The sequence below is a fragment of the Pseudoalteromonas sp. SR44-2 genome (assembly GCF_014163745.1).
GTDB classification, from domain to species: Bacteria; Pseudomonadota; Gammaproteobacteria; order Enterobacterales; family Alteromonadaceae; genus Pseudoalteromonas; species Pseudoalteromonas distincta.
On the sequence record NZ_JACJDW010000005.1, the window covers coordinates 77,549 to 159,517 of the forward strand.

69 protein-coding genes, 2 tRNA genes and 1 other RNA gene are annotated in these 81,969 nt (G+C 40.1%); 26 read left to right on the forward strand and 46 right to left on the reverse strand.

Features of this window, described 5'->3' with window-relative positions; all coding sequences use genetic code 11:
- Window positions 1-3,463 (reverse strand): Ig-like domain-containing protein (locus tag H5115_RS04525; RefSeq protein ID WP_259396324.1); only part of this gene is annotated, 3,463 nt, incomplete at its 3' end.
- Between the two features lie 329 nt (window positions 3,464-3,792).
- Here H5115_RS04525 and H5115_RS04530 point away from each other — a divergent pair.
- Window positions 3,793-5,028 (forward strand): TMEM143 family protein, encoded by a 1,236-nt coding sequence (locus tag H5115_RS04530; RefSeq protein WP_182753873.1) that lies wholly within the window; start codon window positions 3,793-3,795, stop codon window positions 5,026-5,028.
- A gap of 77 nt (window positions 5,029-5,105) precedes the next feature.
- On the opposite strand, the gene H5115_RS04535 is transcribed toward H5115_RS04530, so the two are convergent.
- From H5115_RS04535 to H5115_RS04555, 5 genes are all read right to left on the reverse strand, one after another.
- Window positions 5,106-8,243: an efflux RND transporter permease subunit gene (locus H5115_RS04535; RefSeq protein ID WP_182753875.1), complete on the reverse strand. Its 3,138-nt coding sequence runs from the start codon at window positions 8,241-8,243 to the stop codon at window positions 5,106-5,108.
- A gap of 8 nt (window positions 8,244-8,251) precedes the next feature.
- A complete protein-coding gene (locus H5115_RS04540) occupies window positions 8,252-9,499 on the reverse strand; it encodes an efflux RND transporter periplasmic adaptor subunit (RefSeq protein ID WP_182753877.1) in 1,248 nt (415 codons plus the stop codon).
- Window positions 9,496-10,758: a TolC family protein gene (locus tag H5115_RS04545; RefSeq protein WP_182753879.1), complete on the reverse strand. Its 1,263-nt coding sequence runs from the start codon at window positions 10,756-10,758 to the stop codon at window positions 9,496-9,498. Before H5115_RS04545 ends, H5115_RS04540 begins: the two co-directional genes overlap by 4 nt.
- A 150-nt stretch (window positions 10,759-10,908) precedes the next feature.
- Complete coding sequence (locus H5115_RS04550; protein ID WP_039490315.1) at window positions 10,909-11,217, reverse strand: hypothetical protein; 309 nt, start codon at window positions 11,215-11,217, stop codon at window positions 10,909-10,911.
- An 81-nt stretch (window positions 11,218-11,298) separates the two neighbouring features.
- Entirely contained in the window at window positions 11,299-12,117 is an 819-nt protein-coding gene (locus H5115_RS04555) for an AraC family transcriptional regulator (protein ID WP_182753881.1), read from the reverse strand.
- Window positions 12,118-12,229: 112 nt separating this feature from the next.
- Between H5115_RS04555 and H5115_RS04560 the strand changes: the two genes are divergently transcribed.
- Entirely contained in the window at window positions 12,230-15,316 is a 3,087-nt protein-coding gene (locus H5115_RS04560) for a beta-galactosidase (RefSeq protein ID WP_182753883.1), read from the forward strand.
- A gap of 52 nt (window positions 15,317-15,368) precedes the next feature.
- Here H5115_RS04560 and H5115_RS04565 read toward each other — a convergent pair whose 3' ends face one another.
- Complete coding sequence (locus H5115_RS04565; RefSeq protein WP_039490309.1) at window positions 15,369-15,815, reverse strand: DoxX family protein; 447 nt, start codon at window positions 15,813-15,815, stop codon at window positions 15,369-15,371.
- Window positions 15,816-16,026: 211 nt separating this feature from the next.
- The gene (locus H5115_RS04570; protein ID WP_002962851.1) at window positions 16,027-17,172 is read right to left on the reverse strand and encodes an iron-containing alcohol dehydrogenase; all 1,146 of its coding nucleotides are present in this window, start codon (window positions 17,170-17,172) and stop codon (window positions 16,027-16,029) included.
- A gap of 185 nt (window positions 17,173-17,357) precedes the next feature.
- On the opposite strand from H5115_RS04570, the gene H5115_RS04575 reads away from it, so the two are divergent.
- Window positions 17,358-18,254: an AraC family transcriptional regulator gene (locus tag H5115_RS04575; protein ID WP_182682423.1), complete on the forward strand. Its 897-nt coding sequence runs from the start codon at window positions 17,358-17,360 to the stop codon at window positions 18,252-18,254.
- 75 nt (window positions 18,255-18,329) lie between these two features.
- Window positions 18,330-19,934, forward strand: coding sequence for a diguanylate cyclase (locus H5115_RS04580; protein ID WP_182753885.1), 1,605 nt, complete (start codon window positions 18,330-18,332; stop codon window positions 19,932-19,934).
- A 2-nt stretch (window positions 19,935-19,936) separates the two neighbouring features.
- Here H5115_RS04580 and H5115_RS20175 read toward each other — a convergent pair whose 3' ends face one another.
- The 3 genes from H5115_RS20175 to H5115_RS04590 all read right to left on the reverse strand — a co-directional run bounded on the left by H5115_RS20175 (window position 19,937) and on the right by H5115_RS04590 (window position 21,208).
- Window positions 19,937-20,095 (reverse strand): hypothetical protein, encoded by a 159-nt coding sequence (locus H5115_RS20175; RefSeq protein WP_240915877.1) that lies wholly within the window; start codon window positions 20,093-20,095, stop codon window positions 19,937-19,939.
- Window positions 20,096-20,153: 58 nt separating this feature from the next.
- Window positions 20,154-20,351 (reverse strand): hypothetical protein, encoded by a 198-nt coding sequence (locus H5115_RS20180; RefSeq protein WP_259396325.1) that lies wholly within the window; start codon window positions 20,349-20,351, stop codon window positions 20,154-20,156.
- Between the two features lie 437 nt (window positions 20,352-20,788).
- Entirely contained in the window at window positions 20,789-21,208 is a 420-nt protein-coding gene (locus H5115_RS04590; protein WP_010554617.1) for a VOC family protein, read from the reverse strand.
- A 273-nt stretch (window positions 21,209-21,481) separates the two neighbouring features.
- On the opposite strand from H5115_RS04590, the gene H5115_RS04595 reads away from it, so the two are divergent.
- From H5115_RS04595 to H5115_RS04620, 6 genes are all read left to right on the forward strand, one after another.
- Entirely contained in the window at window positions 21,482-21,787 is a 306-nt protein-coding gene (locus H5115_RS04595) for a hypothetical protein (protein ID WP_182753974.1), read from the forward strand.
- Window positions 21,784-22,173, forward strand: coding sequence for a hypothetical protein (locus H5115_RS04600; RefSeq protein WP_002962855.1), 390 nt, complete (start codon window positions 21,784-21,786; stop codon window positions 22,171-22,173). The genes H5115_RS04595 and H5115_RS04600 overlap by 4 nt, the downstream gene beginning before the upstream one ends.
- 170 nt (window positions 22,174-22,343) lie before the next feature.
- Window positions 22,344-22,826, forward strand: coding sequence for a DUF3015 domain-containing protein (locus H5115_RS04605; protein ID WP_182753888.1), 483 nt, complete (start codon window positions 22,344-22,346; stop codon window positions 22,824-22,826).
- A 79-nt stretch (window positions 22,827-22,905) separates the two neighbouring features.
- Entirely contained in the window at window positions 22,906-24,744 is a 1,839-nt protein-coding gene (locus tag H5115_RS04610) for a DUF4105 domain-containing protein (protein WP_182753890.1), read from the forward strand.
- Window positions 24,745-24,952: 208 nt separating this feature from the next.
- On the forward strand, window positions 24,953-25,717 hold the full coding sequence (locus tag H5115_RS04615; RefSeq protein WP_182753892.1) for an ABC transporter substrate-binding protein: 765 nt from the start codon (window positions 24,953-24,955) through the stop codon (window positions 25,715-25,717).
- Between the two features lie 252 nt (window positions 25,718-25,969).
- The gene (locus H5115_RS04620; RefSeq protein ID WP_182753894.1) at window positions 25,970-27,067 is read left to right on the forward strand and encodes a polysaccharide lyase family 7 protein; all 1,098 of its coding nucleotides are present in this window, start codon (window positions 25,970-25,972) and stop codon (window positions 27,065-27,067) included.
- On the opposite strand, the gene H5115_RS04625 is transcribed toward H5115_RS04620, so the two are convergent.
- On the reverse strand, window positions 27,068-27,469 hold the full coding sequence (locus H5115_RS04625) for an NUDIX hydrolase (protein ID WP_182753896.1): 402 nt from the start codon (window positions 27,467-27,469) through the stop codon (window positions 27,068-27,070).
- 186 nt (window positions 27,470-27,655) lie between these two features.
- On the opposite strand from H5115_RS04625, the gene H5115_RS04630 reads away from it, so the two are divergent.
- The 4 genes from H5115_RS04630 (at window position 27,656) to H5115_RS20190 (ending at window position 31,621) form a co-directional block, all read left to right on the forward strand.
- Window positions 27,656-29,539 (forward strand): propionyl-CoA synthetase, encoded by a 1,884-nt coding sequence (locus H5115_RS04630; protein ID WP_182753898.1) that lies wholly within the window; start codon window positions 27,656-27,658, stop codon window positions 29,537-29,539.
- 169 nt (window positions 29,540-29,708) lie between these two features.
- Window positions 29,709-30,566: an MBL fold metallo-hydrolase gene (locus H5115_RS04635; protein ID WP_182753900.1), complete on the forward strand. Its 858-nt coding sequence runs from the start codon at window positions 29,709-29,711 to the stop codon at window positions 30,564-30,566.
- A gap of 107 nt (window positions 30,567-30,673) precedes the next feature.
- Window positions 30,674-31,258, forward strand: coding sequence for an esterase family protein (locus H5115_RS20185; protein WP_259396326.1), 585 nt, complete (start codon window positions 30,674-30,676; stop codon window positions 31,256-31,258).
- 45 nt (window positions 31,259-31,303) lie between these two features.
- Window positions 31,304-31,621 (forward strand): hypothetical protein, encoded by a 318-nt coding sequence (locus tag H5115_RS20190; RefSeq protein ID WP_259396327.1) that lies wholly within the window; start codon window positions 31,304-31,306, stop codon window positions 31,619-31,621.
- 254 nt (window positions 31,622-31,875) lie between these two features.
- Here H5115_RS20190 and H5115_RS04645 read toward each other — a convergent pair whose 3' ends face one another.
- From H5115_RS04645 to H5115_RS04670, 6 genes are all read right to left on the reverse strand, one after another.
- Window positions 31,876-33,168, reverse strand: coding sequence for a HAMP domain-containing sensor histidine kinase (locus tag H5115_RS04645; protein WP_182753902.1), 1,293 nt, complete (start codon window positions 33,166-33,168; stop codon window positions 31,876-31,878).
- Window positions 33,165-33,848: a response regulator transcription factor gene (locus H5115_RS04650; RefSeq protein ID WP_182753904.1), complete on the reverse strand. Its 684-nt coding sequence runs from the start codon at window positions 33,846-33,848 to the stop codon at window positions 33,165-33,167. The genes H5115_RS04645 and H5115_RS04650 overlap by 4 nt, the downstream gene beginning before the upstream one ends.
- Entirely contained in the window at window positions 33,848-37,036 is a 3,189-nt protein-coding gene (locus H5115_RS04655) for an efflux RND transporter permease subunit (protein ID WP_182753906.1), read from the reverse strand. The genes H5115_RS04650 and H5115_RS04655 overlap by 1 nt, the downstream gene beginning before the upstream one ends.
- Window positions 37,036-38,181 (reverse strand): efflux RND transporter periplasmic adaptor subunit, encoded by a 1,146-nt coding sequence (locus tag H5115_RS04660; RefSeq protein WP_182753908.1) that lies wholly within the window; start codon window positions 38,179-38,181, stop codon window positions 37,036-37,038. The genes H5115_RS04655 and H5115_RS04660 overlap by 1 nt, the downstream gene beginning before the upstream one ends.
- Complete coding sequence (locus tag H5115_RS04665; RefSeq protein ID WP_182753910.1) at window positions 38,178-39,539, reverse strand: TolC family protein; 1,362 nt, start codon at window positions 39,537-39,539, stop codon at window positions 38,178-38,180. Before H5115_RS04665 ends, H5115_RS04660 begins: the two co-directional genes overlap by 4 nt.
- Window positions 39,540-39,672: 133 nt before the next feature.
- Window positions 39,673-40,590: a LysR family transcriptional regulator gene (locus H5115_RS04670; RefSeq protein ID WP_220487173.1), complete on the reverse strand. Its 918-nt coding sequence runs from the start codon at window positions 40,588-40,590 to the stop codon at window positions 39,673-39,675.
- 80 nt (window positions 40,591-40,670) lie between these two features.
- Here H5115_RS04670 and H5115_RS04675 point away from each other — a divergent pair, with 80 nt between their 5' ends.
- From H5115_RS04675 to H5115_RS04685, 3 genes are all read left to right on the forward strand, one after another.
- Window positions 40,671-41,810 carry an alkene reductase gene (locus H5115_RS04675; protein WP_182753912.1) on the forward strand — a complete coding sequence of 380 codons (1,140 nt, stop codon included), beginning with the start codon at window positions 40,671-40,673 and terminating at the stop codon, window positions 41,808-41,810.
- A gap of 246 nt (window positions 41,811-42,056) precedes the next feature.
- Window positions 42,057-42,821: a DUF6515 family protein gene (locus H5115_RS04680; protein ID WP_182753914.1), complete on the forward strand. Its 765-nt coding sequence runs from the start codon at window positions 42,057-42,059 to the stop codon at window positions 42,819-42,821.
- A 170-nt stretch (window positions 42,822-42,991) separates the two neighbouring features.
- On the forward strand, window positions 42,992-43,492 hold the full coding sequence (locus tag H5115_RS04685) for an RDD family protein (protein WP_002962012.1): 501 nt from the start codon (window positions 42,992-42,994) through the stop codon (window positions 43,490-43,492).
- An 80-nt stretch (window positions 43,493-43,572) separates the two neighbouring features.
- Here the strand turns inward: H5115_RS04685 and lptG are convergent, their stop codons facing one another.
- The gene (lptG, locus tag H5115_RS04690) at window positions 43,573-44,640 is read right to left on the reverse strand and encodes an LPS export ABC transporter permease LptG (protein WP_024603537.1); all 1,068 of its coding nucleotides are present in this window, start codon (window positions 44,638-44,640) and stop codon (window positions 43,573-43,575) included.
- Window positions 44,637-45,749 (reverse strand): LPS export ABC transporter permease LptF, encoded by a 1,113-nt coding sequence (gene lptF / locus H5115_RS04695; RefSeq protein WP_138489600.1) that lies wholly within the window; start codon window positions 45,747-45,749, stop codon window positions 44,637-44,639. The genes lptG and lptF overlap by 4 nt, the downstream gene beginning before the upstream one ends.
- A gap of 309 nt (window positions 45,750-46,058) precedes the next feature.
- Between lptF and pepA the strand changes: the two genes are divergently transcribed.
- From pepA to H5115_RS04710, 3 genes are all read left to right on the forward strand, one after another.
- Window positions 46,059-47,570 carry a leucyl aminopeptidase gene (pepA, locus tag H5115_RS04700; RefSeq protein WP_182753916.1) on the forward strand — a complete coding sequence of 504 codons (1,512 nt, stop codon included), beginning with the start codon at window positions 46,059-46,061 and terminating at the stop codon, window positions 47,568-47,570.
- A gap of 149 nt (window positions 47,571-47,719) precedes the next feature.
- Window positions 47,720-48,166, forward strand: a complete 447-nt coding sequence (locus H5115_RS04705; protein ID WP_002962020.1) for a DNA polymerase III subunit chi — start codon at window positions 47,720-47,722, stop codon at window positions 48,164-48,166.
- A gap of 53 nt (window positions 48,167-48,219) precedes the next feature.
- Window positions 48,220-51,075 (forward strand): valine--tRNA ligase, encoded by a 2,856-nt coding sequence (locus H5115_RS04710; protein WP_182753918.1) that lies wholly within the window; start codon window positions 48,220-48,222, stop codon window positions 51,073-51,075.
- A 113-nt stretch (window positions 51,076-51,188) separates the two neighbouring features.
- Here the strand turns inward: H5115_RS04710 and H5115_RS04715 are convergent, their stop codons facing one another.
- On the reverse strand, window positions 51,189-52,457 hold the full coding sequence (locus tag H5115_RS04715; RefSeq protein WP_182671539.1) for an outer membrane protein transport protein: 1,269 nt from the start codon (window positions 52,455-52,457) through the stop codon (window positions 51,189-51,191).
- 283 nt (window positions 52,458-52,740) lie between these two features.
- Here H5115_RS04715 and H5115_RS20195 point away from each other — a divergent pair, with 283 nt between their 5' ends.
- Complete coding sequence (locus H5115_RS20195) at window positions 52,741-53,064, forward strand: hypothetical protein (RefSeq protein ID WP_154903641.1); 324 nt, start codon at window positions 52,741-52,743, stop codon at window positions 53,062-53,064.
- On the opposite strand, the gene H5115_RS04720 is transcribed toward H5115_RS20195, so the two are convergent.
- Complete coding sequence (locus tag H5115_RS04720) at window positions 53,024-54,238, reverse strand: HD-GYP domain-containing protein (protein ID WP_182753920.1); 1,215 nt, start codon at window positions 54,236-54,238, stop codon at window positions 53,024-53,026. The genes H5115_RS20195 and H5115_RS04720 overlap by 41 nt on opposite strands.
- Before the next feature lie 335 nt (window positions 54,239-54,573).
- Between H5115_RS04720 and H5115_RS04725 the strand changes: the two genes are divergently transcribed.
- A complete protein-coding gene (locus tag H5115_RS04725; protein ID WP_182753922.1) occupies window positions 54,574-56,337 on the forward strand; it encodes a lysophospholipid acyltransferase family protein in 1,764 nt (587 codons plus the stop codon).
- A 119-nt stretch (window positions 56,338-56,456) separates the two neighbouring features.
- Here the strand turns inward: H5115_RS04725 and H5115_RS04730 are convergent, their stop codons facing one another.
- The 3 genes from H5115_RS04730 to H5115_RS04740 form a co-directional block, all read right to left on the reverse strand.
- Complete coding sequence (locus tag H5115_RS04730) at window positions 56,457-57,161, reverse strand: NRDE family protein (RefSeq protein ID WP_002963038.1); 705 nt, start codon at window positions 57,159-57,161, stop codon at window positions 56,457-56,459.
- Between the two features lies 1 nt (window position 57,162).
- Window positions 57,163-57,714 carry a DinB family protein gene (locus H5115_RS04735; protein ID WP_404936119.1) on the reverse strand — a complete coding sequence of 184 codons (552 nt, stop codon included), beginning with the start codon at window positions 57,712-57,714 and terminating at the stop codon, window positions 57,163-57,165.
- A 193-nt stretch (window positions 57,715-57,907) separates the two neighbouring features.
- Window positions 57,908-57,982 (reverse strand) — tRNA-Arg (locus H5115_RS04740).
- A 246-nt stretch (window positions 57,983-58,228) separates the two neighbouring features.
- Here H5115_RS04740 and H5115_RS04745 point away from each other — a divergent pair.
- Window positions 58,229-58,411, forward strand: a complete 183-nt coding sequence (locus H5115_RS04745; protein WP_039490259.1) for a hypothetical protein — start codon at window positions 58,229-58,231, stop codon at window positions 58,409-58,411.
- Between the two features lie 3 nt (window positions 58,412-58,414).
- Here H5115_RS04745 and H5115_RS04750 read toward each other — a convergent pair whose 3' ends face one another.
- From H5115_RS04750 to H5115_RS04760, 3 genes are all read right to left on the reverse strand, one after another.
- Window positions 58,415-59,221, reverse strand: coding sequence for a phosphotransferase (locus H5115_RS04750; RefSeq protein ID WP_182753926.1), 807 nt, complete (start codon window positions 59,219-59,221; stop codon window positions 58,415-58,417).
- 3 nt (window positions 59,222-59,224) lie between these two features.
- The gene (gene pnuC, locus H5115_RS04755) at window positions 59,225-59,842 is read right to left on the reverse strand and encodes a nicotinamide riboside transporter PnuC (protein WP_002963042.1); all 618 of its coding nucleotides are present in this window, start codon (window positions 59,840-59,842) and stop codon (window positions 59,225-59,227) included.
- A 201-nt stretch (window positions 59,843-60,043) separates the two neighbouring features.
- Window positions 60,044-60,295: a hypothetical protein gene (locus H5115_RS04760; protein ID WP_002963043.1), complete on the reverse strand. Its 252-nt coding sequence runs from the start codon at window positions 60,293-60,295 to the stop codon at window positions 60,044-60,046.
- A gap of 100 nt (window positions 60,296-60,395) precedes the next feature.
- Between H5115_RS04760 and H5115_RS04765 the strand changes: the two genes are divergently transcribed.
- Entirely contained in the window at window positions 60,396-60,635 is a 240-nt protein-coding gene (locus H5115_RS04765) for a DUF2960 domain-containing protein (protein WP_002963045.1), read from the forward strand.
- A gap of 31 nt (window positions 60,636-60,666) precedes the next feature.
- Here the strand turns inward: H5115_RS04765 and alr are convergent, their stop codons facing one another.
- The 9 genes from alr to rpsF form a co-directional block, all read right to left on the reverse strand.
- Window positions 60,667-61,746 carry an alanine racemase gene (alr, locus tag H5115_RS04770; protein WP_182753928.1) on the reverse strand — a complete coding sequence of 360 codons (1,080 nt, stop codon included), beginning with the start codon at window positions 61,744-61,746 and terminating at the stop codon, window positions 60,667-60,669.
- Complete coding sequence (gene dnaB / locus H5115_RS04775) at window positions 61,746-63,125, reverse strand: replicative DNA helicase (RefSeq protein ID WP_002963050.1); 1,380 nt, start codon at window positions 63,123-63,125, stop codon at window positions 61,746-61,748. The genes alr and dnaB overlap by 1 nt, the downstream gene beginning before the upstream one ends.
- Window positions 63,126-63,237: 112 nt before the next feature.
- Window positions 63,238-64,176, reverse strand: coding sequence for a DUF4097 family beta strand repeat-containing protein (locus H5115_RS04780; RefSeq protein ID WP_182753930.1), 939 nt, complete (start codon window positions 64,174-64,176; stop codon window positions 63,238-63,240).
- A gap of 9 nt (window positions 64,177-64,185) precedes the next feature.
- On the reverse strand, window positions 64,186-64,668 hold the full coding sequence (locus H5115_RS04785) for a hypothetical protein (RefSeq protein WP_182753932.1): 483 nt from the start codon (window positions 64,666-64,668) through the stop codon (window positions 64,186-64,188).
- The gene (locus H5115_RS04790; protein ID WP_182753934.1) at window positions 64,655-65,203 is read right to left on the reverse strand and encodes an RNA polymerase sigma factor; all 549 of its coding nucleotides are present in this window, start codon (window positions 65,201-65,203) and stop codon (window positions 64,655-64,657) included. Before H5115_RS04790 ends, H5115_RS04785 begins: the two co-directional genes overlap by 14 nt.
- Window positions 65,204-65,428: 225 nt before the next feature.
- Complete coding sequence (gene rplI / locus H5115_RS04795; protein WP_002962755.1) at window positions 65,429-65,881, reverse strand: 50S ribosomal protein L9; 453 nt, start codon at window positions 65,879-65,881, stop codon at window positions 65,429-65,431.
- A gap of 35 nt (window positions 65,882-65,916) precedes the next feature.
- Window positions 65,917-66,144 (reverse strand): 30S ribosomal protein S18, encoded by a 228-nt coding sequence (gene rpsR / locus H5115_RS04800; protein WP_002962753.1) that lies wholly within the window; start codon window positions 66,142-66,144, stop codon window positions 65,917-65,919.
- A gap of 12 nt (window positions 66,145-66,156) precedes the next feature.
- A complete protein-coding gene (gene priB, locus H5115_RS04805) occupies window positions 66,157-66,474 on the reverse strand; it encodes a primosomal replication protein N (protein WP_004588456.1) in 318 nt (105 codons plus the stop codon).
- A 43-nt stretch (window positions 66,475-66,517) separates the two neighbouring features.
- Window positions 66,518-66,859, reverse strand: coding sequence for a 30S ribosomal protein S6 (gene rpsF / locus H5115_RS04810; protein WP_002962750.1), 342 nt, complete (start codon window positions 66,857-66,859; stop codon window positions 66,518-66,520).
- Between the two features lie 375 nt (window positions 66,860-67,234).
- Here rpsF and H5115_RS04815 point away from each other — a divergent pair, with 375 nt between their 5' ends.
- The gene (locus tag H5115_RS04815; protein ID WP_182753936.1) at window positions 67,235-68,434 is read left to right on the forward strand and encodes an alpha/beta hydrolase-fold protein; all 1,200 of its coding nucleotides are present in this window, start codon (window positions 67,235-67,237) and stop codon (window positions 68,432-68,434) included.
- 264 nt (window positions 68,435-68,698) lie between these two features.
- On the opposite strand, the gene H5115_RS04820 is transcribed toward H5115_RS04815, so the two are convergent.
- The 5 genes from H5115_RS04820 to H5115_RS04840 all read right to left on the reverse strand — a co-directional run bounded on the left by H5115_RS04820 (window position 68,699) and on the right by H5115_RS04840 (window position 75,078).
- Window positions 68,699-70,600, reverse strand: a complete 1,902-nt coding sequence (locus H5115_RS04820) for a S9 family peptidase (protein ID WP_259396329.1) — start codon at window positions 70,598-70,600, stop codon at window positions 68,699-68,701.
- Between the two features lie 197 nt (window positions 70,601-70,797).
- Window positions 70,798-71,964, reverse strand: coding sequence for an FAD-dependent monooxygenase (locus tag H5115_RS04825; protein WP_182753938.1), 1,167 nt, complete (start codon window positions 71,962-71,964; stop codon window positions 70,798-70,800).
- Window positions 71,961-73,148, reverse strand: coding sequence for a 2-octaprenyl-6-methoxyphenyl hydroxylase (gene ubiH, locus H5115_RS04830; protein WP_182753940.1), 1,188 nt, complete (start codon window positions 73,146-73,148; stop codon window positions 71,961-71,963). Before ubiH ends, H5115_RS04825 begins: the two co-directional genes overlap by 4 nt.
- A gap of 15 nt (window positions 73,149-73,163) precedes the next feature.
- On the reverse strand, window positions 73,164-74,486 hold the full coding sequence (gene pepP, locus H5115_RS04835; RefSeq protein WP_182753942.1) for a Xaa-Pro aminopeptidase: 1,323 nt from the start codon (window positions 74,484-74,486) through the stop codon (window positions 73,164-73,166).
- 28 nt (window positions 74,487-74,514) lie between these two features.
- The gene (locus H5115_RS04840; RefSeq protein ID WP_002962745.1) at window positions 74,515-75,078 is read right to left on the reverse strand and encodes a UPF0149 family protein; all 564 of its coding nucleotides are present in this window, start codon (window positions 75,076-75,078) and stop codon (window positions 74,515-74,517) included.
- 193 nt (window positions 75,079-75,271) lie between these two features.
- On the opposite strand from H5115_RS04840, the gene ssrS reads away from it, so the two are divergent.
- A non-coding RNA gene (ssrS, locus tag H5115_RS04845) (6S RNA) lies at window positions 75,272-75,454 on the forward strand.
- Between the two features lie 137 nt (window positions 75,455-75,591).
- Here the strand turns inward: ssrS and H5115_RS04850 are convergent.
- The 4 genes from H5115_RS04850 to H5115_RS04865 all read right to left on the reverse strand — a co-directional run bounded on the left by H5115_RS04850 (window position 75,592) and on the right by H5115_RS04865 (window position 81,927).
- On the reverse strand, window positions 75,592-78,675 hold the full coding sequence (locus H5115_RS04850; RefSeq protein WP_002962744.1) for an efflux RND transporter permease subunit: 3,084 nt from the start codon (window positions 78,673-78,675) through the stop codon (window positions 75,592-75,594).
- Window positions 78,672-79,988, reverse strand: coding sequence for an efflux RND transporter periplasmic adaptor subunit (locus H5115_RS04855; protein ID WP_182671527.1), 1,317 nt, complete (start codon window positions 79,986-79,988; stop codon window positions 78,672-78,674). Before H5115_RS04855 ends, H5115_RS04850 begins: the two co-directional genes overlap by 4 nt.
- Complete coding sequence (locus H5115_RS04860) at window positions 79,978-81,393, reverse strand: TolC family protein (RefSeq protein WP_182673992.1); 1,416 nt, start codon at window positions 81,391-81,393, stop codon at window positions 79,978-79,980. Before H5115_RS04860 ends, H5115_RS04855 begins: the two co-directional genes overlap by 11 nt.
- Before the next feature lie 458 nt (window positions 81,394-81,851).
- A tRNA-Thr gene (locus H5115_RS04865) sits at window positions 81,852-81,927 on the reverse strand.
- Between the last annotated feature and the right edge of the window lie 42 nt (window positions 81,928-81,969).

An 81,969-nucleotide genomic window follows, 5' to 3' on the forward strand; every position in this document is an offset into this window, starting at 1 on the left:
TAGTGATGACAGCGGTGTTATCTAATTCAACTGAATCTTGCGCTGTTACAGGGTTACCTGCCTTATCAGATACGCTGGCTGTGGCGGTTAATGTGCCATCATTCAATGCGCTTGCATTAATAGGAGCTGTTACGTATTCGCCGTTGGTCACTGTTGCAGTTGTGGTTACTGCTGGGTTAACACCATCGCTAATGCTTACTGTAACCGTTTGACCGTCTTCAACGTCGCTAACCGTACCGCGTACAACAATTGCGGCACTTTCGCCATTACCGTTAATTACTGAATCGGCTGTTTTATCGATGCTGGTTGTAATCGCTGCGGTGTTATCAAGCTCAACTGTATCTTGTTCGCTAACAGGGTTGCCTGCTAAATCAGACACCGTTGCGGTAGCTGTTAATGTGCCGCCATTCAATGCGCTTGCATCAATTGGATCAGTTACATATTCACCATTTTGAACGATTGCTTGTACTTCAACTGGCGGGTTTACGCCATCGCTGATTGTGACGGTAACCGTTTGACCGTTTTCAACGTCAGTTACAGTTCCACGAACAACAATTGCAGCGCTTTCGCCGTTGCCGTTAATAACACCGTCGTCGGTTTTATCAATGCTGGTAGTGATGACAGCGGTGTTATCTAACTCAACTGAATCTTGTGCTGTTACAGGGTTGCCTGCCACATCTGATGCAGTCGCGGTAGCGGTTAATGTGCCGTCGTTCAATGCGCTTGCATCAATAGGATCTGTTACATATTCACCATTAATTACGGTTGCTGTTGTAGTGATTGCTGGGTTAACGCCATCGCTGATAGTAACTGTTACCGTTTGACCATCTTCCACATCAGTAACTGTTCCGCGTACAACGATCTCTGTACTTTCGCCGTTGCCGTTAATTACGCCGTCGGCTGTTTTATCAATGCTGGTTGTAATCGCTGCGGTGTTATCAAGCTCAACTGAATCTTGTGCTGTTACAGGGTTGCCTGCCACATCGGACACGCTGGCGGTAGCTGTGAGTGTGCCGTTATTTAATGCGCTTGCATCAATAGAATCTGTTACATATTCGCCATTTTGAACAATTGCTTGTACTTCAACGGGCGGGTTTACGCCATCACTAATTGTTACTGTTACGGTTTGACCGTCTTCAACATCGGTTACAGTACCGCGAACAACAATTGCGGCGCTTTCGCCGTTGCCATTGATAACACCATCGTCAGTTTTATCAATACTGGCAGTAATAATTGCTGTATTATCTTGCTCAAAAGAATCTGTAGCTTGAGATATATTTCCGGCTGAATCTACAACACTTGCAGTCGCTGATATATCACCGTCTACTAATGCTGATATATCAACATTAGATAGTTCATAACTACCATTTTCAACAATAGTTGTAACTTCTACTTTATTCCCTGCTGAATCTGTAAAGACAATAGTAACTTCTTGACCATCTTCAACACCATTTACAATACCACTTAGCGATAATTCAGTATTTTCAGAACTACCATTAACAATGCCATCTTCAGTTTTATCAATCTCTAGGGTAAGAGTACTTTGTGTATCTTTTGAAAAATTAACACTTTGCGTAGCTTCGTTTCCTGCTGCATCAAAAATACTAATTTCAGCTGAAATTTCACCATCAAGAAGTGACTCAATATCTCCACTAATTTGCCAGTTACCATTTTCATCAACTTGTGTAGTAACAACTACTTGTCCATTATTACTATCAGTAAATGTAACAGTAACTAACTGCCCGGGTTCAATACCTGAAACTGAGCCGCTTAGAGTTACATTATTTTGCTCCGCACTATTAATAACACCATCTATATCTTGCGCTATTAGGTTAGCAGCAACAGAGCTGTCATATTGAGTTTCATCGGAGGCATTTGCTGGGTTTCCAGCTGAATCTTGTGCTGTTGCAGTGGCTGATATTGTTCCATCATTTAATGATGAAATATCAACACCCGTTAGTTCATAAGCACCATTAACAACAATTGCTGTTACTGTGATTGGAGGGTTTACACCATCACTTAAAACAACAGTGACAGTTTGGCCATCTTCAATACCACTGACGGTACCTTTAATAGTAACATTTGTATCTTCTTCGCTATTTATTACACCATCTTCGGTTTGATCTATTTCAACCGTAATCGCAGCCGTTGAATCTTGAGTAACCACTTGCGTAGTTGTTGCGGCATTACCAAGTAAATCTTGAACTTCGGCCGTTACGCTAATTTCACCATCATTTAAAGTCGAAATATCAACATCTAATTGATATTGACCATCGATTACGACAGCTTCAACAACAACCTCATTACCCTCTGAATCTTTTAGAGTAACTGATACTGTTTGACCGTCTTCAATACCTATGACAGTGCCAGTTATATTAACTAAATTTTCTGAACCGCTTATAACGCCATCTTCAGTTTCGTTTACCTCAATGGTAATAATCGCGGTGGTATCTTTTAAAAAAGTCTTTTGAATTTGAGTATCATTTCCAGCTTCATCTATAGTGCTGACTAGTAAAGTAAAGCTCCCATCAGCTAAATCTATAAATGGCTCAGGACCAATACTCCATTGACCATTAACTACAGTGGCTTCGTAGGTTGCGACTACATTGCCTTCAGAATCAATTATATCAACAGTTACTACCTGTCCATCTTGAACATCTAAAACTTCACCAGCAATTTCTAACGGAGTATTTGTATTTAATCCATCTTCAAAATCGATAAAGATACTTGCTTGCGTGTCTTTTATTTTTGTTTCACTAGCTGAATCATCTTCACTGCCACCGACTAAAGAAACTTTTGCGGTTACTTCTCCGTCATTTAAGCCCGTAATATCAATATCTTCCACAGACCAAAAGCCATCTTGAACTTCGGTTGTTATTATTATTTCGTTACCATCTTGGTCGCTCAATATAATTTGAATCAATGTATCATCGGCAACATTTTCAACAGTGCCAGAAAACTCTAGAGCAACAGCATCATATTTATTTATGTATATGCCGTCACCGCCTAAACGGCCCACGTTAAATACAGGATCTCGTGTAAACTCAATGAAATTTGGATCTTCTTCTTCAGCCACTGTATCTGGTGTGGTTTCATAACCAGAATCAGGTACTAATTCCTGCGCTTGGCGCGAAATTAATTGGAGTACCATTGCTGCTTGGCTTCCATCAACTCGAGTCGTATGGGTAGCATTACTGTCAACACTGAGCTGTTCAAACGAAGTGTTTTGCCCTAAATCTGTAACAAGCTGTGAGATAATATCTTTTGGAACGATAAACTCTTGAGCACTTTCAGGAAATATAAGCTCATTACCTTCAAGTTCAATTGCACTACTATTTAATATGGGTAAGTCTCGTAACTCTTGCGGAACTGAGTCAACTTTAACCCAGTCACCATTGTCCATAACGATCCAAATATTATTTAGTAGTTCAACAATTACAACAGCTTGATTTATATTTTCCAAAGTGAATTTCCTAAATAGTTAATGAGAGTAAATAGAAACTTAGCCAAAGGTAGCTCTAATAGTTACAAAACTCAGTAAAAGATACCAAAAACAAATTTTTGCTAATTTTTGTAGTCTTTAATTTAAAAAGGTAGTTCTTATTTATAATATAATAGCAATTTTGCAGTACAAAACAACTAGATAAATGTAACTACCATATGTATACAACGTAATAAGAGGGTGGCTGGATTCAATAAAATTTATTTATTTGTAAATTTATAAATTAGCAATTCTATTGCTAATAAATTAACATCTCTAAAAGTAGTTTCATTTCCAAATTAGTCAAGAAAATGCAAAATGCACGTTTTATTCCCTTTAGAAAACAAGATATTGTTGATATGTGTAGCGCTGAGCTCACTAACAGCATAGAGCAAACATCGTTTAAGCAATTTTGCGATTTACTAGCAAGCCTTATTCATTACGATTACCACACAACACTTGAGTCGCTTAAAAATAACTACGCACCGTTTGATCCTAATAGTGACACGCGATCATTAGCGCCGGTTTCAAATGATCAAAAAGCGCAGTGCCAACGTGAATTTGCGCGCGACTTTGCCAAAGTACTCAACGCAGCTAACTTTGAAGTGATCACTAATCAAGACTTACAAGATGCATTAAACGAAGAGTCACTATTTAAAGTGCGCCTTGAAGTTGAGTTTGACGACTTTGAAGAAGTGGTTTTTTATCGCCGTGGCGAGTCGCAACTAACTGAAACCATAATCAGCTTTTGGGGCCTTCGTAAAAAGCCGCTGCACTTTACTAATTACGACCGTGTTGCGGTGTTTATTCGTTTTAAAGATAAAGCCCACTTTGAAGCTAAAAATAAAACACCTTTAGGGTTTGAACCAAGCTCGACCATAGTTAAGCTGTTTCAAAATGTACCAAAAGCCGACCTTGAAATGCTATTTCCTAATAGCGAAGTACGCATGCGCCCTATTGATAAAGTGATTATTGGCTCATCGGCTTTAGTTGGTGGTGCGGTGGTACTCATAACTAAGTTAGGCGCATCAATTTTATTGTTATTTGCTTTGTTTGCCTTTTGGGGTGGTTTTAGAAGTGAAGCTGTAGAAATGACACAACAACACTTTATTACCTTTGCCATTGGCATGGGAGTATTTGGCAGCTTTATTTTTAAAGAGTGGAGTAAGTTTAAAAACCGTAAAATTAAATTTATGAAAGCGCTTAGCGATAACCTCTACTTTAAAAACCTTGATAATAATGCCGGTGTTTTTCATACCCTTATAGACGCCGCCGAAGAAGAAGACATAAAAGAAGCCCTGCTTGCGTATACCTTTTTACTCAAATCAGAAAGTGGCTTAACTGCCCAAACGCTTGATGAACAAATAGAGGCGTGGTTTAAAAGCAAATACCAGTGCGATCTTGATTTTGAAATTAGTGATGCCCTTGAAAAATTGGAGCGTATGCATTTAGTCACTTGCAGTAATGGAGTGTATAGCGCAATAAATTTGGAACATGCAAAAACTATTTTGGATGAGCGCTGGGATAATCTTTTTCAATATAATTAACCTGCATGATTTACTTAACAACAAAAAAGCAGCTGAAACTTCAGCTGCTTTTTACGTTATCTAACAGGTGCAATTAGCTAAGCTGTTTGTTGCTTATTAAATTTTGCATGTACTAGCTTATAAAGTGCAGGCAATATTAATAGCGTAAGTAGAGTTGATGAAATAATCCCTCCTACAACAACCGTCGCAAGCGGCCGTTGTAGCTCAGCACCGGTGCCTGTATTTAGCGCCATAGGAATAAATCCTAAACTTGCCACTAAAGCGGTCATAAGTACTGGGCGCAGGCGCGAAAGTGCACCTGTTTGTATCGCATCTATTAAACTGAGCCCATCGGCTCTTAACTGTTTAATAAACGACAGCATAACCACACCATTTAATACCGCGACACCACTTAGCGCTATAAACCCCACGCCTGCTGATATTGAAAGCGGCATGTCGCGTAACAATAACGCAAGCACACCACCTGTCAGTGCAAGTGGTACGCCGCTAAATATAATTAACGAATCACGCAGTGAATTAAACGCACTGTAAAGCAGGCCAAATATAAGCAATAAAGTAACTGGCACCACCAGCGATAACCTCTTACTTGCCGATTCTAACTGCTCAAACGTGCCGCCGTATTCAATCCAATAACCACTTGGTAAATTAAGATCTGAATTTAAAGCGGCTTGTGCATCACTTACAAAGCTTGCTAAATCACGCCCTTCTACATTTGCAGTAACAACAACATTACGCTTACCGCTTTCACGGTTTATTTGATTGGGTCCTTTATCAATACTAATTGTTGCTACTTCGCCAAGCGGTACAAATGCAAGGTCGGGGTTAGCACTTTTGGGTACAGCTACGGGTAAACGTGCAAGCTGTGATACATCGCTTGACCAGCGCTCATCTAAACGCACTAATAACGAAAAGCGTTTATCGCCTTCATAAATAAGCCCGGTTTGTACACCGCCTACCGCAGCACTTACATTTTGCTGTATATCAGTTACTGTTAAACCTAACAGCGCCATATGATCGCGAAGCGGCGTTACCGAAAGTGTAGGCAAACCTTCCATTTGCTCAAGGCGTACATCAGTTGCGCCAGTAATGTTTTGCACCAAGGCTGTGGCTTTTTCACCATACTGTTTTAATGTTGATAAATCATCGCCATAAATACGCACCGCAACGTCGGCTCGCACGCCTGCTATTAACTCGTTAAAACGCATTTCTATAGGTTGCGTAAACTCATAATTATTACCTGGTACTTCATTTACTAAATGGCGAATTTGCTTAACCAGTTCTTCTTTACTTAAAGCAGGATTAGGCCATTGTTCGCGCGGCTTTAGCATTAAGAATGTGTCGGCAACGTTAGGTGGCATAGGATCGTTTGCGACATCAGGCGTACCAATTTTTGAAAAGACCTTTTCAACTTCAGGTATGTCTAAAATGGCTTGCTCTAGCTCTTTTTGCATTTTTACCGATTGTTCAATACCGGTGCCGGTAATGCGCAGTGCGTGCATGGCTATATCGCCTTCATCAAGCTGCGGTAAAAATTCAGCGCCCATATTTTTAACTTTAAAGCCAAGTGCAATTACAAGCACAGCAGCAATGCTTAGCATTACCCACGGTAACTTAAGCGATAAGCTAAGTAGCGGTTTGTAGCCTTTTTTAATACCCCGCATAACGGCATTTTCGCTCTCGCTTACTTTTCCTCGCACTAATACCGCAATAGCGGCAGGTACAAAAGTAACAGCAAAAATAAGTGCGCCAACTAGTGCGGCTACAACCGTAAATGCCATTGGCTGAAACATTTTTCCCTCAACCCCACTAAGTGCAAACAGCGGCAAATACACCAGCATAATAATTAAAATGCCAAATACTGCTGGACTGAACACTTCTTTAGTAGCGGCGGTTACAACACTTAAACGCTCGTTTAAAGTAAGTAGCCGGCCATGTTTATGCTGCGCAAGGCCTAATTGCCTTAAACAGTTTTCAACCACAATTACAGCGCCATCAACTATTAAACCAAAGTCGATTGCGCCTAAGCTCATTAAGTTACCCGACACTCTATTACCTACCATACCGGTAATGGCAAATAACATACTAAGCGGAATAACCATGGCCGTAATAAGCGCACCGGTTACATTACCTAATAACAGCAGTAAAATAACAATAACTAGCACAGCCCCTTCGAACAGGTTCGTTTTTACGGTTTCTATGGTTTTATCAACAAGGGTTGTTCTGTCGTACACAGGCTCAACCACTACACCTGCTGGTAGGCTAAGTTGTACATCTTTAAGTTTTTCAGCCATGGCTTTTGCCACTACGCGGCTGTTTTCACCAATGAGCATCATGGCGGTGCCGAGCACGGTTTCTTTACCGTTATAAGTAGCAGCGCCAGTTCTAAGCTCTTTGCCTAAACGCACATTTGCGACATCTTTAATGCGTACAGGCGCATCATCACGTTTTGCAACCACGGTATTAGCTATATCATCAATGGTTTTTAATTGCCCTGGCGAGCGCACTAAATATTGCCCGTCAAAGCGCTCTATAAACCCCGCACCTTGATTACTATTATTTAATTTAAGTGCCGTAATAACATCATTTAGCGAGAGCTTATAAGCGAGTAGTTTTTCAGGCACGGGGGCTATTTGGTACTGACGCTCAAAGCCACCTTGGCTGTTTATTTCGGTAACGCCTTTTACTTTTAATAGCTGCGGGCGAATAACCCAATCTTGCAGGGTACGTAAATCCTCTGCGTTAAATGGCGTGCCATCATCTTTTAATGCACCGTTATTTGCATGCACAGAGTAGGTAAAAATCTCCCCTAGCCCGCTGGCAATTGGTCCTAAGTTTGGCTCAATATTGGCAGGTAAATCTGATCGAATACTTTGAATGCGCTCACTAATTTGCTGGCGAGCCCAGTAAATATCGGTGCCTTCGTTAAAAATAACGGTAACTTGCGAAAGCCCATAACGCGAAATAGAACGTGTGTAATCAAGCTTAGGTATACCTGCCATCGCAGTTTCAATTAAATAGGTTATTCGCTGCTCTGCTTCAAGCGGGGTAAACCCGGGTGCTTTGGTATTTATTTGAACTTGCACGTTAGTAATATCGGGTACAGCATCTACCGCTAAATTTTGTGTGTTATATACACCAAAGCCTGCAAATAAAAGCGTGAGTGCAAGCACCATCATGCGGCGTTTAACCGCAAATGAAACTATCCAGTTAATCATGCTGCCTCCTAGTGTGAGTGGCTTGCGCCACTTTTTAATATATCGGCTTTAATTACATAACTGTTTTGCGTTACATACTCACTGTTTGGCGAAAGCCCCTCGAGTACCTCTACCCACTCGCTGTTTTTAGCACCGAGTTTTACAGGGCGCACTTCAAACACATTGCCGCTTTTAATAAACACACTTGCTTTACCGTTAAATTCTTGCACAGCAGTAGCCTTTACTCGCACAGCAGCATTTACATTTGCGATACTAACGTCGCTATTTACGTGCATGCCTGGGCGCCAATGGCCATCTTGGTTTTTAAGCTCGATTCGCGCACGCGCAATATGTCCGCCCGTCATCATAGGTGCAATAAAAAACACCTCACCTTGTGCGTTTAAATGATGATGTAAGTCGTACACCTTAGCGCTTTGCCCTATGGCGAGTTTTTCAATATTTTCAGGAAACGCCGAGAGCTCAACCCATACAGTTTCAAGATTGACTATTTGCATTAACGCGCTACTAGCAAGCTCACCGCGCTTTAAATATTGCTCGGTAATAACGCCTGTCATTGGGCTTTTTATGGTGTAATTTTGTAGGGTTTCGCGGTTGGTAATGCTTGCTAGCTTATCGCCTTTTTTAACGTTTTGACCAATGCTTACAAAAATATTGTTAACTAAGCCGGTATAAGGCGCCATTACTTCAACGGTGCCGTGCGCGGTGGGTGCTATAACACCAAATAAAGTATCTGTTAGCTCAACCGTACCTGCTTTTGCAATCTCGGTTTTAATTCCTGCGCGTTCAATTGCTTGGGAGCTTAGCGTTGTACGCCCTTCTTCTTGCTCATAATGATAATTTATTTCAGCGCCTTTATAACTTGCCATTACATCAAGCTTAAACGAGTGCGGCTCGTTTACGCTCACGGTACTTACTAAATAGTCATCTTCAGCTTTAAAACGAATAAGCTGTGGCTCTTCACTTAAACGCTGCACATTTATGGTTACGTCTAATTGGTTTATATCCACAGCTTTATCGTTATTAAACCCATATATTCGCAGCTCGGTATTACCTGCAAACTGGGTTAACTTAAGCTCTAAATCAAGGGCGTTATTGGTTAGTAAAAATCCGCCGTGCGGGCCTTGTTGTGTGTGTTCGTCTTTGTGGCCTTCTTCGTGACCTTTTTCGTGATGGCTATCAGATGCCATAGCCGTGCTACTTAATAATGGGAGTGCAAATAATTGCGTTATAAATAATGCGATAAGAGGGTTATTCATGATTGATGAGTCTCAATTAAAGGTTGGCCAGTTAAACGCTCAAGGGTAAGCAGTACTTGATATAGCTCGCTATGGATGTTGATAAGTGCGCGTTTAGAATCAAATAAAGCTTGCTGTGCGTCTAGTAATTGCAACACCGATATTTGCCCTTGTTGATAGCTTTTTAAACTTTGTTTTATAAGCGTTTGTGCTTGTGGAATAACTTGATGTGTTAATAGCTGTGCCTGCGCAGTTTTACCTTGGTAATACGCATACAAGGTACGTATTTGCTGGCGTAGCTGAATACGTAATTGCCCTTGTTGCTCATTAAGTAGCGTAAGTTGATGCTTTGCAGCCTCAATATTACCGCTATTAGAATTGCTTAATTGCAGCGGCATTGAAAATGAAAACACCAACGAGCTGGCATCAGTTTGCTGGTTATATCGCACGCCACCACCTAGGGTTAAATCGCTTTGCCCGCTTGAGCGCTGCAGCGATAAATTAGCCGTTTGCTGCATATATTGCTGCTGTAAAAGTGCAAATTCAGGTGCTGTATTTACCGCATCAAGTAGCACTGCTTCACTTTTAACAGCAGCTATTTGTGATAAATCGCCAGCATAGTAATCACTCACTTGCGGCTCTTGCCAAAGCTCGGTTAGAGCTAAGCGCGCACGCTCAAATTCGCTATTTAGCATCAGCGTATTTAAATCTACTTGGCTTAATGCATAACGCATGCGGGTTACATCAGCACTTGAGGCTGCACCCGCTTTAGCGCGTTTTTTAATTGCGTTAAGTGCCTGCTTAACGGTGTTTTTACGCTCACTATTTAAAGCAATTAACGCCTGAAATTTAAGTATTTGGTAATAGCGCTCAGCGGTAGTTGCTAAAAGTGCTAACCGAGTATTTTTATACTCAATTGTTTGCGCTTTTATATTTGCCGTGGCGTAGTTAATGCGGTTTTGGCGTTTATCACCCAGCTCTATTAATTGGCTTAAAGCCAGCGTGTACTGCGCCCCCGAAAACGCATGGGAGCCATGGGTTCCTAAAAAGTTTTCAGCTTCAAAACTCAGCTCAGGATTAGGTGAAAGCGCAGCTTGGGTTTTAAGCGCCGTTAATATTTTTTGATGATACGGGTAGCGTTTAAGCTCAGCATTTTGCTGCTCGGTATTTTTAAGCGCTTGCTTTAGCGTTAATACGTTTTGAGGCTCATTTTTTGCCAAAACGCTCATTGCTGGTAATGCGCACAGTAGCGCCACCAGCATAAGTGGTTTTTTATTCATATAGCATGTCCGTTTTTTAACAAACAAAGTTGACTTAATCACTACGCCTATTTTAAAAACAAGCGCAATTAAGCAACCTAAATATGTACATAACTAGCCTTATAACGCACAGGCGCAGGCAGTTATTTACAAAGTGTTTAAAATTAAAAACTAGCTATAAAAATTTGGTGGCGGAACATCTGGTGGATAGTTTAAACCGCTATAGCACGCAGGCAGTGTAGCTTGGCTTTGCTCAGGGCTTATAGAGTGATTTAGCGTACTGTAGTAACCACAGTGGCAATGCTGATGGGCATGTATTTCAGTAGGTGATTGCGCATCTTCATCGTTTGCATTTGTTTGAGAATGAACATGCGTAACGTGATCAACTTCTTCTTGCAGATGATACGCCGCCGCATCACAGCTAATAAAGCTGTGCACAAGCACTAAAAGTATCACGACTAAAAAGTAGTTTGAGCGCATTACCTACCTAAAAACTCTAAAATGCAATTTAAGAGATCGCACAATACCTTAAATTTATTCAAATGTAGAGAGCCGCTTACGTTATTTTCTAAATTCACTTGGTGAAACACCCACTGATTTTTTAAACCGTTTTGAAAAATTAAATATATTAGGGTACCCCACATAAGCGGCAATATGAGCAACAGGCCAGCGGGTATTTAGTAGTAAGCTTTTAGCTCGTTTAATACGTAAATAAATAAGCTGCTGCATTGGGCTTTTGCCATATTGAGCTTGGCATAACCTATGTAAATGGGGTGCTGAGTAATGCACGTGTTCGCACATAGCGTCTATTGTCCAATCAAACTGCAGGCGCTCTTCTACTTCTAAAAACAAACTGGTTAATCTGTTTTGCCCGCCTATTTGCGGCTCACTTTTAAGCGTAGTGTTTAAATAGTGGCTTAAAATAGGCATAACGCCTTCACGCAAAGTAGCGTTACTTTCGCTATATAAAAGCTCCATAGCTAAATGTAATGGCGCTAGCTGTTGATTAGTTAATACCTTAGCGTGCGCTAAATTCAAATATTGCCAGCGCTTAGTATTTGCAAGGTTTAGCCAAATCACATCCCACTTTCCGCTTGCTATTTTAACCTCAAAACTTTGCCGCGCAGGCAATATAGCTAAGCTATTTTCAGTTAATGAGTATTGGTTATTAACTGTTTTAAGTGTGCCCTGACCAGCCAAAGTATAAAAAAGCGTGTGTTCAAGCGGGTTGGTACGTGCAACACAATAATCACCCAATAAATTAGAGCAACCTGCCAGCTCTATTTCAAGGTTTGGCATTTGCGAAAGCGTGGTTAAATCAATAAACCGCTCTGCACACTCTGGGCCAATATCGAGTACATCTACAATAGTGTTACGCATAATTAAAAATGATAGTTTTGGATAAATAAAAGAGAGCTTTAAGCATAACCTCAACGCATTATTTTAGCTATATTTAAGCCACTATAATTGCCATACATGCAATAGGACACCAATGAACTCACTACAGCACATAATTAACCGTCGCGATTGGGAAAATCCAATTTCGGTGCAAGTTAATCAAGTAAAAGCACACAGCCCACTCAATGGTTTTAAAAGCGTTGACCATGCCCGTAAAAACACACAATCACAAAAACAAAGTTTAAACGGCCAATGGAATTTTAAATTATTTGATAAACCCGAAGCGGTTGATGAGTCACTGTTAAGTGAAACACTAAGCAAAAATTGGCAAAGTATTCCAGTGCCTTCTAACTGGCAGTTACACGGCTTTGATAAACCTATTTACTGTAATGTTAAATACCCATTTGCAGTTAACCCGCCTTTTGTACCAAGCGATAACCCTACAGGTTGCTACCGCACTGAATTTACTATTACGCCTGAGCAATTAGCGCAACGAAACCATATTATTTTTGAAGGCGTAAACTCGGCGTTTCACCTTTGGTGTAACGGTCAGTGGGTGGGTTATTCGCAAGATAGCCGCTTACCGAGCGAGTTTGATTTAAGCGAGCTGTTAGTGGCGGGCACCAATCGCATAGCGGTTATGGTTATTCGCTGGAGCGATGGCAGTTACCTAGAAGATCAAGACATGTGGTGGCTAAGCGGTATATTTCGCGATGTTAACTTACTTACAAAACCGCAACACCAAATACGCGATGTATTTATAACCCCAGATTTAGATGCATGCTACCGCGATGCGACTTTGCATGTAAAAACCGCAATAGATGCGCCAAATAACTACCAAGTAGCAGTACAGGTTTTTGATGGTGAACAAGCACTGTGTGAGCCACAAATACAAAGCACTAACAATAAACGTGTTGACGAAAAAGGCGGTTGGAGCGATGTCGTATTTCAAACAATTGATATACAAAGCCCTAAAAAATGGACCGCCGAAACCCCGACCTTATATCGCTGTGTTGTAAGCCTGTTAGATGAGCAAGGCAGAACCGTAGACGCCGAAGCCTATAACATTGGCTTTAGAAAAGTAGAAATGCTTAACGGGCAGCTTTGCTTAAACGGCAAACCGCTACTAATTCGCGGTGTTAACCGCCACGAACATCACCCTGAAAACGGCCACACAGTGAGCACCGCCGACATGATTGAAGATATTAAGCTTATGAAGCAAAATAACTTTAATGCTGTACGTACTGCTCACTATCCTAACCACCCGCGTTTTTACGAATTATGTGACGAGCTAGGTTTATACGTAGTGGACGAAGCAAACATAGAAACCCATGGCATGTTTCCTATGGGTAGGCTTGCCAGCGATCCGCAGTGGGCTGGTGCATTTATGTCGCGTTATACACAAATGGTTGAGCGCGATAAAAACCACGCCTCAATTATTATTTGGTCATTGGGTAACGAATGCGGACACGGCGCAAATCACGATGCAATGTACGGCTGGTCAAAAAGCTTTGACCCTTCTCGCCCAGTGCAATACGAAGGTGGCGGCGCAAACACAACAGCAACCGATATTATTTGCCCAATGTACGCTCGTGTAGATACGCATATAGCTGATGACGCCGTACCTAAATACTCTATTAAAAAATGGTTAAGCCTACCCGGTGAAACGCGCCCTCTTATTTTATGTGAGTACGCCCATGCAATGGGTAACAGCCTAGGTAGCTTTGACGATTACTGGCAAGCATTTAGAGAATACCCACGCCTACAAGGTGGTTTTATTTGGGATTGGGTAGACCAAGGTTTATCTAAAACTGATGAAAACGGTCAGCATTACTGGGCCTACGGCGGCGATTTTAGTGATGAACTAAACGACCGCCAATTTTGTATAAACGGCTTATTGTTCCCAGACCGCACGCCGCACCCTAGCCTGTTTGAAGCTAAATACAGCCAGCAGCATTTACAATTTACGCTGCGCGAGCAAACTAAAAATCAATACACCATTGATATATTTAGCGATTACGTATTTAGACACACAGATAACGAAAAACTGGTTTGGCAGTTAATGCAAAATGGCATCTGTGTTGAACAAGGCGAGCATGTACTTAATATTGCTCCGCAAAGTACACACACGTTAACAATTAAAACTAAAACAGCGTTTGAGCAAGGTGCGCAATATCACCTTAATTTAGATGTAGCACTAATTAACGATTGCAGCTTTGCAAGTGCCAAGCATGTATTAAACACCGAGCAGTTTAAGCTTATAAATAGTAATAATTTAAACAGTAAAGCATTTACATCAACTACAGAGCAAAGCGCTATAAGTGTTAGTGAAACCGACTCTCAACTAAGTATTGAAAACGATAAGTTTAAACTTGTTTTTAGTAAGCAATCAGGGCTTATAGAGCAGTGGTTACAAAACGATACTCAGGTTATTAGTAGCCCACTGGTTGATAACTTTTATCGCGCCCCGCTTGATAACGACATAGGCGTAAGCGAAGTAGATAACCTAGACCCTAATGCATGGGAGGCACGTTGGTTACGTGCAGGTATAGGGCAATGGCAGCGCACATGCAGCTCAATTCACGCAGTGCAATCAAGCGTTGATATACGTATTACATGTGTATTTAATTATGAGTTTAATGGCGTGCTACAAGCAAGAACACAGTGGCTATATACACTAAATAATACCGGCAATATTAGCTTAAATGTTGATGTGCACTTAAACGATACTCTGCCGCCAATGCCGCGTATAGGGCTAAGTACAACGCTTAACAAGCAAAGCGATACAAAAGTAAACTGGCGTGGTTTAGGGCCTTTTGAAAACTACCCAGATCGCAAAGCCGCAGCACGTTTAGGTTATTACAGCTTAAGCTTTAATGAGCTACATACCCCGTATATTTTCCCAACCGATAACGGCGTGCGTAGTGATTGCCAATTACTGAGTATTAATAATTTAACCGTAACCGGTGCGTTTTTATTTGCCGCCAGTGAGTATTCGCAAAGTATGTTAACGCAAGCGAAACACACTAACGAACTCATTGCTGATGATTGCGTACATGTACACATTGATCATCAACATATGGGGGTTGGTGGCGATGATTCATGGAGCCCAAGTACCCATAAAGAATATTTACTTGAGCAAAAGCAGTACAGTTATTCTTTAACATTATCTGCTGAATAATTTAAACAAAAATAGCGGCCAAATTGGCCGCTATTTTTTTAATTAACACACTCTATTTATTAGCGAGCTTTTTAGCTAATACGTTATCAAGAGAAAAGCTTCCCGCTCCTTGAATTGCTAAAACTACAGTTACTACTAGTAAAGTTAATGCGTATTCATAGCCATTGTTTGCCATAAATAAGCCATTACTAATATGTACGCTAAAAATAGCAATCAGCATAGTAAAGCCGGCAACTACAGCAGCTGGGCGAGTTAACAAACCAATTGCTAATGCAATGCCACCAAAAAACTCAGCGCTACCTGCCATCATTGCTAACCAATAGCCAGGCTCTAAACCAATACTCGCCATCCATTGGCCTGTACCTTCAAGCCCGTAACCGCCAAACCAAGCAAATAGCTTTTGTGCACCATGCGCCGCTAAAATAAGGCCAACTGGTACTCGTAAAATTAATGCTGCTACGCCTGCTTTTGAGCTAAGTAATGTGTTTAGTAATTTCATGAGTTTTAGTCCTGTTTAAATTTATTTAATCGTTAGGTTTTTCCTAACCGTTGAGTACAGTTTACTATCATCATTAAAAAACATTAATACGAAATTTATTGGTTAATTAGCAACGCAGTATTTATAATAATCCATAAAAAAACCGCCAACCCAAAGGTTGACGGTTTTTTATTAACGTATTACTTATTAAGTAAGCGCTAAGCTTTGAAAATTAAGCAACCGCTTGCTCTAAAATTTCGCGGCTTTCTTTTAGCGTAATAGCTTGGTTTTCGCCAAGAGCAACCATGCCGTGAGCTTCAAGTTTACCAATAATATTGTCAATAGCAGCTGCTTTATCATCGCCATGTTCAGTAAGCTGGGTCGCTACGTCAAGGCTGTGGTAAAACGCTTCAATTGCTGCAATTGTTTTCTCTGCTAAGTCTTCAGATTGCTCAAGACCAAATACGTTTTTACCCATTTGCTCAAGCTTTGCTTTTTTAACTGCAAATTGGTTACGTAATAAAGAAGGCTGAACAATAGCAAGTGAACGTGCATGATCAACACCGTAAGCGGCTGTAAGCTCGTGGCCAATCATATGTGTTGCCCAATCTTGCGATACACCAGAACCAATTAAACCATTAAGTGCTTGGTTAGCTGCCCACATAAGGTTTGCACGCCATGCGTCATCTTGGTTTTCAAAGTTATCGCCTAAAGTTTTAAGCGTTCTTAAAAGTGCTTCAGCGTAACCTTCTTGAACTAATGCTGTTTCAGGGAATGTTAGGTACTGCTCACAGGTGTGAACCCATGCATCTACTAAACCATTCACAAGTTGGCGCTGCGGTAATGTTTTCATTACATCAGGGTCCATAATCGCAAATTTAGGAAGTACTTCTGGTGATGCAAACGGTAGTTTTTGCTTCGTTGCTTCTTTGCTCACAACTGAGTTTTGGTTAGATTCAGAACCCGTTGCTGGCAATGTTAATATTGCACCGATTGGTAAAGCGCTAGTAATAGTATGCTTACCAGTAGGAATATCCCAACCTTCGCCATCATAAACGGCTGATGCGGCAATGTATTTAACGCCGTCGATTACTGAACCGCCGCCTACGCCTAATACGAAGTCGATATCTTGTTCTTTACAAATTTTTACTGCTTGGTCTAGCACTTCAATTGTTGGGTTAGCGCCAACGCCCGAAAACTCAACCCAGTCAAAGCCTTCAAGTGCTGCTGCAACTTGGTCGTACACGCCGTTCTTTTTAATTGAACCGCCGCCGTACACTACAAGTACTTTTTGATCTTTTGCGATCAAATCAGATAGTGCCGCAATTTGTTGCTGACCGAATTGAATAAGAGTTGGATTTACGTAGCTAAATTTCATTATTTTGCTCCTAGGTGACGGTTAAATACTAAATAGAATGCTTAGTTACTAGCTAAGCCAAATTTCAATGAGTGCATATTAGTAGCAAAACAAACATAAAAAAAGCCCAATAACTCGCAAAAGCTTGCCTAAAACTACCAGCGTTGTTATTTTACGCAAAACACACTCAATTAAAGATGCCTTTTATGCCCACCATAGCCAATATGTTGCAACAATACGCCGAGCATAATCAATTACTCAGCTTTGAAGGCACCATGGAAACTATCATTCCAGGCGTGTATTTTCATCGAGCAACTAAAAGCTCGCCGCGCCAGCCGCTTATATATAACTCAGGTATTATTATTGTTGGGCAAGGTCATAAAATAATTCACTTTCCTGAACATCAAATAAAATACGGCGCAGGCGACTACTTAGTCCTTGGTGTACCGGTGCCATTAGAGTGTGAAGCATTTACTGATAACGACTTACCCGTTATGGGCATTGCCATAGATATAAACCCTGCAATGCTACACAAACTCGTTAATCAAATAATGCGGCATAAGCCTCTTTCAGCCTCATCGTCTTCTGCACAAATTGGCGCAGTGCAGTCGGCAACTCTAGATACAGCAATGGAGCTCGTTACTCATCGGTTATTAACTGTTTTAAATAACCCCATTGAGGCTGACATTTTTGGCGAGGATATAGTAAAAGAATTGGTATATCGCGTACTTTGTGGTCCACAAGGACATACTTTAATAGGGCTTGCTATGCATGATGGGCATTATGCACGTATCGCCCGTACGCTCTCAACTATGCACAGTAGTTATGCCAATCAAATTACGGTTGAAGGGTTAGCTGAAGATGTAAACATGAGCGTATCGTCGTTTCATCGTGCTTTTAGGCAAGTAACGTTTGAATCCCCTCTACAGTATTTAAAAAAAGTACGCTTAGCTAAGGCTAAAGAACTTATAACTACTAGTGGAAGTAAAGCCAACGAAGCTGCATTAAAGGTTGGCTATACCAGCCCATCGCAATTTAGCCGCGAATTCAAACGCCACTTTAATAAAACACCTAGCGAAGTATTAACTCAATTACATAGTTAATTTAACTAATTAACTAATAGCTAAATAGGTGGGCTCTGCTAGTATAAAAAAATGTAGTTGAGCTTGGAAGTGCTTATGGCTGACAAAAAACATCATAAAAATACAGTTCCTAATATTTTACACGGAGGTGCTAAATACGTATTTCTTTTTTTTATTTACTTAATAGCATTTAATAGCAATGCAGGCGATTTTTGCGATATTACCCCCTTAAATAGTCAGTCCTCTCCATCATCTTTACAACCTAATACAACTTCTGAACTTCAGGCAAAACGCGGTACAAACCAATTTCAGCTAAACTGCTTGTTAAAGCGTGGCGGCGTACTTTCGTTTTTGCGCCCAGGTCTTGATGATTTTACATGGCAGCAAAACGGTGTAATAAAGCAACCATTAAAATCGGCACAAGTGGCATTTTTAATGGACTCAGGAAACTTTACAGCCATTATTACAATTGAGTCAAAACTTAACTATACACCACGCTTTAAGTGGCAAAATACACAAGTTTTTTTTAAAGAAACACAGCAACACAATCTCATTATGGGTGCTTTTTATGGGCTGTGTACCACACTCATTTTTTACGTATTTATAATGGGCTACAGGCTTCACGACAAGATATTTAAGCTATACAGCGCTTATATTTTTTGTATTGGCAGCTTTATTTTGCTTCAAGAAGGCCAACTCTATTTATTTATAACTGACCACGTTTCATCACTCCTATTTGATTTGTACTTACTCAGCATAGGTTTAACAGTACTCAGTGCTACATGGTTTATGTGCGCATTACTTGAACTAAACAATAGATGGCCAAAAACAAGTAAGATTTTAAAAATTATGGCCGGTATTGTTATGTGCTTTTCTTTAATAAAAATATTGTTCAGTAACACTTTGATTTGGCAAATAGCTGGCAACATCATGGCTTACGGCTCATTAATTATTGTGACTGTTATTTTTGTTTTAGCGGCACAACAGGCTCGCAAAGGAATACGCGAAGCAACGCTTGTTTTTGTAGCATTGAGCTTGGTGCTCGTAAGCATGATATTTAGAGTATTACTTATTAATCAAAGCCCATTTATGCAACGTTACGGATTTATTTTGGCTTTCGCTGTGGAGTCATTTTTACTAGCAGTAGCTGTTTCTAGGCGTATTAGCCGTATGCGAATCGCACAAAAACGCGCCGAAACCGAAGCCGATTACGATCACCTTTGTGGCATTTTAAACCGCCGTGGCTGGGGTAAAAAATCATCAGAGCTGATTGAGCTGCATGCAAAAAAAGGCGGAGTTTTATGTTTAATGTATATAGATTTAGATGACTTTAAACAGATAAACGACAATTATGGGCATGCCGTAGGCGATGAAGCTTTATGTAAAGTAGCCGCCTGTTTAAAAAGTATTGTACGCACCAGCGATGCAGTCGGCCGCTTAGGCGGTGATGAATTTGTAGTACTTGCCCACTTTTACAGCAAAGCGCAAGTAAGCCCAAAAACACACCATCTAAAAATAGAGTTAGATAAACTCGCCATCACGCATAACGACCAGCCTATTGCTATAAAGGCAAGCATTGGTAGCAGCGTATTTAGTGAGCCTCCTAAAAATATTGACGAAATTTTAAAAGCCGGCGACACCGCTATGTATCATGAAAAACTACAGCGTAAAGTAAAGCCGCTCACTTTAGTTGATGGCTAACTTTAAGTATTTAAAACCGTAGCTGGCTTAGCAAACTGCTTACGGTTTATATAGTGGCTAAAAATAATAGTAAATAACGTTGAGGCTTGTTTGCCAATAAAGTGGGCAACACTACCCATTACCGCTAAAATAACCGGAAAGGTAGAGATTAACCGCTCCACGCAGACCCTATATGCTGTGATATAAACGTAACAAGTACGATAAAGCCCGTCACTAATATCATTTTACCAAAAGCTCCCAGCGGGCATTTAATGGTTTTGCATCAACTGATATATTTAGCATTGTAGAGATAATAGCTAAACCGAGTAAAATACAAAGCGAAATCACCCTCGCCACAATAATATTCACTGGTAAAAATAAAGTAATAACGCTAAATACACACCAAATACTCAACGCTGTAAAAAGCGATTTAAGCATTCCAAATCTTCGTGAAAAAACCAAGTAACTAAAACAAAATAAGCCTATACCGCTCATACCATAAAGAGAGGCCACCGCTGAGTTAGCTGCAAATAATTTACCTTGTTCTAATGCTATAAAATAAGAAATAGGCCAGAGGTAATAGGCAAGCCAGGAACTATGCTGCTAACAAAACTACCAAAGCGTTTTTGGGCGAATGTTATTAGTAAATAAGCAAAGGTGCAATTATGAGTTTAAGCAGCATAAATAACAATAAAGTATGAGAGTTAAATTAAGTCTACGTGTCTATACCTACATTGTAGAGTGAATAAAAAATCATGTATGTAGCGTAATTTTTTTACCTGTAAATATTAACTAATTTATCAAAAACACTGATTAATAGTTATAAAAAAACCACTTATTAAAGTGGTTTTTTAGCTTAACTTAAACAACAGCATTTATACTTTTTTAAATAAAACCTCAGGGTTTACCATGGTTTTCATTTCAAGCACATTGCCATTTGGATCTTCAATAAAAAACGTTTCTTGCTCAAACTCATCACCAATAAAACGGCGGTATGGTTTATCTAGGTATTCAATACCCGCATCTTCAATACGTGTTTTTAACCCGTTAAATTCATCTTCAGATAGGTGAATCCCAAAGTGAGGTACTGCCACAGCTCCCATATCAACATCATGGCGAACTGTTGGTAGGCGCTCAACGCTTTGGTGTAAGGTAAGTTCATTGCCCCAAAAATCTATATCTACCCAGCGACCTTCTTCACTATTACCCGTTTTACAGCCTAGTACGTCACAATAAAACGCTTTAGCCACTTTTAAATCGCCAGCCGGAATAGCCAGATGCAAACAGTTAGACATAAATAACCCTTGGTTAACACTTTAATACATTAAATTATCGCCATTATACATAAATTGTGATTTATAGAACATTAACAGCGGTACTATTAAGCATATTTAATACCTAAAAACAGTTTAAAAAACACGCTTTTTGAATGTGTAATTACTTATAACGTTTATTTGTTAGAGAGTATTAGAAAGCGTAAAAGGATTAGTTTAAAATGCGCCGCTATGATTAAATTCTTATTTTTAAAATTCATTACTTTCTTTTTAGGTTTTGTAGCTTGCTTTGCTATGCACACTACTTTTGCACTGCCTTTAGTAATCTCTGCCGCGCTAACGGGGCTTATTGGCTCTTTTATTCCTTTTCCTGTGCGTTATAAAAACCATCCTTATGCTGCAATTTATGCTGGTAGCTTTGCCGGTATGTGCTCAACCCATTTAATTACCAGTTACTGGGAAATTGCTATTATTTCGCTCATTGGCTCAAGTTTGTATGTGCTTACTATAAATATGTTTACAGGCTTTGGTGGCAAACTTGGCAGTGTTGCTTTTGCAAGCGTGGCACTTTTTGTATTAGCTAAAGGAATCGTACTATGAGTATTGAATACCCGTTACTTGTACTGCTTGGTGCTTTTTTAACGTTTTACTTAGCTAAACATAGTCGCTTTGATGGTATAAGAGCATCCTCTTCACTTTCTATTATTGCTTACTTAATTTTTAGCGCATTGAATTTAAACCCCGATTTATACGCGATTATATTTTTTGGCGGTACATTTATTGGCATGAGCGCCCCGCACCGCTTTGGTATTTATACCGTAGCAAGCTCATCTGTTTTGTTTTCAATATTATTTGAATTTCTTGTACCAAAACTTGACGGCTACGGTGGTGCACTAGGTATTAGTGCATTTTTATCTGTATGTATTTGCCATACCTGTATTTTGTTAGGTGCCCCAAGAAGTAAAAAACCACCACCAGTTCAATAAAAAATTTTTGAACTGGTCTAGTTTCGCCCAGCATGCGCTTTAATATAGTAGAGAATTTAGAGTGTAAAATATTCATGTTTTAAGCTGTTCTTTTTCTCTGCAAGTCTGTTAAAATCTTTCGCGAACTTTATTTACCCTAAATAAAGACAATCATATATGGATTTATGAAAATGAAAAAACTAATCGCAGTAGCTGCACTATCTTTACTACCTTTCTCAAATGCTATGGCTGACCAAGATATTGGTTGTGGTCTTGGTTCTATGTTATTTGCAGGCCAGCAAGGTAAAGGCGTTAAAATTTTAGGCGCTACAACAAACGGTACTTCTGGTAACCAAACTTTTGGTATCACTTTTGGTACTTTAGGTTGTGATGGTACTGGTACAGTAACGTCTTCAGAAAAAATTGCTTTATTCATCGACGGTAACATGGAGCAACTTGCTCATGATATGTCAAAAGGTGAAGGCGAAACTTTAGCTACTCTAGCTGAAGCTTGGGGTGTTGCAGATCAAGATAAAGCAGCATTCAACGCGCTTGCTCAAGCACAGTTTTCTTCAGTATTTACTTCTGAAAACGTAACTTCGCAAACAGTTTTAGAAAACCTAAACACTGTTCTTGCAAGTAACGCACAACTTGCTTCTTATACTCTTTCTTAATCAGCTAAATTAGCCGGTTTTATACGTATAAATAAAGCCGCTGGAGTATTTCTCTAGCGGCTTTTATTGTTTAGTGATTATGAAAAAAATATTCTTTGTTTTATCAATTGCGCTGTTTAGTACTTGCATAAACGCTCAAAGTTTTAAAAATGACACCTTAGCAACCGACCCTTACTGGCTCAAATTAGGTCATTACCGTGAGGCCACATTAGATGGTTGGAAAAGTGAAGTAGATAGTGCTGAGTTTTTTTTATCTCCTATAGGTAAAACAAGTCCACTGGATGAACTTGAAGCCACTATAGCCGCATTTAGTGGTAAAAATACTGATCCAAAAACAACACAATCTCGCTGTCGGTTTCCAGCACGCTATAAATGGCTAAAAACAAAAATTAAAAATAACTGGCCCGCGCTTAATTGCCCAGAGCTTCAGGCATGGCAAAAAATAATAAACCCTAAAGGGGTTACGTTAGTTTTTCCTACTGCATTTATGAATAGCCCATCATCAATGTTTGGCCACACCTTACTTCGTATTGATGCAAAAGATCAGACTCGCCATAAAGAGTTGCTCGCATTCGCAGTTAATTTTGCAGCAGAACCAGACGGCTCAGACAATGCAGCTATGTACGCACTAAAAGGCTTGATTGGCAGCTACCCTGGTAAATTTTCACTTATGCCGTACTATAAAAAAGTACGCGAATATAATGATTTAGAATCTCGTGATATTTGGGAATACAAACTTAATTTATCTGAGCCACAGGTAGAGCTTATTTTATTGCACTTATGGGAGCTACAATTAGCTACATTCGATTACTTTTTTATTGATGAAAACTGCTCTTACCAATTACTTGCATTATTACAACTTGCACAAGAGGACCTTGATTTAACATCGTCATTTAATATGCAAGCTATTCCATCAGATACCGTTGCAGTACTAAGAAATAACAACTTGCTACAAACACCTAATTACCGCCCTGCTTTTGGCACTAAGCTTTACCATTACTCTACTCAAATGACTAACGAACAACTTGATGATGCAAGAGAGTTAATGCAAGGTGGCTCCCTCAATACTCGTAATTACTCACAGTCGCAATTAGTCGCAATATTAGAAATGGCGTATGAATGGTTAAATTTTGAATTTTACGATAAAGCATTAAAGCGTGAAGAAATTGCACCGCGACTAACTAAGCTACTACTAATGCGCAGCAAATATAAAGTAGCTTCGCCATTTACTAAGCCAAGTCGTCCTATTGCTTCTCCAGAGCAAGGTCATGGCTCTTCTAAAGTAACGCTTGGAAGAACTGAGTATGCCCATCAAAGTGACTTAACAAGCTTTGCGTATCGCCTTGCATACCATGATTTATTAGATAGCTCAGCTGGATTTATTCCTGGTGCTCAAATTAGCTTTTTTGATATTGAAGGTGCCATAAGCGATAAGGGTAACACGCGACTTGAGCATTTTTATTTATTAGACGCTATGTCACTTGCACCCGATAACCGCGTGTTTGATAGCTGGTCTTGGAACTTTAAAATGGGCTTTGATCGTCAGCCTAATAATAATATTCAACAAGGCCGTTGGTTTGCTAAAGGTGGATACGGAAAATCAATCGGTAACCCAAACACGTTACACGGCTATTTACTTGGCCAAGTTGAATTTAATAATGGTGACATAACAGACAACCTAACAACAGGCATTGGTAGTGAAGCTGGTGCAATATGGCAAATAAATAACAGTCATAAACTCGCTCTTACAGCAAACATAACATGGTTAATAGATGGCCAAGCAGATAAACACAGTGACTTTGCAATAAAGTGGAATTACTCTTTATCACGTAATTTATCTATACGTACTGAGCTTAAAAACCAACATTGGTATACAAGTAGTACATCGGCTAAATTTGCAATTCAATACTACTTTTAATCAATGCATATACCCACAAGCGCTTAATTATTTTTACAGCGCTTGTGTCGTGTATAAAACTTTACTCAATACACGTTCAATTTTTCACTTCTTTAATTATGCAATAGGCTCTCTACATACCTATTCATTTACTTATTTCATACATTTGAGTATATATTTCAGACAATAGTCTTTAAACTTAAGGAATTGTAGTTAAAAAGATTATTTTATGTACCTGCGTGCTGTCGTTAGCATCTTCGCTTTTACTTTTTGCAGTAATGTAGAGGCTGTAAGCTCACTTACTTTTATTGCTGAAGATTTGCACCCTTACCACTTTAAAAACAAAAGTGGCAAGGCTGACGGAGCCTCTGTTGATATTGCTAAAGCTGTTTTAAGAGAAGCTAAGCTACAAGCTAAATTTGAAATAATGCCAATGGCACGAGCCTTTCATCAGCTAGCAGCTAATCCAAACACAATTATGCTCTCTTTATTAAAAACTCCCGCTAGGCAAAGTCAGTTTAAATGGTTAGGAGCGGTATATTTTACTGATGCCTACCTAGTTAGTTTAAAAAGCCACAAAGACGAAGTAACTCATTTAAATCATGCAAAATTTTATAGAGTAGGCACTATTCGTGGATATTTGAGTGCCAAATATTTAATAAAAATGGGGTTTGAAGAAGATAAAAATTTAATACTAGCTAGTTATTATCAGCAGGCATGGCAAATGCTTTATAAGGGTAGAACTGACTTTGTCCTTATGAATACACTTACCTTAGATAATGAACTAAAAATGTCAGGGCTCGACCCAGACTTAATAACTAAACGACTTCATTTAGCTGATTTTCCTTCAATACTCTATTTTGCTGCTAATAATCAGATTGACGAACAAACAGCAAACTTAATCTCGCAGGCATTAAAAACTATAAAAGTAAGTGGCGAATACCAAGCCATCTTAAAAAAGTGGCAACTCCCTCTTCCTCCTTCTATAAATTAAACCTATTTAAATAAGTATATTAGCAAACATCAAGCGCTACCAAATATGATGATAAACACCTCTATTTAACAATTTCAAATAACATAATAACGTTAACCAGCCCTATTGGTTAACCAAAATACCATCATTGAAATAACAATTAATTATAAAAAACTACAAATTGGTAAGTTTTAATTTTTAAATTGGTATGTTAGATTGAGATTAAGCGACACCTGTACCGCGCAATTTTTACTTCATCACACAGAGACAATAATGATAAAAAATATATCCACATTTAAACTTACGGCTTTAGCCGTTATCACACCTCTACTTTTTACGGCTTGTTCAAGTACCCAAAGCACTAATCAGCAAAGCGATGCGCCGGTACCTGCAACAAAGTTTGATTTATCACACTGGAAGATAAATGTACCAGTGGATTTAAACAACGACGGTAAAATTGATGAAATAGATGTAGAAGAAATTCAGACTTACGCACACCCTGATTTTTTCTATCTTGATGATAAAGGCTACATGGTATTTACCTCGCCTAATAAAGCGCTTACAAGTGCTAACTCTACTAATACCCGTAGTGAACTTAGACAAATGATCCGTGGATCAAATACTAAAATTAAAACTAAACACTCTAAAAACAACTTTGCTTTAGCTGTTCACCCGCTATCTGACCGATTTGGTTCTGTTGGTGGAAAGATGGAAGCAACGTTAAAAGTAGATCACGTTGCGCTACGTGCTACCGACCCTGATAAAAAAGCGGCTTACTCGGTTGTTGTAGGGCAAATTCACGCAGGTAAAGATCAGGCACTTATTGATACCAAGCTTGGTTATGGCTGGGGCAATGAGCCACTTAAAATATATTACAAAAAATGGCCAGGACATAAAACAGGCTCAGTTTTTTGGAACTACGAACGTAATTTACCTAAAACCAATCCTGATCGTACAGACATTACTTACCCAGTTTGGGGTAATACATGGGAAAACCCTAACGAGCCAGGCGGTGCAGGTCTTGCACTAGGTGAAGAATTTAGCTACACGGTAAATGTGTATAAAAATGTTATGCACCTTACATTTAGCGCACAAGGCAAAGAAGACGTTAACTACTCTATTAACTTAGGTAATAACGTAGATGCTTATGGCAAAGTGGACAAAAAAGACCATCCACATGGTTACGCTGCTGATTGGCATTACTTTAAAGCTGGCGCTTATAACCAATGTAGTACTAAAAGCGCGAAAGGTATTTGGTACCCAGGTTGTTTAGGTACTGGCGATTGGACTACAGATAAACAAAATGGCGATTACGCTCAAGTAAGCTTTAGTAAACTAGAGTTAAGCCCAGCGACACCGCCAACAAAATAACTAGGCTAGTACAGCCTCAGATAAGTAATTTTTTAGTGTTGTAAACAGTGGCGTTGGTAGATTATTAATATCGCACCAGCGCCACTTTAAACATTTATTAGGCTCTTTAAGCTCAGGCTCTCCGCCTTCAAAATCAGCTTTTACATACAACGTAATATAGTGTTTGTTCTCTGCTGTAAAAATATCATTGGTAAAATCAAGCTTAGTAATTTTACTTACCTTTAAACCTGTTTCTTCAAACACTTCTCGTATTGCACATTGATCAACACTTTCACCAAACTCTAAATGTCCACCAGGTGTTGCCCATGTATTAGCACCATGCGCGCCAATGCGCTCACCTAGTAAAATTGTGTTTTGGTGCTTTATGATAACCGCAACCCCTACTCTTACTACGTTACTCATATCGTGTTTTCTCTTATTTTTACTGCCCGCCATGCTGAACCACACGCTTTGTATTGTCAATTTTGTATTTTTAAAACCAGTGCATTGATTAACTTTTAGCCGACCAAGGTCGAATAGCTTGCTTGTTAAAAAAAGCCTACATTTTGTAAGGTCTCTCACACACAAATTTAGCTTTAGGAGCCTTACATGTCAGGCGAATATAAACAGCAATATAATGCCTTTAAACAAAACCCAGCCCAATTTTGGCTCGAACAAAGTAAAAATATTCCATGGTATAAAACCCCCACAAAAGCATACACACAAGACGACGACGGGCTTTACCATTGGTTCAGTGACGGGCAATTAAACACCAGTTTTTTAGCACTAGACCAACACGTTATTGCCGGATTTGGCGAGCAAACAGCACTGATTTACGACTCTCCAGTCACTAATACAAAGCAAACTTATAGCTACTCACAACTACAACAAGAAGTTGCTAAATTTGCAGAAGTAATGCAATCGTTAGGCGTTACAAAAGGCGACCGCGTTGTTATTTATATGCCAATGATCCCACAAGCTGTTATTGGTATGTTGGCGTGCGCTCGCCTTGGTGCTATTCATTCGGTGGTATTTGGTGGGTTTGCTGCACACGAACTGGCTGTACGCATTGATGATGCCAAGCCCAAACTTATACTTAGCGCCTCATGCGGTGTTGAAGTAAACAGCGTTATTGAATACAAACCACTTATTGATAACGCAATAGAATTAGCTGCGCATAAAGTAGAATACTGCGTTATTTATCAGCGTCCACAAGTAACCGCCACTCTTAAGCCTAAACGAGACATAGATTGGACTCAGGCAATGCAAACGGCTGCAAGCGCAGATCCGGTGCCGGTAAATGGAGATGACCCGCTTTATATTTTATATACCTCAGGCACGACAGGCACACCCAAAGGCGTAGTACGCGAAAATGGCGGTCACGCATTGGCAATGCAATACAGCATGGCAACCGTTTATGGTATGAAGCCCGGCGACGTATTTTGGGCAGCGTCTGACATTGGCTGGGTAGTTGGGCACTCTTATATAGTTTACGCACCGCTAATGTATCGCTGCGCGACCGTATTGTATGAAGGTAAACCCGTTAAAACGCCCGATGCTAGTGCATTTTGGCGCGTGGTAGAAGAATATAAAGTAAATGCATTATTTAGTGCCCCCACCGCCTTTAGAGCAATCAAAAAAGAAGATCCAAATGCCGATGGTTTTAATCAATACGATACCTCAAGCTTAAAACGTTTATTTTTAGCTGGCGAGCGGTTGGACCCTCCCACTTACGAGTGGCTTAAAGAAAAAACCAAACTGCCAGTGCTCGATCATTGGTGGCAAACAGAAACCGGCTGGGCTATTGCTTGTAACCCTGTAGGGCTTGAGTACTTAGCAACAAAACCTGGCAGCTCTACCGTGCCTACTCCAGGTTTTGACGTGCGAATATTAGATATGGATGGCAATGAATGCGCAGCTAACGAGCAAGGCGCCGTGGTAATTAAACTGCCACTTCCACCGGGTTGCCTACCAACAATTTGGCAAGATACCCCGCGCTTTAAAGCAAGCTACCTAAATGAATACGAGGGTTATTATTTATCTGGCGATGGTGGTTATATTGATGAAGACGGCTACCTATTTATTATGGGCAGAACCGACGACGTTATAAATGTAGCAGGACATAGGCTTTCTACTGGCGAAATGGAAGAGATAGTAGCCGCGCACCCTGCTGTTGCTGAATGCGCTGTTTTTGGTGTGAACGATCCTCTAAAGGGGCAACTTCCTATGGGAATGATCGTGCTTAAAAATGATTTTATGGGCTCAAGTACCGACGTGGAAGAAGCGCTTGTTTTAAGTGTTCGTAATCAGATTGGCGCTATTGCGTGCCTTAAAAATATAGTTAGCGTAGATAGGTTGCCCAAAACACGCTCGGGTAAAATACTGCGTAAAAATTTGCGCCAATTGGTTGATGGCGAAGAGCTACAAATACCTTCAACCATAGATGATGCCAGTATCTTTGAAGAAATAAACCAACAACTAACACAAAGATAAACCCAACCAACCTATCTAAAGCCATTTTTATAATGGCTTTTTATTTCATCCTTATATTTGATCCTTTTACTTAAGCTTTAATTTAACCAATAGCTGAAATTTTTTACGGCTTAATGCTTTCTTCTTTTAATAGCGTTATTAATTTAATCAATTTAAAAAGGAATGGTGTATGCCCCGCTTGCTACAAAAACTATTAACCACAGCCCTATTGTTTATAGGCTTTGCCACACAAGCCTATGAAATAGAAGACTTAGGAGATGGCTTACACCGCTTTGTAGACGACAGACACCGCTCAGTATTTTTAATCACTGCTGAGGGCGCAATTGTTACCGACCCGCTTAATAAAAAAGCCGCCACTTGGTTAAACGAGCAAATTAAAACCCGCTATAACGTACCGGTAAAGTATGTAATTTATAGCCATAATCACAGCGATCATATATACGGCGCCGAGGTATTTAAAAGCCCGCACACCACGTTTGTAGCGCATAAACTCGCTGCGCAAGATATTAAAAACACGCAAATGAAAACAATAACGCCCAGCCTTACTTTTGATAACGAGCTACTACTTACCCTTGGTGATTCCACAGTAAAGCTTAACTACCATGGTCCAAACGATGGTCGTGGTTCGGTTAGTATATTATTCGAAAAGCAAAAAATTCTATTTGTAGTTGATTGGATTGTTATTGGCAGAATGCCATGGCAAAAACTGTGGAGTTACGATATTCAAGGCATGATTAATTCAACCCAAGCGGTACTCAAATACGACTTTAATACCTTTGTAGGCGGACATGCCGATATGGGTAATAAAGCCGATGTAGCACGTTACTTAAACTATATAGAGCAGCTTTACAGCCAAGTAACCGCGGCAGCGCTTGCAGGGCAAAGCCTAGAGCAAATAAAACAAAACGTTAAGCTCGATGAATTTTCAGATTTAAAGCAATACCAAGCCTGGCTGCCACTTAATATTGAAGGGGTATACGAGCGCCTCATGGAAGAATCCGGCATGGGCTGGCGCAGCGATTTATAAATTGTATGCGTGTGCATTTGTTGCTTGAATACAAATGCATACGTATTCACATTGAATTAACAGTGCAAGCTTGTGATAGTGCACTTTTTGTATGCTAAGGCGCCACCATGAAATTAGTTTCTTTACTGTTTAGCTTATTAATATTTGTAGTACATACCAGCTATGCAAACACGGCCACCGTGCAAGTAAGTAAAGGCCAAATTGAGGTGATCGATAATATAGAATCACAGTTTGTAAAAAACCGCTTTTTAAATGTTTGGCTACCGCCAGGTTACAACAAAAACACCACCTATGACGTGCTCTACATACATGATGGCCGCATGTTATTTGATGCAAATAGCACATGGAACAAGCAAGAATGGCGCGTAGATGAAGTAGCCGGCACATTAATAGAGCAAGGCAAAGTACGCCCATTTGTTGTGGTAGGCATTCCAAACGCCGTAGAAAACCGCCACAGCGAATACTACCCACAACAACCGTTTGAGGCCTTAAGCAAGCAAAAGCAAAACGCCCTTTACCAGTTAGAAAAACACCCAGGCCATAAGTTATTTGCCTCTAAGGTTTACTCAGATAACTACTCACGCTTTTTAGTCAAAGAAGTTATTCCTTATATTGAGTCTAACTACAACGTAAACAAAGGCGCGCAGCACCGTTATATTGGTGGCTCTAGCATGGGTGGGCTAATATCGTAGTACACACTGCTTAATTACCCTAACGAATTTGCCGGCGCTATTTGTATGTCGACCCACTGGCCAGGTATTTTTAGCCACGATGACGAAGTATTTGCCCAGTTTAAAAACTACATTGCCAACAACATCACAAAGCTAAGTAACCAAAAAGTGTATTTTGATTATGGCGATAGCACCTTAGATGCCATGTACCCTAAGTTACAAGCGCAAATTGATGATTTATTTATGGCGCAAAAATACCCAGCAAAACTTTGGCAAAGTCAGTACTTCCCTGGGGAAGAACACACCGAAAACGCATGGGCCAAACGCTTACATATTCCCCTTGAGTTTATGTTTAGAAAAACCAAGCAAGCTGCCCCCGAGTAATCATTTATACCAATCGGCTTAATTAAGTGATCTATTTTGAGGATGGGAAACGTGTTGATAGCTAGGCAAAAAATTCGCTATTTAGTTGTTCTCGGCAATTGCTCCTGCATTGCTCTACCTTCTGCATCCATGCAGTCATAAATGAGAATTTTTTAACGCTGATAGCGACACGTTTAGCCCCTCAAAATGATTAAGTATTATTGCGGATTGGTATTATAAGTAATACGCCCCATCATTAATCATAAAAAAGCGTATTAACTAAAATCGACCACCACTTCATAACGCCCAGGCATGTCGTTTACTTCGTATACCCAACCGTGTCGTTTTATTATTTTTTCGCTTAACTCCAACCCTAAACCGTAGCCAATGTTAGCAGGCTTGTTTGTGTTATTAGCACTGTGTGGCGTTTCAGTTTGTTCGCTGCTATTTACTATAATTACACGGCTACCCTGCTGAGTAATTCGCACTTGCCCTTGTTGCGTATGCTGATACGCATTACGTATTAAGTTAGTAAGCACAATGTGGCATGCGGTGGCTTCGGTATTAATAGTTGTACTTTGGTTATCGGTATTTATAAGTACATCAACTTGTTTTGAATTGAGTAAATAATCGAGTTCATTACTCAAGGTCGTTATTTTTTCGGCTAGGTTTACAGGCTCTGGTGCACTTTGCTGGTCGTCATTTCTGCTAAGCCACAATAACGTCTCGGTTAAATCGCTCATGGTTAAACCGGCGCGCTCTATTCGCTGCAGTGTAAGTTGCTGTTTATCGCTTAAAGGCGCTTTTTCGCTTAAGCGGTTCAGTAACTCAACGTTGCTGCGAATAACCGAAATTGGTGTACGTAACTCGTGGCTCGCATAACTTAAAAAGCGCTGTTCTCGCTCAAGGCTGTCGTGAGCAGAAAGCAAGCTACTGCGTATTAACGTTGCCAAGGTATTTAGTTCGTTATAGGTAAAGTCGGGCGGCGTGTTTTGTAAATTATTTTGATTTAACGACTTAGCCCAACCACGTAGTGATTCAACTGGCTTAGCTATTTTTTTCATTACCATAAACAAAAAGAAGGTAAATAAAGCAATTGCCGTAACCCCTGTTAACGCTATCCATGCCAACTTTTTTATAGGTTTATCGGGTGAGCTTTGTTTTTTAAGGCGCTCTTTTTCAAGCATAATACGTGATACGTAACGGGGCTCCCCTGCAGGGTTTTGAAAATACGCTACAAAATAGAGGTCTTCCGGCATTGAAAAAAACGATGGTTTTACTTTGCTTTTTTGCAATACGCCTATCTCTGTAGGCTTTGTAAAGCGTTGCTGAATTTCGCTTGGCATGTCTTCCCAGCGACTCGCTATTTTAAAGCCAATCATTTCTGCAGGTTCACCGTTTTTAACCTCAGTAGATTGCGAAAGCGCATGCATTACGCCATTTAACCCTCGGTCTAAGCCATCAATAAAATAATTAACACTTAAAAACGAAAAGCCAATTGCCATTAACGAACTTAAAAGCACCATGGTGGCAAAAAAATACAACCTCAGGCTGGGTCTAATTTTCATGCTTGTGTCCCATTTTTTAATTTTAGCGCAAACCCTATACTGGGTATTGTTTCTAGTACGGCTTGGCAATGCGCTTGCTCTAGCTGTTTACGCAAATGATGAATATGAACTTTTAAGCTATTGCTGTCTGGCTGTTCGTCTCCCCATATTGCTTGCATAATTACCTGTCGGGTTACCGGTTTTTGCTGCTCTCGTACAAGCACTTCTAATAACTTAAAAGTAATGGGTGATAACTTTAAACTGTGCTCTTCCACTGTTGCTGTATGCGCGGTTAAATTAAGTGTTAAATTAGCAAATGTAAGTCGCTTAACCTCTCCACTTTTACGCTTTGCTAATACTTGAACCCGCGCTACTAGCTCTTTCATCGCAAATGGTTTTACTAAATAGTCGTCACTACCGGCTGCAAACCCCTCAAGCTTATTGTCGAGGCTATCGCGCGCTGTCAGCATTAATACAGGTATATCAATGCCTTGCTCACGCAATGTTTTACACATGGTTAAACCGTCCATTTTGGGCATGTTTACATCTAATATAATCATTTGATATTGATTACGTTCTATTAAATTTAAACCCATTACGCCATTGCTTGCATGGTCACACTCTATTGACTCAATTTCGAGATAATCAACAATGGTGGTTGCCAAGTCTATGTCGTCTTCAACCAGTAGTACGTTTATCATTAAGAGGCTACTTCCTGCGTTTTATTTTTAGCACCTAGCGATATTAGCACAGCATCAATACCACGCTTAGCATCGGTTTGAATCATCAATAATGCCGGTATAAGTATTAAGGTAATAACCGTGGCAAACAAAATACCGTAGCCAAGTGATGCCGCAGCAGGGATTAAAAACTGTGCCTGCATTGAGGTTTCGCTAAGTAGCGGCACTAAGCCTGCGTACGTCGTAATTGAGGTAAGTAATACCGCACGTAATCGGCTCGTACACGACTCAACTATGGCATCGTGCGTGCTCATGCCCTCTTCTTTTACTAGTTCGTTAAAGCGTGAAACAAGTAATAAGCTGTCGTTTACAACTACCCCACTGAGCGCCAAAATACCATTTAACGACAATATACTAATGGTTAAGTCGTTCCACCAATGTCCTAAAATAGCGCCCACAATGCCAAACGGAATTGCTACCATAATCAACATAGGTTGAATGTACGATTTAAGCGGAATAGCCAGCAACACATAAATAACTAATAAAGCGGCTACAAACATAGTGCTCATTGAGCTGGTGGTTTCGCTTTGTTGCTCTGCCTCTCCTGCAAAATACACACTTAAGTTAGGAAATTGCTGTGTTAACTCAGGAATTAAGTCGCGCTTTAAGTTAGCAACTAACTCGTTTGGAGCAATCACGTTTTTATCCACTTGGGCGCTTAAATAAATTGCACGAAGTCCATCAATGCGGGTTATTTCATCTTGCTGATATTCACTGCTTACTGTGGCTACGTTAACTAAAGGGACAACCGTGCCATCGGGTAGGCGAATACGCGACTGCATTATATCGGCAGGTGTTTTACGAGCATCTTCTGGGTAGCGTACACGTACTTTAACTTCGTCTTTATTACGTTGGTAGCGCTGTACAACTGCACCACCAAAGGCTTGCAGTACTTGCTTTGATAAACTGGCTGTATCCATGCCAAGCGCGCGCCCTTGTGCATTTAGGGTAAATTTAAGCTGTGGCTGACCTGGGTTTAAGTTGTCGTCTATTCCGTTAACGCCTGCGGTATTTTGTAAGCGCTCCTTAAATAGTGCGCCCGCCGCCATTACGGTTTCGTCGTCCCACGCTTTAAGCTCAACTTTAAAGTTATCAACCATTTTACGCGTGGCTAATATTTGTAATTTTTTACTGCCCTCAAGGCTACCTGCTACGCGCTGCCACTCTTGAGCAAATTCGCTTGCTGTAAAAGCGCCTTCGTTTAATAGCTCAACACTTACTTCACCGCTGGTGTCGCTGCTACTAATGACTTGTAGGCTGGTTATTTCGCTTTTGTCAGAACTCAACTTAGTCATTAAGTTTTGCTCTGCTTGTAATGCACTTTGCTCAAGCGTTAATAAGTTTGTGTTTGTTTGCCCATAAGCGGCGTCGTTTTGCATAACTAAATCGGCTGTTACAGTGTCGCCTGCAATACTTGGGAAAAAACCAACTTTAACTGTGCCTGTCATCGGCATGCCAATAACTAATATAAAAAAGGCGATAAACGCAGCCACTACGGCGTATCTAAAGCGCAGTGAAAATTCAATAACCTTGCAGTAAATGTTTTTGCTAAACCAGCTTAAGCCGCTATCAGCACCATGTTGTATTTTTGACCACAGACCTGCTAAGCCTTTTTTAACTTGGCGTTTAGTACTAATGTGGGCTAAATGCGAGGGTAAAATAAGTTTTGATTCAACAACTGAAAGCAGTAAACAAATGGTCACTACAGTGGCAAATTGAGAGTAAATTTTACCTAAGTTACCTGACACATTCGAAAGCGCCACAAACGCGGCAACGGTGGTTAACACCCCAAATATTGTTGGCACAGCAACCTTCATGGTGCCTAAAACTGTATTATTTAATGTATCGCCATGTTTTTCACGTGTGGTGTAAATACTCTCTCCTACAACAACGGCATCGTCTACCACTATGCCCAGCGCCATAATAAAGCCAAAGGTGGTCATTTCGTTTATGGTTAGTGCGGTGTAGCCATCGGTCATAAAATAAAGCGTACCAAAAAATACAAATGGCAAGCCACCAGCCACCCATAGCGCTACGCGTACGTTTAAAAATATGGCAAGTATTACAAACACCATAATAATACCGGTCACCGCGTTTTTAGTAAGTAGCGATAAACGCTCAGTGATCATGGTGCTTTTGTCATTCCAGCTTTCAAGCTCTACATTTTGAGGTAATAAACCACTTTCGTGCCACGTTTTTATTACATTATTAGCCTGCTCAACAATGGTGATTATGTCGCTGTTATCACCCATTAATATTTCAACGCCTACGGCATTTTGTTGGTTATAACGACTTAGTGAGTTGTTATCTTCAGAAAAACTGTCGCTAACAATAGCAACATCACCTAATTTGATTTGTGCGCCAGATGCTGTAGTGAGTAAAACAATATTGGCAAAGTCGCGCTGCCAGTAAGCTTGGTCGGCGGCTTTTAAGCGTATAATTTTACTGCTATCGCGCAAACTAGTCGAAAGCGGGCTTGATGACTCATTATTAATGACCTCACTTACATCACTAATAGTTAAGCCATAAGCTTGTAATTTACCTTCGTCGATTTCTATGGACATCATCGGGTCGAGCACACCCGATTGCTCTACGTCACTAATGCCTGATTGCGCTAATAAATCGGCTTTAAGTTTTTCGCCCAGGTTTTGTAATGTATAGCGATCGGCATCCCCAAAAAGTTGCAGCGTTAATGCATGATCTTGCCTACGGGCTTTATCAATAACAGGTTGCTCAGCATCTGCCGGAAAGTTATTAATAGCGTCAACTTGGTTTTTAACGTCAACAAGTAACTCATCGAGTGAGTAATCAGTACTTTTTTCAATGCTTACATGGCTGCCGCTAGCATCGGATGTAGAGGTAATACGTTTAATACCTGATACGGTTTCGAGCGCTTCTTCAATTTTTAACGCTATTCCTTCTTCGGCTTGCAATGCATCGCCACTGTCGTAAACCACCGATACCGAAATAGTATCTGGCTCTAAACTCGGAAAAGCCTCTTTACGTAAAGTCGTAAGCGACATAATACCCATTACAATCACACTAACTAACAATAAGTTAGCGGCAACAGAGTTATTTGCAAACCAATTAATAATACCGTGCAGCGGGTTATTATTACTGGGTATTTGAGGTGGTTGATGAGGGCTCATTATTGTATCTCCTCAACAATTGGATTTACTTTCATATCGCTTAGGTAACTTACTAATGGGCGCGTTACTACTTTTAAAGTACTTTGCTCTGCAACTGGCGAAATATATACGTAATCACCACGCTCAAATACTTTATTGGCTTGTATGCTTACTAAGTTGTTTTGATCATTTACGTACCAAATTGAACCATCTTGAGATACCGCAGATGCAGGTAATTTAATTACGTTACTTAACTGCTTACCGGCAATTTCTACCGCTAAAAATGTGCCAGGCAGTAACGGCGTTGCTTGCTCAAACGGTTTATCTAAGGCGACAATTACGCTGCGCTGACGCGAACTGTCATCAAGGTGTTGCTCAAAACGTGCAATATAACCATTCCATTTAGTATTAGTGGTTACATCAGTTAAAATAACATCGCCTGATTTATTATTTGCTAGGTTTTGCCACTGGTTTAATGAAAGCGGCACGGTTATTTCTATTTTGTCGGTACTGTTTAGCGTGGCAAGCGTATCGCCAATACTCACATAAGTACCTAAATCTATATCGCGCGATAAAATAACAGCGTCAAATGGTGCACTTAACTGGGTGTTATTTACATCACGCTGTGCGGTTTTAAGTGCATATTGTGCTTTATCGAGTGTAGCTTGCGCGGCTTCTAATTGTAGCGTTCTAAATACAAGCGGCGAACTTGGCGCTTGCGTAACGCCTGAGCGATCCCATTCACGTTTTGCTTGATTACCTAAATCTTGTTCTTCTTGCAGTGCTAGTTTTGCATCAGCCAATGTTGCTTTTGCGCTAGCTAGAGCTTGTAAGTATTCGGTGTCATCAATTTGTGCAAACACTTGGCCTTTAGTTATTAAGTTACCGGTCGCAAATTGTTCGCTCATACTAGTTACTTCGCCTTTAACTTGTGCTTTTAAGCTAAGTGACCAATGCGCTTTAGCTTCACCGTGGCCGCTAACATAAGCCTGATAAGTGCTCGGAGCTGCATTAATTACCGATACATTTGGGGCAATAGCTTTAATAGCGGCAGGTTGTGGACTATTTGCTTTTTCAGCCATTTTTTGACCGTTATACACAATAGCAAGCCCTATACAAACAATAGCAACAAGCGTTACAACAACCGGTGTTGGCGAAATTTTCATGACGATACTCCAAGGCCCAAAGCGAGGCCTAAATCTATGCGGTTAGTTAAAAGGGTGTAGTTTATTTGGCTAAGCTGGGCTTGCAGGTCGTATACTTTTTGTTGCACTGTTAGCAAATCTAAAATATCAACCAAACCTTGTTGATACTTACTTTGATAGTTACTAAAGCTGCGTTTAGCGCTAGCAAGTGCATTGCTAATTTGCAGTTGCTGCTCGGTTAATGATTGCTCCTGCCCGAGTGCATTTTCAACTTCGTTTACCGCACTTAGCAGCGTATCTTGGTACTGCCAAAACGCTTGCTCGGCATTTAATTTTGCAATATCAACTTGCGCACGCAGTGCTCCACCTTCAAATAAAGGGGCACTTAAACTGCCTAATAAACTCCACATTGGGCTGGTTAATAATGCTTGGCTTGGCGTGCTTGCTAAATCACTCAGTGATGCCGAAAGCGAAATACTCGGTAGTAGCTCTTTGTACGATACATCAACCAAGTAATGCTTTGCCTGAATGTTGTAATAGGCACTTTGTAAGTCAGGTCGGCGCGCTAAATCTTGCTCTGGTAATGTACTTAATGGCTCAATAACGCTTGGTAGAGTTGATGTACTTGGCAGGTTTTGAAGTTTATCAGTGCCTACAATTAGCATTAAAGCACGCTTTGCTTTTGCTATTTGTTCTTTGTAATCGGCAATGGTCGCGCGGGTAGATGCCGTGCTAGTACGGGCGGTATCAAGCGCTTCTAAATCACCTAACCCATATTGGTAGCGCTCTACAATACTTTGCTCATTATTTTGTAAAACAACTAAACGTTGCTTCTCTATATCGAGCAAATTTTGCTGCAAAATAATATTTAAATAAGTACGAATAACACTCGCTACTAATGTGTCTTTAGCGCCTTGATAAGTAGCTTGGTTACTGGCAATAGTCATATCTTGCGCGGCTACGTTGTCAGCAATTTTTTTCCATATATCGGCTTCCCAGCTTATACCTACTGATGAGCTATATTGCGTGCCTTCGGTTTCACTGCGCTGCGCGTCAAATCCTGCATCTACACTAAACCACTGACTTGCAGCGGTTACATCACGCTGCGCATAAGCTAGTTTTAATGCAACATGCACTTGATTAAACGATGGGTTATTAGTAACAGCTTGCTCAATAAGCGAATCAAGCCCTTCAATATCCACCAAATCGGTAATGTAATTTACTTGCTGTGCGTTACTTTGCGTGTACTGCCAGTTTGTATGTTGTTTTAGCGACTGCTCAGTACTATTACCTTGATAGCTTGGCTGACTACTACATGCAGCAAGTGTGCAACTAAGTGCAAGTAAAAAACCGGTTGAGTGCTTTTTAAAATAAACCATTGAACTATGCCTAATTCGTACTATTACACATAGCTTATTAGGTCGAGGGTTAAGAAGAGGTTAAATGATTTAATCTAAATATTGGGTTGCTAATTTAACAGTAAAAAGTAGTCACTTTAGATGTTTTATATCGTTATAAGTTTTGTAATTGCTCTATCAACCATTTATGAATTGGGCTGTTATTAGTACGCGGATGCCATGCGGCTATTACTTTAAATGTAGGGGGCAGAGCTTCTATTTTTAGCTGTTTAACTTTGCTGTTTGGTAATAATCTTGATGGGTAAAACGCGAGCATATCGGTTGTATGTAAAATGTCGGGCACCGCTGAAAAGCTCGGCACCGACATTACAATATTACGTTTTAGCCCTTGGCTTTCAAACCACTGATCGTGCGATCCGCGCAAATTTGCACGCGATGGCGACACCACTAGCTGTGAATGCTTTGCAAATTGCGCCAAACTCAAAGGGTCAGTGTAAGTAGTATTACCTATACCGGTAATACACAAATGCTGTTCTTCAAACAAAGTGATATAAGAAAGGTTGTCGGGTATAAATTCTGGAAAGCTTATCAGCAAATCAAGCTCGCCTGCCGTTATAAGTTGATTAACGTTATCTGATGCAAAGTCGCGCACAATCAACTTTAAACCCGGCGCTTCGCGGCGGGTAATATTAAATAATTGCGGCAATAAGGCCTGCGTGGCGTAGTCGGTTGCGCTTATGGTAAAAACACCTTTATAAGTTTGAGGACTAAACAGCTCAGGCTCTAGTAACGATTCTAATTGCTTTAAAATATGATTAACAGGCGCCTTGAGTCCTTGCGCTTTAGGAGTAGCAACCATGTTATTACCTTGGCGAATAAACAAGCGATCGTCAAATAAGTCTCGTAGTTTTCGTAGTTGCTCACTAATAGCTTGTTGCGTTAACCCCATTTTTTTGGCTACTTGTGAAAGATTTTGCAGTTCTAATAAGCTACTGAGTACTCTTAACTGTTTTATATCGAGCCGACTGATACCATTCATAATTGTATGCTGCACAAAAAAGTGTTGTTTCAAATTGTATCCTTAAATCTCTATGCTGCCAATGTTGCTTAACCACTATTTAAGCCTTTGTTTGCTTTATAAGAGAATTTAAAATGAAATCAGAATTAGTTAATACCGCTCCTTTATTCTCATCAATTGAGCTTGGCCCTTTTACACTTAAAAACCGTATTGTGATGCCACCTCTTACTCGCTCTCGCAGTACTCAGCCTGGCAATATTCCTAATGAATTAATGGCTGAGTATTATGCGCAGCGCGCATCGGCTGGTTTTATGGTTACCGAAGGCACACAAATAGAACCTCGTGGACAAGGCTACGCTTGGACCCCAGGTATTCACTCGCAAGCACAAATTGAAGGCTGGAAAAAAGTAACACACGCGGTACACGCTAAAGGCGGTGTTATTTTTGCTCAGCTTTGGCATGTAGGGCGCGTATCGCACGCCACACTACAACCAAATTCAGGTAAACCGGTTGGTCCTTCAGACATTGCAGCTGACAATGTAAAAGTATTTATTGAAACCGCACCTGGTGAAGGCGCATTGGCTGACCCAAGTGAGCCTCGTGCGCTAACAACAACTGAAGTTGGCGAACTGGTAAACATGTATGCTCAAGCTGCACGCAATGCTCTAGAAGCTGGCTTTGATGGTGTGGAGCTTCATTGTGCTAACGGCTATTTAGTTAATCAGTTTATTTCTGAGCATACTAATAACCGTGACGATCAATACGGTGGAACGCTTAGTAATCGCCTGCGCTTTTTAAAAGAGATAGTTGAAGCGGTAAGTGACGTTGTAGGCTCTGATCGTTTAGGTGTTCGCTTTGCTCCTTTATTTGAAAGCACAGATGAAACACGAGTGTATTTAGGACTTGTTGAATCAAATCCTCATCACACTTATATCCAGGCAGTTAAAGTGCTTGAGCAAGCAGGTATTGCTTACTTATCGATTGCGGAAGCTGATTGGGATAACGCTCCCGATTTACCACAAGAATTTTATAAAGCAGTACGAGCTGAATTTTCAGGTCGCATTATTTATGCTGGTAAATACACAGTAGAAAAAGCGGTGCGTATTTTAGGTGAAGGTTACGGTGACTTATTTGCATTTGGTCGCCCATTTATAGCTAACCCTGATTTACCAGAGCGTATAGCAAATAATTGGACGTTTAACGAAGCCGATGCAGCCACTATGTATGGCGGTACTGAAGTGGGTTATAGCGATTATCCGCTCTACGAAAAATAGTTAATTTAATTAAGCCAAGGAAGGCTTAATTACTAATTTCGTATCCATTTATTGTGATACCACTAATCATTTTGGTGTATCAAAATATTCCTAAAATCGTCAAAAACTAGGTGTTATGTCAAGAACCGTCAGTAAAATGTAAAAAGCTGTAAGCATAACTCCGTTTGCTGTTGTATGTCAGTTAACATTCAGTTTGAGCCGCTAGTATTGAACCCAGTTATGTAAAAACATAAACGAGGCAATACTATGAAACTTACTTTTTTACTACCTGCCCTGCTCGCCATTGGCGCAGTATCAGGCTCTGCGCTTGGAGCACAAAACGAGCGAGAGAATGATAAAAGCTTTAAACGCGATCACGACAAACGTGTTGAATATAAACGCGATGAACGCCGCCATGAAAAAAAGCAGCGTATTGAGCATAAAAAAGAAAAACGAGAAGACCGTAAGCAAGAAAAACGTAAACTTGCTAAGTACAAACAGGAAAAGCGTGAACTACACCGCTACAACCAGCGAAAATATAACTACTTAACAAGCCATCACAATTCAGTCGCTTACAGACAAAATCGATTTATAAACCATTTACCACGCAATAGCGCATCAATCAGATTTAATGGTATTTCGTTTACGTTTAACGACGGCCTTTATTACCGTAAAGCTAAAAGAGGCTACCATGTTGTTAAACCACCTAGAGGCCTGCGTATAAATACGCTTCCAAGAAATTACAGGCATTTTAAACACCATAATGCGACTTACTACACTTATCAAAATGTGTACTACATTGCGGATAATGATGGTTATACGGTTGTTGATGAGCCATCAACTCGCCTTAATCAGGCAATAAAAGTGGGTAATGTGAATGACTATAGCTTGGGCCAAACTTACGACTCACTGCCTCAGGCTGCACAGGCCGTAATCATTAACTCACAGCAGTATTTTAAATACGGCGATATTTATTTTTTACCGCAAATAAGTGGTGACGACATAAAATACCTTGCCATTAAGCTAGGTTAAACTCGCTATAAATTAAAAGGCCTTACTGTAAATAGTAGGGTCTTTTTGATTCCCCTCCGTAGGTAGTAATTTACAGCAATAAAATCAATTCTCTCTAAACATTAACATGTCTTAGTATTTGTAAGCTTTTTTGTTAAACTAGCTCGCATATTAATAGTGAGAGTGTATTTATGTCGGGTGAGTTTCCACGTGCTGGTTTTTGGCGCCGTTTTGCGTCGTTGGTCTACGATACGTTAGCCATTATTGCGTTTGCGATGTTAACTGTAGTGCTGTATTTATTTGCAGTACAGGGGCTTATTTCTCTCGATGTAATTAGTTTAAATGGCGCAGAGGATGTATCTGCATTTATTCAAAATTCAAATCTTCTTTCGGGTATTCGTACCGCTCTTTTAATTATTGTTAGCTTAGTATTTTTTGGTTACTTTTGGACTAAAAGCGGGCAAACCATTGGCATGCGTGCATGGCGTTTAAAAGTACAAACTCTTGAAGGTAATTTAATTAGCTGGCCGCAATCAATTATCCGCAGCGTTAGCGCTTTACTCGGTTTAGGTAATTTGGTGGTGTTAGTCGATTTTAAAAACAAAAAAGCACTGCAAGATTACATCTCTAAAACAGAAGTTATTGCACTTACTAAAGAAGAAAACAGACGTATTTATAGTGAGCTTGATTAATACCAGCTTTCCAAAACTGGAAATTAAAAAGCAAAAAGGGTGACCACTGGTCACCCTTTTTAATGCTTTGAATGGGTACTCTATACCCGTTTATTCATCAAATATGTCGCAAAGCCTATAAATATAATACTGGGTAATACCGCCCCTATAATAGCGGGTATTTGGTAAACCATAACTACAGGGCCAAATATTTCATTAGTTAAGTGAAACACGATCCCCGTTACAACACCCATAATAATACGTGCGCCCATAGTAACGGTACGCAGTGGGCCAAATATAAACGAGAGCGCCACCAGCAGCATTACCGCTACAGATACAGGCTGCATAAGCTTACGCCACAGAGCAAGCTCGTAGGTACTGGTGTCTTGTTCGTTTTGCTCTAAGTAAGTTAAATACGACCAAAGCCCAGTAAATGAAAGTGACTCTGGTTTTACCGAAACAACCCCTAACTTTTCAGCGGTCAATTGTGAAGGGTAAAACTCTTCTGGTAGTTGCTCTGTTGTGGTTTTTTCGCTCGTAATAATAACCTTATTTACATCACGAAGTAGCCAGCCTTCTTTTCGGCTCAGTGCATCTTTTGCTTTAGTAATTTGGGTAAGCTCTAACGATTTGTCAAAGTGGTACATGTGTACCCCGTTGAGCCTGCCGTTTTCGTCAACATCTTCAATATTAATAAAATTGCTGCCGTCTTTAGCCCATACACCTTTTTGTGTGTTAAATACATCGCCGCCATGTATTGCTTGGTTACGCATTTCTTTAGCGTGTAATTGCGCTTCAGGTGCACCCCATTCGCCAAGTGCCATCATGCATACAGCCATAAATATGGCCGTTTTCATCACAGAGCCAATTATTTGTAAGCGCGACATACCAGCCGCTTGCATCACTACCAGCTCACTGTTTGAGGCAAGTGCCCCTAAACCCGTTAAGCCACCAATTAGCGCAGCCATCGGAAAAAACACCACTAAATCGCCAGGTATTGTGTAAAGCGTGTAAAGCATTGCGGTCATTAAATCGTAACTGCCACGCCCTACCGACTTTAGCTGGTCGATAAACTTAATTAAGGTGCTAATACCAACAAGTACCAACAATGCAAAGCCGGTAGTTTGTAAAATACTGCGGCCTAAATACCAATCAAGCGTTTTCATCATGAGCCTAACTCCCGCTTAGTTACAACGGCTTTAAGCCAAGCGCCCAACGGTCGCCCTTTTATAATTAATAACCCACCTATAAATAAGGCACTTAGGTGAATCCACCACAAGCCAATTGAAGGCGGAATTTTGCCATCTTCAACTGCAAATTTAGCGGCATTTAGTAAAATAAAATAGCCTAAGTACAAGCTTATAGCAGGCACTAGTTTTGCAAATTTACCTTGGCGAGGATTAACCACACTTAGCGGTACTGCCAGTAAGGTAAGTAGCGGAATTGATAACGGAATAGCGAGTCGCCACTGCCATTGAGCAATAGATTCTGGTGTATTAATGGCGAGTAATTGATTAGTAGGCACAGCCTCTAATTTACGGCGTTGGTGCTCTATTTCTTGTTCTCGTATTTGTACGCTGTAACCATCAAATTCTGTTAAGTTAAGTGCAGGCGTTGCGCCATCTGTTTCGTAACGTTTACCGTCTGTTAGTACGAGCTGTTGCTCACCATTTACGGCTTCAACCACAACACCTTGCTCTGCATATACTAAGCGCGCTAAGTTGCCTTTTTCGCTATCGGGTAACTGTGCAACAAATACCTTATTGAGCTCTTTGCCACCCTTTTCAATATTATGAATAAACACCACGGCTTTTTCGTTACCGGTTTCTTGGAACCGCCCAGCTCTGAGTGCAGATAACCCCGCATCGGCTTTGGCTTGCTCTTTTAATTGATACTCTTGCTCGCTTGCCCACGGAGCTATATACATAGTCAGTGCTGCGGCTAATATAGCAAGCCCTACACTTGATATAAGGGTTACGCGCACAACATACCATTCACTTACGCCACAGGCTTTAAGTACGGTCATTTCGCTATCGGCGTAAATACGGCTGTAGGCTAAAATAATGCCTAAAAATATACTCAGCGGAAGTATTAGCGAGGCTAGTTGTGGAAGTTTTAGTGCAATCATCGATAGCACTAATTTAGCAGGAATGCTGCCCTCAGAGGCATCACCTAAAATACCAACTAACTTTTGTGACAAAAATATTGTCATTAAAGTTAAAAATACGGCGACCTGCGATTTTAAAACCTCAGCGGTCAAATAACGGAAAATTAGCAATGCTCGCCCCTGTTAAACATGGAATTTCACTACGATAGTGAGAATTGAATAGTTAAATAGCTATTTTACCCAATTAATACCGGCAAATAGGCTATTATTATAAGCCATCAAAATTAATTATCCTACCTAAGTGCACGATATAATGTTGCATTAGTAGCCCTTAAGCATATAAAGTTCAATTACACAGTAAGAGTCTAGCAAAATCAGCTAAAATAAGAATTATCCTTACATAAGTTACGTAGATAAGACTAGAAAATACTTTTTTAGCCCCAACTTAGTAACTTAAACGACTCAAAACCAGGAGTAACAATGGAATTTAACGTAAAAAGTGGTAGCCCAGAAAAACAGCGCAGCGCATGTATTGTGGTTGGCGTTTACGAGCCACGTAGGTTATCCCCCATTGGTGAACAACTCGATAAAATCAGTGATGGTTATATCTCTAATTTACTTCGCCGTGGCGATTTAGAAGGTAAGCCAGGCCAAGTTTTATTATTGCATCATGTACCTAATGTATTAAGCGAGCGCATATTGCTTGTTGGTTGTGGTAAAGAGCGTGAGCTTGATGATAAGCAATATAAACAAATCATTTCTAAAACTATAAATACCTTAAACGAAACGGGCTCTATGGAAGCAGTCTGCTTTTTAACAGAGCAACACGTTAAAGGTCGCGACACCTACTGGAAAGTACGTCAGGCAGTTGAGACAACGCAAGACTGCTTATATACGTTTAACCAACTGAAAAGTAAAAAAATAGACCCTCGTCGTCCACTTCGCAAAATGGTGTTTAACGTACCAACACGACGCGAACTAACTATTGGCGAAAGCGCTATTGAGCATGGTTTAGCCATTGCTGCAGGTAGTAAGCTATGTAAAGACGTAGCTAATATGCCACCAAATATTTGTAACCCTGTGTACTTAGGTGAACAAGCACAAGAGCTGGCAACTGATTTTGACAACATTACTGTTGATCTTATTGACGAAAAGCAAATGGCAGAACTTGGTATGAATTCTTACCTAGCTGTTGGCCGAGGTAGTGATAACGAATCGATTATGTCGATTATTAACTACAAAGGCGCCGCTGATGACCAAGCCCCTATTGTACTTGTTGGTAAAGGTCTAACGTTTGATTCAGGCGGTATTTCATTAAAACCAGGCGAAGGCATGGACGAAATGAAATACGACATGGGCGGAGCAGCAGGCGTTATTGGCGCAATGCGTGCACTTGCACAAATGCAATTGCCGATTAACGTTATTGGTGTTTTAGCGGGTTGTGAAAACATGCCTGGCTCAAATGCGTATCGTCCAGGTGATATTTTAACAACAATGTCGGGGCAAACAGTTGAAGTGTTAAACACCGACGCTGAAGGCCGCTTAGTATTATGCGACGCACTAACATATGTTGAACGATTTAACCCAGATACGGTTATTGACGTAGCAACGCTAACTGGCGCGTGTATTGTAGCCCTTGGCGCGCATGCTACTGGTTTACTATCAAACCATAACCCACTTGCACACGATTTATTAAAAGCGTCTGAGCAAAGTGGCGACCGTGCATGGCAGTTACCGTTATGGGATGACTATCAAGATCAACTAGAAAGCCCATTTGCTGACTTTACGAACTTAGGTGGACGCTCTGCGGGTACTATTACTGCGGCATGTTTCTTATCTAAATTTACTAAAAAGTATAATTGGGCACATTTAGATGTTGCCGGTACAGCGTGGCGCAGTGGCGCTAAAAAAGGCGCAACGGGCCGTCCTGTGCCTATGCTTACTCAGTATTTATTAAACCGAGCGGGTGTAAGCGAAGCTACGCACGATTAATAATCTATTTAGCTATTTATAAGGCGCCATTTGGCGCCTTATTTATTTGTGTATTAATTGAAGCAAACCCCGTTATATGGCAAAATCTGCCTCTTAATTTGTGTATATCAATTTGGTATACATTCAATGTCATGGGAAACCCCGATACAATGAACATGAACGCTAAATTTTTCGTTCTAAAGCAACAAGATGAGTCTAAAGCGAAGGCTGACGATCATTTTGCATTGGCTGCTCAAATTGCGGCCGATCAGTATCGAAATGGGCAGCGTGTGTTTATTTGTGTTAACGATAACGAAGCAGCCTGTGCCATTGATGAAATAATTTGGGCATTCGATCCAGATAGTTTTGTGCCACATAATTTACAAGGTGAAGGCCCTAAAGGCGGCGCACCTGTAGAAATTGGTATTACGCCACCTGTTGGCAATCGTAAAGTTTTAATTAACTTGGCTACTCAGTTACCGGATTACATTCGTCGATTTAACCAAGTTTTTGATTTTGTACCCGTAGAACCAGCTGCTAAGCAAGCAGCCCGCGAGCGTTTTAAAAAGCTACGCCAACTCGGTGCCAATCTCACCACGCAAGATATTAATAGCTAGCCAATCAGGCAAACTAACCAACTAATTTAAGTACTTATTTAAGGTTCTGTGTAATGGATAAAACCTACAATCCGCAAGATATTGAACAGTCTCTATATCAAGACTGGGAACAAAAAGGCTACTTTAAGCCATCTGGCCAAGGCGTACCATATTCAATTATGATCCCGCCGCCAAATGTCACTGGTAGCTTACACATGGGCCACGCCTTCCAAGATACAATAATGGATACCCTAACGCGTTTTAAACGTATGCAAGGTAACAACACATTATGGCAAGTAGGTACTGACCACGCAGGTATTGCAACGCAAATGTTGGTTGAGCGTAAACTGCATGCCGAAGAAGGCAAAACACGCCACGATTTAGGCCGCGAAGATTTTATTAATAAAATCTGGGAATGGAAAAAAGAATCTGGCGGCACTATCACTAAGCAACTTCGTCGCCTTGGCGCATCGGTTGATTGGGATCGTGAACGCTTTACCATGGATGATGGTTTATCTGAAGCTGTTAAAGAAGTGTTTGTACGCCTTCATAAAGAAAACCTAATTTACCGAGGCAAGCGCCTAGTAAACTGGGATCCAAAATTACACACGGCTATTTCTGATCTTGAAGTTGAAAACAAAGACAAGCAAGGCCACATGTGGAACTTACGTTACCCACTGGCTGATGGCGTTACAACACAAGACGGAAAAGACTACATAGTAGTAGCAACAACACGTCCTGAAACCATGTTGGGTGACTCAGGTGTTGCAGTAAATCCTGATGATGAGCGCTACACAGATTTAATCGGTAAAGAGATTTTATTACCCATCGTTAATCGTCGTATTAAAATTGTTGCTGACGAACATGCCGATAAAGATAAAGGCACGGGCTGTGTAAAAATAACACCAGCGCATGACTTTAACGATAATGAAGTAGGTAAGCGTCATCAAATGCCGATGATCAACATTTTCGATAAAGACGCCGCTATTCTTACCCAAGGTGAAACATACACCTTTGACGGTAAAGAGCTTGAGTTTGATGCACCAATACCTGAGCGCTTGCACGGCCTTGATCGTTTTGCAGCGCGTAAAGCAATTGTGGCAGAATTTGAAGAACTAGGTTTGCTTGAAAAAATTGAAGACCATGGTTTAACGGTTCCTTACGGCGATCGCTCTGGTGTGGTAATTGAGCCACTACTTACCGACCAATGGTATGTACGTGTTGCACCACTTGCTGAACCTGCAAAAGACGCTGTTAAAAACGGCGATATTCAATTTGTACCTAAGCAATACGAAAACATGTACTTCTCGTGGATGAACGACGTACAAGATTGGTGTATTTCACGCCAGCTTTGGTGGGGTCACCGCATTCCAGCTTGGTACGACAGTGAAGGCAATGTATTTGTTGGTCGCGACGAAGCCGAAGTTCGCCGTGAAAACAACATTGCAGATAACGTAACGCTAAGCCAAGACGAAGATGTACTTGATACGTGGTTCTCATCAGCGCTTTGGACTTTCTCTACACAAGGTTGGCCAGAAAATACCGATGATTTAAAAACCTTCCACCCGTCTGACGTGCTGGTAACTGGTTTTGATATTATTTTCTTCTGGGTTGCGCGCATGATTATGATGACGCTGCACTTTGTAAAAGACGAAAATGGCAAACCACAAGTTCCGTTTAAAACCGTGTATGTAACGGGTTTAATACGTGACGATAATGGCGATAAAATGTCTAAGTCAAAAGGTAACGTACTTGACCCACTAGACATGATTGACGGCATTGAACTTGAAGACCTAGTACAAAAACGTACTGGTAACATGATGCAGCCAAAACTTGCCGCTAAAATCGAAAAAGATACGCGTAAAGTATTTGCAGGCGGTATTGAGGCACACGGCACCGACGCCCTTCGCTTTACACTTGCTGCAATGGCATCTACCGGTCGTGATATTAACTGGGACATGAACCGCCTTGAAGGTTACCGTAACTTCTGTAATAAATTATGGAACGCGAGCCGTTACGTATTAATGAATACAGAAGAGCAAGACTGTGGTTTTACAAACGATGCACAAAAAGAGCTTTCATTAGCTGATCGCTGGATTTTAGGTCAATTTGAGTCAACAGTTAAAACGTACACTGAGCACCTTGATAACTACCGCTTTGACTTAGCTGCTAACACGCTTTACGAATTCACATGGAACCAGTTCTGTGATTGGTACTTAGAGCTCACTAAGCCGGTATTATTTAAAGGTAATGAAGCGCAGCAACGTGGTACACGTAATACACTTATTACCGTACTTGAAAGCTTACTACGTTTAATGCACCCAATGATGCCGTACATCACTGAAACTATTTGGCAGCGTGTTGCACCTCTTGCTGGCCTTGAAACAGCAAACACCAGCATTATGGTTCAGCCGTTCCCTGTATATAATGAAGCAAGCGTTGATGCTAAAGCGATGGATGACTTAGAGTGGGTTAAACAATTCATTTTAGCTATTCGTAACATTCGTGGTGAAATGGATATTAGCCCAAGTAAACCGCTTAGCGTATTACTTGCTAATGCATCAAGCGACGACGTGCGCCGCATTGAAGAAAACAAATCATTTTTAGCATCACTTGCAAAAATTGAAGAGTTTACAATGCTTGAAAACAAAGACGGGGCACCTGCATGTGCAACGTCTTATGTTGGCAACCTTGAGATCATGATCCCAATGGCAGGCTTAATTGATGTGGAAGCCGAGCTTTCGCGTATTAATAAGCAACTCGAAAAAGCAGAAAAAGGCCTAGCACAAGTGCAAAACAAACTCGCTAACGAAAAGTTTGTTAATAACGCACCTGAAGCCGTACTTGCTAAAGAAAATGCAAAACTGGCTGAGTTTAGCGATGCTAAAACTAAGCTACTTGAGCAAAAAACTAAAATAGAAAGCTTATAAGCTTTCATAAAATGCCTATTAACACTATTTAATAGGCATTAAAAAAGCCGCTCACTTTAATTAAAGTGAGCGGCTTTTTTGTGCCCTGTGATTAACCACAAGACACTTCTACATTAAAACTTGTAGTTGTACTGAGCGCCAAGTAATACTGCGTGGCCTTTAGATTCGAAGCCCCACTGGCTGCCCGAGTCATCAGCTTCTGTGAACGTTTGTGTTTTACCACGGATGATACTTACACCAAGATCAACATTAGAGTTTTGATCAATTGTGTAGTTACCACCAAACGAGAACCAGAAACGGTCTGTATCAGGAATAGAGATTGATAGGTGCGTTTGTGATACCGGCGACTCATCAAATGCAACACCGGCACGAAGTAGTAAATCTTCGTTGTATTGGTAATCAGCACCTACAGAGTATCTGAAAGAGTCATCAAACTGCTCTTGCTTTTCAAACGCAACAAACTTATCACCAGTTGGTAACGTTACTTGTGCTTCTAGTGATTCAAAGCTGCTCCAACCTGTCCATAATACACTGTAATGTAGGCCTAACTTATCATCTAACTGATGTGAACCAGAAAACTCAGCAATAGCTGGTAGTGTTAGATCAACAGCTCCTGGTAGCTTAGCGCCGCCTGTACCACCAATAGCTGCTGGTAGGTCGTTTGAGAAGTCACCATCAAATGTGATGTCTGTTTCGCTACGATAGTTAAAACCAAAACGGCTGTTATCATCTAGCTGGTACATTAAACCAACGTTTAAACCAAAACCAGTATCATCACCTTGAAGGTTTACAGCATCAGCACCAAAATCAATACCGCTTGCATTAGCACCCACTTTACGAATAACAGTTGCATCAGCATAAATAGCGTTTAAACCAATACCAAAGCTGAATTGCTCAGTTACTTTATAAGCAACGCTTGCATTAAGGTTAACAGTAAAGATTTCTGTTTCGCCAGCAATTTGGCCAGCAACGTATTCGTCGTTAAACTCTGTAGATAAACCAAAGTTAGAAAATGCGCCAAAACCAATCGATACTTTATCGTTGTAAGGCATAGTAAAGTAAATAGCAGGTACTACAGCACTTGGTGCGATGCTGTCGTCATCTAATGCACTTGGATCAATACCGTTATTAGTACTTTCGCCTTCAATACTTACATCTGGAATTACACCAATAGCAGCAACACTTAGTTGTTTATCTTTAAATAAAGTCATTAGTGCTGGGTTACGTGCAACTACAGACGCATCGTCTGCGATAGAAGCTTCACCAGCGTATGCACGGCCTAAACCCGATGCATTTTGCTCTGATAATTGAAACGCAGCTGCAAAGCTATCAGCTGAAACAAATGCAAGCGAAGCTGCAATAAGAGTTTTAGAAAATTTCATTGTTGAGTCCTTAACCAAACTGACTGTCTGGGTACTATGTGTGTTGTTATTAGGATTTGAAACTTTGCTACACTACCTTAATTTTTTGTAAAAAACTCTATGAATGCGTCAAAAAACAGCAAAAAACATGTTATTTAACGACATTTTAACAACTATTTAAAACTCATCGGATGAGAAATGTGTTATTAGAGCTAAAGCTCTAATTGTAATTAATTATCATTTAGATTGACTTGAAATATATAGCAAATTACACTCACTATAAAATCGCAAAGGAAGTAAAACTGTGATCATTTTATTTATTATTACAGGGCTAATATTTTGTGGGGCGAGTGTATTTTGCTTTTACAAAGCAAACTACTGTGCATGCACTCAAGCAGGACAATGCGATAACCCCGTAAACCATTATTGGCTAGGGGCAATGTTGAATGCGTTGATTTCTTTAGCGCTTTGTTGTTTTGCATTGCACGTAGAGTTAGGTACTTTGCTATGGCTAACACTGATGGGAAGTTGTTTTTTGGGTGCGTTTATTTCTGCAAAACAAACTAAAAAAAGGCAATGCAGTAAAACTAGTTCAACAAATGCTCTTTTAGCAGGCGAGACAAATTAATCTGATAATCAAGAGGCTTAACACTTGCTAGTATTTTCAGCTCTTGGGTGTGCTCACTTAAATCTATGTCTTTAGGTGTAACATGATGATTATGCTTAGCATTATAAAATAGCTTAATTTTAGGTTTAATAGGATTTAATACGTTCCCCTCAAGCACTAAGGCTAAACGTTCATTCGTTAATTTTACAATAGTTCCTACCGGATGGACCCCCAAGCATTTTATAAAGCGTTGTACTAGTTCACCATCAAACAAGTGTTTATTGGCTAATAAGTAGCGTAATGCATTAATAGGCTCATCACCCTCTTGGTGCATTCTATCGGCTGTCATAGCATCGTACACATCTACAATTGCCATTATACGCGCCGGGCGACTTAACTTTTCAGCCTGCAACCCTCGCGGATATCCCGAGCCATCTAAACGCTCATGATGATTTACTATCATATCGAGCATAAGGGGAGTTATACCCTTCTCACCTTTAACTAAACCTAAACCTTGCGCAACATGCTTTTTAATTGCAGCTAGCTCGTTATTACTTAGTTTAGTTGGCTTGGAAAATATACCCTGCGGTAATTTAGCTTGGCCTAAGTCATGAAGTAACGCCCCCATTGCAAGCTCTTGGACAACAGCCTTTTCATACCCTAAGTATTTAGCAAATACAGCAGTAAAAATGGCGCAGTTGATCATATGCCGCCAGTTATAGCTATGTTTGTCTTTTATACGAGTAAGAATAGTCATAGCGTTAGCATTACGAAAAACTGAGCTGACTATCTCGCCGGCAATTTCATCTAGCACCTTTATATTAACACTCAGGCCAGATGTTAAGTCGCCATATAATGATTGTAACTTTCGGCCATGCTGATCGTAATTTACAGTCGCTTTAGCAAATTCTTGTTCAATTGAGATTGCTACAGGTGTTTTTTCGGCTTTTTTCTGGCTATTAGATGTTTTAGGTGCGCTTTGGGGCTTATATTTGGCAGGAACTGGCGCATCACCTTTAGTAAAATCTATAAGCAGCTCGAGTACCCCTTCAGACACTAAACGTTTAATAATAGATTTGTTGCGCACCAAGCCACTGGTCTTAATTTTTATGCTATTGATCCCCTCGTGTTGTTTAGTAACGCTATCAACGTACATACCGGGGGTGAGCTCAGACACAGGCAAAGTAATCAGCATAAAGGTGAGATTTTTACATTTAAAGTAGATGCACCTTAAATAGCATTAATTAAGCTTAAAAGTCTAGTTTTTGAGTTGTAAGTAGTGATATATAACTACAAAGGATGACTTACTGTATTACTCTTATTAGCTGTAGTGGGTAACTTTATTTTATGGATAATTAAAACCCTCTTTTATTTTCTTAATAACCTACAACTATTTAGCACTTAAAAGGCTATTTGAGTCTTATTTTTACGCTTTTAAACAAACTTAATTAACCTAATTTGAACATAATGTGGTTTTTCCTCGGTCTAAATATACACAACAGCTATAAAAATTTAAGAGCATCAACGTATATGACTAAACTAAACCACCCCGTATCAAACTTAAGTGTAGCGGCAATAAGCACCGTTTCTCCTTTGAGTCATATACTAAAAATAGCCGCTCCGCTGCTCGATAGCCTATTGGGCATCAATAAGCTGCGTGATATATATCTCTCTAATAATTTATCGGGTTTGGATAAACAAGAGTTTAGTGAAAAGCTGTTAAATGTATTAGGTATTAATGTGCTTGGTGCACAAGGTGTTATTAACAAAATACCAAAGCATGGCCCTTGCATAGTGGTATGTAATCATCCTTATGGCATGATTGAGGGCGTAATAATTGCAAATTTACTCACCCATTATCGTAGCGATACAAAAGTAATGGCTAACGTGGGTTTAAAAATATTTAAAGAAATTAAAGACTATTTTATTTTTGCTAACCCACTAAAACCAAAAGCAGCCATTAATACCAGCGCAATAAAACAGTGTTTTAGTCATGTTAAAAATGATGGCTTACTTGTGGTTTTTCCTGCGGGCAGGGTTTCGTTTTTTCAATCAGAAAAACAACGTGTAACTGACGGGCAATGGAATCGCTTAGCCGCTCAACTAGCTTTAAAAACACAAGCTCCTTTATTGCCTGTATTTATTAGCGGTCAGAATAGCTCAACCTTTTATAACTTGGGGCGTGTTTACTACCGATTTAGATTATTAATGCTAATACGCGAATTACTTAAAATTCAAAAAAGCTCTATTAGCTTAAGCGCTGGTAATTTACTTACACCCAAATTATTAAATAAGTTTGAACAAACTGACGACATAAACGCACTTACACGCTTGCAGTGTTACTTAAACGATGAGCGCTTTGTAACGCCTTGGCAAGAGGATAACCAATCAACACAGCTCAAAGCCATTATGCAGGAAGTTGGTAAAACAAAAATGAAAAATGAGCTTGCCAACTTGCCAAGCGAGCAGCACTTAGTCGACTTTAAAGGTTACTCAGTTTATTACGGCTACCAAGAGCAAATACCTAATTGCGTTACTGAAATAACACGTCTCAGAGAAATAACCTTTCGTACATTAAACGAAGGAAGTGGCGAGCCATGCGACACAGATAAGTTTGACGCAACTTATATGCATTTATTTATTTTTGATCATAAAAATGAAGAGATCATTGGGGCTTATCGCATTGGGCAAACTGACATATTACAAAAAAATAGCGACGTGAGCGCTCTTTATTTATCGCAAATGTTTAACTTCGAACCTTCTTTTATTAATCAGCAACAGCCGTGCTTAGAAATGGGTCGATCGTTTATAGTTCAAAAACATCAGGGCAGTTACCATGGTTTATTACTGCTATTTAAAGGGATTGGTGCGTTTATGGCGCAAAATCCACGCTATAGGACTTTATATGGCACGGTTTCATTAAGTAAACTTTATGACCCTCGCTCTGTTGCAATTATTGACCATACAATGGTTAATAATAAACAAGGTGTTAGCGCCAATACGCCTTTTAATAATAAGCTCCACCCAGAGTTTGAAGACTTTATTAATGACCACACGTTAAACATAGGCCATGTATCAGCATTGGTTATGGGAATAGAAGAAGATAAAAAAGACATACCGATTTTATTAAAGCAGTACCATAAGCTAGGCGCTCAATTTCATTGCATGGGCATTGATAGCAACTTTAATCACACGCCAGGATTACTTTTAAGTGTGCACTTACCAAGTGCGCCTGAAAAGCTACTTAAGCTCTACCTTGGTGATAAAAAGAATGATTATATAAATCACTCATAATTTTTACCTGCTGCTTAATATAGCAGGTAAAATACAGTTAACAAAAAAGTCGATGTAATTAATTACATCGACTTTTTTGTTTTTAATTATGTAATAGTTATGGCTATAAAAATATTTAGTTAAGCTGCAGCCACTTTTAAACAACCAATGCTACTAATGAGCTGAGACTGCTTATCAAAATAATTAAAGCGTATAGTGTTACCAACTTTAATATGACTAATACTGACCGTCATTGCATCTTCTCTTAGCATGTTTACGCCATATTGCCCTTGTTCGGCTTTACTGTAGTGAAACGCTAAAAACTGCTCACTTTCAGGATGTCTTAAATCAATAAGTTGCTTAAATTGTTGTTTACGCTTTTGTGTCACCGTTTCAAGCTCAACACCTGATGACGTAGCAAGTGGTTCAACTTGGCAGTGGATTAACTGCTTTGCATCCCACCTAACAAAAACCACGTTATTGTTATTTATCGATAGCCCATCCGGAAAAATACACAACTTAAAAGGCGCGTAGCCCGATAAATCCATGTTTTGTAATTGGTACAATGCAGGGGCTTTATTGCTCAGTAAATGAGGGATTAACAGACCTCTACTATGCTTTACCGCAGTTATATCAAATACACTTTGGTAATCGTTTAATAATGCGAGTGTTTGCCCAAAATGCGATACACCAAGCCAAGTACCTCCTCCTTGCGGATCAATGGGGAAAATTGCATTACCCTGGTGCTTACTTGGAGCGATTGCCGTTTCTCGTGTTTTTTGCTCATCGCGATTAAAAAATAGCTCGTAGCCATCATCAGTTAAAAAGTAACTTAACGTGCACATTTTAATTTTGCATCGATTTTGGTTGTGCTGGCTGGCTATTTTCTCTTAAAAAGGTAGCTGTACTTGGTGCTAAACCAAAGCTTTGATCGAGCTGCGACTTTTGAGCAAAAGAAATTTGTGAAATCATCGCGTAATGGTGCACAGCGTGACTGCCTACAAAAATAAGCTCTCGCGCAAGTGATGTTGTTACTGTTTGTACATTTTTGCTTTTAATCGAAACTTCACTTGAAAGTGATAACGGTTTATTAAAATCATCTGGACTTAGCTGTTCAACCCACGTTGTTATTTCGGCAATTTTTTTTATTGCAGCAGTTGGAGAGTTTTCAATATCTCCTCCTCTTAAGCGGCAATCATAATCTACTTTTTGCGTGCTAAAGCCAGTCATTAAAGATTGATAATGATCGATAATATGTCGCATATGAGCTCCTGCCGAGCTAATAAAGTTAGGAGTAATGACTTGGGAATAGTCCTCTTTAGTTACACCTTCAAGATAAGCGTGTCCTTGAGCTAGTATCTCTAATTGACTATTTAACATTGAATCGCTCTTCCTCATTTATCACTAAATCTTATATGCAAAAAAGTACAACATGATTTTTGGATGCTAATTTTGCATTGTATAAATAACTAGAAAGCTGTTTTTAAAATTAACTTTCAAAGTTTTTGCAGTAAATGCATTTTTAAATACAAGAGTAATTAATAAGAAGCTAGGTAATATAGAGAGGATAATTAATAAATATAAAAGCAAATGGCGCTCTCGGTAGGGATCGAACCTACAACTCAGCCTCCGGAGGGCCACGTGATATCCATTTCACCACGAGAGCACATTTGTTGCCGCCACACCAACTCGCGATATCAGTGCTTTAGCACCCGCAATGATAAAGAGATCTTTAAATAAATACCAGTAAGATCAGCTTATATGCTTATTAATTAAACTCTTTTAAATAAAACACTTCACAAAGGCTTAAAAACACGCTATTTATTCTTATTAGATAAGAAACAGTAACGGTTTAGTAACATTAAAATTATGATTGTCGCTGTGAGGATTAGTTTAATACGAGGAAATAATAATGAGTTTAATGTCTACTGAGCAAGTCGCTGAGTTTTTAGGTGTAAAAGTAGAGCGTGTAAAACGCCTCTCTAGAGAAAGTTTATTAATTGCTAAATCTGAAGACGAGAATGGCGAACCACAATTTGATGCGGCCGAAGTAACAAAGTACAAAGAGCTCGCTGAACGCTTTGGTGGTTTGTAACTTTTATAAAAAAGTATTAGTAACAAGTTTATTTAGCTGCGCACGTAACATTATAGATTTACTAGTTATGCTGCGCTCCTCATACCAAGCAATACATAACACCAAAAAAAACAGCTTATAGTAATTTAACTTATCTATTGATGGGTAAAACGTGCTTGTTTTATCAACGCTATTTTTATAGTTGTTTAACAGCGCTTTTTTACTTTGCTCATTAAGGTTAAAACTCACTGCAAGGGCTGCCAAATCAAAATATACATCGTTAGTTTGCGCGTACTCAAAATCAATTAAATACATACCCGAAGCATTTACAATAATGTTATCTTTTACCAAGTCATTATGACAAAAGCCTTCATCAAATTGCATGGCTGCAACTACTTTGAGTGCCTGCTCTATTTGAGGTTTATATTGCGTATATACGCCGGTGCTTTGATAAAAATGCAGCTCTTTAGCTATATCCATTGGCGCAGTGGACACTTTGTAATTGTGCACTTGAGCAAGTTTATTAATAAAGCTAAGCGTTATATCCGATTGCGCTGTATTACCTTCAATATAATTAAATACCGCACGGCTATTCTTTTTATCGAGCCAAACAGGCGCAGGACATATATTAAGCTCACTTAAAAAACGCTGTGCTTCAAGTCCTATGGCTGGCCAATGGCTTTTATAACACTTTAATAAATACCCTTGTTGTTTGGTACGTATTAAAAAATTATCGTTACTAAAACCATTGAGTAGTCGCTCGCTTGAAATAACGCTCGTAGGCTCTATAAACGCCCTACACATTTTTACTAACTGAGTATGCTCAATCATTAATTAAAGCTGAGCTAGCGGCTTAGCTTGGCTTTGTTCGTACTCTTCGTACCAAGTTTTAAAGCCCCACGCTGCCATAATGGTATAAAATATAAAGAGCGCAAGCGTTGGGTAATAGCCTTTTTCATAATATAAATACATGGAAGCTGCATCTATTACAATCCAGTACAGCCAGTTTTCGAGGACTTTTTTAGCAACTAAGTAAGTAGTTACTACAGCAAAACACGTTGTAAAACTATCAAGATAAGCAAAATCGGCATGCGTATAGTTTTGCATAACGTAACCAATTGTAATTGCAGCTACGGTTGTTAAACTAATTAAAACAGCATGACGGTTTATCGACCACGAGGTAATATTTAAATTTTCAGCTTTGCCTTTTCTCCATACAACCCATCCAAACACAGCCATATACATATAATAAAAATTAAGTAACGACTCCATGAGCAATGCGCCATTCCAGTACATTATTGTATAAATGAGCGTGCTAAAAAATGCCGCCGGCCAACACCATAAGCTTTCCTTTATTGCCAATAATAAGTACGCCATCGACAATCCTACCGCAATGTATTCCCAATGCGACATTGCTGTAAAACCGCTTAAGGTTTGTGTTAAAAAGTCCATATTATGCAATCACCGTTTAGTTGCGCCATTTGTTATACCAATCTGCTTATATACGGGGTCTATTTAACGTTAAGAAAATTACGCTAGAACTAGGCAATAATTTTTGTATCTAGTTGTTCTAAATAAAAAATTTTTAACGACGTTATAGTGCAGTTTAATTCGTTAAATTGATCAAAGATTTATGCAGGTTGGTATTATAGATTATTCAGGCGATAAGTCGCCAGAGAGAAACTTACATACAAAAATAGCTTTACCAAATTCTTCATATGAGCGCTTAATTTCGGTATTTAACACCTGCATTACTAAATCATAATCACCAAAAATTTGCGTTGATAGCGTATTAGTAATCACTTTTAAATTTTCGTATTCGTTTAAGCGGTCAATAAAGCCTTTAATAAACGGAATGTAATCTTGGTGAAGTGGATATTTACTGATCTCTACTGATAATTTCATTTTAAACTCTACTTTTTAATTATTTGATTTAAACAAATCATTCAATGCCAGTTCAATACAGTGTAAAATTATACTAACACTCAATTTAACTGAGCTTATTATGGCACGCAGAATAACGTATACATTTAAAAACCAACCGCGCGAAATTAACTTCGCAAAAGATAAATACCACGACATGTATCAAGCTATTGCTGCTGCCGAGGGTATTGATTTAACAAATTACTTAAACATGGTACGCCAAATAGAAATGACCTCAAAAGGGTCTGCTTCTGTTCGTAACTTTCGCGACCAAGAATTTGCCCGTATGGGCTTTAGCGACATTTACTTTATAAAAGAGTAATTATACCCAATTGGTGTACGCTAAAAACTAACTATGGCTGATACTCATAACTTACGCGTGGTGTAATATTACATAATAGCTCGTAAGGAATAGTATCGGCGCACAGTGCTATTTCTTCAACTGGTAGCTCAGGGCCCCACATAGTGACTCTGTCGCCAACTTTAATATTATGCTCATTAGCGCCTATATCAACGCTGATCATGTCCATAGCTACGCTTCCTACAATACCATAACGCTGCTCACCAATTATTACCGGTGTCCCCTCTTTAGCATGCCGAGGATAACCATCACCATAACCCATAGCCACTACAGCTAACTTGGTTGGTTTATCGCTTTTCCAACGACCACCATACCCAACAGCCTCATTAGCAGGCACATCACGCACTGCAATTACGCGCGTAGTTAAGCGCATAACTGGTTTTAATTTGTGTTGCTGCCCAATACTATTTGCCATTGGCGATACACCATAGAGCATAAGCCCAGGACGTACCCAATCGCCATGACCGCTCGGCCAGGCAATAATACCAGCCGAATTTGATAAACAATGCGCTTGGTCAATGCCATTCACTAAATTATCAAACAACGTAATTTGCTGAACCGTTTTAGCATTATCAACATCATCAGCACACGAAAAGTGGGTCATTAAATTAACGGTATTTTTAGCGTTAGGTGTGTTTTGTAAGCGGTTATAAAACGCTTCAAACTGCTCTGGCGCAATACCTAATCGATGCATACCTGTATTTACTTTTAACCAGCATGTTATTGGTGCATCTAGCTTTGCTTTTTCAAGCGCCGCTAATTGGTACTCATCGTGAATAATAGTTTGAAAATTGTTGGCGAGCAGAATCGGTAAGTCGGCTTTGTTAAAAAAGCCTTCTAGTAAAACAATTGGCTTTGTTAAGCCCCCAGCTCGAAGGGCGAGCCCTTCATCTATACGTGCCACAGCAAATGCGTCAGCATTATTTAAATGCTGCGCAATCGTTACTAATCCATGCCCGTAAGCATTTGCTTTTAGCACCGCCATTACTTTGCTGTTAGGTGCAAAGCATTTAACTTGCGCTAAATTATGCGCAAGTGCCGTTAAGTTAATTTCAGCAGTGGCTAAGCGCATTAGTAATCGTCATCTACCGCTGGTCCCGCGTAATTATCAAAGCGAGAAAATTGACCTTGGAACGTTAAACGCACTTTACCAATTGGGCCGTTACGTTGTTTACCTATGATGATTTCGGCAATACCTTTATCAGTACTGTCTTCGTTGTAAACTTCGTCACGGTAAATAAACATGATTAAATCGGCATCCTGCTCTATCGACCCTGACTCACGTAAATCTGAGTTAATTGGGCGTTTATCGGCACGTTGCTCTAGCGTACGGTTTAGCTGCGAAAGCGCAACAACCGGACATTTTAGCTCTTTTGCTAGTGATTTAAGTGAACGCGAAATTTCAGCAATTTCAAGCGTTCGGTTATCAGCAAGGCTAGGTACACGCATTAGCTGCAAGTAATCGACCATGATCATACTAATGCCGCCGTGGTCACGCGCAATACGACGTGCACGAGAGCGAACATCGGTAGGTGTTAAGCCCGAGGCATCATCAACATACATTTTGCCTTTTTCCATCAACAAGCCCATTGTTGATGAAAGTCGCGCCCAATCGTCATCATCTAGCTGACCTGTACGTACCTTAGTTTGGTTAATACGGCCAAGAGACGCTAACATCCTCATCATAATTTGTTCTGAAGGCATCTCTAGCGAGTAAATTAGCACGGGTTTGTCTTGAGTCATTGCGGCATGTTCTGCAAGGTTCATCGCAAAAGTGGTTTTACCCATTGAAGGACGCGCTGCAACAATAATTAAGTCAGACGGTTGCAGGCCCGTCGTCATTTTATCAAGATCGGCATAACCTGTACTTACACCCGTTACACCATCTTGTGGCGATTGATAAAGCTCTTCTATTTTATCAACGGTTTTTTCGAGTATGTTATGAATACTTTGCGGGCCTTCCGTACTTTTTGTACGTTGCTCGGCAATTTTAAATACTTTGCTTTCGGCAAAATCGAGTAGGTCGTGACTAGTACGCCCCTCGGTATTAAAACCCGCTTCGGCTATTTCATTTGCCACGCCAATCATTTCACGTACAACAGCACGCTCACGTACAATGTTTGCGTAGGCATCAATGTTGGCTGCACTTGGCGTATTTTTAGCAATTTCGGCTAAGTAAGCAAAACCCCCAATACCTGCAAGTTTATTATTTTTTTCTAAACTTTCAGAAATAGTGATTAAATCTATCGGATCGCCAATCTCAGCAAGTGCCGTCATCGCCTCAAAAATTAACTTGTGCGTGCGGGTATAAAAATCCTGTGATACAACAAGCTCAGCTACGCGGTCAAAAGCTTGGTTATCAAGCATTAAGCCACCTAAAACAGATTGTTCAGCTTCTATTGAATGGGGAGGAACTTTAAGAGTATCGACTTGCTTATCTGGTTTGGCCATAACTTCACAGTAGTAAAATTGAATGGCTCTATTCTATCGACTTGCAGGGGCTGTGCAAATAGAAAAGCAGGAAATCTTTCCTGCTTTTTGTAATCGTGATGGGGAATGAGTGTTATTTGGTACGAAGCTCTATTCGTCCACTTATGGTATCCATTTCAACATTTGCATTACCGCCATTAATACTAAACTCTAAATCACTGGCTGGGCCATATTTAGCTTTACTGACTTTGTCACTACTGACTTTGTTAATGATTTTACCATTAGCATGGGCTTTAATTTCAAACTTTGCTGATACACTTTGTGGGAAATAAAAGTCGGCATCACCACTTACTGATTCAAAACGTACATCACCGCCTTTTAAAAGCTCGTTAATCTGTACTTCTGCTTCGCCATTGACCGTATTAATACGTAGGTTTTTAATAGCCGATAGCGTAAATTCTATATCGCCATTTACGTTTTCAAGGCGTACATCATTAGCGCTTGAAGTTGATTTAATATCACCATTAACAGCGCTAAAACGCAGCTCACCACTTGATTGCCTATCGTTAATTTCACCATTTACGGTTTCAAACTGAATATTCCCGTTTAAGTTCTCAGCGTTCACATCACCATTTACAGTGGTGAGCTTAATGTTGCCAGTAATATCATCTACCGTAATTTCGCCGTTAACCACATCAACTTCTGCGCCGTTTTTAAGCGCCTTTGCAGTCACCGATACATTAACGCCAGCAAACTCTAAACTACTGCTTTTAGGCATAAATATAGTTAGGTTTGAGCCGTCACCACTATTGCCCCAATTTGATTTACGGGGCATTTTTACAATAAACTGTGTTTTATCGCCACTTGTTTTAAGCTCATAACCCTGTGCTTTATCATCAAGCTCGCCAGATACTTTAAATTCGTTTTTATCCCAGCCTGTAATATGTATATCACCGCGTTGGTTTTCAATAAAAATAGTGCCGCCACTTGGTACGTCTATTTGCTTATCTATTTTTTCACCTGCAAATGCCGCCAGTGGAAATAAGCTCAGTCCTAATAAAATCGCTTTCATATCGTACTCCTAAATGTGCTGCCAACGTGGCGCGTGCACCTTGTTAATTAAATCAAGTTGTTGTTGATATATTTGCGCTAACATTGTCAGTAGCGCTTGGTTTTGTGGTTCGTTTTCAAGAGCTTGCTTTATTGCTTGTTCAGCTTCTTCAAGTTCTTGTAGTTGCGTTTGCCAGTTAGTGGTTAATGCTTCTTTATTTTCGTATTCAACTAACAAACTATTTTTTTTATCCGAAAAGTAATCACTTATAGCCACTACGGGCTGTGGTTCAGGTGCTATAACAAATATATTAACAGCAATTAAAGCAGCCACAGTACACGCTGCTATTGCCTTTAGTTTTGGCCAAATAATAGTGCTCTTTGGGTTCTGCTTATTATTAACAATTGCTCGCTCAATCCCCGCCCATAAATCTTTTTGTGGCGTAATTTCTTTATCAAGCGTGTTTAATGACTTGTTTAAGTAGTCGTTAAAGTTCGGTTTACTCATTTTCATACCACTCTTGTAATAACTGCCTAGCACGATGATATTGTGACTTACTTGAACCAACAGCCATACCTAATTGCTCCGCGATTTCCTCGTGCCTGTAACCTTCAATAGCAAATAATACAAATACCATACGTGCGCGCTCAGGAAGCCTTACTATTAACTTATCGAGGCCATTTAAGCCTTTGCAGTCGTTAGCTGATTGCTCATCCATACCGCTGTGTTCAATACTTACTACTTTTTGTAACCAGTTTTTTTGCTTGCGCAGGTAACTTATCGCTACATTACTGGCAACACTATATAGCCAAGTAGAAAACTGCGAACGCCCATCAAACAATGCTATTTTATGCCATACCTGTACAAATACCTCTTGGGCGGCGTCTTCGGCGTGTGCTTGGTCTGCTAATAAGCGTAAACATAAACCGTATACTCGTTTTATATGTAACTCATAAAGCGTTGTGTATGCGCCTTGATCACCCGATTTAACTCGCTCAATGAGTGCAGCTTCGCACAAAGACGTTGGTTCGGGTTTAACGTGTAACATCCGTGATGCCGCCTTTTAATTATTATTGTTGAGTGCTATTTAAGTGTATTGATAAGTTAGACGTAATGACAGTTCGAAAAGGTTTAAAAGGAATGAAAAAATAATTGAATAAAAAGGAGCTTATGCGAGGTTGTATTAAACTGTGCCCTCAACTAATGAAGTTAGCCAAATTATAGGCACAAAAAAGCCGTGCTAATAGCACGGCTTTTTTAGCTTAATTAAAAATTAAGCTTCAGCGATTACGATTACTTTGATAGTAGCCGTTACGTCTGAGTGAACTGAAATTGATACGTCAAATTCACCAGTCTCACGGATAGTACCTAGAGGCAAACGAACTTCTGACTTAGCAACTTCAACACCAACAGCTGAGATAGCGTCAGCGATGTCACGAGTACCGATTGAACCGAATAACTTACCTTCGTCACCAGCTTTAGATACTAATGTAACTTCTGCTAATGCTTCTAGTTTTTCAGCGCGTGCTTGTGCAGCAACTAACTGTTCAGCGATTTTCGCTTCAAGTTCTGCACGACGAGCGTCAAACGTTTCAATGTTAGCTTTAGTCGCAGGAACTGCCTTACCTTGCGGGAAAAGGAAGTTACGTGCGAAACCAGATTTAACTACAACCTGTTCACCTAGGCTACCTAGGTTAGCGATCTTATCTAGTAGAATAACTTGCATGTTTCTACACCTTTTAAAAACTGTTAATCCGCTGCTTACTTATGTAAGTCAGTGTATGGAAGAAGGGCTAAGTAGCGAGCACGCTTAATAGCAGTTGCTAGCTGGCGCTGGTATTTAGCGCTAGTACCTGTGATACGGCTAGGTACGATTTTGCCACTTTCTGTAACATAGTTTCTAAGAGTAGCTAGATCTTTGTAATCGATTTGTTGTACGCCTTCCGCTTTAAAGCGGCAGAACTTACGACGTCTGAAATAACGTGCCATGAGATTAATTCCTCAAATAATTCTTTCTATATGCTGAGCATGCAAAACCAATTGGCTAAGGCCGTTACGACCTTCGTGGCGATTTAAAAAACCACTCACTTGCAATGCCTGCCCAACGTGCAAATGTTGAGTCTGTTGTTGCATTTGCTTTCCACTGGCAACTACCTGAAGCCTCACATAACTATTACGGTTAAGGTCTGCTTCGGTTTGCATTGATTTATGTTCTACAACAAAAATACAATGCGGGATGCCAGCAGGGCTTTGGCTAAACTTGGGAGTTTTACAAACTACCCCAGATATAACCAGCTGATTCATATATGGGCTAACCATTATAATAACTGCTGACTACATGCCATGCTAGGACTCAAAACAATTAAGCAGCTGGTGCTTCTTTCTTCTCTTCTCTTGCAAGAGGAGACGCTTCAGTTACAGCATTTTTAGTACGCATAACTAAGTTACGAAGCACTGCATCGTTGTAGCGGAAAGTAGTTTCTAGCTCGCTGATTACTTCAGTAGGTGCTTCAACGTTCATAAGAACATAATGAGCTTTATGAAGCTTGTTGATTGGGTAAGCCAGTTGACGGCGGCCCCAGTCTTCAAGACGGTGGATAGTACCACCAGCTTCAGTGATAGAACCAGTATAACGTTCGATCATACCAGTTACTTGCTCACTCTGATCAGGGTGAACCATGAATACGATTTCGTAATGACGCATGGATATTCCTTACGGTTAATAGAGCCTTCTACCGTTTCGGCCGGTCGGTTTAAGGCAAGGAATTAATAGTTTAAAAGCCGAAATGAGCGCGCATTTTACGCTTAGACGGATAATTAAGCAAGCAGGTTTTTTAAGCTTTTATAGATAAGAGTTTAAAGGCAATTATTGCGAGCTTCGCTCATCCCGTTAGCAAGCCGTAGGCCTAAAGGAAAAGCTAAACTCGCAGTTTAATATTTATCATATACGCCAAGCTTGCGCGCGTAAAAAGCGCAGCTTTGAATTACTTAAGTCTAACACCTGCCTCAAAATATAAGTATTTACTCAAACTTAAAGCCGTGCAATTATTAAGCAATACATTATTAAATAAGGATATTTATGAAGCTCTTACTATCGCTTGTATTAATACTTACTTTTAGTACACCATTTTTAAGCCACGCAAAAACCAATACAACTGACATAACCGTTGGTAAAAAAGTCATTCTGCAATCAAAAATACTTAACGAAGACAGGCCTATCAAAATTTTCATACCTGACACCGTAAAAGATGACCAACCGCTTTATGTTATTTATTTACTTGATGGTGTTGAGCACTTTCATACGGCGTCTGGGGTTATTAAATCCCTTGTTGATTACGAGCAGATACCTAACGCAATGCTCGTTGGTATTGATACAACTAACCGTGTTCGCGATTACTTACCTAAAGTAGATGGTGAGCCTAAAACTGAGTTTCAAACCTTTGTTCAAAATAAATGGCCTGAAGCGGGGCAAACTGACGAGTTTTTGAAGTTTGTGTCTGACGAACTTATGCCATACATAAATTCTAACTACTCAACTAACGGCTACAACACCTTAATTGGCCACTCTAATGCAGGTACTTTAGCGCTTTATACTTTAGTTAATCAGCCTGAGTTATTTAATAACTATATAGCTATAAGCCCAAACAGTTGGTGGAGTGATGAAGAATTAAAAAATAATATTATAAAATACACTAAAAATCCTAAAGGCGGTCAATCGCTATTTATTAGTGTAGCAAGTGAAGGGTCACGCTTTTATACAGGTGTATTAAATACTTTAGTAAATTTAGAGCAACAAATGCCCACACAGCTAAAATGGGAATATAAGCATTACCCTACTTTTAGCCATATGGGCACCATACTACCAGCCCTTAGCGATAGCCTAATTCACTTATTTGGCGACCTAATTTTTAGCGTTACTGACGAGCACGGAAGATTTGCTGATGTATCGCTCATTACAGGTTACTACCAAGCACTGAGTGATAAATATGGGTTTGAGCTTAAAATTCCACAAGATGTATATGTAGAGTTTGCTCATAGCCAGCAAAAATTTGGTAACACAGCTAAAGCTGTTACCACGCTTAAACACTTTGCTACCCATTACCCAAATGCAGCCTATTCTCACATGCGTTTATCGCAAGGCTATACTGCAAATAAGCAGTTCAAAGAGGCCGTCACCAGTATGAAACACGCATTAGAACTTGCTAAGCAAAACTCGCGAGATCCAATGTTAGTTGATGCGCTCAAGGATATGATGAATGAAGCACAAAAGAATTTGTAACTGATTTAACGCAAAGCACTTTTTAGCTAACGATAGTAATTACGAGCTAGGCTCGTCGCGTCAGCCAACTAAACGCCTACAGGTAAAATTAAGCTCAGTGACTCCGATGTGATAAATGATAACTAATCATTTATCAATGAGAGATACAAGACGCCGAGCTTGCTCGTGTGAAAAGCGAAGCTTTTAATATATTTAAAACCATTATAAAAAAACCGATGTTTAAATTAAAGATCGGTTTTGAATAAAAAAGCTCATTTGATTTACTTACAAATGCTTTTTAAGAAACTCAGTAACCTCTTTGTATTGTACTTTTAAGCTTTCTGGATCATCAAAAAAGTGTGTTCCGTCATCAATTTCAACATACTTTATATCTAGGTTTCGCTTTGCCTTATCATAAAAATATTTTGATTGTCGATAGTCAACTCTCGTATCTTTTGTCCCATGGATAAGCAAAATTGGGGCTTTAATTCGGTTAATCATATTGATTGCCGAAACCTCAAATAATGCATCAACGGCTTTACTATCAGTCATATCAACAATATTACCTAGGTAAGCATCTTGTCGCTCTTCATCTTCAACTAACCCTTTTAGATCCGATATTCCAGAAATACTAATAATGCATTTAAAGCGTTCGGGTTCTTGCCATGCAGCTGTTAATGCAACATAACCACCATAACTTGCGCCATAAATACATGCATTATTTTTTGATGTTAATCCGGTTCTAGTAGCCCAATCCATTGCATCATATACGTCTTGTTGCATACGTTTACCCCACTGATAATAACCATCAGTTTCAAAAGCGCTACCAAAACCTTCTGAGCCCCTGAAGTTCACTTGCAATACCGCATAACCTAAACTAACTAAATATTGAAGCTCTCGATTAAAGTATTTGTAGTCTCGACTATGCGGTCCTCCGTGAGGCATAACAATTAGCGGCGGAGTTTTAATCCCTTCTGGTTTTGTAAAATAGCCTGAGATTTCAGCTCCATCGCTCGCTTTAAAGCTATAGTTTTGCACTGGTACAAATTTATTACGTGCTAAATAAGGAAATTTAGATAACCAAGCGCCGCCCTTCTTTGTGTTTAAATCAAAATAATAATAAGTAGGGCTGACTGAATCACTTATTACATTTACAAGAATTCGTGTTCTATCTTTACTACGGCTAACAATACTAGCTTGCTTATCACCAAATAAATTAGTAACCATAAGCTCTTGCTTACCGTCTACCTCTGAAAAATAATGGCTCTTGTAGAAATCATCATAGTAGCCAACCCCTATAAAATCGCCCTCACTATTAACGATTGCATTATTTATATCGTATTTATCATTGCTATAAACAAGCTCTTCAAACTCCCCTGACTCGATATCATATGACCATAAAGCTTGTCTGTTTAATACACGATCAGAAAGGACGTAAGCTTTTGTACCATCTTCATTAAGGCCTTGGATGGAGAAAGTACTATCTTCACCCAATATATGGGTATGAATCATTTTTAATGCTTCATCTTTCTTTGCTCGATACCATATTGAAGCAATAAACTTATCATCTTTTTTATCAATTGCGATCCCCAGGCGTAAAACTCCCTTAGGGTCTGCATACCAACTTCCAATATTTTCTTTATTCCTCTGAATTTTATCAAAACTAGAATCACCTAATTCAACTTTAAAAACAGAATAAGCTTTATCTTTTTCATCAAACGTTGACACTAGCGCGAAATCTGGCTCATTTTTAAGTGAGGAAACGAGTCTGAAACTCTGATATCTATACCACTTATATTCAGAAAAACGTCGCGTAGTTAGCATTTTACTTTCATTGGTTTCAACATTGATCGAATATAACCTTGAAACTCTCATGTATTGACCATTGACATATTCAGGGTAACTAGCAGAAACAATGATATATTTATTACCTGACCAACGAATAAAGTCGACTCTGTCTTTATCTTTTTTGAGACTTGCTAATATATTGAATTCGATACTAGGAAATTTAGCTAAACTGATAGTAGGGCCTTCAGCAGTATTATAAAGTGTTGCTATCATTTCTCCATTTGGCGATATTTGTGGTTGCTCTACCATTGGAAGTTTAGCGTAAGACTCCCACGGTTTATCTTTTGCATGAACTACAGACGCAGTTAATAAAAAAAATAAGAGTGTTATTTTTAACATTTATTTCTTCCTTAAAATTTAGTAAAAACTTTTTATTATATTTAATGTAAAAATAACAAAGTTTACCGAAAAAACATACAAAGTAAGTACTTAATTTATTTTAATAAAAAACCGATGCTTAAATTAAACATCGGTTTTTTATTAAAAGCGAATAACTAACCGCTTTTCTCGTGGGGTTTTGTTTCACTCAACCTACATCACTTTCCTATCGCTTCTTTGGCGAACAGGTGTTTTATTGGGCCTAAATTATCAACGAGTGACAGCCCTACTCCGCGGATAAGTTTTTTAACCGGATTTGCACCTGCAAATAGCTCTTTTAACCCTTGCATCATGGCTATGTGCTTTTGCGCATCGAGCTTACGGGTACGTTCGTAATCGCGAAGTGTGCGCGCGCTTGCAAATTCTTTATTATTACTTGTTAAAAGCTCAATTAAATAAGCCGCATCTTTTAGGCCTAGGTTCATACCAAGCCCTGCAAGTGGATGGATTGTATGTGCAGCATCGCCAATGAGTACCACTTTTCCTGCAACCCATTGCTGGGCGTAGCGCATTTTAAGTGGGAAAGCTGCGCGCGCACTTTGCACTTCACATAGCCCGCATTGGCCATCTATTGCAGCCATAACAGCTTTATTAAAGGCACTATCGTTCATTGCAAGCAGCTCATCGCAGTAGTTTGGGCTAGTAGACCATACTATTGAATGCGTATTTGCATCGCTCAGAGGTAAAAATGCCAGCGGCCCGGTTGGTAAAAACACTTGGCGTGCGGTGTTTTCGTGCGGCTCTTTGGTTTTTACGGTTGCGACTAGCGCATGGTGATCGTAATCTTTAAAGCTAAGTGCCATATTAAATTGTTTGCGAATAGCTGAGTTTGCCCCATCAGCGGCCACCAGCAGTTTTGCAATAATTGGCTCGCCGCTTTTAAGCGTTATAAATACATCTGATTCGCTTTGATGTATTTGCTGATACTGCGTATCAAACATTAGCGTGGCACTTGGTTGTTGCTCTAGCTCTTTTATAAGCGCGTAGCGGATAATGTCGTTTTCAACAATATGGCCTAAATGCTCAAGCTCAAGTTGTTTGTTATCAAACGCTATTTTGCCAAAACTGTCGGCATCACGTACATCCATATGCGTATAAGCGCAAGCTCGCTGTGCGATAATTTCTGGCCATACATTTAATTGCTCAAGCAAGGTTTGACTTGCAATGCTTAGCGCGCTTACGCGCAAACCATATTCGTCAGTTGGCAACACTTGTGTTGGTGCGCCGTCGAGTACAACGACGCTTATATCGGCTTTTGCCAATCCAAGTGCTAGTGTTAGCCCTACGCAGCCACCACCTACAATACAAACCTGTGCTTGCTTCATAAACGCCTACCTTGTTTAACTTGCCCCATTAACTGTTTGGCTAATGGCGCTTTTAATGCGGGAAATAAATCCATCGAAAACAACCCAATACTGCGCCCCAATGCGAGCACTCGCGATGAGTTTGAAAAAATCCTAACAAGTGCATCGGTTAAGCTCATTACGGTTTTTATATCATCACTGCGCTTTTTTGAATATTCACGTGTAAACGCATAGCTGCCTAAACCGTGTTGGCTGTTTGCTATTAAATTACTAAGTACTTGCACGTCGCGAAGGCCTAAATTAAAACCTTGCCCTGCAATAGGATGAATAGCATGTGCAGCATTACCAATAACCACTGTACGGTGCGCAGTCAAAGACTCGACTTGCCCGTAAACGAGCGGGTAACTCGTGCGCATGCCTACTTTAGTAAATTGCCCACCGCGATAACCAAACGCGCTTTGTAGGGCACTTAAAAAACCTTGTTCATTAAGTGCCATGTGCTGTTCGACTTGATCTTGGCTCATACACCACACCAACGAATAACGGTTATTGCTCATGGGTAATAACGCCATAGGCCCGTTTTGTGTAAAGCGCTCAAAGGCATGATTATTATGCCCACCAGCCACTTCTACATTAGCAATAATAGCGCCTTGTTCATAAGGCTGGGTATTAAAACCAAGCCCAAGTAAACTACGTGTTGGTGATTGTGCGCCATCAGCAATAACCAATAGCGCTGCGTTTAATTGCTCGCCGCTTTGCAGGGTGAGTGTATTGCTATGCAGGGTTTGCTCAATGGCAATTACGCTATCGGGGCACAAAAGCGTAATATTTGATTGCGTTAAACGCAGGTGGAGCGCTCGGCCAAAAGGGTTAACTTCTACTACGTAACCAAGTGAAGGCTTAGCAAATTCGTCGCAATTAATGTGCACTTTTCCAAAGTGGCCTCTATCAGACACGCTCACTTTTTTGATTGCGGCGGTGTAAGGGGCATTTTGTTCAAATAAATTGAGGCTTTGTAAATACTCTACCGATTGCTGAGCAAGTGCAATGCTTCTGTCGTCAAAGCTTGGGTGGTAGTCGCCGGTTACTTGATTAGCTTCTACAACGGCAATATTTAACGCGGGATTAGTTTTAGCCACACTTAATGCGCAGCTTGCTCCTGCTAAACCACCGCCAATAATAACTACATCAAACTGCTTAGCCACTTTACTCTCCGAGCTTTATACGTTTTTAGCACTTTGCATAAGTGCTTCTATATCGCTAATTTTTTTAGGCACGCTTAGGGTCAAGTTTTCATGGCCTGTTTCGGTAACTAGCAAGTTATCTTCGATACGAATACCAATGCCTTTGTATTTTTGCGGTGCGCTTGAGTCTTCGCTGATATAAAGCCCAGGCTCTATGGTGAGTACCATACCCGGCTCAAATGCACGCTCAACGTTATTTACTTTGTAATCGCCAACATCATGTACATCTAAACCAAGCCAATGCCCGAGCCCGTGCATGTAATATTCTTTACATGCACCTTTTGCCATTAGCTCGTCAAAGTCGCCGGTTAAAATACCTAAATCAAGTAAACCTTGAGTCATTACTTCCATTGCTAGTTTATTAGCATGCGACATGTAACCACCTGGTTTTACTTCATCAAAAGCAACTTCTTGCGCTTTAAGTACAATATAATAAAGCGCGGCTTGCTCTTCGCTAAACTGACCATTTACTGGAAAAGTACGGGTGATATCGGCGGCGTAACCTTGTAGCTCGCAACCGGAGTCTATAAGTACCAGGTCGCCATTTTTTAATACGTCGCTATTTTGCGTGTAATGTAAAATATTGGCGTTGTCGCCACTACCAACAATTGTGCCGTATGCAGGGTGCGGCGCACCATTCATGGCATAATGATGATGCAGCTCAGCCTCTAGCTGAAATTCAGTAGCTCCGGGGTGTGAAAAACGCATAGCGCGCATATGCCCTCGCGCACTAATTTCACAGCCTTCTCGCATAACATTTACTTCGCTTGGCGATTTAAACAAACGCATTTCATGAATAAGGCCGCGTATTTCTTTTAAAGTACTCGGTGCTTTGAGGCCTTTTCGCGCACCACTTCTAAGTGTACCTAGTAACGTAAACACTTTGGTATCAAATGAAGGATAAGCACCTTGTGCAAAATAAATCGCATCTTTTTCATTTAGTATATCGAGTAGCTTATCGTTTAATTCACTTAGTGGGTAAGCTTCATCAAACAAGTAGTCACTTTTAGCTTTATCAAAGCCAACTCTGCGGCCATGCCAAATTTCGGCAAGCTTGTCTTTATCTAGGCAAAATAAAGTACTGGGAGCATCGCTGTTGTTACATAGTACAAGTACAGCGTCGGGTTCGTTAAAGCCTGTTAAATAGAAAAAGTCGCTATCTTGTCTAAATGCATATTCGGTATCGCGGCTACGCGTCACTTCGCTCGCAGCGGGAATAATAGCAACGCTATTTTTATCCATTTGCGCAAGTAAACGCTCACGGCGTGCTTTAAATTCTGACTTTTGTACTTCAACCATTATTAACCAACCCGTTTAACTTTTTAAACTAATGAAGTGTTTTTTTAGTACTTTGCGTGTTTTGCTCTTTACCAAGCTCTGCAAAACAAAGTAGTGCTGATACGCGCACATATTCAATCACTTCGTGCAGCGCTTGGCTGTCTTCTTCGGTTTCTTCAAAAGTGGTATCTAGGCGAGTGATTTCACTAAAGTCAGTAATAACTTCTTTAACATCGCTTGATAACTTACCGTAATCTTTTTGCTTTAAGCCAAAACCAAGCATAAACCCTGCTACCCATGATACGAGGCCATTAGCCTGATCGATGAGTGTTTCGTCATCGTTTGGTAAAAATAAATCAAACTGAAACTCGTCATCATTAAAGCTCGCAACTACTTGCTTATAAATAGTGCCAAAAAACTGCTTTAAATCGTTACTAAATGATTCACCATCGTTAAACACATCGCTCAAAAGGCCTAAGTATTCTTTGTCGTCAATGGTTAAACCACACGCAAGTAAACCACTAATTACACCATGCGCTTCGGCAGGTGATACAAATATTTCGTTTTTTTCTAAAAGCAGTTGAGCTTTTTCGTAATCGGGTAAATCGTTCATAATCGAATCTTCGCTTTGCAAGTTAAGGCAATGCTACCACTCGATAAAAAGCAACTCCAATTAATTGTATGATCAAGCTCAAAAACCATGCGATAAAGTAAATGACGAGTTAAAGGTGCGGGAAAACTAAGCGAACGGTTTAATTTTTTACGTTTAGGGTTTAAGGATTGGATTATGTCTTATATACTTAAATTGTTCCCTGGGGTACCGGAGCTTGGTTAAGTCCCTGAGCCGATAAATTTTATACCAGGATTTCTGTTCGTCTACTATTGTGCAAGCTCGGCATGTACCGAGAAGCCTACGGTAAACCGCAGATTTCCGCCCTGAAACCTTCTGGTTTCAGGACTGAAACCGGGTACCGTATCTTGGGGAACACCTTCTTATTTTTATACTCCCTCTTATTGCTTATTCATTTTTTTGCTATACCTTCGTACATTATTTTTATAATTTTTGGCAAAAAAAAGCTGCAAGCAATTTCTTACTTACAGCTAAATTTTAAATGCTTACGCTTATTTACTTAAACCAACCTTGAAAGCGCTCCATCATCATGTAGTTTATTGGCACTAACAATAAAGTAATAAAGGTAGCAAAAATAATCCCAAACCCTAAACTTACCGCCATGGGTATTAAAAACTGCGCCTGAGTCGCTTTTTCAAATAATAACGGCATTAAGCCAATAAAGGTCGTTAAACTTGTTAGCATTACAGGGCGAAAACGCGATGCACCGGCAAGTTTAACTGCATCTAGTAATTTGCCGCCTTCACTGCGCTTTTTATTGATAAAATCAACTAGTACAAGGGAGTCATTTACTACCACCCCAGTTAGGGCGAGCATACCAAGCAAGCTCATAATGGTTAAATCCATGCCCATAATCCAATGCCCGACTACTGCACCTATCATGCCAAATGGAATTACACTCATTACTATAATTGGCTGTAAGTAAGACTTAAGCGGTATCGCTAATAGCGCATAAATTATGAAAAATACAAACACAAGTGCCCATGCCAATGAGCCAAACGACTCTCGCTGCTCTTTAGCTTCACCTTCTAGTTTGTAATCTACTCCAGGATATTGCTGCATTAATTCATCTAAATACTCCGTTAGGTCAGCCTGAAGTATGGTCATGTTGGTGTTATTTTTTTCGATATCCGCTGTTACATTTAAAGTACGGTAGCGGTCTATTCGGTTAATAGTTGACGGGCTTTGCCCTGCGGTAAGGGTTGCAACATGCGATAACGGCACCGAACCACCAGTAGGTGTATTGATGAGTATATTTTGTAAATCGGCAACTGAGCGGCGCTCGTCTATAGGCAAGCGAACCATTACACGTACATCATCACGCCCGCGCTGAATACGTTGGACTTGCGAGCCAAAGAACGAGTTACGCACTTGACCTGCAACATTAACTCTATTTAAGCCCAGCGCTAAGCCCTGCTGCGTAAGCTCTATTTGTAACTCTTCTTTACCATCAGACATGCTATCTGCAATATCAAATACCGTTGGGTAGGTCGATAAACGGGTTTTAATGTGATCAGCCACGTCTTGTAAAATAGTCAACGAAGTCCCGCTAAGCTGAACATCAATTGGGTCAGAACTTCGGCCAATTTCAGCTCTAAACGTTAAGCTTTCAGCGCCTGGAATGACACCAATTAAATCGCGCCATTCGCTGGCAAGCTCTCTTGATCCTATGTCTGATTCACGCTTTTCAGCCGGTGTTATTTCAAAGCGTACAGAACCTGAATTAGATACACCACCGCGCCCGCCTGTTGTGGCTAATATATTTAAAATAACGCTTTCACCTGTATCTGGGTCGCGGTATTTTTCTTGTAATTGCTGCGCCTTTTGCGACATATCAATTACGTATTTATTAGTGACTTCAAATGGCGTACCTGTTGGTAGTGTTAAGTTAACGCGGACTGTTTCGCTTGGTATACGCGGGAAAAATACAAACTTAGTCCAACCACTAGTGATCATGGTTAAAATTATTATAAACACACCAACAAACAAACTTACCGAAGCCAATTTATGGCGCAGTGCTAAATTTAAAGTGGGTTGGTAATATTTTAGAATCGCGTTTTCAAATCCATCTGCAAAACGCTGTTGAATAACATCAAACTTTGAAGGTTCGCCTTTTTCGTGGCGTAGTTTTATATATTTTAAATGTGCGGGTAGTACAAATTTAGATTCAATCAATGAAAACAATAATACCGGAATAACCACTACCGGTATTTGTGCAAACAAAGCACCGCGCGCCCCTTCAATAAAGGCCAAAGGTAAAAAGGCGGCAACGGTAGTTAATACACCAAACGTTACTGGTGTTGCGACTTCTTGAGTACCTAAAATTGCAGCTTGCTCCCCCGACTTAGCTGTTTTTAAGTGGGTATAGACATTTTCGCCAGTAACTATGGCGTCATCAACAACAATCCCAAGTACTAATATAAAGCCAAATAAGCTCATAATATTAAGGGTTACGCCAAAAATAGGCATCGCTATAAACGCGCCCATAAACGAAACCGGAATACCAATAAATACCCAAAATGCAATTGCAGGGCGTAAAAACAAAGTAAGTAAAGCAAGTACTAAAATACCGCCTTGTAGGGCATTGGTCGTTAGTGTGGCAATTCGACTTTTAACCAGCTCCGAATCATCATCCCAGTAACTTAGTTCAAATCCTTGTGGAAGGGAGCTTTGTTGCTCTTTTATGTAGTTTTTAACTTCGTCAGCAACAGTAATCGCACTTTGCGGACCAATTCGATATACGTCGATAAATGCAGCCTGCTTACCATTAAAGCGAGTACGTACTGGGGTTTCTTCGAAATCGTCTTTAATTATTGCAATATCGCCTAAACGAATAATCGTGCCGTCAGCTTGGTTTTTAACAACAATATTGGCAAATTCATCTTTACGATATGCTTGCCCTTTAGAGCTTATAAGTACGTCCCCACCTTCAGTTTTTAAGTTACCAGCAGAAATATCAGAGCTTGAATTAGCAATGGCACTCGATATTTGTGCAAGGCTTAAATCGTACTGGCGAAGAACGTCTTGGCTTACTTCAATGGCAATTTCGTAATCACGAACACCACTTAGCTCTACCTGCGTCACATTTGGTAAGCGTAGAATTTGATCGCGTACTGTTTCTGCGTATTCACGGGTTTCTTTTTCGCCGTAATCACTTGATACGGTAACCGCGATAACTTCGCGAATTCGCTCCGCAAGCGCGACTATTGGCTTTTCAGCATCGGCTGGAAAGGTATTAATTGCATCTACACGACTTTTAATATCAGCTAAAAGCTCACGCGGGTCGTAGCCCGTTTCAACTTCAATTGTTACAGAGCCTGAGCCTTCAGAAGAGCGGCTAAATATTTGCTTAATACCTTCTAAATCTTGTACGGCTTCTTCTATACGAATTGTTACACCTTGCTCTACATCCTCTGGTGTTGAACCGCGCAAACTTACGTTCACGCTTATCATGTCGGTTTCGAATGAAGGGAATACTTCAAGCGGTATTTTAGTCGATAAACTAAAAAGCCCCGACAGCAGCAGTGTTACTAGCAATAAGTTAGCAGCAACATGGTTTTTGGCAAACCAAGCTATCATGGCTTATCTCCTTGCTTTGCTGGACGGCGTTTTTTTAACTCTTCAACACTAATACCAAGCTCTTTTGCTTTTTGTTCAAGCTGCTCTGGAGTCGGACGCTTTCCTTTACCTTGCCCATTCGCTCCACGGCTTTTAGGTTGATCTGCGCTTTGTTCACCTAAAATACTTACTTGAGTTCCTGAACTTACTTGGCCAAGTGGAGTAATAACAAGTTTATCATTTGCGTTTAAACCGGTTTTTATCATCGCCTGAGTCGCATTTTGCCAAGCTAGTGTGATGTCTTTGCGCTTAAGTACGCCATCTTCAACAATGTAAACGTACGTTCCTTGATAAATTGTACTGTTAGGAATTATAAGTGCGTTAGATACTGTTCTGCCGGTAATTTGCGCTTTTATATACTGCCCAATTTTTATTGGGTACTGGTTATTTGCTGTTGCTTTATACGGGTCATTAATTTTAGCAACTACATAAAGCTGCTGTGCGCCTTCATCTATAGCACCTTCTGTGCGTGCTAATTGCCCTTGCCACGTTTGCTCACCTACTAAGTCAGAAGTAAATTTAACAATTGAACCCGCTTGGTTTTTAGCACCATCGCGATACTGCTCTGGTAAATTTACAAATGGGAGATCTTTATTTTTAATTGGTAAGCGAATCTCAACGCTATCGATTGCGTAAATAGTAGCTAGCTGTGTGTTGTTAGTAACAACTTGCCCTAAATCAACACTGCGGCTAAGTATACGCCCCGCATATGGCGCCGTTACTTTAGTGCGCTCTAAATCAAGCATCGCTTTTTCAAGTGCAGCCTGAGCCGATAAAACCTCAGCTTCAGCGGCTGCTAGTTGTGGTTCACGTAGTACTAAGCTGCTTGCTTGATTTGAACCGCCAAGGCGCTTCCAATCGGTAATAGCTTGTTGCCCACGCGCTTTTTCTTCTAGTAAACCTTGCTCTGCAGTTAATAAATTGGCTTGAGCAGATTTAACTTCAGCCTGATGATCTCTGTCATCTAGTTTTAAAAGTACATCGCCTTTTTCAAAAAAACCGCCTTCTCTAAAGTCATCACTTACTTCAATTATTTGTCCAGATGCCTGAGCCACTAACAAACTTTGTGTACGTGGTTTTACCGTACCGTAGCTGTCTATCATAACTTGATAATTTTGTGGTTTTAGCTCAAGCGCAGCCACACTTATTGATGCCTTAGGGGGTGCCCCAAAGCGTTTAGCCTCTGGTGGATTCCCCTTAATAAACATAACAATTAAAATTGTGGCAACAATAACCACCGCTGGAATAATAATTTTTGCTGTTTTAGTTTTCATCGTTATTGCTCTTTAGTTCACTTGAGGGCTTTGCAAAATCACCACCAAGGGCAATGTGTAGGTTAATTCTATTGGCTATTAATTGGTTTTTAATATCGATTAAGGAGCTTTGCGCATCGAAAGAGCGATCTTGGGCATCAAGCACTGTCGTGTAAGTTACCAAGCCACTTTGATACTGCTCAAATGACAATTGCTCTGCAGCAAGTGCGTTTTCTTGTGCCTCTAACGTGCTTGTATATTGAGCTTTGAGGGACTGCTGCTGTGAAATAGCATTTTCCACATCACCAAATGCGTCATAAAGCGTTTGCAAATAAAGCTGCTCTTGCTTTTGAGTGTTAAGACGCGCTATTTCTTCGTTGGCTTTTAAGCGCCCACCTTCAAAAAGTGGCGCTGAAATACTACCTAATAAAGACCATGCAAGGCTTGATGGAGAAAACAAGTCGCTTACTCTGTCGGTGCTATCGCTTAATGAAGCCGTTAAATCTAAACTTGGAAAGCGTTGTTTGTGCGCATATGCCAATGATGCATCGGCTGCTAAAAGCTCATACCAACTTGCACGTAGAGTAGGTTTTCGCGTAATAAGTTCAGAAGGTAATCCTAGAGGAATATCGGTATTAATAACAGGTAAGTCACTACTAGCAGTAATAGCGCCTTTTGGGTATTCACCAAGTAAACGCTCAAGTGAACGTGCTGACGCCGATAAACTCGCTGTTTGAGTGGCAATGCGAGAGCGTTCATTATTAAGCTCATTACGCGCTAAATACACATCGAGCGCTTCGTTTATGCCTTGGCGATAGCCAGCTTCAATAATATCGAGATTTTGTTGTGAGTTGGCTTCGCGACGTTTAAATAAATCCAGTAATTGCTGCGCCGTAACCACATCAAACCAACCTGTTACCACATCAGCAACAAGTTGCTGTTTAGCTTGCTCAAACCGTGCCTGCTGAGCTAAATAGTTAAGATTAGCTTCGCGCTTGGCGTCAGAGAGCTTACCCCATAAATCAACCTCGTAAGTTAAGTTTAAACTAGCTGAGCTTGCGTTGTCGTAACTTACAGGGCGGTTGTCTTTACTACGGCTTGTACGTGTTGATAAATCGAGGCTTGGCCAAAGTGCAGCGCCCGAGACTATAAGTTGCTGCTTTTGAATTTCAACATCATAACTCGTTTGCAAAAGCTGTTGGTTATTTTTAAGTGCTTGTTGTACAAATTTATTAAGCGTAGGATTTTGTAATTGTGTAAGCCATTGCTCTTGTACTTTTAATACTGAGCTTGATGCTTCTTGCTGCCATTGCTGAGGCATATTATTAGGCGCTTGCATGCGCTGCGACGAGTTTAAATCACTCGCACAGCCGCTGAGCAGCATCACACTAATTGCCAGTAGGGTTGGCTTGCATTGCCAAATCATAATTAAACCTAAATTACTGCTATTTATGAACGTAATTCAAGCACTTTGGCAAATTTTGCTCAACTTACTTTACATAACATTACATAGCTAGCGATGAATTAACATAATAGCCAGTTATACGGTAAAAATGAGTAAATGATCAGCAATTTTTAATACTAAAATTAACTTTTTGTAATGTGTTTAAGAGATTAACTATACAAAAACAAAAAAGCCCGCTATAAGCGAGGCTTTAAATAAGTGTGCCGACTACCGACTCGAGCAGGTAACTTATATAGACTACTGATTACAAGTCAGTTGCTTTGCTCTTAACTATGGGTATTTTTAATTCTAAAATCGAAAACAAAAAAGCCCCGCTATAAGCGGGGCTTTAGATAAATGGTGTCGACTAAAAAAGTCGATCGGGTAACTTATACAGACTACTGATTACAAGTCAGTTGCTTCAAGTTACCTAAAATAAATGGTGCCGACTAACCGAGTCGAACGGTTGACCTACTGATTACAAGTCAGTTGCTCTACCAGCTGAGCTAAGTCGGCACACAAAACTGTGTGCTAAGGCACGTTCAATTTTAAAGATTG

What these genes read in the sequence shown, in the direction of transcription:
- H5115_RS04530 (WP_182753873.1), top strand. Translation starts at nt 3,793, where the DNA reads ATGCAAAATGCACGTTTTATTCCCTTTAGAAAACAAGATATTGTTGAT.
- H5115_RS04535 (WP_182753875.1), bottom strand. Translation starts at nt 8,243, where the DNA reads ATGATTAACTGGATAGTTTCATTTGCGGTTAAACGCCGCATGATGGTG.
- H5115_RS04540 (WP_182753877.1), bottom strand. Translation starts at nt 9,499, where the DNA reads ATGAATAACCCTCTTATCGCATTATTTATAACGCAATTATTTGCACTC.
- H5115_RS04545 (WP_182753879.1), bottom strand. Translation starts at nt 10,758, where the DNA reads ATGAATAAAAAACCACTTATGCTGGTGGCGCTACTGTGCGCATTACCA.
- H5115_RS04550 (WP_039490315.1), bottom strand. Translation starts at nt 11,217, where the DNA reads ATGCGCTCAAACTACTTTTTAGTCGTGATACTTTTAGTGCTTGTGCAC.
- H5115_RS04555 (WP_182753881.1), bottom strand. Translation starts at nt 12,117, where the DNA reads ATGCGTAACACTATTGTAGATGTACTCGATATTGGCCCAGAGTGTGCA.
- H5115_RS04560 (WP_182753883.1), top strand. Translation starts at nt 12,230, where the DNA reads ATGAACTCACTACAGCACATAATTAACCGTCGCGATTGGGAAAATCCA.
- H5115_RS04565 (WP_039490309.1), bottom strand. Translation starts at nt 15,815, where the DNA reads ATGAAATTACTAAACACATTACTTAGCTCAAAAGCAGGCGTAGCAGCA.
- H5115_RS04570 (WP_002962851.1), bottom strand. Translation starts at nt 17,172, where the DNA reads ATGAAATTTAGCTACGTAAATCCAACTCTTATTCAATTCGGTCAGCAA.
- H5115_RS04575 (WP_182682423.1), top strand. Translation starts at nt 17,358, where the DNA reads ATGCCCACCATAGCCAATATGTTGCAACAATACGCCGAGCATAATCAA.
- H5115_RS04580 (WP_182753885.1), top strand. Translation starts at nt 18,330, where the DNA reads ATGGCTGACAAAAAACATCATAAAAATACAGTTCCTAATATTTTACAC.
- H5115_RS20180 (WP_259396325.1), bottom strand. Translation starts at nt 20,351, where the DNA reads ATGCTTAAATCGCTTTTTACAGCGTTGAGTATTTGGTGTGTATTTAGC.
- H5115_RS04590 (WP_010554617.1), bottom strand. Translation starts at nt 21,208, where the DNA reads ATGTCTAACTGTTTGCATCTGGCTATTCCGGCTGGCGATTTAAAAGTG.
- H5115_RS04595 (WP_182753974.1), top strand. Translation starts at nt 21,482, where the DNA reads ATGCACACTACTTTTGCACTGCCTTTAGTAATCTCTGCCGCGCTAACG.
- H5115_RS04600 (WP_002962855.1), top strand. Translation starts at nt 21,784, where the DNA reads ATGAGTATTGAATACCCGTTACTTGTACTGCTTGGTGCTTTTTTAACG.
- H5115_RS04605 (WP_182753888.1), top strand. Translation starts at nt 22,344, where the DNA reads ATGAAAAAACTAATCGCAGTAGCTGCACTATCTTTACTACCTTTCTCA.
- H5115_RS04610 (WP_182753890.1), top strand. Translation starts at nt 22,906, where the DNA reads ATGAAAAAAATATTCTTTGTTTTATCAATTGCGCTGTTTAGTACTTGC.
- H5115_RS04615 (WP_182753892.1), top strand. Translation starts at nt 24,953, where the DNA reads ATGTACCTGCGTGCTGTCGTTAGCATCTTCGCTTTTACTTTTTGCAGT.
- H5115_RS04620 (WP_182753894.1), top strand. Translation starts at nt 25,970, where the DNA reads ATGATAAAAAATATATCCACATTTAAACTTACGGCTTTAGCCGTTATC.
- H5115_RS04625 (WP_182753896.1), bottom strand. Translation starts at nt 27,469, where the DNA reads ATGAGTAACGTAGTAAGAGTAGGGGTTGCGGTTATCATAAAGCACCAA.
- H5115_RS04630 (WP_182753898.1), top strand. Translation starts at nt 27,656, where the DNA reads ATGTCAGGCGAATATAAACAGCAATATAATGCCTTTAAACAAAACCCA.
- H5115_RS04635 (WP_182753900.1), top strand. Translation starts at nt 29,709, where the DNA reads ATGCCCCGCTTGCTACAAAAACTATTAACCACAGCCCTATTGTTTATA.
- H5115_RS20185 (WP_259396326.1), top strand. Translation starts at nt 30,674, where the DNA reads ATGAAATTAGTTTCTTTACTGTTTAGCTTATTAATATTTGTAGTACAT.
- H5115_RS20190 (WP_259396327.1), top strand. Translation starts at nt 31,304, where the DNA reads ATGTCGACCCACTGGCCAGGTATTTTTAGCCACGATGACGAAGTATTT.
- H5115_RS04645 (WP_182753902.1), bottom strand. Translation starts at nt 33,168, where the DNA reads ATGAAAATTAGACCCAGCCTGAGGTTGTATTTTTTTGCCACCATGGTG.
- H5115_RS04650 (WP_182753904.1), bottom strand. Translation starts at nt 33,848, where the DNA reads ATGATAAACGTACTACTGGTTGAAGACGACATAGACTTGGCAACCACC.
- H5115_RS04655 (WP_182753906.1), bottom strand. Translation starts at nt 37,036, where the DNA reads ATGAGCCCTCATCAACCACCTCAAATACCCAGTAATAATAACCCGCTG.
- H5115_RS04660 (WP_182753908.1), bottom strand. Translation starts at nt 38,181, where the DNA reads ATGAAAATTTCGCCAACACCGGTTGTTGTAACGCTTGTTGCTATTGTT.
- H5115_RS04665 (WP_182753910.1), bottom strand. Translation starts at nt 39,539, where the DNA reads ATGGTTTATTTTAAAAAGCACTCAACCGGTTTTTTACTTGCACTTAGT.
- H5115_RS04675 (WP_182753912.1), top strand. Translation starts at nt 40,671, where the DNA reads ATGAAATCAGAATTAGTTAATACCGCTCCTTTATTCTCATCAATTGAG.
- H5115_RS04680 (WP_182753914.1), top strand. Translation starts at nt 42,057, where the DNA reads ATGAAACTTACTTTTTTACTACCTGCCCTGCTCGCCATTGGCGCAGTA.
- H5115_RS04685 (WP_002962012.1), top strand. Translation starts at nt 42,992, where the DNA reads ATGTCGGGTGAGTTTCCACGTGCTGGTTTTTGGCGCCGTTTTGCGTCG.
- lptG (WP_024603537.1), bottom strand. Translation starts at nt 44,640, where the DNA reads ATGATGAAAACGCTTGATTGGTATTTAGGCCGCAGTATTTTACAAACT.
- pepA (WP_182753916.1), top strand. Translation starts at nt 46,059, where the DNA reads ATGGAATTTAACGTAAAAAGTGGTAGCCCAGAAAAACAGCGCAGCGCA.
- H5115_RS04705 (WP_002962020.1), top strand. Translation starts at nt 47,720, where the DNA reads ATGAACATGAACGCTAAATTTTTCGTTCTAAAGCAACAAGATGAGTCT.
- H5115_RS04710 (WP_182753918.1), top strand. Translation starts at nt 48,220, where the DNA reads ATGGATAAAACCTACAATCCGCAAGATATTGAACAGTCTCTATATCAA.
- H5115_RS04715 (WP_182671539.1), bottom strand. Translation starts at nt 52,457, where the DNA reads ATGAAATTTTCTAAAACTCTTATTGCAGCTTCGCTTGCATTTGTTTCA.
- H5115_RS04720 (WP_182753920.1), bottom strand. Translation starts at nt 54,238, where the DNA reads ATGCTGATTACTTTGCCTGTGTCTGAGCTCACCCCCGGTATGTACGTT.
- H5115_RS04725 (WP_182753922.1), top strand. Translation starts at nt 54,574, where the DNA reads ATGACTAAACTAAACCACCCCGTATCAAACTTAAGTGTAGCGGCAATA.
- H5115_RS04730 (WP_002963038.1), bottom strand. Translation starts at nt 57,161, where the DNA reads ATGTGCACGTTAAGTTACTTTTTAACTGATGATGGCTACGAGCTATTT.
- H5115_RS04735 (WP_404936119.1), bottom strand. Translation starts at nt 57,714, where the DNA reads ATGAGGAAGAGCGATTCAATGTTAAATAGTCAATTAGAGATACTAGCT.
- H5115_RS04745 (WP_039490259.1), top strand. Translation starts at nt 58,229, where the DNA reads ATGAGTTTAATGTCTACTGAGCAAGTCGCTGAGTTTTTAGGTGTAAAA.
- H5115_RS04750 (WP_182753926.1), bottom strand. Translation starts at nt 59,221, where the DNA reads ATGATTGAGCATACTCAGTTAGTAAAAATGTGTAGGGCGTTTATAGAG.
- pnuC (WP_002963042.1), bottom strand. Translation starts at nt 59,842, where the DNA reads ATGGACTTTTTAACACAAACCTTAAGCGGTTTTACAGCAATGTCGCAT.
- H5115_RS04760 (WP_002963043.1), bottom strand. Translation starts at nt 60,295, where the DNA reads ATGAAATTATCAGTAGAGATCAGTAAATATCCACTTCACCAAGATTAC.
- H5115_RS04765 (WP_002963045.1), top strand. Translation starts at nt 60,396, where the DNA reads ATGGCACGCAGAATAACGTATACATTTAAAAACCAACCGCGCGAAATT.
- alr (WP_182753928.1), bottom strand. Translation starts at nt 61,746, where the DNA reads ATGCGCTTAGCCACTGCTGAAATTAACTTAACGGCACTTGCGCATAAT.
- dnaB (WP_002963050.1), bottom strand. Translation starts at nt 63,125, where the DNA reads ATGGCCAAACCAGATAAGCAAGTCGATACTCTTAAAGTTCCTCCCCAT.
- H5115_RS04780 (WP_182753930.1), bottom strand. Translation starts at nt 64,176, where the DNA reads ATGAAAGCGATTTTATTAGGACTGAGCTTATTTCCACTGGCGGCATTT.
- H5115_RS04785 (WP_182753932.1), bottom strand. Translation starts at nt 64,668, where the DNA reads ATGAAAATGAGTAAACCGAACTTTAACGACTACTTAAACAAGTCATTA.
- H5115_RS04790 (WP_182753934.1), bottom strand. Translation starts at nt 65,203, where the DNA reads ATGTTACACGTTAAACCCGAACCAACGTCTTTGTGCGAAGCTGCACTC.
- rplI (WP_002962755.1), bottom strand. Translation starts at nt 65,881, where the DNA reads ATGCAAGTTATTCTACTAGATAAGATCGCTAACCTAGGTAGCCTAGGT.
- rpsR (WP_002962753.1), bottom strand. Translation starts at nt 66,144, where the DNA reads ATGGCACGTTATTTCAGACGTCGTAAGTTCTGCCGCTTTAAAGCGGAA.
- priB (WP_004588456.1), bottom strand. Translation starts at nt 66,474, where the DNA reads ATGGTTAGCCCATATATGAATCAGCTGGTTATATCTGGGGTAGTTTGT.
- rpsF (WP_002962750.1), bottom strand. Translation starts at nt 66,859, where the DNA reads ATGCGTCATTACGAAATCGTATTCATGGTTCACCCTGATCAGAGTGAG.
- H5115_RS04815 (WP_182753936.1), top strand. Translation starts at nt 67,235, where the DNA reads ATGAAGCTCTTACTATCGCTTGTATTAATACTTACTTTTAGTACACCA.
- H5115_RS04820 (WP_259396329.1), bottom strand. Translation starts at nt 70,600, where the DNA reads ATGTTAAAAATAACACTCTTATTTTTTTTATTAACTGCGTCTGTAGTT.
- H5115_RS04825 (WP_182753938.1), bottom strand. Translation starts at nt 71,964, where the DNA reads ATGAAGCAAGCACAGGTTTGTATTGTAGGTGGTGGCTGCGTAGGGCTA.
- pepP (WP_182753942.1), bottom strand. Translation starts at nt 74,486, where the DNA reads ATGGTTGAAGTACAAAAGTCAGAATTTAAAGCACGCCGTGAGCGTTTA.
- H5115_RS04840 (WP_002962745.1), bottom strand. Translation starts at nt 75,078, where the DNA reads ATGAACGATTTACCCGATTACGAAAAAGCTCAACTGCTTTTAGAAAAA.
- H5115_RS04850 (WP_002962744.1), bottom strand. Translation starts at nt 78,675, where the DNA reads ATGATAGCTTGGTTTGCCAAAAACCATGTTGCTGCTAACTTATTGCTA.
- H5115_RS04855 (WP_182671527.1), bottom strand. Translation starts at nt 79,988, where the DNA reads ATGAAAACTAAAACAGCAAAAATTATTATTCCAGCGGTGGTTATTGTT.
- H5115_RS04860 (WP_182673992.1), bottom strand. Translation starts at nt 81,393, where the DNA reads ATGATTTGGCAATGCAAGCCAACCCTACTGGCAATTAGTGTGATGCTG.